This window comes from Bacteroides caecigallinarum (assembly GCF_016901995.1).
GTDB lineage: Bacteria > Bacteroidota > Bacteroidia > Bacteroidales > Bacteroidaceae > Phocaeicola > Phocaeicola cellulolyticus.
Genome location: NZ_JACJLE010000007.1, coordinates 1 through 93318, shown reverse-complemented (window position 1 = coordinate 93318; position 93318 = coordinate 1). Strand labels below are relative to the sequence as shown.

The 93318-nt window shown below is 38.8% G+C and carries 77 protein-coding genes, 3 pseudogenes and 1 riboswitch; of the genes and pseudogenes, 35 read left to right on the top strand and 45 right to left on the bottom strand.

Annotated features, from left to right (window positions below; all coding sequences use genetic code 11):
• From H6A61_RS03260 to H6A61_RS03220, 9 genes are all read left to right on the top strand, one after another.
• The coding region (locus H6A61_RS03260; protein WP_204390917.1) for a DUF4962 domain-containing protein at positions 1-2415 on the top strand (2415 nt) is incomplete at its 5' end.
• Between the two features lie 8 nt (positions 2416-2423).
• Complete coding sequence (locus H6A61_RS03255; RefSeq protein ID WP_204390916.1) at positions 2424-3677, top strand: DUF4995 domain-containing protein; 1254 nt, start codon at positions 2424-2426, stop codon at positions 3675-3677.
• Positions 3678-3772: 95 nt separating this feature from the next.
• A complete protein-coding gene (locus H6A61_RS03250) occupies positions 3773-6940 on the top strand; it encodes a SusC/RagA family TonB-linked outer membrane protein (protein WP_204390914.1) in 3168 nt (1055 codons plus the stop codon).
• Between the two features lie 12 nt (positions 6941-6952).
• Positions 6953-8632 (top strand): RagB/SusD family nutrient uptake outer membrane protein, encoded by a 1680-nt coding sequence (locus H6A61_RS03245; protein ID WP_239469084.1) that lies wholly within the window; start codon positions 6953-6955, stop codon positions 8630-8632.
• 4 nt (positions 8633-8636) lie between these two features.
• Positions 8637-10004: a sulfatase family protein gene (locus tag H6A61_RS03240; RefSeq protein ID WP_204390912.1), complete on the top strand. Its 1368-nt coding sequence runs from the start codon at positions 8637-8639 to the stop codon at positions 10002-10004.
• 12 nt (positions 10005-10016) lie between these two features.
• Positions 10017-10952, top strand: a complete 936-nt coding sequence (locus tag H6A61_RS03235; RefSeq protein WP_239469083.1) for a DUF3575 domain-containing protein — start codon at positions 10017-10019, stop codon at positions 10950-10952.
• Between the two features lie 22 nt (positions 10953-10974).
• A complete protein-coding gene (locus H6A61_RS03230; RefSeq protein WP_204390910.1) occupies positions 10975-12012 on the top strand; it encodes a DUF6562 domain-containing protein in 1038 nt (345 codons plus the stop codon).
• Between the two features lie 40 nt (positions 12013-12052).
• A complete protein-coding gene (locus tag H6A61_RS03225; RefSeq protein ID WP_204390908.1) occupies positions 12053-13660 on the top strand; it encodes a DUF6562 domain-containing protein in 1608 nt (535 codons plus the stop codon).
• Positions 13661-13842: 182 nt separating this feature from the next.
• Positions 13843-16386 carry a DUF4962 domain-containing protein gene (locus H6A61_RS03220; protein WP_239469082.1) on the top strand — a complete coding sequence of 848 codons (2544 nt, stop codon included), beginning with the start codon at positions 13843-13845 and terminating at the stop codon, positions 16384-16386.
• A gap of 86 nt (positions 16387-16472) precedes the next feature.
• Here the strand turns inward: H6A61_RS03220 and H6A61_RS03215 are convergent, their stop codons facing one another.
• Positions 16473-17882 carry an alpha-L-fucosidase gene (locus tag H6A61_RS03215; protein WP_204390899.1) on the bottom strand — a complete coding sequence of 470 codons (1410 nt, stop codon included), beginning with the start codon at positions 17880-17882 and terminating at the stop codon, positions 16473-16475.
• 28 nt (positions 17883-17910) lie between these two features.
• Complete coding sequence (locus H6A61_RS03210; RefSeq protein ID WP_239469081.1) at positions 17911-20442, bottom strand: DUF4962 domain-containing protein; 2532 nt, start codon at positions 20440-20442, stop codon at positions 17911-17913.
• Between the two features lie 179 nt (positions 20443-20621).
• Between H6A61_RS03210 and H6A61_RS03205 the strand changes: the two genes are divergently transcribed.
• The 3 genes from H6A61_RS03205 (at position 20622) to H6A61_RS03195 (ending at position 27642) form a co-directional block, all read left to right on the top strand.
• Positions 20622-24674, top strand: coding sequence for a hybrid sensor histidine kinase/response regulator transcription factor (locus H6A61_RS03205; RefSeq protein ID WP_430746768.1), 4053 nt, complete (start codon positions 20622-20624; stop codon positions 24672-24674).
• A gap of 219 nt (positions 24675-24893) precedes the next feature.
• The gene (gene recD2 / locus H6A61_RS03200) at positions 24894-27083 is read left to right on the top strand and encodes an SF1B family DNA helicase RecD2 (RefSeq protein WP_204390895.1); all 2190 of its coding nucleotides are present in this window, start codon (positions 24894-24896) and stop codon (positions 27081-27083) included.
• A gap of 43 nt (positions 27084-27126) precedes the next feature.
• A complete protein-coding gene (locus H6A61_RS03195; RefSeq protein WP_204390893.1) occupies positions 27127-27642 on the top strand; it encodes a hypothetical protein in 516 nt (171 codons plus the stop codon).
• A gap of 85 nt (positions 27643-27727) precedes the next feature.
• Here the strand turns inward: H6A61_RS03195 and H6A61_RS03190 are convergent, their stop codons facing one another.
• From H6A61_RS03190 to H6A61_RS15895, 7 genes and pseudogenes are all read right to left on the bottom strand, one after another.
• The gene (locus H6A61_RS03190; protein WP_204390892.1) at positions 27728-28240 is read right to left on the bottom strand and encodes a very short patch repair endonuclease; all 513 of its coding nucleotides are present in this window, start codon (positions 28238-28240) and stop codon (positions 27728-27730) included.
• 70 nt (positions 28241-28310) lie between these two features.
• Positions 28311-32144, bottom strand: coding sequence for a hypothetical protein (locus H6A61_RS03185; protein ID WP_204390887.1), 3834 nt, complete (start codon positions 32142-32144; stop codon positions 28311-28313).
• A 16-nt stretch (positions 32145-32160) separates the two neighbouring features.
• Positions 32161-32418, bottom strand: a complete 258-nt coding sequence (locus tag H6A61_RS15900; protein ID WP_239469080.1) for a hypothetical protein — start codon at positions 32416-32418, stop codon at positions 32161-32163.
• Positions 32419-32433: 15 nt separating this feature from the next.
• Positions 32434-34365, bottom strand: a complete 1932-nt coding sequence (locus H6A61_RS03180) for a DUF2357 domain-containing protein (protein WP_239469079.1) — start codon at positions 34363-34365, stop codon at positions 32434-32436.
• Between the two features lie 25 nt (positions 34366-34390).
• The gene (locus H6A61_RS03175; protein WP_204390885.1) at positions 34391-36148 is read right to left on the bottom strand and encodes an MrcB family domain-containing protein; all 1758 of its coding nucleotides are present in this window, start codon (positions 36146-36148) and stop codon (positions 34391-34393) included.
• 59 nt (positions 36149-36207) lie between these two features.
• Entirely contained in the window at positions 36208-36411 is a 204-nt protein-coding gene (locus H6A61_RS03170; RefSeq protein ID WP_204390883.1) for a helix-turn-helix transcriptional regulator, read from the bottom strand.
• Between the two features lie 269 nt (positions 36412-36680).
• Positions 36681-37091, bottom strand: a pseudogene (locus H6A61_RS15895) (AAA family ATPase); the annotation flags it as partial.
• Positions 37092-37268: 177 nt separating this feature from the next.
• Between H6A61_RS15895 and H6A61_RS03160 the strand changes: the two are divergent.
• The 3 genes from H6A61_RS03160 (at position 37269) to queF (ending at position 39254) form a co-directional block, all read left to right on the top strand.
• Positions 37269-37955, top strand: coding sequence for a queuosine precursor transporter (locus tag H6A61_RS03160; protein WP_204390879.1), 687 nt, complete (start codon positions 37269-37271; stop codon positions 37953-37955).
• 8 nt (positions 37956-37963) lie between these two features.
• Positions 37964-38623, top strand: a complete 660-nt coding sequence (gene queC, locus H6A61_RS03155; RefSeq protein ID WP_204390923.1) for a 7-cyano-7-deazaguanine synthase QueC — start codon at positions 37964-37966, stop codon at positions 38621-38623.
• A 175-nt stretch (positions 38624-38798) separates the two neighbouring features.
• The gene (gene queF / locus H6A61_RS03150) at positions 38799-39254 is read left to right on the top strand and encodes a preQ(1) synthase (protein ID WP_204390877.1); all 456 of its coding nucleotides are present in this window, start codon (positions 38799-38801) and stop codon (positions 39252-39254) included.
• Between the two features lie 90 nt (positions 39255-39344).
• Here queF and H6A61_RS03145 read toward each other — a convergent pair whose 3' ends face one another.
• The 4 genes from H6A61_RS03145 to H6A61_RS03130 all read right to left on the bottom strand — a co-directional run bounded on the left by H6A61_RS03145 (position 39345) and on the right by H6A61_RS03130 (position 42229).
• Positions 39345-41165 carry a DNA polymerase III subunit gamma/tau gene (locus H6A61_RS03145; RefSeq protein ID WP_204390875.1) on the bottom strand — a complete coding sequence of 607 codons (1821 nt, stop codon included), beginning with the start codon at positions 41163-41165 and terminating at the stop codon, positions 39345-39347.
• 142 nt (positions 41166-41307) lie between these two features.
• The gene (locus tag H6A61_RS03140) at positions 41308-41526 is read right to left on the bottom strand and encodes a hypothetical protein (protein WP_204390873.1); all 219 of its coding nucleotides are present in this window, start codon (positions 41524-41526) and stop codon (positions 41308-41310) included.
• Entirely contained in the window at positions 41523-42008 is a 486-nt protein-coding gene (locus H6A61_RS03135) for a DUF3990 domain-containing protein (protein ID WP_204390871.1), read from the bottom strand. Before H6A61_RS03135 ends, H6A61_RS03140 begins: the two co-directional genes overlap by 4 nt.
• Positions 42005-42229: a DUF3791 domain-containing protein gene (locus H6A61_RS03130; RefSeq protein ID WP_154044394.1), complete on the bottom strand. Its 225-nt coding sequence runs from the start codon at positions 42227-42229 to the stop codon at positions 42005-42007. The genes H6A61_RS03135 and H6A61_RS03130 overlap by 4 nt, the downstream gene beginning before the upstream one ends.
• Positions 42230-42358: 129 nt before the next feature.
• Here H6A61_RS03130 and H6A61_RS03125 point away from each other — a divergent pair, with 129 nt between their 5' ends.
• Positions 42359-42673 carry an FtsB family cell division protein gene (locus H6A61_RS03125; protein ID WP_154044395.1) on the top strand — a complete coding sequence of 105 codons (315 nt, stop codon included), beginning with the start codon at positions 42359-42361 and terminating at the stop codon, positions 42671-42673.
• Positions 42666-43007: a hypothetical protein gene (locus H6A61_RS03120; protein ID WP_204390869.1), complete on the top strand. Its 342-nt coding sequence runs from the start codon at positions 42666-42668 to the stop codon at positions 43005-43007. Before H6A61_RS03125 ends, H6A61_RS03120 begins: the two co-directional genes overlap by 8 nt.
• Positions 43008-43077: 70 nt before the next feature.
• On the opposite strand, the gene H6A61_RS03115 is transcribed toward H6A61_RS03120, so the two are convergent.
• The 13 genes from H6A61_RS03115 to H6A61_RS03055 form a co-directional block, all read right to left on the bottom strand.
• Complete coding sequence (locus H6A61_RS03115; RefSeq protein WP_204390867.1) at positions 43078-44709, bottom strand: B12-binding domain-containing radical SAM protein; 1632 nt, start codon at positions 44707-44709, stop codon at positions 43078-43080.
• Between the two features lie 112 nt (positions 44710-44821).
• Positions 44822-45763 (bottom strand): ribose-phosphate pyrophosphokinase, encoded by a 942-nt coding sequence (locus H6A61_RS03110; RefSeq protein WP_204390865.1) that lies wholly within the window; start codon positions 45761-45763, stop codon positions 44822-44824.
• A 90-nt stretch (positions 45764-45853) separates the two neighbouring features.
• Positions 45854-46462, bottom strand: coding sequence for a thiamine phosphate synthase (locus H6A61_RS03105; RefSeq protein WP_204390864.1), 609 nt, complete (start codon positions 46460-46462; stop codon positions 45854-45856).
• Between the two features lie 58 nt (positions 46463-46520).
• Positions 46521-47213 carry a HesA/MoeB/ThiF family protein gene (locus H6A61_RS03100; RefSeq protein ID WP_204390862.1) on the bottom strand — a complete coding sequence of 231 codons (693 nt, stop codon included), beginning with the start codon at positions 47211-47213 and terminating at the stop codon, positions 46521-46523.
• Positions 47214-47288: 75 nt separating this feature from the next.
• Positions 47289-48425 carry a 2-iminoacetate synthase ThiH gene (thiH, locus tag H6A61_RS03095; protein ID WP_204390861.1) on the bottom strand — a complete coding sequence of 379 codons (1137 nt, stop codon included), beginning with the start codon at positions 48423-48425 and terminating at the stop codon, positions 47289-47291.
• A 37-nt stretch (positions 48426-48462) separates the two neighbouring features.
• The gene (locus H6A61_RS03090; RefSeq protein WP_154044402.1) at positions 48463-48849 is read right to left on the bottom strand and encodes a four helix bundle protein; all 387 of its coding nucleotides are present in this window, start codon (positions 48847-48849) and stop codon (positions 48463-48465) included.
• An 87-nt stretch (positions 48850-48936) separates the two neighbouring features.
• Positions 48937-50634 carry a phosphomethylpyrimidine synthase ThiC gene (gene thiC, locus H6A61_RS03085; RefSeq protein ID WP_204390860.1) on the bottom strand — a complete coding sequence of 566 codons (1698 nt, stop codon included), beginning with the start codon at positions 50632-50634 and terminating at the stop codon, positions 48937-48939.
• 14 nt (positions 50635-50648) lie between these two features.
• Positions 50649-51425, bottom strand: coding sequence for a thiazole synthase (locus tag H6A61_RS03080; protein WP_204390859.1), 777 nt, complete (start codon positions 51423-51425; stop codon positions 50649-50651).
• Between the two features lie 55 nt (positions 51426-51480).
• Positions 51481-52125: a thiamine phosphate synthase gene (locus H6A61_RS03075; RefSeq protein ID WP_204390858.1), complete on the bottom strand. Its 645-nt coding sequence runs from the start codon at positions 52123-52125 to the stop codon at positions 51481-51483.
• A gap of 4 nt (positions 52126-52129) precedes the next feature.
• Positions 52130-52330: a sulfur carrier protein ThiS gene (thiS, locus tag H6A61_RS03070; protein WP_204390857.1), complete on the bottom strand. Its 201-nt coding sequence runs from the start codon at positions 52328-52330 to the stop codon at positions 52130-52132.
• Positions 52331-52414: 84 nt separating this feature from the next.
• Positions 52415-52516: riboswitch (TPP riboswitch) on the bottom strand.
• A 73-nt stretch (positions 52517-52589) separates the two neighbouring features.
• Complete coding sequence (locus H6A61_RS03065) at positions 52590-54776, bottom strand: hypothetical protein (RefSeq protein WP_204390856.1); 2187 nt, start codon at positions 54774-54776, stop codon at positions 52590-52592.
• A gap of 84 nt (positions 54777-54860) precedes the next feature.
• Complete coding sequence (locus H6A61_RS03060) at positions 54861-55157, bottom strand: carboxypeptidase regulatory-like domain-containing protein (RefSeq protein WP_204390855.1); 297 nt, start codon at positions 55155-55157, stop codon at positions 54861-54863.
• A 59-nt stretch (positions 55158-55216) separates the two neighbouring features.
• Positions 55217-56032 (bottom strand): GLPGLI family protein, encoded by an 816-nt coding sequence (locus H6A61_RS03055; protein WP_204390853.1) that lies wholly within the window; start codon positions 56030-56032, stop codon positions 55217-55219.
• A gap of 377 nt (positions 56033-56409) precedes the next feature.
• Here H6A61_RS03055 and H6A61_RS03050 point away from each other — a divergent pair, with 377 nt between their 5' ends.
• The 4 genes from H6A61_RS03050 (at position 56410) to H6A61_RS03035 (ending at position 62293) form a co-directional block, all read left to right on the top strand.
• The gene (locus H6A61_RS03050; protein WP_204390851.1) at positions 56410-57111 is read left to right on the top strand and encodes a hypothetical protein; all 702 of its coding nucleotides are present in this window, start codon (positions 56410-56412) and stop codon (positions 57109-57111) included.
• Positions 57112-57379: 268 nt separating this feature from the next.
• The gene (locus tag H6A61_RS03045; protein ID WP_204390848.1) at positions 57380-59635 is read left to right on the top strand and encodes an aconitate hydratase; all 2256 of its coding nucleotides are present in this window, start codon (positions 57380-57382) and stop codon (positions 59633-59635) included.
• Positions 59636-59671: 36 nt separating this feature from the next.
• Positions 59672-60931 carry an NADP-dependent isocitrate dehydrogenase gene (gene icd, locus H6A61_RS03040; protein WP_204390846.1) on the top strand — a complete coding sequence of 420 codons (1260 nt, stop codon included), beginning with the start codon at positions 59672-59674 and terminating at the stop codon, positions 60929-60931.
• Positions 60932-60952: 21 nt separating this feature from the next.
• Positions 60953-62293 (top strand): citrate/2-methylcitrate synthase, encoded by a 1341-nt coding sequence (locus H6A61_RS03035; protein WP_204390844.1) that lies wholly within the window; start codon positions 60953-60955, stop codon positions 62291-62293.
• Between the two features lie 70 nt (positions 62294-62363).
• Here H6A61_RS03035 and H6A61_RS03030 read toward each other — a convergent pair whose 3' ends face one another.
• Both H6A61_RS03030 and H6A61_RS03025 read right to left on the bottom strand, forming a co-directional pair.
• On the bottom strand, positions 62364-63071 hold the full coding sequence (locus H6A61_RS03030) for a response regulator transcription factor (protein ID WP_204390842.1): 708 nt from the start codon (positions 63069-63071) through the stop codon (positions 62364-62366).
• 6 nt (positions 63072-63077) lie between these two features.
• Positions 63078-64415 (bottom strand): sensor histidine kinase, encoded by a 1338-nt coding sequence (locus H6A61_RS03025; protein WP_204390840.1) that lies wholly within the window; start codon positions 64413-64415, stop codon positions 63078-63080.
• 150 nt (positions 64416-64565) lie between these two features.
• Between H6A61_RS03025 and H6A61_RS03020 the strand changes: the two genes are divergently transcribed.
• On the top strand, positions 64566-66851 hold the full coding sequence (locus tag H6A61_RS03020) for a TonB-dependent receptor domain-containing protein (RefSeq protein ID WP_204390838.1): 2286 nt from the start codon (positions 64566-64568) through the stop codon (positions 66849-66851).
• Between the two features lie 58 nt (positions 66852-66909).
• Here H6A61_RS03020 and H6A61_RS03015 read toward each other — a convergent pair whose 3' ends face one another.
• The 4 genes from H6A61_RS03015 to H6A61_RS03000 all read right to left on the bottom strand — a co-directional run bounded on the left by H6A61_RS03015 (position 66910) and on the right by H6A61_RS03000 (position 71211).
• On the bottom strand, positions 66910-67467 hold the full coding sequence (locus H6A61_RS03015; RefSeq protein WP_204390831.1) for a flavodoxin: 558 nt from the start codon (positions 67465-67467) through the stop codon (positions 66910-66912).
• Position 67468: 1 nt separating this feature from the next.
• The gene (locus H6A61_RS03010; protein WP_375338096.1) at positions 67469-68299 is read right to left on the bottom strand and encodes a carboxymuconolactone decarboxylase family protein; all 831 of its coding nucleotides are present in this window, start codon (positions 68297-68299) and stop codon (positions 67469-67471) included.
• Between the two features lie 19 nt (positions 68300-68318).
• Positions 68319-70226 carry a TonB-dependent receptor gene (locus tag H6A61_RS03005; RefSeq protein ID WP_204390822.1) on the bottom strand — a complete coding sequence of 636 codons (1908 nt, stop codon included), beginning with the start codon at positions 70224-70226 and terminating at the stop codon, positions 68319-68321.
• A 145-nt stretch (positions 70227-70371) separates the two neighbouring features.
• A complete protein-coding gene (locus tag H6A61_RS03000) occupies positions 70372-71211 on the bottom strand; it encodes an aldo/keto reductase (RefSeq protein ID WP_204390819.1) in 840 nt (279 codons plus the stop codon).
• 135 nt (positions 71212-71346) lie between these two features.
• On the opposite strand from H6A61_RS03000, the gene H6A61_RS02995 reads away from it, so the two are divergent.
• Positions 71347-72153, top strand: coding sequence for an AraC family transcriptional regulator (locus H6A61_RS02995; protein ID WP_204390818.1), 807 nt, complete (start codon positions 71347-71349; stop codon positions 72151-72153).
• Between the two features lie 16 nt (positions 72154-72169).
• On the opposite strand, the gene H6A61_RS02990 is transcribed toward H6A61_RS02995, so the two are convergent.
• Positions 72170-73075: a helix-turn-helix domain-containing protein gene (locus H6A61_RS02990; RefSeq protein WP_204390816.1), complete on the bottom strand. Its 906-nt coding sequence runs from the start codon at positions 73073-73075 to the stop codon at positions 72170-72172.
• 163 nt (positions 73076-73238) lie between these two features.
• Here H6A61_RS02990 and H6A61_RS02985 point away from each other — a divergent pair, with 163 nt between their 5' ends.
• From H6A61_RS02985 to H6A61_RS02975, 3 genes and pseudogenes are all read left to right on the top strand, one after another.
• Positions 73239-73457, top strand: coding sequence for a hypothetical protein (locus tag H6A61_RS02985; protein WP_204390814.1), 219 nt, complete (start codon positions 73239-73241; stop codon positions 73455-73457).
• Positions 73458-73644: 187 nt separating this feature from the next.
• Entirely contained in the window at positions 73645-74601 is a 957-nt protein-coding gene (locus H6A61_RS02980; protein ID WP_430746770.1) for an aldo/keto reductase, read from the top strand.
• Positions 74602-74797: 196 nt separating this feature from the next.
• A pseudogene (locus tag H6A61_RS02975) lies at positions 74798-75151 on the top strand (putative quinol monooxygenase); the annotation flags it as partial.
• On the opposite strand, the gene H6A61_RS02970 reads toward H6A61_RS02975, so the two are convergent.
• From H6A61_RS02970 to H6A61_RS02955, 4 genes are all read right to left on the bottom strand, one after another.
• Positions 75148-75900, bottom strand: a complete 753-nt coding sequence (locus tag H6A61_RS02970) for an SDR family oxidoreductase (RefSeq protein WP_204390808.1) — start codon at positions 75898-75900, stop codon at positions 75148-75150. The pseudogene H6A61_RS02975 and the gene H6A61_RS02970 sit on opposite strands and share 4 nt — an antisense overlap.
• 66 nt (positions 75901-75966) lie before the next feature.
• Positions 75967-76242, bottom strand: a complete 276-nt coding sequence (locus H6A61_RS02965) for a putative quinol monooxygenase (protein WP_204390805.1) — start codon at positions 76240-76242, stop codon at positions 75967-75969.
• A 60-nt stretch (positions 76243-76302) separates the two neighbouring features.
• Positions 76303-77100 carry a hypothetical protein gene (locus H6A61_RS02960; protein ID WP_239469078.1) on the bottom strand — a complete coding sequence of 266 codons (798 nt, stop codon included), beginning with the start codon at positions 77098-77100 and terminating at the stop codon, positions 76303-76305.
• Positions 77101-77395: 295 nt separating this feature from the next.
• On the bottom strand, positions 77396-78100 hold the full coding sequence (locus H6A61_RS02955; protein ID WP_204390803.1) for a TapB family protein: 705 nt from the start codon (positions 78098-78100) through the stop codon (positions 77396-77398).
• Between the two features lie 291 nt (positions 78101-78391).
• Between H6A61_RS02955 and H6A61_RS02950 the strand changes: the two genes are divergently transcribed.
• From H6A61_RS02950 to H6A61_RS02940, 3 genes are all read left to right on the top strand, one after another.
• Positions 78392-78958 (top strand): Crp/Fnr family transcriptional regulator, encoded by a 567-nt coding sequence (locus H6A61_RS02950; protein ID WP_204390801.1) that lies wholly within the window; start codon positions 78392-78394, stop codon positions 78956-78958.
• A gap of 81 nt (positions 78959-79039) precedes the next feature.
• Complete coding sequence (locus tag H6A61_RS02945) at positions 79040-80206, top strand: acyltransferase family protein (protein ID WP_204390799.1); 1167 nt, start codon at positions 79040-79042, stop codon at positions 80204-80206.
• Positions 80207-80264: 58 nt separating this feature from the next.
• Complete coding sequence (locus tag H6A61_RS02940; protein WP_204390797.1) at positions 80265-80558, top strand: hypothetical protein; 294 nt, start codon at positions 80265-80267, stop codon at positions 80556-80558.
• Positions 80559-80743: 185 nt separating this feature from the next.
• Here H6A61_RS02940 and H6A61_RS02935 read toward each other — a convergent pair whose 3' ends face one another.
• The 6 genes and pseudogenes from H6A61_RS02935 to H6A61_RS02905 all read right to left on the bottom strand — a co-directional run bounded on the left by H6A61_RS02935 (position 80744) and on the right by H6A61_RS02905 (position 87468).
• Complete coding sequence (locus tag H6A61_RS02935; protein WP_204390795.1) at positions 80744-81379, bottom strand: porin family protein; 636 nt, start codon at positions 81377-81379, stop codon at positions 80744-80746.
• Between the two features lie 22 nt (positions 81380-81401).
• Positions 81402-82376 (bottom strand): annotated as a pseudogene (locus H6A61_RS15890) (DUF4249 domain-containing protein).
• 53 nt (positions 82377-82429) lie between these two features.
• Entirely contained in the window at positions 82430-85000 is a 2571-nt protein-coding gene (locus tag H6A61_RS02920) for a carboxypeptidase-like regulatory domain-containing protein (protein ID WP_204390789.1), read from the bottom strand.
• Positions 85001-85002: 2 nt separating this feature from the next.
• On the bottom strand, positions 85003-85818 hold the full coding sequence (locus H6A61_RS02915) for a FecR family protein (protein ID WP_204390782.1): 816 nt from the start codon (positions 85816-85818) through the stop codon (positions 85003-85005).
• Positions 85819-85884: 66 nt separating this feature from the next.
• On the bottom strand, positions 85885-86397 hold the full coding sequence (locus H6A61_RS02910; protein WP_204390780.1) for an RNA polymerase sigma-70 factor: 513 nt from the start codon (positions 86395-86397) through the stop codon (positions 85885-85887).
• A gap of 159 nt (positions 86398-86556) precedes the next feature.
• Positions 86557-87468, bottom strand: a complete 912-nt coding sequence (locus tag H6A61_RS02905; protein WP_204390778.1) for a cation diffusion facilitator family transporter — start codon at positions 87466-87468, stop codon at positions 86557-86559.
• Positions 87469-87630: 162 nt separating this feature from the next.
• Between H6A61_RS02905 and fldA the strand changes: the two genes are divergently transcribed.
• The 6 genes from fldA (at position 87631) to H6A61_RS02875 (ending at position 91285) form a co-directional block, all read left to right on the top strand.
• Positions 87631-88134 (top strand): flavodoxin FldA, encoded by a 504-nt coding sequence (fldA, locus tag H6A61_RS02900; RefSeq protein ID WP_204390776.1) that lies wholly within the window; start codon positions 87631-87633, stop codon positions 88132-88134.
• Positions 88135-88162: 28 nt separating this feature from the next.
• Positions 88163-88531, top strand: a complete 369-nt coding sequence (locus H6A61_RS02895) for a DUF2023 family protein (protein ID WP_154044438.1) — start codon at positions 88163-88165, stop codon at positions 88529-88531.
• A 49-nt stretch (positions 88532-88580) separates the two neighbouring features.
• Positions 88581-88955, top strand: coding sequence for a YbaN family protein (locus H6A61_RS02890; protein ID WP_204390775.1), 375 nt, complete (start codon positions 88581-88583; stop codon positions 88953-88955).
• A complete protein-coding gene (locus H6A61_RS02885; protein ID WP_204390774.1) occupies positions 88943-89938 on the top strand; it encodes an aminodeoxychorismate synthase component I in 996 nt (331 codons plus the stop codon). Before H6A61_RS02890 ends, H6A61_RS02885 begins: the two co-directional genes overlap by 13 nt.
• Positions 89922-90527: an aminotransferase class IV family protein gene (locus H6A61_RS02880; protein ID WP_204390773.1), complete on the top strand. Its 606-nt coding sequence runs from the start codon at positions 89922-89924 to the stop codon at positions 90525-90527. Before H6A61_RS02885 ends, H6A61_RS02880 begins: the two co-directional genes overlap by 17 nt.
• Before the next feature lie 128 nt (positions 90528-90655).
• Positions 90656-91285 carry a DKNYY domain-containing protein gene (locus H6A61_RS02875; RefSeq protein WP_204390772.1) on the top strand — a complete coding sequence of 210 codons (630 nt, stop codon included), beginning with the start codon at positions 90656-90658 and terminating at the stop codon, positions 91283-91285.
• Positions 91286-91549: 264 nt separating this feature from the next.
• On the opposite strand, the gene H6A61_RS02870 is transcribed toward H6A61_RS02875, so the two are convergent.
• Positions 91550-92422, bottom strand: a complete 873-nt coding sequence (locus H6A61_RS02870; protein ID WP_430746769.1) for a pyridoxamine kinase — start codon at positions 92420-92422, stop codon at positions 91550-91552.
• 197 nt (positions 92423-92619) lie between these two features.
• Positions 92620-93228 (bottom strand): HU family DNA-binding protein, encoded by a 609-nt coding sequence (locus H6A61_RS02865; RefSeq protein ID WP_154044444.1) that lies wholly within the window; start codon positions 93226-93228, stop codon positions 92620-92622.
• Between the last annotated feature and the right edge of the window lie 90 nt (positions 93229-93318).

The following is a 93318-nucleotide window of genomic DNA, read 5'->3' as shown; positions in this document are numbered from 1 at the left end:
AATGTAAGGACTGTTCCGTATCCACAAAAAGGGGTAACTTTATATATAAATCCGTGTGCGTTATTTGTACCATTATCTATGAAAAAGGAAGAGAATATACAGTTTGCATTATCTTGTGATAATAAATTTTCAGATAATGCTACTATATATTCCGAAATTCGTCCGTGGTGTATGTTCAATCCCCACCAGGTTTTGAAACCGGGAATATGGTACTGGAGATTTCGTAATGTTTCTGCTGAAGGTAAATTTTCAGAATGGAGTGAAACCTATTCTTTCGAGATTACTGATGATATCCCCGAATTTGTAACTCCTTCTTTTGATGTATTTCTTTCAAATGTTCCTAAAAAAGGAAATAGAATATATTGTTTCTTGTCTGACAAAATAGAGAATGCTAGAAAAGATATATATAAACATCCTGAGTATAATGACATGATAAGTCAGGCAAGGCAAGGAATTGCGGCAAATTATACTTTTGATGTTAATCCTTATAATAAATTGAGTGAAATGTCAGAGCTTGCAGTTAAATTGCAAACCGCATATATCCTAATGGATCGTCAGGTATATGCTGATAAAATGGTGCAGTTTGCCAGGCGTTTGTTGTCAGTGGAATTTGAAGAATCTCGTCTGGCAAATGATTTTTTTGCAGGTGATCTGGCTTTTTTTATGGCTAATGTGTATGAAACATGTTATTCAATTTTGACAGTAGAAGAGAGGGCAAAGATCAAGGAGCTTGTTATTAATGTGTTTGAATACTATCGTAATTTGATGTATGGACATGAAGAAAATCATGTTTTTAACAATCATTTTTGGCAGTTTCCAGTAAGAAAATTTATTCAGGCTGCTTTGGTCTTTCACGATAAAGATCCTTTGGCGAAGGAGATTTTAGAATATCTTTACGAAATATGGACATGTAAAGCTCCGGCTGCAAATCTTAATAGAGATGGGAACTGGCATAATGGGACAAGCTATTTCAGTGCAAATGCAGTTACTTTAAGTTATATGGCTTCGTTGTTTTCGTATCTGACAGGTGTAGATTTTCTTAAGCATCCATGGTATAGGAATGCGGGTAAAGGACTTGTTTATAGTTGGCCTCCTGAATCTCTGTCTGCAGGATTTGGCGATGGGCATGAAAAGACCAATGACCAGCCGTTGCGTATCCGTAGCGCATTTGCGGACTTTCTTGCCCGTGAGACAGGTGATCCTTATGCATCATGGTATTCCTCTATAAATCAATTGTATAAGACTGATTATGAGTTGAGGCTTTACAGAATGTTGAGTGGTAAATCACGTCCTGTAAATAATTCTTTACCCTCTGACGTCTCTAAATCAGTGTGGTTTAAAGATAGTGGAGAGATGATATATATTGATTCTTTGTCGGATTATAAACATGGTATGTATTTGAGTTTTCGTTCTAGTCCGTTTGGTTCAGGCAGTCATACTCATTCAAATCAGAATGCATTTAATATTCATTATAATGGAATACCTGTTTATCGTTCAGCAGGATATTATCTGAATTTCAGCGATGCTCATAATATAATGTCATATCGCCATACAAGGGCTCATAACACAATTCTGGTAGATGGCATAGGTCAACCTTTTACTACAAGGGCTTATGGACAAATAACTCGTATGCTGAAAGGTGAACACATAACTTATGCATTGGGAGACGCTTCAAATGCGTATTGTGGCGTTAGTGAGTATCCTATGTGGAACGAAAACTTCAGTAAAGTAGGAATAGAGCAGACTCCTGAAAATGGGTTTGGAGAAACTCCTTTGACAAAATTCTTTCGCCATGTTATTGTTCTTGATAAGGATATTGTTGTTTTATATGACGAAATGGAGGCAAAGAAAAATGTTAGATGGGACTGGCTGCTGCATAGCCCTGTACGTTTCAATATAAATGATAATACACTGGTTACTCATAATGAAGAAGGTGGTTTTACCGCTACGGCTTATATTATATCAGAACAGTCTTGTATATACTCGCAGACAAATGATTTTACCGAACAGCCTGATGAAAATCTGGCTGTTAGAGGTGAACGTTTGGAGAAATATTGGCATTTGAAGGCTACTTTCCATCCTTCAAAATATAATAGGATACTTACCGTTATAATAATAGATCAGGATGGAAAAGAGAAACGTAAGATAGTACGTTGTCATAAGTCAGGAGGTATACAAGTGGGTGGATGGAACATATCAGCTGAATTGAATGTAAGTAAACCTGCCAGTATAATTATAACCGATGGAAAATCAAAGTTTGGTTATGGTAAAAAAAGTATTGAAATTGAACCAAGAAAAATATATAAACTAAAAGATAAGAATGCTTCTGTTCTATACGACTGCATAGATGGTGAATGGAAGACCGAAGAAATGACTGATAGAAGATTAAAACCTACATGTGTAATAATTAAATAGCTATAATTATGAGATTTTTTTTGAATTTGTTTTTATCTGGCATATTTCTTTCATCATGTCAGTCTAATGTAAATAATGAGAAATGGGTATGTGATGCACTTGATGTTGCATCTTATCAACTGAAATTCACGGCACAAGAACTAAAGGATTCTGTAGTGATGCCACGTTCTTTATGGACAGGATATGATGTTAGCTTCTTGGAAAGTCAGTTGGAACGTGATGCTTCTACTTTTGCCGATTCTTTATGGGCTAATCCTCCAAAAGAAAAATTAGGAACAAGGAGAAATTGCAATATATATGACTGGACAAGTGGCTTTTTCCCTGGAAGTTTGTGGTATGCGTACGAGCTTACAGGAGATGCTGATTTGAAAAATGAAGCTATAGATTATACCAATCGAATGTTTCCTATCAGTAAATATAAAGATAATCATGACATTGGTTTTATGATAAACTGTAGTTATGGTAATGCAATGCGTCTTGCTCCGAATGACAGTATCATGGATGTGATAGTAGAAACAGCTGAAAACTTGTGTTCAAGATTCAATGTGCAGATAGGATGTATAAGATCATGGGACTTCGGGCATTGGAATTACCCGGTTATAATAGACAATATGATGAATCTTGATTTATTGTTTAACGCTACTAATCTTACAGGAAACCAAAAGTATAAACAAGTGGCAATCAAGCATGCATATACTACAATGAAACATCATTTCCGCCCTGATTTTACTTCGTTTCATGTTGTGAGTTATAATGATGACGGTTCTGTTGAACTGAAAGGTACTCATCAAGGTAAAAACGATGATTCGGCTTGGGCTCGTGGTCAAGGTTGGGCTGTGTATGGATATACTTCTTGTTATAGAGAAACTAAAGATGTGAAATTTCTTAATCAGGCTGTTAATGTAGCAGAAATGATTATAAAACGTAATGTAGCATCAGATAAGGTTTGTTATTGGGATTTTGATGCTCCGATAAAAATGGAAACTCCGCGTGATGCTTCTGCTGCAGCTGTTATAGCTTCTGCATTTTTAGAATTAAGTACATTTGCAGAAAATGGTGACAGATATTTTGATTATGCGGAAGAAATATTGAAAAGCCTATCTTCAAAAAAATACCTTTCAGAAAAAGGTCAAAACAAGGGTTTTGTGCTCATGCATTCTGTTGGTTCTCTTCCTCATGGTTCTGAAATTGATACACCAATTAATTATGCTGATTATTATTATTTGGAAGCATTGAAACGCTATAATGATTTGAAGAAATAATACGTAATCAAAATAAGATAAAACGGTTTTGAAATTTTAATATGATACAATCAGATATATTTGCAGTCGTAAAATAGCTGAAAAAGAATAGTATTATGAAAAATGTGTATAAAAAGTTAGTAACAGGTTTTCTTTTTATGTTTATGTTTTGTGCAACTTTAATTGCACAGAACATAAACATATCAGGAAAGGTAGTAGATGATACAGGGCTTGAAGTAATTGGGGCTAATATTCGTATTAAAGGTAATGCAAATGTTGGTACTATTACAGATATGGAAGGGAAGTATACTATTTCGGCAAAAGCAAACGACGTTCTGATATTCTCTTTTATAGGAATGGCTTCGCAGGAGATTGCAGTGAAAGGCCGTACGGTAATAGATGTAAAATTGAAGCAGGATAATAAAGTTCTTGATGAAGTTGTAGTTATCGGATACGGAACATCGAAACGTAGTGATCTTACAGGTTCTGTTGTTTCTGTAAAAAGTGATGATATTATGAAAACACCTACTTCGGACGTAACGCAGGCATTGGCGGGTCGTGTGGCTGGTGTACAGGTAATTCAGTCAGAAGGTGGACCTGGAGCTTCTGTCTCTATACGTGTACGTGGAGGTATATCCATCACTCAAAGCAATGAACCTCTTTATATAATTGACGGTTTTCCCAGTGAAGACGGAATGTCAAACCTTGATCCGGGTGAGATTGAAAGTATAGATATTCTTAAAGATGCTTCTGCCACTGCTATATATGGTGCACGTGGTGCAAATGGTGTTGTCGTTATCACAACTAAAAGTGGGGGAAAGAATGGTTCCAAACTTGATGTGAATTTCGACACTTATATAGGTTTTGCAAAAATAGCGAAAAAGCTGCCTGTATTGTCTTCCAAAGAGTTTGCGATATTGGATTATGAAAGAAATCTTTATTTTAATGGTGAAGATGGTGTAAATCGTTTTCAGAACTTATACGGTTCATTTATGGAAATTGATGAGAATTATTCAGATAGAGGAATAGATTGGCAGGAAGAAGTATTGGGACGTACTACAACTAGTCAGAACTATAGAATAAATGTTTCAGGAGGTAATAAGGATACAAGTTTCAGTATGGGCTATGCTTATTTCAAAAACTTGGGCGCTATGGTATATAGTGGTGATGAAAAGCATAATATATCACTTAATGTTTCGCACAAAGGTGGAAAACGTTTATCTGTTAATGCACGTTTAAACTTTACTCAACAGAAAATATACGGAATGGGAACATCCGAAGGTAATGCCCGTTTCAATAAGATGGAACATATTATTCAGTATCGTCCAATTGCAGGTATTACAGGAACAGAACAAGGTCTGTTAGAAGGGGAGGACCCATTGCTGGTAGATGATGAGTCCAATCCTATGCAGAACCCTCTAATATCAGCAGAGCAGGAAACTGATGATAGAACAGCCCGCACGTTTCAGATTAACGGAGGATTAAATTTCCGTATAAGTAAACGTTGGACATTTAAAAGTTCTCTTGGTACCAGATATTATATTCTTCGTCGTGATCGTTTCTATGGAGAATTGTCAGCTATAGCCAAGCGTTCGAGTATAAATGGTAGTATACAATATTCGGAGAATGGAAGTTTTCAGACATCTAATGTCTTTAACTATGAATACAAGACCAAAAAACAGAAATTTATTGCAATGTTTGGTCAGGAATGGGTATCCAGGTGGACACAATGGGTTAATTCTACAGTAACAAACTTCCCTAATAATGATATTGGATTGAATGATACTAGTGTTGGCACTCCAGGTACTATTACTTCAAATGTAAATTATGACGATAAGCTTTTATCGTTCTTTTCGAGATTTAATTATAACTTCAAGGAACGATATCTTGTTACTGCTACCGTACGTGCAGACGGATCGTCAAAATTCAGCAAGAATCATAAATGGGGATTTTTTCCGTCTGTATCTGCCGCATGGCGACTTAGTGAAGAAGATTTTATAAAAAGACTGGATGTATTTTCCGATTTAAAGCTTCGAGCAGGATATGGTCTTGCAGGAAATAATCGTATAGCAAGTTATGCATCGTTGTCATTGCTGTCTTCAGCTACATATCCGAGTGACACTTCCATGTCGCCGGGTTATGCTCCTTCTGCAATTCCAAGCGAAAATTTGCAATGGGAGTCCAATAAGACTTTTAATATGGGAATTGATTTTGGATTTTTCGATCAAAGGCTTACCATTTCTCCGGAATTTTATTTGAATAAGAGTTCACATCTTTTGCTTAATTCTAAAGTTCCTGCCTCTTCTGGTTATACCACTATGTTGAGAAATATCGGTAGGACGAGAAATGTAGGTGTTGATTTGTCTGTTTCTTCTGTTAATATACAGAATGATAATTTAACTTGGAGTACTGATTTTAATATGTCTTTTAATAGAAACAGGATTGAAGCTCTGTCAGGTGAGGATTATTTTCTTGAGGAGGCTGAGTTCGGGTTTAATCAGAATACTCATAAAATAGCCGTAGGAGAGCCGATTGGACAGTTCTATGGATTTAAGACATTGGGGCTTTATGAAGTAGATGATTTTAATTATGATCCTTCTACAGGCACATATACTTTAAAGGATGGTGTTCCTGTTAGGGATGGAGTACAACCAGGTTCTTGGAAATTTGCTGATGTTAATAATGACGGTATCGTGAACGATAATGATCGTACGGTAATTGGAAATGCTAATCCCATTGTATATGGAGGTTTAAACAATTCAATATCATATAAAGGTTTTGATTTTAGCTTCTTCTTTACTTATAGTATTGGTGGAGAAGTGTTGAATGCAACAAAATTGAATAATACTCTTATAGGCGGTACAAACAGAAATGCTCTTGATCTGGCAAACAGTTCACACAGATGGATGACTATAGATTCTGAAGGAAATAAAGTTACTGATCCTGAATTGTTGAAACAAATAAATCAGGGAAAGACTGTTGCTTCCGTGGCAGATTTACAGCAAGGTAGCTATTATGTTCATTCATGGGCCGTGGAAAATGCTTCATTCCTTCGTTTAAGTAATTTGACTTTGGGCTATACATTTCCTCGCAGTATGCTTAGAAACTGGAGTATAAAAAAGCTGAGATTGTATTTCACATCAAGTAATCTCTTTATTGTTACACCTTATACAGGTTTTGATCCGGAGGTTTCTACTAAAGGCAACAATCTTACTCCGGGAGTAGATTTCGGAGCCTATCCACGTAATCGTTCATTTGTATTCGGATTAAATGTGACATTATAAATCTTAATAATCATGATAGCTGTTATTAAAAAAATATTGATTAGTGTATCTGTTATATTGTTTGCTTCATCGTGTGAGGATAAACTGACAGAAAGACCTCTTTCCTATTACGAGAAATCGGAATTCTTCAAATCGGAAGAAAACGCAGAGATGGGAATAGTGGGAATATATAATGTTTTGCCTTCTTTGTATGGTGATAATGAAATGGCTTTTGCTTCTTCAGATGATACTTATTATGTTAGTGGAACAAATTCAGATAATGCCAGAAGGGATATTTCTCATTATAGACTTTCCACAACAAATAAATACGTAGAAAGTGTTTGGAATGATACTTATAAGGGATTGGAACGTGCCAATTATATGATTGAAGGAATAGAACAAATGAAAGGATACAGTAAATCTGCAGTCTTACAGAGTTTAGTGGCTGAAGCAAAATTCTTGCGTGCTTTCTTTTCTTTCAATCTTGTTAAATATTGGGGTGATGTTCCATATAAGACATTCTATACCACAAATTATGAAGATACATATCAGCCAAGAACTTCACGTGATGAAATTTATAATCAGATAGTTGATGATCTTTGTTTTGCCAAGTCACATCTCGAGTGGGCTACCGAAGCGGATTCGCCAGAACGTGCAACTCAAGGTGCAGCTAGAGCTTTACTTATGAGAGCTTTGCTTTTCAGAGCTGGTTATAGCCTTAATATGAACGGTGAACTTACCAGACCAGATGATGAAATAAGACATGAGTACTATAATCAGATTGTCTCAGAATGGGAGGCTTTTGCAGAAAGTAATCATGGATTTTATGAAGGTGGGTATGAAGAACTTTTCAAGAGCTTTTCTGCAGGTAAATTAAATACTAAGGAAAGTATATTTGAGGTTGCTTTTTATACGCTTGATGGTAAAACAGGAGCAAGAGGATACTGGGGAACTTACAATGGTCCTTATGTTGATGCACCTGTAATTAAAAATACAGAAAGTAAAAAGTATATGGGACGAGCTAATGCCTTGTTTCGTGTAATTCCGGAATGGTATGATTTTTTTGACTCAAACGACAAACGTCGGGATGTCATGATTTGCCGTTATAAATATGAGTGGGATAAAGAAAAGTATAATCACGTAAAGGTAAGTCAGGAAAGAAGTAAGAAGAATTGGTATCCGGGAAAATGGAGAAGAGAATGGATGCCTGTCGGTTATAGAGATCCAAATCTGACTGACGTAAATTACTGCAATATACGTTATGCTGATGTTGTTCTTATGGCTGCTGAGGCTTATAATGAACTAGGGAAAACAACGGAGGCATGGTCTCTTATTAATAAAGTAAGAGAACGTGCTGAGGCTACTCAGATAAATTCTTCTAATTATTCAGACTTTTATAAAGCTCCGAAGGTTTATGATCTTCCTTTTATAGACGACGGAAATGAGCAAGGGCGTATTCGTACTGCATTGTATTGGGAAAGAGGTTTTGAGTTGGCATTCGAACTTCATCGAAGATTCGATCTTGTCAGATGGGGAATTCTTGCTGAAGCAGTAAAACTTACAGGTGATAAATCAGTAGTAAATGCCAGTTCGGAGAAAGCTTATATAGCTGGAGATAATTATGAAAAAGGTAAACACGAACTTTTCCCAATACCATTGGATGAAATGCAAATAAATTATAAGTTGAATAATATTAATAATCCTAAATATTGATACTATGAAGTTTTTTATACCAAACGTAATGATATTGGGGATAATGATTCCGGTAAGTGTGTTTGCCAAACAGGAGAAGCCTAATATCATTCTAATAATGACAGACCAGCAATCAGCTGATGCTATGAGTTGTGCAGGTAATCCTGATTTATATACTCCCAACATGGATAAGTTGGCCAGTAGAGGTGTACGTTTTGAGAATGCCTACTGTACATTTCCTATAAGTGGTCCTTCTCGTTCTTCTATTTTTACCGGATATATGCCGAGTGAAATAGGGCAGATTGCAAATGGTCTCCCTTTGCCGGATTCGCTTGTGCAAAACACTCTTGGTACGATAGTGAGTAATGCAGGATATGAATGTGCATATGCAGGAAAATGGCATGTACATACTAATTCATTGCCCGAAGAAAAATCATTTGGGTTTGAACGTTTGCATTTACATAATGATTTTGGACTGGCAGAATCTTGTGTTGGTTTCTTGAAAAGAAAACACGATACCCCTTTCTTTCTGGTAGCATCTTTTGACAATCCTCATAATATATGTGAGTATGCGCGTAAGCAGAATACTCCTTATGCGGATATAAAAGAACCTGAAATAGGTGATTGTCCAAATCTTCCTGATAATTTTCAAATAGCACCTTATGATGCAGATGTGCTGAAGTATGAGAAATCTTTAGTTTATCGTCTTGCCCCTACAAGCGGTTATACGTTTGACGACTGGCGTAGATATAGAAATGCTTATTTCAGACTCGTGGAAACTGTCGATAAGGAGATAGGAAAGATACTGGATGAAATAGATCGCCAGAATTTGTGGGAAAACACTGTAATTATATTTACAAGTGATCATGGTGACGGCCAAGGTGCGCACCAATGGAATCAGAAGACAGCACTTTATGAAGAAATAGTTAATGTTCCTTTTATAGTTTGTCTTCCCGGTGGTAAGAATTCAGGCAAGGTCTTGTCGCAGTTTGTAAGCAATGGTATTGATATTATGCCTAGTGTTTGTGATTGGGCAGGAACTGAACTCCCATCAGGAAGAAAAGGGCTGAGTGTGAGAAATATTGCAGAAAAAGGAGATTTGAATGCACCACATCGCCCGTATGTAGTTTCAGAAACTGTGTTTACGGAAACTGGAGGAGGAACAAAAGGCTGGATGGTAAGAACAGATAAATATAAGTATGTACTTTATGACAAGGGACTTTATAGAGAGCAGTTATATGATATGCAGGATGATAGAAGTGAGATGGTTAATTTGGCTGTTGAGAATGAATACTTGCAAATATTGCAGGCTCACAGAAAAGTACTGTCTGAATGGATGAGTAATAATACTGCAGTTGAAGCATCAAATTTGAAATTTATACCGAAAGATTAATAATTATGATAAATGAAAATGAAATATAATATGATTGCGAATCTCTTATTTTTATCAGTTTTTATGACTTTTAGTTGTAGCGAAAAACAACAGATTAAGTCAGAACATATTTCATTAGCGATGGAAGAGAAAAGTACTTCAGATACCGATTCTTTTTATAATGCCGCTTCTTTTACTACAGAATCAGAAATAATGGTAGATAATAATTCTTTATTATCTGAAAGTAATGAGATTATTTCAAATGAAATAAGTAGTATAAAAGAAGAGGAAGTAATAGAAGAATCCAATGTTGAATATAATGTTTCTGGCAGTGAATTAAAAAGTACTGATACATATTCTTATCAAAAACCACTTAAAACAAAAGGAACAAAGACACGTATAAATATTGGGAAAAAGGTAGAAAAAGAGTCAGTTAAAAAAGAAAGTACAGATAAAAAGTCGGTTAAAGACACAGGAATAGGTAAACGTTATGTCTCGGTTAAGACAAATTTTGCATATTGGGCTGGTGCTGTAGCAAATCTTTCAGCAGACATTCAATTACATAGGAAACTTTCTTTAGAGCTTCCTTTCGACTGGAGTTTATGGGATATTGAAAGAGAACATGGAGTGAGACTTGTACTTTTTCAGCCGGAAGTCCGATGGTGGATGAAAAATGTGGGTAAAGGGCATTTTGTAGGTGTTCATGCTCATGCTGGAGTCTTTAATGTGAAATGGAAAGATATTCGTTATCAGACAGCCGGACGTCCACTCCTTGGTGCAGGTTTGACTTATGGATACTCGTTACCTTTTTCTGAACATTGGGGCGCAGAGTTTCTTTTAGGGGTTGGTTATGCCAATATGAAGTTCGATGAATTCTATAACATTGACAATGGTGCTAAGATCTGTACGGATGAATTGAATTACTGGGGTATAACTAAGTTGGGAATTTCTTTAGTTTACCGATTTTAATTGACCATTTAAACTTTGAAGAATGAAAAAGAATATATTAATAAATAGGCTTGTACGCTTTATTATAATTGCTGCCTGTCCGGTTTTGTTGAACAGTTGCCTTATGGAATATCCTGAAATGACTGAAAATGGAGAAATAGGAATAGATCCGACTTTGGTAACTGTGAATGCTGTGGTTTCTGTAGATCTTGGCAGTTCTGAGGCTGGAAACGTAGATTTGGATTCACGTTTGGAAGAGAAAATATATAAGCATAGAATCGTTGTTGCTGCCTATGAAGGTAGGGAACTAAGAGCTCAGAAAATAATTTATGAGGACAAGCCGTTGACTAATCGTTTGCAAACAGAGGTAAAGCTTGAACTTCACGCACGCAAATATACTCTTGTAACTTGGGTAGATTATTATTGCGAAGATGAAAATCCTATATATGATATATATACTGATCAGGGCCTTATTTTGATCAGAAAAGGCAATAATAATTATTTAGGTAACTCAGAGTATAAGAAAGCATATTATAGTTCAGAAGAACTTGATCTTACAGAGTACAAAGATAGATGGGGTGAAACGGTTCCTGTTGAAGTAAAAACCATATCACCAATGATTCGTTATGAACTTGTTGCTACTGATGTACAGAAATTTCTTGACAATAATCCACATACTGAAAGTATCCAGTTGACATTGACTTATAATGATTATGTTCCAACAGGATTCAATGCACTTGACGGTATTACAAAAGAGGCTTTTAAATTCCAGTCTTTCAGCCGTACTATCAAGCGGCCGGAAAATAATCAAAAAGAACTTTCATTATTATTTGATTATGTGTTTGTTGATGATGTGCGTTCGAGAAATTCTGTATCTCCTCTTTCGGTAACATTAAAAGTTGAGGATGTAACAGATCCGAATAAAAAAGTAGAACTTGCTTCTTCCACATTCAATCTTGTTTTTCAGAATACAGAAAATGAGAAAATAACTTTTGATTTCCTTACAACAAAGCCAGGTGATGGTGTAGATGTAGATACAGATTTTGGAGGAAATGCAGAAGTAGAAGTACCGGTAGAATAATATTTTTATTATATAATTTAATGACTAAAAATAAGTAATTATGAAAAGAAATTTATTTTTTGCAGCTTCAGCTTTGCTAATGGGGCTATCTTCATGTGTTCAGGAAAGTTTGACAAATTCCGAGTCGCTTGCTCCTGTAACAATGACTGTTAATGTACCTTCTATTATAAACAGTAGCGAGTCACGTGCCTTGCCTACACCTCCTGAAGGTCACTCTTTACGTTGCATTATGCTGGTTGATTATTCTTCTGCCGAAGATTTGAGAATTGAGAAAATAGCAACAGGATCAGAAGTAAATGGTGCTTTCCGTTTTTCTTTTACTCCTGCAGAGAATATCTATACCTGTTATTTCTGGGCTGACTATATTGATGAAGTTACTGAAGAGGCAGATAACTATGCTGACAAATATTATACAACAACCGATCTGGCAAATATCTCTTACAAAGTAACAGAAAACTCTATTTTCAACAATACAGCATGTGATGCCTTCTATGGAAAGGCTTTAAATGGAGTATCTTCGGTAACTCTTAAACGTCCGTTTACAAAACTAACTATTGTTGATAAAAAACAACAGACTGTAAACGATGCTGCATCGTTGAGTATTACATATTCAGTACCGTCAGGATTCAATGTAAAAGATAATACTACAGCTTCCACTCAGGAAATAAAATTAGAAAATGCAGCTCCTGCAGATAAAGCCAATTCAACATGGTTCTATAATTATGTGTTTGCTGCTTCTAATGATAATAAGTTAGGTGATATATCTATGACTGTTGGTGATAAAACTCATACTGTTAAGGGACAGAGTATTCCATTGGATGCTAATTATGAAGTGACTGCTACTATAGATTTTGCCTCGGCGGATGGAAATGTCAACGTTGACGTGGATATTGATGATGAGTATGTAGATCCAGATGCTCCAAAGATTGGTCAGTTCCTTCAGAAAGATGGAACTTTCTCAGATACTTATGCAGCAGATAATTCTATAGCAATAGTATTTGCTGTAGGAGCCAAAGGTAGCGATACTCCTTCTAATTATGGTGAAAATTTTAATGGTAAAAAAATCTGGGGATATGCTATGGGGTTGAGCAGTGTTGCCCGTAAGGCTTTTACTACTGTCGAAACTCCTCTTGATTTGACTTCAATAGGTATTGAAACTCCATGGGCTGCCGATGATTATAATGGTTATGTTTATACACAGAAATTTATGGAAGCTGTAAATACGAATTCTTTGAGCAGTTCACAGTTGATGACTGAATATGAAGCATGGAAAACTACTAATTCAGTTTCTGGATTGAAGAATGTCAGTGATTGGTATATACCTTCTTCACGTCAGTTGCTTGATGTTATGGGTATGACTTTGGGATATACAGGAGTGGAAAGTGAAGAACCTTCTTCTATAACAAAAGATGAAGAATTTGCAGGTCTTCTTAGCAGTTTAATGACTACAGATAAGTCCTGGTTCGGAACTCATACAAGTGCTTCAAATGTAATGTCCAGTTCAGTGACCAAAAGCGGTCAGGTTATGGCTGTACAAACATCATTTGCTGATGGTGCCGAAACCATAAGTAAGGCATTTGGAGTAAGTGTAGATTCAAAGGCGTCAACATTTGCCATCCGTCCTGTTATCACAATATTTTCGAAATAAAATAGTGTAATAATTAGTAAGTTTTCAATAGGGTAATATATAATCAGTTAGCTGTTTGACAGCATATTAAGTGCACCTTTATAATAATTATGATATGGAATTATCATATAAATTAGAGGTGCATTTTCTTTTTCTTGAAGTTATTGTATTGTTTGTAGAATACAATTTAAACAATATTTAAAATGATGATGAAAATAGTAGAGAATGTATTTTGGATTATAGGAGCCTTTTTTGTTATGACTTCGTGTTCTGATAAGACAGAGATACCATTGCCTATTGAATCTCAAAAACAGGATATTCCGGATGCATGGCATGATAAAACTCGCACTCAGCCATATCCAAAAATGTCAAATGAGTTGTATATAAACCCGTCTCCTTTGATAGTCCCTCAGGAAATGAAGAAAGGGGAGTTCCTGCAATTCCAGCTTTCGCAGGATGATAGCTTTGGTAATGAAAATTCCATAACATCTGAACTGCAAAAATGGTGTATGTATAATCCACATTTCAGTTTGTCTCCAGGAAAGTGGTTTTGGAGATATCGTAATGTATGTGCAGATCAGAATTATGGTGAATGGAGTGAGTCCATACCGTTCGAGGTGAAAGATGATACTCCGGTTTTCCTGACACCTGTATTTGAAACGTTTAAATCAAATCTTCCCAAGCAGTTTCCGCGTTTATACTGTTTCCTTAGTCCTTATATGAGTGATGCAAGAGCGAAGGCAACTTCACATCCCGAGTTTAAAGCATTGGTGTCACGTGCAAAATCGGCTTTGGACATTGATTATGCATCTCTGATGTTCCCTTTCAGTGAATCAGGATTGGAAACTGTAGCAATGAATGTGGAATATCTTTATCAGGCATATATGATTACCGAAGACGAACAGTACTTGAAAAAGATGGAAGAAATATTTATGCTTTTTATAGACAATCCATATAGTGACTCGGACTTGTTCAAGGACAATTTTTCGTCAACTAATATTGCATACGGTATTCTTGCTCCATATGATTTGTTATATGATAAACTACCCGCTGATAAAAAATCTATTGCTGATGAACAACTGTATCGTATTGCCGAATATTATTTCAGAATGTACTGCGGAATGCAGGAAAATCATATATTCGATAATCATTTTTGGCAAAAAAATATGAGAGTGTTGTTTCAGATTGCTTTGTGTATGTATGATAATCCTTCTTATGCAGATATTATGTTGGAAATGTTGGAATATTATTATGAACTGTGGACTGCCAGAGCTCCTGCTTCGGGTTTTAATAGAGATGGTGCATGGATAAATGGTACAGGATATTTCGAAGCCAATATAAAGACATTATACTATATGCCAATGATTTTGTCATACATATCGCATGCTGACTACCTTCAACATCCGTGGTATCAGAATGCAGGACAATATCTGCTTTACAGTTGGCCTCCTAATTCAAAAAGTGCAGGCTTCGGCGACGGTAGCGAGAAACGTGATGAACCAGGAAGACAGCGTGCTGCCTTTGCTGATTTTCTGGCTAGGGAAACAGGCGACCAGTATGCAGGTTGGTATGCCGGACAATGTTCTGATTTGATAAAGCAGGATATTGATCTCAGGCTATACAGAATGGCCAACACCGAAAAATATAATATGTCTTTGCCTGCTGATGCTCCTAAGATGAAGTGGTATAAGGATATAGGTGAAGTAGTGATGCACAGCGATTTGGAATATATGGAAAATAATATGACACTAAGTTTCCGCTCTAGCACATTCGGTTCGGGTAGTCATACCTTGGCCGATCAGAACAGCTTTAATCTTCTATATGGTGGAAAAGAAGTCTATTATCATTCAGGATATTATCTGAACTTTAGTGATGCGCATAACATTATGTCTTACAGACATACCCGGGCACACAATACAATTCTTGTAAATGGTATTGGTCAGCCGTTTTCCACTAAAGGTTATGGCATGATAATGCGTGCTGGTAGTGGAAGTAACATCAGTTATTGTCTGGGAGATGCATCAAAGGCGTATAGCGGAATTACTGATGATGAATTATGGGTAAATGCTTTTGCTAATGCAGGAATAAGTCAGACACCGGAGTTCGGATTTGGAAGTACCCCGCTTACTAAATACAGAAGACAGATGTTTATGCTTAATCCGAATATAATACTTATTTATGATGAGCTTGAAGCCTTGTCACCGGTAAAGTGGGAGTGGTTGCTTCATAGCAAATCAATGTTTGATATTGATGGATTGTCTTTTACATCGCGTACGTCAGACGGAGTAACAGCAGTGGCACAAATGTTTAGTGAAAACGATGTCAATATTACGCAGACTGATAAGTTTGTTGTTCCTCCTGTTACATCGTCAACATCTGATTATCCTAATCAATGGCATCTTACGGCAACAGTTGAAGATAAGTCGGCATGTAGGTTCCTGACAGTAATTCAGATAATGAAACCTGGAAAAACAGCATTAGAAGTCAAAAATAATAATGGAAGCATTGAATTGGGGCAGTGGAAGATAGATGTAAATCTGTCGGCAGATAAGCCAGTGAAATTGTTTGTAAGGAATTTGGTAAATGGAGCTGCTTATAGCTATGGTTCAGATAATCCGCTCTTAAAAGGTGAGTTATATAATAGAAAATACGTAAATTCATCTATTCTTTATGATAAAGTTAATGGTGTATTTACCACTGATGAGCAAATTGATATTTGGCAAATTTCAAGCAGAATATCAAATTAGAAACGATTTATTATTTATAAATGAAACAGGTTGTCAAATATTATGATTCCATAATCTGACAACCTGTTGTTTATTTTACGTAATCTTTATTTTTTGAAATATAACGCTATTGGTTCATCTTTCAATCCTTCAGGAAGAGTAACGGTTACATTATCACCGTCGCATGAATATTTTACTTTTCTGTTGTTATTTACAATGCGGATATTACCTTTAGGCATGTTGCCTTTCCATGATATGGTTTTAGGAAGCTTTTCTCCTTCAGGAAGAGCATATATGGCGTATATGGTTTTCTTGTCTTTCGAAGATGTAAACCATGTGTTTCCATCATTATAATTTGGTGTTATTCTTGTTGAATAAATAGCCTTTCCGTAGTTTTTCAGCCATTGTCCGGTTTCTTTAAGCCGTATAACAGCTTCTTCTTCTATTGTTCCTTGTGGGGTAGGGCCTACGCCTACAAGGAATGACCCTCCTTTTGCGGTAATCTCAATCAGAGTATTGATTATCCATCTAGCCGACTTGTATTCTGTCTTTTCTCTCCATCCCCATCCTTTGGTAAGCTGGATGTTGCTTTCCCATGGGTAATCCAGCTGTTTTGGCGGAATTCTCATTTCCGGTGTTGCATAGTTCTCGTTTTTTCCCGGAACCGTACGGTCAACGGCAAGCATTCCCTTTTGAGTCTTTCGTGCTTTTTCTATTATTTTATCAAGTTCTATATCTTGTCCGTTTTCAGGTCTTACTTGTCCTCCGTCTAACCATAAGATATCAATTCTGCCATACTTGGTAGTAAGTTCGTCTATTTGTTGAGCTGTATATTTCTTGAACCCCTTCCACCATTCCGGATGTTGCTTTATTTTGTAATTTACGTTTCTGTCCGGAGTTGCCATATCCGGATTCCAGTAAAATTCGCTGTGCCAGTCCGGTTTGGAAAAATAGGCTCCAATCATGAAATTCTTTTTACGGAACTCATCAAAGACATGGTATGTTACATCTTTAAGAGGATTGTTTTTGAACGGACCTTTAGTAATTGAGAAATCTGTAGTCTGTGTGTCGAACATACAGAAACCTTCGTGATGCTTAGTAGTGAATACAATGTATTTCATTCCGGCGTCAGACATTATATCGGCCCATTCTTCAGGATTAAATTCTGTAGGATTGAATTTTTGGCTCAGGTTCCAGTACCATTGCTTGAACTGTTCGTAGTTCATGTCAGGCTGGATTTTTTTTCTTCTGTTGTAGAAACGTTCTTCTGAGCAGAGAGGCCATGATTCGTTTATCCCTTCTACAGAATAAAGTCCCCAGTGAAATATTACCCCAAATTTCAGGTCTTGCCATTTATCAAGTTTTTCTAATACATCAGGATCTGTAGGCCATTGATATGTTTCAGACATCAGGTGTACATCTGTTTCTTTCTTATCAATGAAATGCTGTCCATAAGAAAAACCGGTTGAAACGGCAAATACCACAATTGCATATGTGATTTTTATAATAGTTTTCATTTCATTTTAATATTTATTTGTCCTTTTTTTATCTTGCTCCTGTTATTAGCGGTTCATAATCAGACATCTCATGTACCAGCCATTCACCATCAATATTGTCGTATAATACTGATGAACCTTCTTCCAGACGTTGGTATGTAGTATCGCATATTTTCACATCACCGTTTCCGAGACTGAAAGTGGCATTGTTTCTTGTATTTACAATACGTAGGCTTGCGGATTTGCTAGGGTCAAGTTCCGCTTCTATATTCCATTTTTCACAACTGAATATATTACCTTTTCTGTTTACATTTAATTCTTTTTGTTCATCAGGTTGTATCCTTATAATGGTAAGAATGCGGTTGGCTTTACTTGGTTGGAATTTTGCTGTCATGTGCCATTGGTTTACGTATTTGTCTTCCTGACCTTTTTTCATCTTTTTGGGATCAGGTGGACATACGAATTGGTCTGTCTGGCTAATTTCGCAAGACTGGTTACTGAATATTTGTGCTATTGATGTAAAGTTCTTGCTGTCATATCTCGTAGTAAGTTTGTTATTTTTATTGTCGATATTGAATTTCACCGGACTATGAAGCATCCAGTCCCATGTGACAGGCTTGGTGGCTTCCAATTCATCATATATCACTACAATGTTTGGATGCAACATAAATATATGTCTTCTGTATTTTTTTAGTGGTGTCTCTCCGAAGCCGTTCTCAGGAGTCTGAGTAATTCCAGCCTTCTTAAAGTTTTCTATCCACATAGGATATTCACTTGTTCCGCAATATGCATTCGAAGCATCACCAAGTGCATAGGTGATGTTCTCGCCGTTCAGCATACGTGTTATCTTTCCGTAGGCACGTGTAGTGAAAGGCTGTCCTATTCCATCTACTAATATCGTATTATGTGCACGTGTATGTCTGTATGACATAAGGTTATGCGCATCACTGAAGTTCAGATAATATCCTGTAGAACGATATACCGGAACGCCTCTGAAGTGTAAGTTAAAGCTGTTCTGATCGGCCAAGGTATGACTTCCTGAACCGAACTGGCTTGAACGGAAACTGAGAAAAAGATTTCGGTTGGTGTTTTGTATGGCAGAATGTGCCAAAACTTCACCTATATCTTCCAGCCATACAGCATTAGGTCTGTCTTTAGGTAATTCCTTGCTTTGTGAATATGTTTTGTTGCTGCGGGCCATACGGTACAGTCTCATTTCAAAGTCACTTCTAACTTGTCTGCTACAGTGATTTGCATACCATGCAGCATATGGATTGCCTGTTTCACGCGCAAGAAAATCTACGAATGCCATTCGTTGTCTGTCAGGAATAGGTTGTCTTTCGTTACCATCACCAAATCCTGCACTCATAGTCCCTACAGGAAAAGCATATAACAGTGAGCGTCCGGCATTCTGATACCATGGATGTTTGAGAAAGTCTGTCCCTGTTATATAGGAAAACAAACTTGGTACATAATATAGGGTATGAGTGTTAGCGGTAAAATATCCGGTTCCGTTATGCCATTCACCATCGCGGTTGAAACCTGATGCAGGAGCTCTTGCAGTCCACACTTCATAGCAGTACTCCAGCATTTCGTATGCGGTTTTGTTTTTGTCTGCAAACATTAAGCCTACCTGCATCATTTGTCTGAAACAGTGTTGCCAATAATGATTGTTGAATATATGTGTCTCTTCATGTCCTTGCCTTTGTACCATGTGGTGGCCTTTCGCTACCTCAAAGACCATAGCTTCAATTTTGTCAAGTTCATCTGTTGAAAGTATTTTGTTGCATGAATCATATATGTACAGAAGACTTTCAATAAGTTCTCCTGAATAGAAATCATCTTTGAGTAGTTTGGGGTCTAATTTACTGTTTATGAGATTTCGTACATATGTTACCATTTTGTCGGAGTATTTTGTATCTCCGGTTAGAAGGTACGCTGTGTTAAGCCATACGATAAAAGAGTTATTCTTTCTTGCATTTCGATACGTGTTCTTGGCTGTGTCAAAATCTGATTTCATAGCTGTATTGGCACGCCCTGTCATATCTTTATATTCGGGATGCGACGTTATGTTTTTTCTTGCATCCTTCAGATCTTTTTCGAGGAAACAGTATAAGCGTGGATATCCTTTAGGCATATTTCTATAGAATACATCGAATTCTGGAGTTACAAATTGTGGCTCTTCGCCTGTTACGGTAAACTCGAAAGTTTCGCTCCATTCTTTTTTTTCGCCTTTAGATGTGATATTCCTTACTCTCCAGAACCATTTTCCTGTTTTAAGAATACGGTGAGGATTAAACATGAGCCATGGTTTGGGGGCTGAGGTGATTGTAGCATTTTCAGGAAAAGCGGAATCCATACTTAATTCGAATTGTATCAGTTCATCGGTTTTCATTCTTTCAGGGATAATAAGTGGCGACGGATTTATGTACAAGGTATGGAATTTTTGTGGATAGGCCGTTTCCCTTACATTTTCATGAACTCTCGTCAATGATGTTTTTTGTGCTATAACGATTGTAGAAAACATCAACAAGCACAGTAGTGAGATGATGGTTTTGGATAAAAAATAATGTTTGTTCATAAAATAAGTTTTATTTAGGTAAAATGTTTTCTGCAAAAATAGTTCTCATGAAAGAGAAAGACTTTCGATGGTGTTTAAAAATATGGTGAATTTGTTTGATTCTGGATTTATGTTGATATTATATTATGTAAAAACCGGATTTAAAGTTAATTTTGTACACCGTAAAATCATAAATGACCATGAAACTACATTTGTTTTTTATACTTTCGTTTTTATTTTCTACAATAAGTGCCATCGAAAAAATTAAATTCTCAAAGATAGGATTAGAGGATGGATTATCAAACAGTACTGTAGTTGATATACTTCAAGATAATAAAGAGAGGTTATGGGTAGCTACATATAATGGATTGTGTCTGTATGACGGATATGAATTCATGGTATATCATCATGACGATGATGACTCTTTAAGTATAGGAAGTGATGTGATCCGATCGTTGGATATCGATTCCGAAGGTAAGGTGTGGATAGGTACAAGTAGTGGACTGTCTGTTTATAATTCTGCATTAGACAGGTTTAGTAATTTTGTTTATACAAATGGTACAGCAAACGGAGTTTGGGATGTAGTATGTCTTGATAAAAATAAAGTGTTGGTTGCTACTGATACGGGACTGAAAGTATTTAATTCTGTAAAGAATGTGTTCGAAGACATATCTTTATTAGCCAAATTCCCTCATATAAGACCGAGAACAATACGAAAATTCGATGATAAGCTTTATGTAGGTGCATATGAAGGTCTGTATGTTTATTCTTTGAAAGAGAAGGTAGTAAAGCCTATTATGAAGGGAGATTACTCTTTGCATATGATTTTATCGATACTTGAAGTTTCAGATTCTGAATTATGGATGGGAACTGAAGGGAAAGGACTTTACAAAATAAATCCAAAAAACGGCGAGTATAAAGTCTTTAATAGCAAAAATTCTAGATTGAGTTCTGATTATATACGTTCATTGTCATTAGATATGTTCGGTCACTTATGGATTGGTACCTTAAATGCTCTTAATATATATGATGAAAAGAATGACAGTTTTTCAATCTACAATAGCGAAAATACCAATGATGGAAGTCTTTCACATACATCAGTAAGGAGTCTGTTTAAAGACAGGCAGGGAGGTATGTGGGTAGGTACATATTTTGGAGGATTGAATTACTATCATCCTTTGTCACAAAGGTTTACTAATATCAGAAATATACCATATTACAATTCTTTGAGTGACAATGTGGTAAGTTGTATAGTAGAAGATAAAGATTTTAATTTATGGATAGGAACTAATGATGGCGGAATTAATAAATACAATACATTGAAAGATAAGTTTGTCCATTATACAGTAAAAGAAGGTCTCACATCCAATGATATAAAGTCTATATATATAGATAGTGTAAATCAAAAGGTATATGTAGGAGCACATGCATCAAGGGGGCTTGACGTAATAGACATTAAAACCGGAAAAATAAGTAATTATAGACCTGGAGATGAGATGCAGACCGGAAGAGGCATTTATGGTATATTGCCTATGAAAAACGGAGAGGAACTTATATGTGGCTCCGTAACTGGTAGCATTGTTTCCTTTAATATCAGGACAAAAAAGTTCAAACGTTTGAAATATGACGATGGAAAAGATTTTGAAAAGCGTATTGTGACGGTTTTTATGGATTCATTGGAACGTTTGTGGGTAGGAACGATTGAGGGGGTACGAGTTTATGAAATAAAAGATGATGTTCTGAAAGATTGCAAAATATTGCCAGATGATAATATCTTAGAGAGGACTCATATTAATGTTATAACAAAAGACAGTAAGGGAAATTTTCTTTTAGGAACACGAAAAGGGCTATATATCTTTGATGAAAGGCAGGCCAGCTTGAAAAATTATGATGTTAAGGACGGACTTCCGAATAATGTAGTATATGGAATATTGGAAGATGATGATAATAATCTTTGGATAAGTACTGATTATGGTTTGTCATGTTATAATCCATCAGAAAACAGTTTCCGTAATTTTACGAATATAGATGGCATACAAAGTAATCAGTTTACATCATATTCATACTGTAAGACTAAAAGTGGAAAAATGTATTTTGGCGGAATAAATGGAATAACAGTCTTTAACCCTTCTATATTTCCTACAAATCCTTTCATTCCGTCTGTATTGATATCCGATATGCAGATAATGAATAAAAGTGTCCGTCCGGATGATAATACAGGAGTGTTGACAAAACATATCAGCGAGACTGATAATATAACATTGAAATCAGACCAGACTATGATTTCTCTGTATTTTACAGTTGCCGATTATATCTCAGGCAAACATAATCAGTTTGCTTATAAACTTGAAGGATTGGATCAGGATTGGGTTTACACTGATAATAATAAACGTTCGGCATCTTATTCAAATCTTGAGCCTGGTAATTACTCATTTAAGGTAAAGGCATCAAATCGTGACGGAGTGTGGAACGATAATCCTACTACATTGAATATAGAAGTCCTTCCGGCATGGTATGTCACCTGGTGGGCAAAACTTTTATATACTATTATATTTATTGCGCTATCTGTACTTTTATTCAGGTATTTCTGGATGAAAAAGAGTATGAGAATTCAGCTTGAGATGGAACGGGTTGACAAAGAGCGTATAAAAGAGGTGAATGAGATGAAGTTGCGTTTTTTTATAAATATTTCTCATGAATTGCGTACACCGCTTACTCTTATTCTTGCGCCTTTATCAGATTTGTTAAAAGATATAACCGATAAGGCTGTCCTTTCAAAAATTAAATATATAAATGATAATGCCAACAGGTTACTGCATCTTGTAAATCAATTGATGGACTACCGTAGGGCAGAGCTTGGAGTATTTAAGTTAAAGGTAAAAAAACAAGTATTGGATGATACAGTATTGCGTATATTCAGATGTTATGAATCACTGGCAAACTCATCAGGTATAGATTATCATCTGGAAAATAGGCTTGATGGAAAAGAAGTGTGGTGTGATGCAAACTATATTGAGTTGATACTGAATAATTTGTTGTCAAATTCATTTAAGTACACTTCTGCCTGTGGCTCTATAACAATAAAGGTAGATGAGGAAAATGGTACACTTTTATTTGAAGTAAGCGATACCGGTAAGGGTATTCCTGTTGAAAAGCAGAAGTTCATTTTTGAGCGTTTTTATCAGATTGACAATGAGCATGTAGGAAGTGGTATTGGTCTTTCGCTGGTAAAAAAACTTGTCGAATTGCATCATGGAGAAATAACTTTTAAAAGTGCTTTGGGTGAGGGATGTACTTTTTATATCAAACTTCCTTCCTTGGAAAGTGCTTATTCTAAGGATGAAATTTCTTATTCAGATGGTATTGTAAACGAAAATGAACAGGTGTATTCTACCAATTCACAGGAGATGTATCTGGTATCTGCCGGAAATCATGAAACAGATGAGGCTTTACAAGAAGAAAATACGTCGGCTGATGTAAACGCATCTGCAAATAATAAAAGACCGGTTATACTTGTTGTGGAGGACAATATTGATATACAGAATTATTTGGTTGACGGGTTGTCTGGCATTTTCGATGTTATCAGGGCTAACAATGGCAAGGAGGCACTAGATATGCTGGAAGAATGTGATGTAAATTTGATATTGTCGGACGTGATGATGCCTTTGGTGGATGGTATAAAATTGTGTCGTGACGTTAAAAGAAACATCAGGACATGCCATATACCTGTTATAATGCTTTCTGCCAAGACTGAAGTAAAAGAACAGTTGGAAGGATTGAAAGTAGGAGCGGATGACTATATATCGAAACCGTTTTATATGGAAGTTGTACTTACGAAAATAAAGAATATCTTGCGCACATATTCTTTGGCGGTTGAGTATTATTCCAAATCTACTAATGTAGAACCGGAAAAGCTGGCTTTAAATACTTTGGATAAAGAATTTTTGGAGAAAGCAGTTGCTGTTGTAAAGAAGAATCTTGACAGTGTTGTTTTTTCTGCAGATTTATTTGCATCGGAAATGAATATGTCACGTTCTACTTTGCATTTGAAAATGAAGGCTATAACAGGAGAAAGCACTACTGATTTTATAAGGAAAATACGTTTTTCCGAAGCTTGTAAACTACTGAAAGAGGGTAAATATAGTATAACTGAGGTAAGTGAAATGGTAGGTTTTAATACTCCGGCATATTTTGCTACGAGTTTTAAAAAATACATGGGTTGTATGCCTTCTGAATATGTAAAGAAAGGGTAAGGCGTTTTTAAAACGCTTTTCCTTGAAGCAGCTTTTGGTATTAATGCTGTGTGTTGGTAAGGATTCAGACTGATTATAATTTACAGCTTGCCTGCAAGAATAGATAGGATGAATGATATTAGAAAAATAGCCGCGTTTTTTAAAGCTGAAAAATGTTGCATTTTTTTATAAGCTCTATTGTAACTGAATTCATTATAAGTATTATAAGAAAAGACAGAAATGCAAAAACTGCGCTGTGTAGTAGAACGTATCACATACCAGAATCCTGAGAACGGATATTCGGTGATGAGGGTGAAGGTGAAAGGTTATGATGAACTGGTAACTCTGGTGGGAAATCTCCTGGAGGTACCGGCAGGGAGTGTGCTTTTGTGTGAGGGCGACTGGAAGGTAGATAAACGCTATGGCAGTCAGTTCGTGGCTCAGACATGGGAAGAGGTGATGCCTGCCACTCTTTACGGCATAGAAAAGTATTTGGGAAGCGGACTGGTGAAAGGTATCGGACCTAAGTTTGCACAGCTCATCGTGAGCCGTTTCGGTCTTGATACTATCGAAATAATAGAGACAGATATAAAACGCCTCTATGAAGTGCCGGGAATAGGCCAGAAACGAGTAGAGAAAATAGCTGAGAGTTGGGAAAAACAGAAGGACATTAAAAATGTAATGCTCTTCCTGCAGGGATATGGGGTGAGTACCGCTTATGCCGCAAAGATTTACAGACAATATGGCAAGGTAAGTATCGACACAGTGAAAACCAATCCATATAAACTGGCAGATGATATTTGGGGAATAGGTTTCAAGACAGCCGACACTATTGCTTCTAAAATGGGGTATGAGAAGAATGACCTGCGCAGACTGAAAAGTGGAGTCACATACACACTGAGCCATATGGCTGAGGAAGGCAATGTCTATGCCGAGGAAGAGCAGCTTGTAAAATCTGCAATTGAACTTCTGGATGCAGATGAGGCTCCCGTTCGTCAGGCTATATCCGAGATGTTACAGAGTGAAGACCTCATAGCTGATGCCGAAGCCATATATATGCCACCGTTCTATTATGCCGAAGTCGGTACAGCGAATCGCCTGAACAAATTGCTGGACTGTGTGGAAGGCAATCTGTTCAATATAATTCCTGATATTTCAGTTATATCAAAACAAACTGGTGTAGAGTACGACGAAGTGCAGGCAGAAGCCATTCGTAAGGCTGTATCTTCTAAAGTTATGGTGCTTACAGGAGGTCCCGGAACAGGAAAGACTACTACCACACAAGGTATTATAGCGGCCTTGAAAGCTATGGGCCTACGCATTCTGCTCGCGGCACCGACCGGTCGTGCCGCCAAACGCATGAGTGAGGCTACCGGGATGGAGGCCAAGACCATCCACCGTCTGTTGGAGTACAATCCTAAAGATGGATATAAACGTAATGATGATAATCCTTTGGAAGGAGATGCGCTCATTGTAGATGAATGTTCTATGATAGACCTCTTGCTGATGAACAATCTGATGAAGGCAATTCCGGCAGGCATGCGCCTTGTATTGGTAGGAGACATCGACCAGTTGTCGAGTGTGGGTGCCGGAAACGTGCTGCGTGACATCATCGACAGCAAGAGAATACCCGTCATCCGTCTGACACGTATTTTCCGCCAGGCACAGGAAAGCCGTATCGTCATGAGTGCGCATGCTATAAATAAAGGTGTATTCCCAGATACAAGCAACGGTAAAAACACTGATTTTTTCTTTATTCAACAGGAAGATCCGGAACAGGCAGTAGATACAATTGTGAAGTTGGTGAAGGAGCGTCTGCCTAATGCGTATAAGCGTCCGACAAGCGATATACAGGTCCTTACACCCATGCAGAGAGGGATAGTAGGGGCCGCCAACCTGAATATGGCGTTACAGACTGTCTTGAACCCAGGGCAGGTGTCATTGAACCGCAGTGGATATTCATTCCGTCAAGGGGACCGTGTGATGCAGTTGCGTAATAATTATGATAAAGAGGTTTTCAACGGTGATTTGGGCTATATAGAGAGAGTAGATATGGAAGGCAGAACATTGTTTGTCTGCTTCGACGGAAGAACGGTGGAATATGATGTATCTGAACTGGACGAGCTGACACTAGCTTATGCTACTACCATCCATAAGTCACAAGGCTCCGAGTACCCTATTGTAGTAATGCCTGTGTTGATGACTCACTATGTAATGCTCCAGCGCAATCTGATTTATACCGGAATTACACGTGCTAAAAAAATCTGTGTGCTGGTAGGAACAAAAAAAGCATTGAGCTTTGCTATACGTAATTTGTCGGTGCTGAAACGAAATACAAAGTTGAAGGAACGCCTGAATGCGCTTGAAGGTCAATCTGTAAAAGTATCTATGGCTGCTGAGCCGGATGCAGATTATGGAAAGCGTGGATAATGTATATAATATTTGAAGCATCTAATTCAAAATATGATTTTCTATGAAAAGGAAACGTGACCGTTCAGAGTCTGGACATTTAAGGAGAAAAATTAATAGTTGGACTCGCTTTCTGTCAAAAGAAGGAGACTGGGATTATTCATTCATGATTGAAATGGAGTATATGAAACTCCGGCAGATGGAAGAATATTTTAAGGAAAGGGATACCTTCGTAGGTATTGAATATGTGAGGCGAGATTTGAAAATATGTCTCCGACTGTTGGATATAGTTCTTGAAAAAGACGACCTCAATATCGAACTCAGTCATCTAAACCTGGTTCCGTATAAGGATGGAAAAGGGTGTAAACTTTATAGAGCGGATGGATCTTCCCGAATATTGTCATGCAGGAAACTGTATGTCAATACAAAGAATGCCAGACGTTTCGTTGAATTTGATTTTACGAATTCCAACTTAGATTATACTCTGTCAATAATTTATAAAGAACGTCTTCGTATTCATAAAGCCTGGCATTTATATAATCTAATCCGTACTTACAGGATGTTTTTATGGTGGGATTAGAGTAGAATGTGGAATTTGACTTAACACAAACACACATTTCGTTATGTGGCAACAGTAATATAAATCTAGTATTGAATCACTCTTTCTATTTCTCTGTTGAATAGGATTCAGAATCTTCTGCTGCTAATAAACAATCATTTTCTTCAACTAATTTATATGTTTTTACTTTTCTATCTTCAAGAAAAATATGATTCAATGTATAAGCTAATGACTCAAGCGTTTGTTCGCGAACTTTTGGCTTTAGTTGGCATTCCCAGACAGTGATACAATGCCAGCCCATAGAAGCAAGTTGGCATTGTTCTTCCTTGTCACGTTCTTTATTCCTTTCTATTTTATTTGACCAAAAATCAATATTGGTTTTGGGTAAATGAAAGTATTTGCAGTTTTCATGGCCATGCCAAAAGCAACCGTTTACAAAAATGACAGTTCGGTATTTACGAAGCACCAGATCAGGATGGCCGGGTAAACGTGGATGGTTTAGCCGATAACGGAAGCCTCGGCTAAACAAGAACTTTCTTACCGTCATTTCTGGTTTTGTGTCCTTACCTTTTATAGCGGACATACAACGATGACGTTGTTCTTGGGTTAGTTTATCCATAAGTCTTATGGTTTTACACATTCCTATTTTTTTAATATCTTATAGTTAAATCACTTAAAGCAAACACTTTTTAGTTTTGTATCAAATATAAACGAATTTCTATATCTCTATTTAAAATGGATTGTACAACATTGTCTAGTTCATTCACAAAATTAATCCAACATTTAGAATTGTATATATCTTCCATAATACGAATTAGATTATGTAGTTCATTAATAAGTAAAACATTATTTAATTCTGACAATCTGTCTTTAAATAAAAAAATCATAGATTTGTGTTTCATGAATTCGGTAAGGCATCTTTCTATATATAGATTGATGACCTGTTGTCCCAAGTCATCTGTCTTTAAAACCGCTTGATTCATCTTTATAATTTGATGTCCAATTAATAAAATATTAGTAGCTAGAGAAATTGTTTCCTCATAGTATAAAAGCGTAGCATTGACACTTCCTTGTTTTTCAGAAATATATTTGGGATAAAATGAATTGTCATTTACTTTAGTCCTCAATAAATATTGTACATTATAATTACGAACAAAGGATGAGATTCTATGTTTATTACCGTTTTTTTCAACAAACAAGAATTGTATTGACATTGCTGTTATTGATTGTCTTATAATATATTCTTGACTTGTGTAAATATCATATTTCCCAAGTGCATCCGTCAAAATGTCATCAATGCATATGCAAGCTCTATTATATTCTTCAATGTCGTGGAATTCAATTATGATATTGAGATTCTGCTTATCTTTATTTATGGTACAATTTATTTCTTCATTAAAGAAATCATTTTTAATGCTATTTACTATGTTTTTTGGTAGATTTGTCTCTAATTGTTTATACCTTGCCATCTGAGACTCAATAGTTACATTGGTAATGTTGCGGCATAATGTTTCCCAAAGAACCAATAATGATAGAATTGAGTTGTATTCTTTTTCGTCCAACAATGTAATTTCTTTACTGTCAGAAAAATAATCCGACAACTTTTCTTTGAACTTTGTTTGCATCATCTTTGTTGCAATCAGTGCCTCGAACAAGCAAGCCTTTGATGGCATTTTATTGCTATCCTTTTTCAATACAACTGTAGGAATTTGGCGATAGAATCCTAAAAGGTTTGACACATAATCTTTTATAGGTTTTACAAATACATCCCATGAACTGTTTTTTCCACAATCGGAACTATCTGTTATTCCATAACCAAATTCGTTGGAAAAAATGAAAGATAGTTCTGGAATTTCTTTGCTCGTAGAAGAAACACAAAGTTTATATGCTTCATCAAGTTTCTCAAGATTAAATTTTCCTTTTTTTAGAAACGTGGCTATTTCATTTATTAATCGTTGATTTGCAGTTACTATTTCTTTTCGCATTGACATGAGTCTTGAAGCATAATTCTTTTTGTCAGGTATGCCAATTTTATTCTTATATTGATTAACAATGCATGCTCTAATTTCATACATAGCATCTATTGGCAGATTTGATTTCTGAATGTTTTTCTCTGAATCAATAATCATATCTGACAAATCATCTTTACCTAGTTTTACATGATACCTTTCCTTGTCTGGGAACGCTCTTCTTAACAGGTCTATAATTCTGACTAAATATGAGTTTGTTGAATAATCTTTCAGCTGATGATTTGTCAAACAATCATTTCTTCCAATATAGTCAAGATAACAAGTTGCTTCAATACTTCTATCCGAAATACAAAAGTTGGTTATTAGTTGTTCTATTCTAAGTTTCTTAATAAAAAGTTTTTCAAGAGCATTCCAACAATCTTCTTTTATCTTTAATGATTTCAATCCAAGAAGTATAGATGAAATTTCAGCTGTAGTTAAAAGTGTAGATTCTATTTCTCCTTTTAATTTAATACATGAAGATGAATGCCCTAGACTTATACGATACAAAGCATCTGATAAAGTTATCCAATCAGAATTAGAAGAACAAGAGACAGTGAATTTGTTGCTGATAAAATTATTTAGACTGCGGAATATTTGATACTGAGAAGGAAATGAATCAACTATATTAGATACATCAGGTGCCTCATGGCAATATTTTAATAGATTAACTAAACTTTGCTTAATGTTTATTTCTGTAAAGTTTATGGGCAGATGTAATTCCCAAATAGGACCACTTTTTTCTTTGAGCAGATCTATCAAATGGCGGTTTTCGCTGAAATATTCTTCTGTTCCTTTCCATATTAGAGCACGAACAATACCTGCAAATTGTTTTGCCGGTAATATTGGTTCATTGGTAGCAAAAGAAATCAACAGGTTTGTATCCATTCCTTCTCTGTAAAGATTGAGCAAATACAAATGAGCATCGTTTATTTCTGATTTGAAATAAAAAGATAAGGCGTTTTCTATCATTGTATCGCTATCATTTCCATAAATTGATTCTATCAAAATTCTAGTCCTGATTGGGTGGACTTCTGATAAAAATCCATTAGTGTTTTCAACAAAAAATTCTCCTATATATTTTTCAATAGCATTTTGAACATTAGAATATGAACCATGTTCCAGCAAAACTTTGGACTTTCGTTTTATTTTACCACCGAAGAAATTAACGGTAATAATTTTTTCAAATACAGTTTTTTCATTTTGTGATAATAAATTCCATTGCGATGTAAGTTTGTCCTTTAGAGCTTGACCTTGAGTAATGAAATATACAAATTCAAGTAATGGAACATTGCTTCCAAGTTTATCCCAAGAAGACTCAAAATCAACAATTATTCCCTTGTTATGCTGGCACAATGCTTTATAAATAAGTTGCGCTTCTGCTTTGTTAAGTGTCACTTCTATATCTTTATACATGACTTCACTTCCTAGTCTAGAACGATATTGATTCCAGTCTTCATTTCTAAGTGAAATCAAGCAGCGTACATTTTTAACTACACTAAAAGTTTTAACTAACAAAATCCAAGAATCATCTGCTGGTTTTGCATCGAAATACAACGTAACTGGTACAGTTAATCCTGTGCACAATTCGGTTAGGGTAGCTCGTAAGTTAGACAAACTATACATATCACAGTACATTATCTCAAAGGCTAATGCACAGTTGTCCTTAATATAACGATAGGCCAAAGTACTTTTTCCCTGTCCTGAAGCTCCATTAATGATAACAACATTTTTCTCTTTGAATGAATTATGTATTGCATTATTTTTCTCTGACCTAATTATATCTAAGTCATTGGCAATGTGACATGATGATACAGAAACGCCAGAATAGAATTGCTGCTTCAGGACGTTCGTATCAAGATGAAGAGACTGCTCAAATAGAGGGATTATACGAATACCAAGTTCACTCAACGCAACCTTCTGTCTGTTCTCAAAAGCTTGATAGCATTGTAATTCTTTTATAAATTCTTCATATGTAAAATCGTTATGGCTTTCGGCTTTTTCACTTACCCATTGAAGCATGTACTTTATTTCTTTATCTGGATTGAATATAGGAAATTGAACTTTTAGTTTTGTAGAAATTTCATTATACAAAGTATTTTCGTCAACAACACTTAGTTTGTATTGTGAAGACAGAAGTTTAGCATTATTTCTTAGTTCTTTGTCCTTGTTATGCTTCAGAAATTCATACAGTGACGATGCGTTTTGAAGATAATTACCCACCTCTCCAAATGAAACAAAGTGTATGTATGCATTATTGTTTCTTGACAGAGTATTAATAGCACGCTTAAAAAAAGATGTTGTACCTGCTGGTGAAGTTAAATCTGATGGCTGTATTTTTTTATTATAGTTCTTTATTTGAATAGTTTCAATAGTAACTCCATTCTTTTTTATATCTAAATCCTCAATTCCTTCAGGATCATATATCAAACTAGAATCACAATCGTTTATTACTCTGTGTATTGTGTATAGAAATTGAGTCCTAAATCCTCTTATTGTATCACTTACTGCCATAACTTTGTTTGACAATTTATAATTCTTTATCCATTATAATAATTTTATCCAGTTCATCAAAAGTCGTATCAATAAACGTGTGATTTATCATCTTACTTGTATTTATGGACTGAATGCTATCATATTGTTTACGAATGTATCGCAATCCAAAAGCAAGACGAAGGTCATTAGTATCTTCATCTCCTTCTATTTGTTTAGCTTCGCTTGACTTGATAGTTCTAATGCTTATTATCTCATAGACATCACAAATTCCTTCTCCTTTAAAGTAAGGCATGAAGTAATGTAGATTTTACAGGGCAATAGTAGTAGGAAAATGACTGCCAGTATAATAGAATGTGGCATTACCATCCTTAAAACTTTGCAAATATCCTTTACGGCTGCTATTTGTGACAAGACCTATGAGAACTCTATTTCCGACTTCTACAAATGTTCCCTTTTGTGGTATCACATTGGAAATGGTCTCATGCGATTTCATATTAATGAGCTGTTCAATAAATTGCTCCAAAAGTAATCGGTTATACTTGTCTTTGGGGCGAAGAGGGAAAGCGCCAATATTTACACTTTCTATAGTCTTGTGAAATTTTGAATCTGCAAAATATTTAGATTCCCCATCGCCAGGGAATAAAATATAGCCTCCTATAATTTCTTTTTTCAATGCCTCTGATTTGTGATCTTTGTAATAGATAGCATCACGGTATCTGTGCATTTGGTTAATTGCATCTTCTGGTGGAACATCTACACCATTTCTATCTTTCCCGTCAATGCGATATTTTGCATCAAACAAGTAAGTAATTTTCATACCTTCTTGTAAATCATTCTTTGTAAGTTGCAGCACAATATCCGGCTTTTGAGGAACGGTGGGTACAACCCAATCCGTTATGCCAACAGAGCTGTTTTCACGTTCCGAACTTTTGGGGTTATAGATGAGTTCAGCCAGTTCTACATTGTCTTTCTTAAAAAGAATTTGTGAATGCTCTCCTTTACCCAAGTCCCATGTAAATAAACCATTCATTTCTATACGGTTTCTATGGTCTATATCTTCATCAGACAAATGTAACTTTTCTTTTACTATATGACTTACTTCTATGAAACACCATATCTCGTAAAGTGTTGCTATATCTTTGGTTTGTAAACGATATATGCCATCATTCAGAGAATAAGAACGTTGTAGCAAACTCCATGTGCGATATACCTGACTATATCCGGTAGCCTTCTGCAAAACCAGACTTTCTTGGCTCAGACCTTTATAAATTCCAATTGTACGGAAAAAGGGATTATGTTGTAAATGTTTCAGGGTTGCTAATGTAGCTTGCATATCCTCTTTCATTACATCAGACGCATTCTTTATCACTTCGATACGCTTTTTCAGGGCCTCGTATTTTTTTGTAATTTGAATAAGTGCAAATTTCAAAAATCTATTTTCCTGTGTATCATTTGTCCGTACAGATTCTTCTACACGATATAAATGCGAGCTGTCAGCTCTATGTTCTGCAAGTTCGTTTTCTATACAAGATGGGATAAACGTCAATCTGTCCGCACGTTTATATGATGCCTTTTCATTCAAACGGTGTCTTGGGCGGTCAATGATGTTTTTGCATGCTTGGATAAATTTCTTTTGTTCGTTGGCGAAGACACTCCACCAAATTATTTCCGGGGTTTCACCACTTATATCTGGAGAAAAACCATGGAATGTTCTTCGCATATAATCCAGCGAAAGCATTCTGTACTCCTGCTCAATATCCTCTATAATAGTTTTCCAGTGCTCGTGATAATTAAGCTTTGTGCTTAACACTTCAAAAGAAAAGGCAAAATTACGGACTTCTGTTCCTGCTTGATATATGATTTGTATCTCACTGCGTCCAACTTCATTGCCATAATTAAGGAAACCGGCTAATATTTGTCTTCGAAAAGTGAATTTCTCATTTTCATTTTGAAGAATGGAGCCAAATTGTGCTTTCTTCACATAGTCCTTGAACTCAATCCAAATAGGATAATCTGTATTATCAAAAAATACAGCAGGGGCTTGTTGGCTATTTTCAATCGTAACTTTTTCACCGATATGGTTGCTTAAAATAACAGACATAACTCCTTCCGACCAAGAATAAGTGGAGTATAAGTTTTCTTCTCCCACATTATTCTTTGCCTTATTCCAAATGTTATCGAATTTTGTACATTCGACAATCATTTCAAAATCCTGATGTTTTATAGTAAGCAGTTCCATTTTCTCTTACATATATTTTCCAGTTTTAGCTCCAGAAACTTGTATAACCGGATGATATTAATCGTTCTTTCATATCTTTCAGTTTGGCAACAGAAATAGATTCAATTTTCTTTTCTTCTCCGGTCAATATCAATAATTGTGTTTCGATGGTAGTCATCAGCTTTTCAAAAAATGAATCTTTGAACTTTGTATTATCACCTTCAATACGAGACAGAATTTTCATGCTTGTTATTTCGTCCAATGCTATTGCAATGACCTCATCTTCGCTGAATTCGTTTCCTTTTTCATCCAAGTTGTAGGGTAAATTGTTTACCACATAAAGCAAGAACTCGTTTCGTGTACGATAGGCTATCTTGAATGGTGTGCCATTAAGTACATCATTTACAGCCTGCAAATAGCTTAAAACCTTATTGCAAACTTCCTCATTATCTGCATACACATCCACACCTTCTACGGCTGTACCAATAAGCATGTCACTATTTAATTTGCCAATACGCTCATATTTACTGTCCAGTCCGGCATACAAATCTACTTCATTCATTTCTATGGTCATGGCACGGTCGAGAACTTTTCTGGAGAAAGAGAAAGTTGTCTCATCCATGTTTACCGTACCCATTACAATTAGATTTTGTGGAATTGTGATGCCTTCTTCCAAAAATCGCTTCCTTAACGTTTCATTGCCTCCTGTGAGTTCGGCAGTCAATACCCGATACCAATCTTCCGTACTTTTCTTTAGGATAGGATCGGTTGTGATCGTTCCGTCTTCATTACTTTTGCGAGATTCTATTACGCTAAGAAATTCTGCAAAATATTGTTCTACTGGAGCAAGATTCATTTCATCTAGACAAAGAAAATAAGGTACATCTAAATTTTCCCATGCCTGCGTAATAAATCTTAAGAAATCTCCAATTACATATACGGGAGTTCCACTTACACGACTTACATATCCAATAAGTTCAGTTGAATCGTGCCAATTAGGTTTAACCTGAATTATCTCAAAATTCTTAGGTTTCTGGGCTTTGTATTCAATAGAATCTTCATTCCAACAAGCACGGGCAAGTTCACGAACAATGCGACTTTTACCTGTACCTGATATTCCAGCAAGCAAAAGGAAAGGCTTTGTTTTGATGGCAGTAATATATGAGCGAAATTTTGTGTCAACAATGGTACCTTTATTTATATTATTTGTCATAAGAGTCTTTTCTGAATATTTTGCTTCTTTATATTCTTGATAAATTTCAAGATATAAGTTTAAAAGTTTAAGACCTTTTTCTTCATCTTCTATATTCCACAATGTATAATAAATTGCTCCAGCCTTATATCTTTCATCGGCAATATTTGCATTTCCATCTTGCTTTAAAATTTCATTCCTTTTATTTAAGATGCCTCTGATAAGTAGAGTATTTTTGGTTATATCCTTTATTCCCAGTCTTGGTCCAAATTGGCCAGGGACAGTTGTTCCTTGATTTAGAGTTAAATATACATGTTTATAATCTGTTGATAATAAGAATACTAGGTATACACCTTCACGGGTGGAATGAGTTATATCTTTATCCATAATAGCAATCCAAGGTGTTTTTGTAGCTCTTCCTACTCCTACAGATCCTTTTATTGTATAATTGATTGAAGCTTTACCTAAAAAATTATTGAATATTGAGGGAAGTTGATGACATATAATATCACTGGCTTCCTTATCTATATCAGAAGTTTTTTCTGCATGATTAAAAGAATCCGCTTTTGCAAATACTTTGCGGAAAAGGAAATTTATATCATTTATTATCATAGGTTCTTTTGAATACTTAAATTATTCCTTACGTTACTAAATATAGAAATTACGGGCTATTATTTTATTGACCAAAGTAAATCTTTCACATCTACATCTAAACATTCTGCAATCTTGACTAATGTCTCTAGGTTTGGTTGCATAGTGTTTGTACACCATTTCGAAACAGTTCCCGGATCTTTACCCAATTGTTCCGCTAACCATTTATTAGTACGTTTCTTTTCTGCTAAAACCACCTTCAAACGATTAATATCTTTGTTCATACGTTCTAAAATATGTTTTCAAGAACAAAGATAATCATTATAATCAAAAATCTATTCTGATTATAATGATTATCTGCCAAATATGTGTCGTAAAACGACTTTATATTGGAATATATTTCAATAGTACTTATAAATCATGCGTGATTTTATTGCGTACTGTGACTATCTCTAAAAATGGTTGTCAGATTTGAGTGCGATTAACTAATCTATTTTACACTTTAACAGTTGGTTCACTATTCGGCTTTACACATTCCGCTGATTGAACAGACTTCGACTGATATATAGGGATAGGAAATGACGAAATTAATAATTTTCTGTGCTGTTTCTCCAATATTTTTAGGCTTATTCACTTTCTCTCCGAACTTTCTCTCCGAACATTTAGAATTGTCTCCGAACCTTTTCACCGAAGATTTCTGCAAATCACCGAAGGTTTTCACCGAAGCTTTTTGCATTATCACCGAACTTTTTTGTTTACAGTGTACTTTTCGAGGGTACTATTTACCCTGTTGGTCACCTCCTCAACAGGTATCCTTCCGTATTCTCCTCAGTTCAAATTATAGAATGTGGTATAGAAAGAAATCGCTTCCGTTTGATATTATGTTTTTTGCCCGGCAGGAATTTATCAGTATCTACATGTATTCCAATTGGGTAAACTTATCCGCAATGACATTTGTATCACGATATTTATACAGCTATTCTCAATTTTATACTCATATTCATTCACAAACATAACTTTTCCTTGCATATATCGTAAATACTCAGTACTTTTGCGCTCGAATTAAAAACAGAGATCATTAACATGCGATGCCGTGAATAGCGGCCGTGTATTCTAGAACACCACGTAAAAAACAGGAACGATGAAAAAAGAAAATCTCGTATCAGTACCTTTCATGGTCTTGGGTATTGTTTTTTGTGTCTGCCTCGTGGCAGCCAATCTTTTAGAGGCCAAAGTCGTACAATTCGGTCCGATTTCCGTAACTGCCGGACTGATAGTTTTTCCAATCTCTTACATTATCAATGACTGTATTGCCGAAGTCTGGGGCTTCCGCAAGGCGCGTCTTATCATTTGGATGGGGTTCCTTATGAACTTCATGGTAGTAGCCTTAGGTAAAGTGGCAGTGGCTCTTCCTGCGGCTCCTTTCTGGGAAGGCGAACAGGCATTTGATTTCGTGTTCGGTCTTGCTCCGCGTATCGCGGCTGCCAGCTTGACAGCTTTCCTTGTAGGTTCATTCATCAATGCTTTCGTTATGAGTAAGATGAAGATAGCTTCACACGGAAAGAACTTCTCTGCCCGTGCCATTGTTTCAACTTTGGCTGGTGAAGGTGCCGATTCAATCATTTTCTTCCCGTTGGCTTTCGGTGGACTGATGCCTGTGAACGAGTTGCTGAAAATGATGGTTGTACAGGTAGTTCTGAAAACGCTTTATGAAATCATCATTCTCCCTGTGACTATCAGGGTAGTGAACTACATCAAGCGTGTAGATGATTGCGATGTGTATGATGAGAATATCTCGTATAATGTACTGAAAATTAAGGAGATTTGATTATGACTATGAATAATGAGGCCGCACTGGTAGTGTTCAGTGGCGGCCAGGATTCTACTACTTGCCTGTTTTGGGCAAAGAAACATTTCAAGGAAGTTTATGCGCTTACTTTCATCTATGGTCAGAAACATGTAAAGGAGGTGGAACTGGCGAGAGGGATTGCCGAAAGGGCAGGAGTGCATTTTCACGCAATGGATGTATCGTTCATCGGTCATCTTGGCAAGAATTCTCTTACTGATACTTCCATCGTGATGGACGAGGAGAAGCCTGAAGATTCTTTTCCAAATACTTTCGTGCCGGGAAGAAACCTGTTCTTCCTCAGTATAGCTGCCGTTTATGCGCGTGAGCATGGCATCAGTCATCTGGTTACAGGAGTTTCGCAGACAGACTTCAGCGGTTATCCCGACTGCAGGGATTCGTTTATCAAATCGCTCAACGTCACTCTCAACCTTGCAATGGACGAGCAGTTCGTGATTCACACTCCGCTGATGTGGATAGACAAGGCTCAGACATGGGCTTTGGCAGACGAGCTTGGAGTGCTTGATCTGATAAGAAACGAAACTCTGACATGCTACAACGGGGTGCAGGGCGACGGATGCGGACATTGCCCGGCGTGTAAGTTACGTCGCGAGGGACTTGAAAAGTATTTGAGCTCGAAAAATAAATAATCTGCTTTTTATTGCAGTTTTCAGATAAAGGATATTTATCTCCACACGTACGTGATGAGATCTCCACACGGCCGTGTCGAGTTCTCCACACGAGGGTGTCGAGTACTCCACACGAACGTGTGGAGATAATTGTTTGCGGATATTATATCGTATAAAAGGAAAAATTATATATACAATGGAAAGAAAAGAAGAACTGACGCTGCTTGGCGGTAGCACTGTCTATCGTCAGGACTATGCTCCGGAGGTACTTGAGGCTTTTGTAAACAAGCATCCGGAGAATGATTATTGGGTACGTTTCAACTGCCCTGAGTTTACAAGTCTTTGTCCTATCACCGGACAGCCTGACTTTGCTGAAATCCGTATAAGCTATCTGCCTGACGTGAAGATGGTGGAAAGCAAGAGTCTGAAACTCTATCTGTTCAGTTTCAGAAATCACGGAGATTTTCATGAGGACTGTGTGAATATAATCATGAAGGACCTTATCAAACTGATGGATCCTAAGTATATCGAGGTGACCGGTATATTTACTCCGCGCGGAGGTATTTCGATTTATCCTTACTGTAACTACGGACGTCCGGGAACGAAGTATGAGGAACTGGCTGAGTACCGTATGCGCAATCACGATTTATAATTTTATAGTATAAACCAAAAAGAAACAGCTTCATAAACTATCAATCTGAGTTGAATGTTTATGAAGCTGTTTCGCTTTTATAAATGTTTTTTATGATAACTCCAGTCCAAATTCTTCTTTCAGTTTCAGCAAATTAGGGTTTTTCTTGCTCATCATCTGGAAGCGTTCCACATGGCTGTAGGCTCTGATATTCTCATCGGCTGCACTTACGCGTACAGTCATCTTGATTTTTCTGTTGTGAAGCTGTTCCCTCAAGTGATTCTCTATCTGTGGTGCCAGTTGCAGCATATATTTCTGAACCATTTCGTTATCTACCGCCACTTCGAATGTAGTCTGGTCGTTAAGAAGTTTCGGCGACATGTTCATCATTCGTCCTGCATTTGCAGCTTCTTCTTTAGGAAGACGGGTTGCAAATTCTCTCCAGTAGTAGTTCAGGTCTTTTTCATACACATCGTAGTCTTCCCATTCCTTTTCTATCTGCTGAACTTGTGCTGCAGGTTTCTGTGCGGCAGCTTCCTCCTGATGCTGTGGCCTTTTCTTTATTGACGGTCCGAGTATTCCCGCTTTTACTACAGGTATTTTCTTCTCTTGGGTAACTTTTAGTCCGTCGGGTAGCTTATGTACCTGCTGTTGTGCAGGGTTATTGCCGTATTGTGGTTGAGATTCTGAAGTGCTTTGCTGTACCTGTTGTTGTACGTTCTGAACTTGTACCGGTTGCTGGGCTACAGGTTGTTGCTGCGTTGCTACCGGAGCAGTCTGCTGGTTGAAGATAGGTTTTATCACTTTAGGGCTACGCCCATTGCTGATATCGTCTTCTTCGGATGTAATCTGTGCCAGTTGTATCAGTGTCAGCTCTACCAGAAGTCGCTTGTTCTTGCTCTGTCTGTAGTTCAGGTCGCAGTCATTACACAGCTTCATTGCCTTGTAGAGGAACTTCTGTTCGCATTTCTGTGCCTGAGTCTTGTATCTTTCTCTTATTGAGGCACCTACTTCCAGAAGCTGCAGTGTCTGTTCGTCGCGGCTCACAAGCAGGTCGCGGAAGTGTGAACTCAATCCGGTGATGAAGTGATTGCCGTCGAATCCTTTCTTCAATACCTCGTTGAACAGAAGCATGCATTCCGAAACCTTGTTTTCCAGAATATAGTCTGTCAGTTTGAAATAATATTCGTAGTCAAGTACGTTGAGGTTTTCGATGACACTCTTGTAAGTGATGTGTCCGTTTGAGAAACTTGTCACCTGGTCGAAGATTGATAAGGCGTCGCGCATACCTCCGTCTGCTTTCTGTGCTATTACGGTCAGTGCTTCAGGTTCAACGTCTATACCTTCTTTCTGTGCCACTCCCTGAAGATGTTCCACTGTATCAGTAACGCTGATACGGCTGAAGTCATATATCTGACATCGGCTAAGGATTGTAGGCAGAATCTTATGTTTCTCTGTTGTGGCAAGGATGAATATGGCATGATGAGGCGGCTCTTCAAGTGTTTTCAGAAAAGCATTGAAGGCAGCCGTTGACAGCATGTGTACCTCGTCGATGATATATACCTTGTATTTGCCTATCTGTGGCGGGATGCGTACCTGCTCTATCAGCGAGCGGATATCTTCCACAGAGTTGTTAGAGGCGGCATCCAGCTCATGGATATTGTATGAACGCTGTTCGTTGAATGCCTTACATGATTCACATTCGTTGCAAGCCTCGCCATCAGGTTTCGGTGACAGACAGTTTATGGTTTTTGCAAAAATACGTGCGCATGTGGTTTTTCCTACTCCTCGCGGTCCGCAGAAAAGATAGGCGTGGGCCAGCTTGTTGTTGGCAATGGCATTCTTCAGAGTCGTTGTGAGTGCACGCTGTCCTACTACGGTGTCGAATGTGGCAGGGCGGTATTTACGTGCTGATACAATATAGTTGTCCATAATCAGGATTAGTTTTTCTTGTTTTGTTAAGTTAATGACAAAGATAATGCAAACCGAGTGAAGTACAAAGTGAAAATAATGTTTTCAACTTCTAATTCCGAGTAGCAGACTGTTCTATAAAGATATATTTTTAACAGCCAAATTAAGACATACGTCCTGTTTCTATTTCTTTTTCGAGGAAATCATAAACATACAACGGGCTTTGGAAATATAGTCCTGTTTTGCTGTCTTTCAATTTTTGAAAGGTGTCGGATGTATAAATAATATCCAATGCCGTTTCCAAATCCATATTCCGTCGTTCCATTAACAATAGAATAAGGTCTTTTGTCATACATTCAGTCATATATTCAATATCTGTCATAACTTTTTCAGGAATTTAATAGCACGTTCTGTTCCGAAGAAATATTGGAAAGTAATACCTTTCATGTATTTTAGCCGTTCTAGGAAAGTCTGTAAATCAATATTATGTTCCATATAATTACGTATCTGTAAACCTACACGGTCATTTGCTATTGGACCATAAACTATATCGTAATCATGAACGGGGACATTTGAATTTACATTGTTGCGGTTTTCGAAAATAAAATTAGCCCATTCCTCATCGTATTCTTTGAAACATTTGATTTTTAAACCATGGGAATTATTGGTTAGTATTCTTTCATCAAATTCAAATATGTTTACAACGGGTTCCATATCCAGCTGCATAGCTTTGTATGCTGCCATGTTGTATGCTTGTTGCCTGTTGTCAGAAAGATAAAATCCTTTGCCAAAATCTTTATTTGGCTTTGATTTTGAAAGGTCAATATTAGTAATATCTACAGTGGAACCATGATAAAGTTTCATGCTATCGCCCCTCCGTGGCGTTTGCAATATGCTGTGATATCATCCAATACATCCTCCATTCTTAAAGTGTGGGCAATCTTATAATGCATATTGATAAAGCGTATAGCATCAAACCGACGCAGGTAACGGTATGCCTGACTTTCGGAAAGGTGCTTGGCTTTAGCAAACTCTGAGATGAGAGCTACTATATATTCGGCTTTATCACGTGCTTCGGTACTCATGTTTATATTTCACTACTATAATTATTATGACAAAGATAATTATTTCTGCCGACAATTCATTATGCTATATGAAAGAATTGGGGCTTACAGCATTTATTCTTATATTTGCACCACTAAATATTCTTTGTCATGAAAGAGAAGCTGGAAAATATATGGAATTTTGTGCGACTTCACAAATACGGTGTCACATTGGCTGTATTTGTGCTGATAATTGGTGTTCTGGATGAGAACAGCTGGATCCGCCGTTTGGAACATCGTGCTGAAATAAACAGACTGAATACTGAAATCAGGCATTATAGAAAGCAGTTTGAGGAGGATAGCAAGTTGCTGAAAGAAATCTCAACCAATCCGGAGGCATTGGAGAAAGTGGCGCGCGAAAAATACATGATGAAGAAGGAAAACGAAGATATATTTATTTTTGAGCAGGATTTGGAAGATGAATAAACTGGATAATATAATAGCTGTTGCTGGTGCAGTGGTGTTGTTTGTTGGACTGATATTGCAGTTCGTAAAGTTTGAATATGCACCGTATATTTACATTGTCGGGGCACTGATGTTCGGGTGGATCCAGACAAAGACAGGAAGATACTTCGGTAAGAATATAGTTCTAAAACGACTGAAACGTCAGCAGTTGATAGGGGCTATGCTGCTTGTTATAGCGGGTGTAATGATGATTGTGTGGCATCATAACGAATGGATTTTATGTCTGAGTGTAGCAGCAGTGCTTGAACTATATACAGCATATCGTATCCCGTACGAGGAGAAGAAAGAAGAATAACATGACATTCAGAAAATATTAAAGAGCCGTTCTATGCAAGTATTGTGTAGAGCGGCTCTCGAATTTTATATCAGTTTGTTGCCTTGAATATAGGGATACCTCCCTGTTCGTCAGGATTGAAGGCATACCATATATAATGGTCGTTATCATTAACAGGCAGTTTGCACAGACGCAGATGTTCGTCGTATGTTCCGTAGGCGACTTCCCATGAATCTGGCGGTGTGACATGTTTTGTTCTTATCGCTTCTGCAGGTTCTTTCTTGAGCGACATTCCTGCTTCTATCCATGCCTGAGTGGCATCCAATGTGTATTCCGGATAATTACTCTTGCAGAACTTGTAAAGAATTATTCCTCTTCTTTCCAGTCCCATAGGCTGGTCTATCACTCCGATGTTTGTGAGATGTTCAAGGAAACTATACAGGAAGTCTTCGTTCTCTACTATCAGTCGGCGTGTAAGTCTCTGCCATGCCTTGGCATTGTAGAAACCGTCCAAAAGGCGTGAAAGAAGTCTGGCTGTCTGTAGTTCGTCAGATGTAATATCGTTCGTCTCGAGTACTTCGTATGGTGGCAGGGGAGAATATCTTATTCCTAGCTCTTCAGCTCTTCTTCTCATTTCAGTTCCCGGAAGCAGTTTCAGTGATTCCAGCTGAATTTCTCCTGCATTAAGTCCTGCAAGTGTGCGTACGTCTTCGAAAATCTCATTCAGATGATAGTGAGGCAATCCTGCGATAAGGTCTGCATGAGTTTCCATATTCTCTAGTGAACACAGAAATTTCAGTCCTTTCATCGCATCTTCAAGTTTTCCGGCACGTCGGCTTGTGGTAAGCACTATTTCCCTCAGACTTTGTATTCCTGCTTCCAGATGCAGAAGTCCTTTAGGCATTGACATCAATTCTGCTTTCAGTTCGTCTGACAGTAATGCCGGATGGATTTCAAGATGGAAATTCATGTCCGGATACTCACGAAATAGAGCAAGAAGTTCTTTCGCGTATCTGGTATTGTAATTGAAAGTACGGTCAAGCACCCTTATGTTTTTAATGCCGTGACTATGAATGATTTCTATCCTTTCTCTGATTGTGTCTATGCTTAGGTTTCTTACAGGTTTGTCGCCTCCACTGACGCAAAAGGCACAAGTGTTGAAACATCCTCTGGTTGTCTCCAGTTGTACGAATGGTTTGTCCCAGTTGAACAGTTCGCTCCTTTCAGGATATTCCAGTGCAGTGAAGTCCGTTACCCTTGCAATACCGTTGTCGTGGTATTCTCCATTATCATCCATATAGCATAGTCCGGCAATGTCCTTCCATTCCTCCTTATTGTCGAAATGCTTCATCCACTGCTTGAATCCGGTTTCACCTTCACCCCTGAAAACTGCCTCAACAAAATCGTTAGTTATCAGGAATTTCTTATTGTCTCCTAGAAACTCCGGACCTCCGAGGATTATCCGGCATTGTGGCAGCAGCGATTTCACCCGGCATGTGATATGCATTAGCGCTTCGTGGTTGAAGAGCCAGCATGTGGATGCAACGATATCAGGCTTGTGTTTATAGATCTGTTCTGCCACCATTCCCGGATTTTCGTTTATAGTAGCCGAAACCTTAATCCAAACGATGCTTTTATCGTCTGCCATCTGGGCGTGCAGAGCCGGCAGAGCAAGTGATGAATGTGCATACGAACTGTTTAAATCCAACCAGAGTAATTTCATATATTAAAGAATGAGAGTAAGAATATATTACAAAAGAAAGCGAAGAACCACAATAAGCCGTTTTATAAGGCTTTATGATTCTTCGCTTTATATTTTTTTATCGTGCGGAATATTAAGGAATCAAGTATTGTGAGCTGATTGATTCGTTAGTCATCACACGACGGATAGTTTCAGCAAACATGTCTGCAATTGAAAGCTGTTTAACCTTAGCGCAACGGTTTGCGTAAGGGATACTGTCTGTAAATACGATTTCTTCCAACTGAGAGTTCTGTACACGTTCAGAAGCAGGACCTGACATAACGCAGTGTGAAGCGATAGCTCTAACTGAATTTGCTCCGGCTTCTTTCATGATGTCAGCAGCTTTTGTAATTGTACCTGCTGTATCAACCATATCGTCAACAAGAACGACATCTTTTCCTTTTACGTCACCGATAATCTGCATAGAAGCTACAACGTTTGCTTTTTCACGAGTCTTGTGGCAAAGAACCAAAGGAACATCGAGGAATTTAGCATATGTGCTTGCACGCTTAGAACCACCAACGTCAGGAGTAGCAATTACAAGGTTTTCCAAATTCAAAGACTGGATATATGGAGCAAATATTGTAGATGCATACAAGTGGTCAACAGGAATATCGAAAAATCCCTGTATCTGATCTGCATGAAGGTCCATTGTAATCAGACGGTCGATACCTGCTACACTAAGAAGATTTGCTACAAGTTTAGCACCAATAGAAACACGTGGTTTGTCCTTGCGGTCCTGGCGAGCCCATCCGAAATAAGGAATAACAGCGATAATGCTCTTTGCAGAAGCACGCTTAGCAGCATCAATCATAAGGAGCAATTCCATAAGATTGTCTGAATTAGGGAATGTTGACTGAACGAGGAACACGTGCTGACCACGGATTGACTCTTCATAAGAAACTGCAAATTCTCCATCTGCGAAATGTGTAATGTTCATGTTACCAAGTTCGCATCCTAAACTGTTGCAGATTTTTTCTGCCAAGTATCTCGAGTTTGTACCAGAGAATACTTTAAAAGGTGATTGTACGTTCATTGTAAATAGATATATTGCCTTGATTTGTTTGCAAAGTTATACCATTTATATAAGTAAGGCAAACGTTTTGCAGGAAAAATACAATAAGTATTAATCTGCAAGGCGTTTCAATTTCCTGAAATGGTCTATAAGTTCTTGATAATTGTTGTCAAAGTTATGATTGAATTTCGACCAAAGTCCACCCAAAATAGCAGCTCCTCCAAATCCGAAATCCTTAACTCTTAGGATATTTTCCTCGTCTATACCTCCTAAAGCAATGACTTTCTTGTCGATAATATCAGCTTTAACGGCTTCACGTATTGTTTCCGGTGTAAATTTAGATGAATACCCTTCTTTTGAAATACTGTCGAATATCGGACTAAGGAACACGTAGTCGCAAGTCTTTTTGTCCTCCTGTACTTCTTCAAGAGTATGACAAGAAGCACTTATATGTCCTGAATAATTGTCCGGGGCAATAGGATTGCGGCTGTTCAGATGAATACCTTTCAACTTATATTCGTTGCATAAGTAGAAATGGTCGTGTATAACTATTTTCTTATGATATTTTTCCGGGATGAGTGTAAGCAGTCTTTCTGCGTAAACCGCTTCTGTTCCGGGTTTGCGAAGATGTAATATGTCTAACCCTTCTTCGAAGAGTGCATTTAGTATTTGGTCCTCCTCTACAAAATATTCTGGAGTAGTTATCAATATCAGTTTCATGTGTGTACCACTAAATCTGAGTGCAAAGTTAGTAACCAAAATGAAATATTCCTAATCTTTACAGTAAAATCGTATTTGTTTGCAGTGTTTTCAGGTCAATAAACCATAGTTTGCCCGAAAGAATTTCGCCAAAACCGCAGATTATCTTGATTACTTCGTTTGCCTGCACGCAGCCGACCAGGCCAGGAGTTACTCCGATCACTCCTTTTGGAGGGGCTGGCATCGACAGCATTTCTTCTTCATCGGGAAACAGGTCTCTATAGTTTCTCCCGCCCTGGTAGTTGAACACGGATACCTGCCCGTCGAAAGCTCTAATTGCACCATAGACGTATGTTTTCCCAAGCTTGACGCAAGTGTCATTTATGATGTATCTGGTTTTGAAATTATCACATCCGTCAACCACTATATCGTATTTGCCGATTATCTCTTTGGCATTCTCTTTTGTCAGACGTGTGTTGTATGCATCTATTTTTATCTGACTGTTCAGAGCATTCAGTCTTTTCTGTGCCTGAATGGCTTTCGGCATTCCTACTTCGGCTTCGGAATACAGGACTTGTCTTTGCAGGTTGCTCTCGCTCACCACATCATCGTCTATCAGACCTATGTTTCCCACTCCTGCACCTGTAAGATATAATGCTATAGGCGAACCAAGACCACCAACACCTACAATAAGTACCTTGGCATTTTTTAGTTTCTCTTGCCCGTTTTCTCCTAATTCCGGTAGAATGATTTGTCTGTTGTATCTTTCCATCTTTATATTAAAGTAAAAAAATACCGGCGGCATCGGATATATTATATCGAAGCCGTCGGTACTGAATTTGCGTAATCAGACAGCCTTTCCTGTCTTTATGCAGTCGAACGATGCATCCCAGTCCTTCCATACCGGTTCACGTCCCAATGCTTTTAAAGCTTTGTCTATTTCTACGGCTGTGCGTTCGTCGCTTACATGGAATTGCTCAAGTGCCTGAGGATATGTGTAGTAACCTCCGGGTTCGGTCTTGCTTTCTGCACTCATGGTTGTAACACCTAGCGAAGCCATGTTGTCGCGGATATGTGCCGGCTCGCGTGTAGAGTAGGAGATATCTACATCGTGGTCGAATATACGCATGGCGAAAGTAACCTGGGCCAGCTCCTTGTCACTCATGATGACATTAGGCTGGAAACCTTCGTTTTCTGCAGGACGCATACGCGGGAAGTTCACGCTGTATTTTGTCTTCCAGTAATGTTTCTGCAGATAGCGTAGGTGATATGCCATCATGGTTACGTCTGTACGCCAGTCTTCCAGTCCGATAAGTACACCCATACCGATGGAGTGAACACCTGCCTGTCCCATACGGTCAAAACCGTTTACACGCCATTCGAATTTCGATTTCATACCTCTTGGATGGTAGATATTGTATCTGGCTTTGTTGTATGTTTCCTGGAAACAGATAACTCCGTTCAATCCGTGTGTTACCAGCTCGGCATATTCTTCAGCCTTTAGAGGCATCACCTCTATTTTAAGATTAGAGAAATAAGGTTTAGCCAGGTCAAGTGCTTTGGCTATGTATGGTACACCTGCTTTTGCCGGATTTTCACCTGTTACGATAAGCAGATTTTCGAACGGGCCTAGTTTCTTTATGGCTTTATATTCGTTCTCAATTTCTTCAGGTGTAAGTATGGTACGTGCCATCGGGTTGCTGATGTGGAATCCGCAATACACGCATGAGTTTGTACATGAATTTGTTATATACAATGGTATAAACATAGACATTGTACGTCCGAAACGTTCTTCAGTATATTTCTTGCTGAGTCGCGCCATCGGTTCAAGAAATTTTTCTGCAGCCGGAGAGATGAGTGCCATAAAGTCATCTACATCGCAGCGACTCTTGCCGAGGGCACGTATCACGTCTGCCTCGGTTTTGGAGTAGATGGCTTTGGTTGTTTCCTCCCAGCTTATTTTTTCAAGTTCGTCACTAAACATGTTGGATAATTAATAATTAAAAATTAATAATTAAGAATTAAATGTTGCTGTCAGTCAAATTATTGTTTTTGATGTTTGACTTACAGGATTTTATTATGCTTACCAACAATTTGATAATTTCATTACAATCTGCATCTATTGATAAATATGAAGCTTTGTCAATGTAGTTAGACTCAGATAGTAGCAGGAGCCAATAGCTTGTTTCGTTAGCTTCTTTCAGCGCAATATGCAGTTTGTGAATGAAGTCATTTTTACTTTCAGCAAATTCGGCTTCTTTTATTAACGCTCCTATTGCCGTACCACTGCGTAACAACTGCTTGGACATTACCAGCTCTTTCTTTTCAGTAGAGAGAAATTGGTATGCTTTTATTATTCTTAAAGCAAATTGTACAGATTTATTATCAATTAAATTGTCAGTACTCATATTTGTTTGTGATAATATGGATGAATATTATTCTAATGAAAATATGATACATTATGTAAACATCCACCCATTATTAATTTTTAATTCTTAACTTTTAATTGATTTAAGATCGCGGCTAAGCTTCATTGCGCAGAAGTTCGGACCGCACATTGTACAGTATTCACCGTCTGTGTGGCGTCCTTCGTTGAAATATTCAAGGGCACGGTCAGGATCCAGTGAAAGATGGAACTGGTCGCGCCAGCGGAATTCGTAGCGGGCCTTGCTGAGGGCGTTGTCGCGAATCTGTGCTCCCGGATGTCCTTTTGCAAGGTCGGCAGCATGAGCGGCAATCTTGTATGTGATGACACCTGTGCGTACATCCTCGCGGTTAGGCAGGCCGAGGTGTTCCTTCGGAGTCACATAGCAAAGCATTGCGGTACCCAACCAACCAATCTGAGCTGCACCGATAGCTGATGTGATATGGTCGTAACCCGGAGCGATATCTGTTACAAGTGGGCCTAGTGTGTAGAACGGAGCATTGTGGCACGACTTGATCTGACGTTCCATGTTCTCCTGTATCTTGTGCAAAGGTACATGTCCCGGTCCTTCGATGAATGCCTGTACGTTTTTGTTCCATGCACGGAGTACCAGTTCACCCAGTGTGTCAAGCTCTGCAAATTGTGCCTCGTCGTTGGCATCGTAGATTGAGCCCGGACGGAGACCGTCGCCCAATGAAACTGCTACGTCATACTGTGCAAGGATATCGCAAATCTCGTCGAAATGTTCATAAAGGAAAGACTCCTTATTATATATCTTACACCACTTGCTCATGATACTTCCGCCACGGCTCACGATACCGCAAAGACGTTTGTCGGCAAGGTGTACATTATGCAGACGAATTCCGGCGTGGATAGTGAAGTAGTCAACACCCTGCTCGCACTGTTCTATCAGTGTATCCTTGTAAATTTCCCAGTTGAGGTCTTCCACCTTACCGTTTACTTTCTCCAAAGCCTGATAGATAGGCACAGTACCTACGGGAACAGGGCAGTTGCGTACAATCCATTCGCGGGTTTCGTGGATGTTTGCACCTGTAGAAAGATCCATCAGTGTGTCGCCACCCCATTTGCAGCTCCATACAGCCTTATCTACTTCTTCGTCGATGCTTGAGGTAGTGGCAGAGTTACCGATGTTGGTATTGATTTTCACAAGGAAGTTACGTCCTATAATCATAGGTTCCGATTCTGGGTGATTGATATTTGCAGGCAATACGGCACGTCCGGCAGCAATCTCGTCGCGTACAAATTCCGGAGTGATATATGTTTCGATACCAAGTTCGCGGCAGTTCATGTTCTCGCGGATGGCAACATATTCCATTTCAGGAGTTACGATACCCTGCTTGGCATAGTACATCTGCGTACAGCACTTACCTTCCTTGGCACGGTATGGCAATGCGATATGCTCGAAACGGAGATGATCGAGCGACTTATCATCACGGCGCATTTTTCCGTATTCTGAAGTGATTGAAGGTAACTGTTCCACATCACCGCGTGATGTAATCCAGCTCTCACGCATACGTGGCAATCCTTTTTTCAGGTCAATCTCAATATTAGGGTCGCTGAAAGGTCCGCTTGTATCATATATATATACAGGGGCATTCGGTGTCATCACTTTCTCGCCGTCAACGATGTTGACAGTAGGAGTGAGATTTACTTTCTGCATACCTACTTTTATGAAAGGGAACATTGTACCTTGCATGTAGGCCTTTTCTGCATGGGCGTATGCTTTTTTATCTTTTTCGTTGTCCATGTGAATTGTAAAGTTTATTCGTTTAAGAATGAAGTTAGAGGAGATGAAGCAGAAGCTACGAGGTTGTCAGCCTTAATACCCAATCCTGCTTCGTATGCACGGCGACCGGCGATGACAGCTTCCTTAAATGCTATGGCCATTTCCACTGGATTACCTGCAACGGCGATTGCTGTGTTTACTAGGCAGGCTGCTGCACCCATTTCCATAGCTTCGGCAGCATGGCTCGGAGCACCGATACCGGCATCAACTACTACAGGGACATTGCTCTGTTCGATGATTATACGAAGGAAATCACGAGTCTGCAAACCTTTGTTTGTACCTATAGGAGCAGCAAGGGGCATCACAGTAGCCGCACCTGCTTCTTCCAGACGCTTGCAGAGTGTAGGGTCAGCCTGGCAGTAAGGAAGGACTACGAAACCAAGTTTCACCAGTTCCTCTGTCGCTTTAAGTGTTTCTGTTGAGTCCGGCAACAGGTAGCGAGGGTCCGGATGTATTTCCAGTTTCAGCCAGTTTGTGCCGAATGCCTCACGGGCCATCTGTGCGGCGAAGACAGCTTCTTCCGCTGTACGTACACCTGAAGTGTTTGGCAACAGTTGTATATGCGGATGAACGATATGGCGCAACATATCGTCTTCCTTGTCTTCAAGTTCGATACGTTTCATGGCTACAGTAACCATTTCTGTGCCGGATGCCAGGATGGCTTCTTCCATCTGCTGGTTTGAGTTGAATTTCCCTGTTCCCAGGAAAAGGCGGGATTCGAATTCACGACCCGCAATAATAAGTTTTTCCATATATGTTATGAGTTTTTGAGTTCTTAAGTTCTTGAGTTTTTAAGTTAGATAAAATCTAACAACTGCTTCTCTCCACCATCTCCACAATTTTCCTTGTTTCTTCCACCGGATTTTCAGCTCTTAGTATAGTTCCGCTTAGCGCAATGCCAGTCACTCCGGTTTGCATTATTTCAGGAATATCATCAATTGTGATACCGCCTATTGCGACTATCGGCAGGTTGATTCCTTCGGCTTTCATCTGACTGGTGATTGAGCGGTAGCCTTCAAGACCTAATATCGGGCTTAATTTTTTCTTGGTAGTTGTGAAACGGAACGGACCGCAACCAATATAGTCGGCACCTGAAAGGTAATGTGCCTTAACGTCATCGAAAGTGTTGGCTGTTCCACCTATAATGAATTCATTTCCCAATATTCTTCTTGCTTCAGCTATAGGCATGTCGTTCTTTCCCAGGTGTACACCGTCGGCTTTCAGTTTCTTGACAAGTTCCACACGGTCGTCTATGATGAAGGTTGCATTATACTGTTTGCATAATTCCTGAACCTTTATGGCAATTGCTTCCACTTCCTCGTCGGAAGCATCCTTCATGCGCAGTTGAATCCATCGGCAACCGCCTTCAAGAGCCATACGTGCCGAATCCAGATAAGAATACTGTTCTGTGAAATGAGTGATGAACTGTAATTTGAATGCTTTAGTATCCATATCATTATCCTCCGCAAGCTGCTTTTATTATTACAAGACTGTCGCCTTCCTTGATTTCCTGTTCAGCCCACTGGCTACGGGGAATCATACGGTTATTAAGAGCAACTGCCACTCCCTGCTGTGGAAGTTCGAGCTGTTGTGCAAGCGATGCAACATTATTGCCTTGAGTGAGTTCTGTCTCTTTGTTGTTTACTTGTATTTTCATAAATGACTTGTTTTAAAATGTTAGTCAAAGCAAACACAAAGAGAATGTAAGAATTACAGCTTGAGAGAATATCTTATGACGGATGTCTTTTTTGAGGACAATCCCTTCGTCGGTATTAACCGCATCAGGTTCATAGGGTATAATCTCAGCCCGGGTTTTATTCTTTGGGCACCCCTTTGTCTTTACTTCGGACGCAAAGTTAAACAAAAGATTCAAAAAGCGGACAATAATTTATATTTTTTACGATACCACTTGATATTCAGAACGTAAATGATACACCTGCCAGGAATTCACGCGGACGAAGTGTGAAGCGATAATAATTCCGCTCGATAGAGGAGACAAACTCACGCTCGTAAACGGACTTTCCTAAAATGTTATTGGCTTTCAGTTGAAATTCCAGTCTTCTATAAGTATAACTGGCCGCAAAGTCAGTAAACCAGGAATTTTCGTCGGTTTCCAGTGATTGGTGACAGGCATTGGAAACACTGAATATCAGTTTCTCTGTAACAGGGAAATTAAGGTCTATGCTATGCTTCAGTTGGTTGACGCGTGAATCGGTAGAAGGTGAGTGCATGCGGTTCTGTTGCCATAAAGAACGCAACTCTACCGAAAGCCAGGATAACGGACGGCCTGAATAGGAAATGACTGCCGAATAGCTGTCCATATCATAGTCTGTAAGCGTTCCGCCATAAAGCAGGGCATCCTGATTACGCATGTATGTACCCGAAAGTGTCAGAAGACTCTTCCATGCACTGAATGATTTGCTGAGCCGTGAAGTAACCAGATACATATCGGCATGGTGAGGTGCAGCAGTTAGGCTACGCACCAGCACTTCATTACCTTCCGTCAGACGACTTTCGTAGGCTGTTTTCTTTTGTGCTCTTCTGGCCGTTGCAGAGACAGAGAAGAACAGTCCCTTGATAGGGTGGCTGTACTGATAGTTCATCGTGACACGGTGATTGCTGTTGGCTTCCGGAGCATGTGTATTATCTACTATTGTGCGATAAGAGGTAAAAAGATATCCGGAATATAAATCCCTCAAATCTTCCAACTGCTTGCCGTATTGATAAGTCATACTTATAAAGGAAGTACCTGAAAACGTATATTTCAAGAACAGCTTCGCATCAGGATAAAACTCACCTTTGCGCTGCAAAGTTTCAGGTTGTCGGAACCTTATATCCATTCTTTGGAGTTTGGCTTCCGCTTCCACCTGAAAGTCGGATGTCTGATAGTTTAACCCTAATCCAATATGTGGCAGATAGCGGTTGAAGCGTTGTGACGGCAAAGTCTCATTATTTCCTATCTGAGCCGAAAGGGACTGAAAAAGTCCCTGAAAACCAATCTGATAGTTGGCATACATACCGAAGAACCTGTGACGGAAGGCAGCCGTTGTATATGTTTGAAAAGAGGTATAATCCACCCGCTGATTCTCACCGGAGTAAAGGGAAAGTTCCTGTGGATGATAATTATATCCGTTTATGGAAGAAACAGACAGATACTTATCATTGGAAAGCGGGAGTTTTATATCAAGTATATCCGAAAAATATCTTCTGTCCGGAGAAGAAGAAAGCTGTAAACGGTTGTCATTCCATATAGTGTTACTTTTAGAGTCCAGCCAGTCGAATGCTCCCTTGCTTTCATTTTTCAGATAAAGTTCCTTACGGTTTATTTCGAAATTCAGGCTTGCATCCAGCCTGTTTCTGCGTTCATGTAGGGAGTGACTTTCAATCAAGGTACCGGATGCATTTTCGGCAAGGAGATAGTCGGTCTCCACCCAGTTGTTACGTTCGGCTACATCATTGAAGTAACTTACCTGTGCACGTAGCGTACTCTTTGGAGCAAGTTGGAAAAGATGGTTGGTAGCCACCAGATGAGAGCGGTTGAAACGGTATCTGTTCTGGTCTATGTCAGGCCTTTGTGTAGTGACAGAAGAAATCAAAGCATCCTCTTCAGTAGTACGTTTTTCCAACAGATCAGAAAGTCGTATCGGATTGACTTCGTTATACAGGTCGAGACCCGTATTGTCGTTCTTGTAGAGTGAAAGAGTCTGGTATTTTTTCTTGAAGAGCATGGCAAGCAGACGATTGCTATATAGCATGTCATCGGCATTTGCTCCTAAACCTACATCGGCAGTACCAACGAGATTCATCTTGCTGTCATCCTCCAGAATCAGATTGATGGCAGCCTGTTCGCTGAAAAGCTTACCCTTCAGAAGTTCGATCGGCTGATGGTTCTGCAATACCTCCACTGCCTTTACCCTCTTACGTGAAATGTTGTTTGAAGCCAGGGCATAACGGTCGTTCATCAAGTCCATACCTTCTATATAGAACTTGTTGATGTTTTTCCCCTGGAAACTGATCATTCCGTCCGGTTTTACCTCTATACCTGGCATTTTGGCAAGAACGTCTGCTATGCTCCTGTCTTGAGGTTGGGCAAATCCTGCCACCGAATATACCAGTGTATCCTGTTTTTGCTGAATCCTCTGTGCAGATACTTTTACAGCTTGTAGCTGATAAACCTCTTCCTGAAGCTACACATTGTATTCAGACTGTCCCGGAACGATTTTCATTGTTTTTCTCTTGAACCCCAATGCCTGAAAAGAAAGCAAAGCAGGTTGCAGCTTTGTTTCCGGTACCTTGATTTCAAACCGTCCTTTCTGGTCGGTAATGGCATAACTGATAATCAGACTGTCGGAAGAGAGCACGCAGAGAGATACTCCATCAATAGTCTTGCCGGAGTCCTGATTGACAACGGTTCCCACATAGCTTTGGCTGAAACCTGAAAGAACGTTCAGTATCAGAAAGAAAATGACAGTATATCTTTTCATACAAATCTACCTGCTTACATGGTTATACAATTTTGAGCCAAAAAGAAATTCAAGACTTATTAAGGCTGTTTCTCAAAGAAGTTGATTTGTTTCTTTCTGCTTTTCAGCGGTTTGCCGTCTGCACCCATGATTTGCAGATTTCTGCCTGTTATGGCTTTCAGTCCGCTGTTGGGATCTTTCTCATAATTCTGGCGGAGAGTAAGGAATTCTTTGCGGGTGCAACGTATGATTTGTTTTGTATCAGGTTCTTTTATGGTTTCTGAAAAGTTTTTCAGTTCAATTGCCTTGAAGTGGAAAATTCCTTCTGTATCTACAGCTTCAAGTATCAGCCCCGGCAATCCGCCTAGAAGCCATGGACCTTCGGCAACAGGTATTTGAGGTGTGAACCATACTTCCCAAGTACGACCGTCAATAGTTACGGTAGCTTTTTGGCAAGTGTGTCCCAACAGTTCTTTGGTTTCCGGAACAATGTTCCATTGCAGTGAAGGGAGTTTTTCTTCATAACAATACATTTTCACTACTTTGTCATAGCACTTGTAAGTACCTTTGGCAGGACTGTTTTTATAATATTCAAAATATTGATGTGTTCGTGGCATATCTGCCTGTTGGTTTATTATTTCAGTAGCAGTCATACCTATACGTAACATGCTGTCGCGCGATGTGCGGATAGCTCTTTCGTAAACACTGTAAAAAGCTGATTTCCCATCCGGGTAAATATCAAGTGCAAATTCATCCTGACGGATATCCTTGGGCTTAGCAGAATCTTTGATATAGTTTTCCAAATATATGCATCGGATAGAATTGTTTGAAGACTGTGCATGCAAGCTGATAGTGTAAAAGATGGAAAGCAAAGCAAAAAGTAAGTATTTTCTCATATATATATATTAGATGTTAGTGAATATGTGTCAAAAGTAATATTTTTCTTTGTAATTTATATTGAATAGAAAAGAAAATTTTTTGTTGAAGACACAAATTATAGTATAATGAGGAGGGTCCCTTTGTTGCCTTACATAAAAAGTACATCATGTTTTTATCTAACGCTCTGAAAATCAGTGTGCCGTCGTTTTACAATGTACATCGCTCTGTTTGTTGTAATGTATTGTAATACTATATTTTTGCATTCGAAAATAAGTATGAAAAAAGCCTTTTCAGAAGCTTTTAAAAAACGTGCCAGTATTTTTTTTGAGTATTCTGTAAGCTTGCTCGGATATTAATTTCAGAAGAATATTAATTGAATAAAATAAATTTGTTTATGAGGTTTATTAAAGCATCAGTTCTAAGATTTACTGTTATTTTTCTTTTGTGCGGTTTTGTTTCACTTCATTCTCAAGATATAAAAGAGAAGCGACTTTGGCTAGTGGAGCTAAACGGAGCTTTGACCAGTCAAAGTTCATGGGAGGTTGAACCTTCGGTTACTTTTCTGCCTATAGACTATGTAGGTCTGACGGCGGGCTTGGTGTTTACTTCCCCGTATCCGTCGAAATCTTTAGGTGGAGTTGCTGTAAATAAACAATTTAGGTGGAGTGAAACCAATGACAATTCGGTAAGTTACTTTTTTGCTTTCCGTCCTGCTTTGCGTTTGAATTCCCCAAAACTATGGATAGGTAAAGACAAAGACTATGCCCTATATCTTTCTGTTTCGCCCGGACTGACAATACCTCTTCCTTCCGACAGAAGATTCACCATTGATTACTTTCCAAACCAGCAGGGAGAATGGTCTGCAATAAAAAGAGAAGAGGTGACAAACAGTGGTGCAAGAAAGGTATATTACAATGTCCGTACAACCATATCATTGGAAATAGATGAAAGATTAGTGTTATCGGCAGGTTACACTTTTTCTGATTTTGACATTTATGGCGGTAGCAGGAATATTACAGTCGAAGGAAGTAAGCTTTCATTACCTAAAGTCAGTATGATGCATTCGGTATTTGTTGGTATTGGTGTTCGTTTTTAAATTGTATATTCATGTAACTATTTGTACTGGTATTCTGTAAAAATATATCTTTTATCAATTAAATATTGCATATTGCTTGCATATTTCAATTTTTATACCGAATATTGCACAACTTTAATTAAAAGCAGTGCTGTAGTGGATTTTTGATAGTCAAATTCTACTATTGATGATAATAGTATAATGAAATGCTTATTTATCTGACAGACTGTGTAAAGTTTTGAGCTTTAATTATAAAAGGTATTTACATAATAAATAGGATTTAGTTACTATGATGTATGATTTGGAAATGATGAAACAATTTTATGTTTCATATAACGGTAAAGTACAGGATACACGAAAAAAATTAGGTAGGGCATTGACTTTGGCAGAAAAGATTTTGTATAGTCATCTCTACGATGCTAATTCCATCAAGTGTTTTGAGAGAGGTGTGGACTATGTGAATTTTCGTCCTGACAGAGTTGCAATGCAGGATGCCACCGCGCAAATGGCATTGCTTCAGTTTATGAATGCCGGTAAGAATGTTTCTGCTGTACCAGCAACTGTACATTGCGATCATCTTATACAGGCATATAAAGGCGCTTCTGTTGATTTGCCTGTAGCACAGACAACCAACAAGGAAGTATATGATTTTCTGAAGAGTGTAGCATCGAAATATGGAATCGGTTTCTGGAAGCCGGGAGCAGGAATCATACATCAGGTTGTGCTCGAGAATTATGCTTTCCCTGGAGGAATGATGGTAGGTACTGATTCGCATACTCCGAATGCAGGCGGTCTTGGAATGATTGCTATCGGTGTCGGGGGTGCCGATGCCGTTGATGTTATGACAGGAATGGAATGGGAACTGAAGATGCCAAGAATAATTGGTGTACATCTCAAAGGAAAACTGAACGGATGGGCAGCACCGAAGGATGTTATCTTAAAATTGGCCGGAATACTGACTGTCAAGGGTGGTACAAATGCCATAATAGAGTACTTCGGGGAAGGTACTTCTTCAATTTCGGCTACAGGAAAGGCTACAATCTGTAATATGGGAGCGGAGGTAGGAGCAACTACATCTGTCTTTCCTTTCGATTATGAAATAGTTGAATATCTTAGAGCTACAGGACGTGAGGAAGTAGCCGACATGGCTCTAAAAGTAGCTGACGACCTGAAAGCAGATAATGAGGTTCTGTCGTCACCTGAAAAGTATTACGACAAAGTTATTGAGATAGATCTGTCTGCATTGGAACCGTATCTTAACGGTCCGTTTACACCGGATGCGGCATGTCCGTTATCTGAGTTCAAGGACAAGGTCATTGCAAACGGTTATCCTCAACGTATGGAAGTTGGGCTTATCGGTTCATGTACCAACTCTTCATATCAGGATTTGGGAAGGGCTGCTTCGTTGGTAAGACAGTTGAAAGACAAAGGTTTGAAGATGGCATCACCATTGTTGGTTAATCCTGGTTCTGAACTTGTGTACTGTACATCAAAGCGTGACGGTATGATTGCTGATTTTGAGAAAGCAGGTGCTGTGATAATGACAAATGCCTGCGGTCCTTGCATCGGTCAGTGGAAACGTGAGACAGATAATCCTACAAGACCGAATTCCATTGTGACTTCGTTCAACAGAAATTTCGCGAAACGTGCGGACGGCAATCCGAATACACATGCTTTTGTGGCATCACCGGAGATTGCTACAGCATTTGCCATAGCTGGAGACCTGTGCTTTAATCCTATGACAGATACTCTGATAAACGATAAAGGCGAGCAGGTGAAACTGGATGCCCCTACTGGTGACAAGCTCCCTGTGAAAGGATTTACAGTTGATGATAACGGTTATGTAGCTCCTTCAGCAGACGGATGCAATATTGAGGTTATCATTGATCCGAAATCAGAACGTCTGCAGAAGCTTCAGCCGTTTGCTCCATGGGATGGTAAGGATTTATTGGATATGCCTCTTCTTATCAAGACCAAAGGCAAGTGTACCACAGACCATATCTCAATGGCAGGTCCATGGCTTCGATTCCGCGGACATTTGGAAAATATCTCCAGGAATATGCTGATGGGAGCTGTGAATGCATTCAACGGTGAGACAAATAAGGTTTGGAACTCAGCGGACGGCAGTTATGGTGAAGTATCAGCTGTAGCCGGCGGATATAAGGCTAAAGGCATTTCATCAATTGTAGTGGCAGAAGAAAACTATGGTGAAGGTTCAAGCCGTGAACATGCTGCCATGGAACCTCGATTCCTTAACGTAAAGGTTATCCTTGCAAAGAGTTTCGCACGTATCCACGAAACAAATCTGAAGAAACAAGGTATGCTTGCGCTGACTTTTGCCGATAAGGATGACTATGACAAAGTACAGGAACATGACAGGATTTCAATCGTTGGACTTGAATCATTCGCGCCTGGACGTAATCTGAAAGTGGTATTAACTCATGAAGACGGTACTCAGGATTCTTTCGAGGCTGTACATACATATAATGAAATGCAGATTGAATGGTTCAAGGCCGGTTCTGCGCTTAATACATTTAGAAAATAACAATCAATATACAACTAATATAGGAGAAACTAGACAATGAGTAAAGTTCGTATGGAAGAAGGCAAACTTGTGGTACCTTCAAATGTTACTATACCTTTTATTGAAGGAGATGGTGTAGGAGCTGAAATAACTCCGGCTTGCCAGAAAATTGTAAATGAAGCAGTAAAGTTAGCTTATAAAGATGAACGCTCTATAGAATGGATGGAAGTCCTGGCCGGTGAAAAGGCTTATAAACAGGTGGGAGAGTGGCTTCCACAATCTACTATGGATGTATTCAGAGAATATCTTATAGGAATCAAAGGTCCGCTTACAACACCTGTAGGAGGTGGAATACGTTCACTCAACGTGGCATTGCGCCAGACATTGGACTTGTATGTTTGTCTGCGTCCTGTAAGATGGTTTAAGGGTGTAGTATCTCCTTTGAAAGAGCCTCAGAAAGTTGACATGTGTATTTTCAGAGAGAATACAGAAGATATATATGCCGGAATAGAATGGGAACAGGGTACTCCTGAAGCAAAGAAATTCTATGATTTCCTTTACAATGAGATGAAAGTTACCAAGGTGAGATTCCCTGAAACTTCTTCTTTTGGAGTAAAGCCTGTTTCAGTAGAAGGTACAAAACGTCTTGTTCGCTCTGCAATACAATATGCCTTGGATCATAAGCTTCCGTCGGTAACACTTGTTCATAAGGGAAACATCATGAAGTTCACCGAAGGCGGTTTCAAGAAATGGGGATATGAAGTGGCTGAAACTGAGTTTGCAGAACAGACATTCACCATGAACTATTATCAGCAGTTGAAGAAAGATTTGGGCGAAGAATCTGCAAAAGCCGCCATGGCTGAGGCTATCAACAAGGGAAAAGTAATAATAAAAGACTGTATTGCAGATGCTTTCCTTCAGAATACATTGCTGAAACCGGAAGACTATTCTGTTATCGCTACTCTGAATCTTAACGGTGACTATGTTTCCGATCAGCTGGCTGCCATGGTAGGCGGTATAGGTATTGCTCCGGGAGCAAACATAAACTACAATAGCGGTCATGCCATTTTCGAGGCTACCCACGGCACAGCTCCGGATATTGCAGGTAAGAATATGGTTAATCCATGTTCTCTTCTTCTGTCATCAGTAATGATGCTTGAGTATTTGGGATGGCAGGAAGCAGCCGACCTGATTACATCTGCCCTTGAACAGGTTTTTGAAAATTCTGAGGCTACCATCGATTTGGCAAGATTTATGCCGGACGGTAAAGTCTTGAGTACAGAAGAGTTTACTGAAAGAATAATACAAAGTCTTTAATTCAACTATAACGAATTGAACATGAAAAAAGAATATATAGTTTACAAACTTTCCGAATGTGCGAAGCAGGCATGTAGAATTGACAATAGCTTATTTACAAGTTATAATGTAAAACGTGGTCTTCGTAATGAGGATGGAACAGGTGTGCTTGTAGGACTTACAAAAATAGGAAATGTAGTAGGATATGAGAAAACGGAAGAAGGTCTGAAACCTATTCCCGGTAAGCTTTTCTATAGAGGATATGATTTGGATGATATTGTTCATGCTCTTTTGAAAGAGAAACGTTTCGGTTTCGAAGAGGTTGCATATCTGCTTTTGTCGGGCGAGCTTCCTGACAAGGAGCAGCTGGCTTCTTTCAAGGAACTGATAAACGACAATATGCCGCTTGACAAGAAGACTACGATGAATATCATCGACCTAGAAGGTCATAATATAATGAATATCCTGGCCCGTAGCGTTTTGGAAATGTATACATTCGACCCTAATCCGGATGACATCTCTCGCGACAATCTTATGCGTCAGTCTATCGAACTTATCTCAAAGTTCCCAACAGTCATAGCATACGCATATAGCATCTACCGTCACAGTACACACGGACGCTCATTGCATATCCGCTATCCGGATGAGAAACTCTCGTTGGCAGAGAATTTTCTTTACATGATTAAGAAAGATTACACTCCTCTTGAGGCACGTATGCTTGACCTTCTGCTTGTCCTCCAGGCTGAGCATGGTGGTGGTAACAACTCTACATTCACTGTCAGAGTTACAAGTTCAACCCGTACAGATACATATTCAAGTATCGCGGCAGGAATAGGTTCGCTCAAAGGCCCGTTACATGGTGGCGCAAACATTCAGGTTGTAAATATGTTCCATCACCTGAAAGAAGCCATTTCAGACTGGACTAATGTTGACGAGATAGATACTTACCTAACCCGTATGCTGAATAAAGAGGCTTACGACAAGAGTGGTCTTATCTATGGTATAGGCCATGCCGTATATACCATTTCCGATCCCCGTGCAGTTCTTCTGAAAGAGTTGGCTAGTGAACTTGTGGCTGAAAAGGGCTGTGAAAAAGAATTTGCCTTCCTGGAGTTGATAGAAAAGCGTGCCATTGCTTGTTTCAAGAAAGTCAAGGGAGACAAGAAGAAAGTATGCTCTAATGTTGACTTCTATTCAGGATTTATATATGAGATGATGGGATTGCCTCATGAGATTTATACTCCTCTGTTTGCTATGGCGAGAATCGTCGGTTGGACGGCTCACCGCATCGAGGAATTGCATTTCGATGGTCGTCGTATCATCCGTCCTGCATACAAGAATGTACTTAATGAGGTACCTTACAAACCTATATCAGAAAGATAATAGTTAATAATGAAATAATTGATTGGTGAAAACAGCCGGCTGGTTCGTTCTGAACTGGTCGGCTGTTTGGTTATTGTTGAACTTTAAGGCATATCCCCACACCCTTCAGTACATTCAGTGATACATCTGTGTCTTTAGAAAGATATTTTCTGAGTTTCGTTATGAAAACATCAAGGCTTCTGGATGAATAGAAATCAGAATTACCCCAGATTTCATTAAGGATGTTTTCCCTGCTTACAACTTTCCCTTTTTCGCGGCAAAGCATTTCAAGTATTTTGCTTTCCTTGGCTGTCAGGTTGTGTTGTTCATTTTCGAATATTAGCAGGTTCTGTGTCGGGTCGAAACTGTATTTGCCTATTGTAAATATAGTATCTTCATCATTGCCAGCAGGACTTTCTGCCTGAGTGTTATGCCTCATTCTTAATACTGCCTGAATGTGTGCGTCAAGTTCCTCTGGAAGGAAAGGCTTCTTTATATAGAAATCGGCTCCGGCCTGATATCCGTTTATTACATCGCGGGCCGTAGTAAGACCGGTAATAAAAATTATGGCTAATGACGGATGATTCTTTCTGATATGCTGTACCATAGTCACTCCGTCCATTACAGGCATTTCCACGTCCGAAACTATTACATCGAAGTTTTCATTTATAAGCATATCCAATCCGTCTTTGCCGTTGGCGACGGATACTACCTCATAACCTCCAATCATCTGTTCCAGACTGCTTTTTAGTATGAAACTCAGATTTTTGTCATCTTCCACCAGTAATACTCTTGTCATGATTCATCAGTTTTTTATAGGTAAGGTCAATATGAATTCACTGTATTCTCCTTCTATGCTGTTTAGCGAAACGCTTCCGTTCATAGCTGTTATGACTTTATATACGTAGTTCAGTCCAAGTCCGAAACCTGATACTTTATTGTCTTTTCTATATTCCAGTCCGCCACGTTGGAACTTCTCAAATATTCGTTTCTGTTCTTTCAGTGGAATACCCCATCCGTCGTCCCGGACTTTTATTAGGATTGAACTTCCATTTTCTTCTGCTGTCAGTTTCACAGTCACTTTTTCGTCAGAGTATTTCAGGGAATTGTCTATCAGATTGCTTATAGCTTCTTTCAGATACTCCTTGTCTGCCATCAGGCGTGATGTGATGCTGAATTCTTTTATGAAAGAAACATTCTTGTCTGATTTCAGACTGAATTTCTGTATCAGTTCATCAAACATTGAGTTCAAATCTATTTCCTCGTTATTGAGTTTGAGTCTTGACTGCTCTATCTTGGCTATTGTAAGTATCTTTTCTGCAAGATTCAGAAGATGCATACTCTCTTCTTTCAGTATGGAGAAATATTGCTTTTTCAGTGCCGGATTACTGTCCATTATACCACTTTCAAGCACATGACCGGCCATCGTGATAGTGTTTATCGGCGTTTTCATGTCGTGAATCATGGCATATGTGAAGTCCTGTCTCAGCATGGCTATCTTGTTCTGTTTTATGATGATTTTTATCTGATAGATTATGCATCCGGCTACAAAACAGATAAGCAAAGCTGTAGCAATGAGCAGTACGCTCATCTCGCGGATTGCTATCCAGTACGGATTTACGATAACAGCCTGCACGCATTCTGTCTTGTCCTTGTTAAGTGCTACGACTGAAGTCTTTATAGTCCTCATTGCATTTATTCCGGAAATCTTTTTTTCATCGTCAATAGGAATGCCTGTAGAATCTACCTTCATACAGTATAGCTCGGCATTATATCCTTCTTCTTTCATGTCAGCCTTGAAGATGGAGTCCAATAGTTGGATGGATACATGCGACTGGTATAATGAATCGGCATAATTGTTCAGAAAGGATATCAGATGTTCTTTCAGAGTCTTGTCGCTGATGTTTTCGTCATAGTCCATGTTGGTTGACAGGTTTAAGGTTTTATCTTCACCGTATGATTCTGTTATGATACTGAGCCTTTCCAACACTTCGTTCAATACGGATTTGGGAAATATACGGTTTCCGGATTGAGTCAATTGCAGCTCTATCAGCTGATATGTTTTTACCAGCCATACACTCTGGATAATCACAATTACAAGCAATCCAAGAAATGTTATTATTTTGATATACTTTCCGTTCATATGTTGATATTTTGTCGCACAAAGATATAACAATAAATTAACAATACTGAATATGATAACAATAATATAACAAAAGCATAACAACCGTATAACGTATTATGACGAGCGTTTAGGCTTACTTTGCATCACGAAAACAAATAACTATGCTTTATGAAAACTTTAGTGATTATTATCTTTTGCATGATTATATGCATAAACAATGTCATGTCGCAGAACGTGAACGGAAAAGTGGTCAATAGAAACCAGCAACCGGTTGAGGCTGTTACTGTAGTGATGCAGTCAGAAGACTCGGTGTTTGTGGATGCAGTGATAACGGACGCACAAGGAAGGTTTGTGTTCGATACATGTCTTAAATCGTTTCGACTGATATTCCAGCATATTCTTTACGAAACAATTTCCAGAGATTTCAACGAACCGAATGTCGGTGTAGTAACAATGAAGGAACAGAATTATAGTCTTGATGAAGTAGTGATAAAAGGAGAACGTCCTTTGGTGAAGGCAGAAAACGGATTGTTGTCATACGATGTTTCTGTAATAGCAGAAAAATCATCGGTAAGCAATGCCTATGAGGCTGTGACACGTCTGCCCGGAGTGATGGAACAGGATAGCGGATTGCAGCTCGTTGGAGCAGGCAGCCCAACCATAATATTGAACGGACGCCCATCGTCCATGACTGCCGAACAGTTGGTAAATCTTCTGAAGAATACTCCTGTTTCGAATGTAGAGAAAGCGGAAGTAATGTACAGTGCTCCTGCAAAATATCGTGTAAGGGGAGCAGTTATAAATATCGTATTGAAAAAGAACAAGTCTGAAAAGCCTTTGTTGCGTGGTGAAGTAGGGGGTAACTTCACTCAGGGTATATATTCACGAGGTGGAGGTAATATGAGTATGTCCTTTTCCGGTGAGAAACTGTCGGCAGATGTACTTTATTCAGCAGATTATTCAAAAATCAAATCTTCAAATGATTTTATTTCTCACCATACATTAGGTGATAAAGTGTATGATATATCACAGTATAATACCGGTAATCGACAGAGGCTAACTCATAATATGCGCGCTTCCATTGATTATAGAATAACTGATGATGATAATCTGAGTGTGGCATATACATCGGCTATAAGTCCAAATAGTAAATCTACAGAAAACTCTAATGGTACTCTTTCCGAATCTTCAAATATAAGGACGGGAGATGAACAGATGCATAACTTCAGCGCTGATTATACTTCAGGATGGGGTACGAATGTAGGTATGGATTATACTTACTATGCTTATCCTAGTGTGCAGAACTTTAATGATAAGTCGTCCCTCAAAGAGCAGAAATTTATTCTCAACAGCAGTCAGTATGTAAACCGTTGGAATGTATATGCAGGTCAGACTCACGCATTACCAAAGGGATGGAGCGTAAATTATGGTATCAACTTCTCATTTGCCAATGAAAAAAGCTTACAGAAATATACACCTGCAGACGGAACTGATATGTCAGATATGAATTCATCATCAAATCTTGAAGAAAAGACTTATAATTTTTATGGAGGTTTTGAAAAGTCATTTAATGAAAAACTTTCCTTATCCATGTCGCTTGCCGGAGAATACTATAGACTTGCCGATTATACAGACTGGTCTGTATATCCCACAATGCAGTTAAGTTATGTTCCTTCTGCTGCACACATCTTTCAATTGTCTTTCTCTTCCGACAAGACATATCCTGATTACTGGGATATACAGAATTCTGTAAGCTATCTGAACGGATATTCAAAAGTGTTGGGAAATCCGCAATTGCGTCCTTCTACTGATTATATTGCAGACCTAACTTATGTGCTTAAAAGCAAATATATGTTCAGTGTATATTATACCCATATAAAGGGCCTTTTCGGACAGTTGGCATATCAGAGTCCTGACGAACTGGTCATGATATATCAGTCTGTAAACTATGACTATCAGAGGAACTACGGAATATCTGCAATAATACCATTTACAATAGGAAGTTTCTGGAATTCGCGTATCACACTTGATGGTTCCTACTTCAGGCATGTGTGTCGTGATTATCATGGTATAGGCTTCGACAACTCCGTATGGCGAGGAGTCGCTATGATTAACAATACATTTACTTTGTCCTCCAAGCCATCCATCAGTCTGGAGTTGAATGCTATGTATGTTAGTCCGTCAATTCAAGGCAATTACGATCTGTCTTCAATATGGAAAGTGGATGCCGGCTTGAAATGGATGTTTGCAAAAAGGAATGCCGAGTTTCGCCTGACAGGTAATGATCTGTTTAATACAGCTACGCCGAATGCAACCGTAAATGACAGAGGACAACGCTTTGAAATAATACAGCATGCAGACAGTCGTTACGTTTCGCTGTCGTTTACGTACAGGTTTGGCGGATTTAAATCTAAGGAACGCAAGAAGGTTGACACTTCAAGGTTTGGATATTAATAAAAAAGGACTGGCTTCCCTAAAAGAAAGTCAGTCCTAAATCTATATCATGGATATATCATTTTGTGATAATCTGTTTAGCCCATTCTTCAGCCTGTTTGCTTCCTCTGTTGAACAAGCGGCCTTCTTTCCAATCCACTTCTGGATACAGCTTCTTCAGTTGTTTAACACTGTTGTTGATGGAGCTTCCGCCTGATGTAGCAAAAGGAATAACCGTCTTGCCGGAAAGGTTATACTTCTCAATGAATGTATTTACCGGACGCGGACATAAATCCCACCAGATAGGGTAGCCTATAAATACAGTGTCGTAGTTATTCATATTAAGAGTTTCACCACCAAGTTCAGGACGTGAATTGTCGTCATTCATTTCTATTGAACTTCTGCTGTTTTTGTCTCTCCAGTCAAGGTCGGCAGAAGAATATGCTTTCTTTGGAGTAATTTTGTACAGTGTTCCACCGGTAGCTTTTGAAATTGATTTGGCAACGCTTTCGGTGTTTCCCGTACATGAAAAATAAGCCACAAGGATTTTAGTTTCCGCATTATCCTTCTTTTGCTGTGCGTTTGACTGGCTGTTCAAGCAAAAAAGACTCATAATTATCAGTATTAAAGTTCTCATGTTATTTCAGTTTTGAATAATCTTTGTCATTTACCGGTTCCAGCCATTCGTTACTGCATTCTTCACCCGGAATTTCCATAGCAAGATGTGAGAACCAGCTGTCAGGAGCGGCTCCATGCCAATGCTTGACTCCGGTCGGGATATATATAACGTCGCCCGGATTCATTTCTATAGGCTCTTTACCCCATTCCTGATAGTAGCCACGACCGCCTACGCAGATAAGAGTCTGTCCTCCACCTTTATTGGCTTTATGGATGTGCCAGTTATTACGGCATCCAGGCTCAAATGTTACATTGGCAACGGGAACTCCTTCTGCAACTATAGGAGCCAGATAGCTTTGACCTACGAAATATTTAGCGTATGCATCGTTAGGTTTGCCTACAGGGAAGATAATTGTCTGAGCGTATGCGTCGAGTGATGTGCTTGCTATACTGTCCGCATTCTCAGTCCATACTTCTTTTGCCATACGGAATGCAGCCCATGCTTTAGGCCAGCCTGCATAGAATGCTGCATGAGTAAGTATTTCCGCTATTTCAGTTTTAGTCACTCCGTTCTTTTTTGCGAACTCAAGATGGTGTCTGAATGATGAGTCAGTCAGACCTTGCGACATAAGTGCAACAACGGTAACGATTGAGCGGTCGCGCATGGAAAGCAAGTCATTGCGGCTCCATACTTCACCAAAAAGGATATTGTCGTTCAAATGTGCGAATTCCGGAGCAAATTCTCCTAATACATCATGTCCTGCAGTTTGCTGGACTTTTACCTGTGATTTAGCCATATTCGGAAAAATTAAAATTGATAAACTAATCAGTAATAAAAATTTTGTTTTCATAATTAAATGAATATTTGGTTTAGAAATTGATATTCACACCACCCATAACTGTTGCTTTAGGCATAGGGTAGCCGGCATTGATTTCATATTTTTGTGCCAGCAGGTTTTCTCCACGCACCCATATGTCCAGCCATTTTGTAGTGCGGAACGAAGCTCTTAAATTCCACAATACGAAATCTTCTGTCTTCACTGGATCGGTCTGTGTATATAGTCCGGCTATGTACTGTATGCCTGTTGATACATTCCAGCGACCATGTGAAAAGTTTACTCCTCCATAAAGCTTATGTTCCGGTGCGGCAATCACAGGCTCTTTCATGTGCAGATAACTGTAGTTTCCGTCAACAGACCATTGTCTGTTTATGCGGTAGGCTGCCTGTAGTTCGATACCTGTATTGTCTATCTCGCCTGAGTTCTGGTTCAGCATTCCGCTACCGTTTGGATTAGGAAGTGTCATAATCAGGTTCTTGCCGTCTATGTAAAAGATATTTACACCATAATTAAATCGTCCGTTCATAAGTCGCTGTGAGAATGCAAGTTCGTAAGTCCACATTGATTCGGGTTTCAAGTCAGGATTTTGTGGTGGAAACATATACATCTCTCTTAGGATAGGATAGCGGAATCCTTTTGACGCGGATGCTTTCAGTTCCATAGCATGAGGCAGATGGAAAGCCAATCCGGCCTGTGGAACCCATTCTGTTCCTATGCGTGAGTGATGATCGGCACGGATTCCTGCATTCAGTGTGATAAAGGAGTTTATATCCTGACGAACATCAATGTATCCTGCAAATTCATTTTCCTGCTTGTCAACCAGATCAGATGTGGTACCGACCTTTTCACCGCTTACATACTCATTCCATGCATGGCCTCCGTAGTTGAACCAGTCGAATCCGGCAGTGATGCGGTTGCCTTTGAAGAACTGCATACTTTGATAAAGAGATACACCCATCATTTTATCGAATGACAGGAAACGATTGTCCTGTGGCCCTTCTCCTTTTGATGGAGTATAACCGTCATTGATCCAGTGATCCCCCCAGTTGTAAAAGAAACTTACTGCTCCTGAAGTCTTGTCGTATTTGTTTTCTATTGCAAATGAAGTCATCCCGCGTGTAATTCTCTGATCTCCATCTAATAGGGGAGTACTCACAGGCCCTGGATATGAAGCGTTGAAATGAGTTACGTTGACGTCTCCTCTAAGATTCCAGTTGTCAGTCATTTCATAGCCTAATTTCGCATATCCTCCATATTGCTCGAAATTCATATCAGCACGATGTCCGTCAGTACGGTTGTAAGAACCTGATATTACGCTTGAGAAACGTCCTTTGCGGATGCGGTTGGTGAGTTCTGTTTCCAGTGTGTTGTATGAGCCATATCCTGCATGCAGATTTGTGTTTACTCCGTCTTCCTGCATTTTGCGTGTAACGATATTCACTACGCCACCCATAGCATTAGAACCGTACAGAACAGAAGCCGGCCCTCTCAGTACCTCTACACGTTCAGCAAGGAATGACTGATAGGCATCGGCTATCGGATGACCGAAGATACCTGCGTACTGGGGATGGCCATCAATCATCACCATCAGTCGTCCTGAGCCACCACTCAAACCACGTAATGATATACCTCCCGCAGCGCCGTTTGACACTCCGTATCCCATAATGCCACGTGATGTAACGAAAAGTCCCGGAACCTGTTCGGTAAGTACAGGCAGTAGTGAGGGCTGCATGGCGCTTTCTATACGGTCACGACCTACCACAGATACCGTCTGCGACAGATGGCGTACATCCGTTTCACTGCGGCTTCCTGTCACTACCACTTCATTGATGTTATAAACCCGTGTGGAGTCGATTATGCTTTGTGCCGACAGACCGAGTGGGGTAAATAATGCAATGTAAAATATATATCTTTTTATATTGGGGATTATTGTTCTCATAAAATATTCTGTTCAGTTTCTATAAATTATGTCTCTATAATTTTTAAATTTGTTTTGATGCTACAAAGTTATCACACATATAGTATAAATACGTATATCTATTACTGCATTATTTACCCAAATTACAGATATTTGTATTTCCCTTTTATCTCCATCCCATGAACATGCGTACGGTATCGGCATCATGATGGTCGAAGAAAAGACTTTTTCCTGTGTCCAGTTTGGCTATATTTTCCATGTCTTCCTGTGACAGTGAAAAATCGAAAATGTCAATATTTTCTTTCATACGTTCGATATGGGTAGATTTCGGTATGATGATAACTCCACGTTGTATTAGCCATCTTAATGCTACCTGTGCAATGCTTTTTCCATACTTTGCTCCAATATTGGCTAATATCGTATTATTAAAGAAATTGTTGCGTCCTTCAGCAAGCGGTCCCCATGACATGATTCTAGTACCGAATTCCTCCATGATTTTCTGTGCTTCAATTTGTTGGTTGAAGACATGCGTCTCCACCTGATTCACAGCCGGTATTATTTCCATGTTACTGGCTATATCTATAAAGTGATCAGGATAGAAATTACTTACACCGATAGCTCTGAGTTTACCTTCTTTGTATGCTTCTTCAAGTGCCCGATATGCTCCGTAGCGGTCACAAAACGGCTGATGCAGTAGCATCAAATCAATATAATCTGTTTGTAGTTTCTTCAAACTCTCGTCTATTGATTTGCGTGCATTCTCGTAGCCGTAATTTGATATCCAAACCTTGCTTACAATAAAGATTTCATTTCGTTTTATTCCGCTGTTCTTAACTGCTTTTCCTACACCTTCTTCGTTATGGTATGCTTGTGCCGTATCAATCATACGGTAACCACATTCCAAAGCGTTGCTCACACAACGTTCACATTCTGAAGGAGAAACCTGATATACTCCGTAACCAATCTGTGGCATTTCGACGCCATTGTTTAATCTTACTGTTTTCATATTTTCAGTTTTAATTTATTTTGATAATTTTGTTCTTTGTGCAAAGATAGATACATGGTAATATAGGACTTAAACAAAAAATGCGGATATAATTACCATTTTTACAGTTCTTGCTAGTAATTGGAGGATATTTATATGGAAGAAAATAAAGAAATATTCGTAGCCCATAGACTTGGAGAAATAAAAACAGATTCGGACGAGGAGTATCTTGCCCATATGCTTTGTTTGGAAGGGACATGTAAGTACCGTTTCAACAGGCAGGATTTTGAATTGCATGCAGGCGATTTGTCTATAATACGCAAGCGTAAAATGATAGAAAAGATAGTAGCATCAGATGATTTCCGATGCAGAATTATTTATGTAAAACCGGAATTTGTGACTCTATGCACTCCGCAGAGTAATTATGGAACTAAGGGACAGTTGGCCTTGTTTCTGAATCCTGTGATGCACTTAAATCGTGAGCAACAGGATATATGCCTTCGTGATTTTGAACTGCTTGAACAAAGGATAAATGACACAAGTCATCGTTTTTATCGTGAGACGGTTATTAATGCGATGCGGATGGCAATTCTTGATTTTTTTGATTTCCATGCACGTATTTATGGTGAGAATGATATTACCACACAAAATGCATCCATTATGAATAGATTCCTGAAGATGCTGGAGGACGGAGCATACCGCGAGCACAGAGAGGTGACATATTATGCGGATTGCCTTTGTGTCACATCAAAATACCTGTCCGAAGTTTCAAAGAAGGTTAGCGGATACGGAGCCAATTATTGGATCAATAATTATACCATACTTGATATAACTCGTCTGCTTCGCGATAAATCTCTTTCGCTAGTACAGATATCAGATATGTTCGGGTTTTCATCTATGGCCTATTTCAGCCGTTATGTACAACAATATTCAGGTATAAAGCCTTCTGATTACAGAGAGTGATGGGCATGATTAAGTGCTAAATGTCATTCCTTTTCTGTTTTACATACTCTGTCGGGGAACATCCGCAACATTTCTTGAATAATCTGCTAAGGTGTTGAGGATAGTCAAATCCCAGATTATATGCTACTTGTGATGCAGTTGCTCCGCTTATAAGTTCATTTTTGGCACGTTGAATAATGTATTGCCTGATATGGTTGCTTGCTGTATCGCCTGTAGTCTTTTTTATAAGGTCTCCAAAGTAGTTTGACGACATACATAATTCATTTGCGCAATACTGCACAGTGGGTAATCCGAATGTAAACTGTATTCCTTTTTCATAATAATCCTGTAACAGGGAATTGAATCGCATCAGTATATCTGAATTTTCCAGCTTTCTGGTCAGGAACTGGCGATTGTAGAAACGTTGGCAGAAATTAAGCATCAGTTCTATGTAGCCCACTATAATTGCATTCTGTTGTTCATCGTGTTTTTTTGATAACTCATCTCTCATTTGGTGCATTAATGACACCAAAATGTCATGTTCCTCTTCTGACATATGTAGAGCCTCGTTTATTCGGTAATCGAAAAATGTATAATTTTTTATAGTCTTTTCCAGTGCTGTTCCTTGTAGTATATCAGGATGGAAAAGCAGCGCCCATCCGGTCAGCATAACCTGTTCACCGTTGTCTTCCTTTCCTCCAATCTGCCCCGGGGCTACACAAATTACAGTACCTTTCTTGTAGTCATATTTGCCACACCCGTATGTCAAGTCTATTTCTGCTTCATCGTGAAAGAATATTCCGTAAACACTGTAGTTGGCCAGACAATGGCGTATAGGGGAAACTTCCTTGTAGTCAATTACACAAACCTGTTGGTGTTGGCTTTCATAACCTAACCAGTTACAATAATCGTTTACATTTTTTACTTTCAGAATTTTGCTCATTGTGCTATGCTTTTATCCATGTCACGGCAAAAATAAAACTTTTCACTTAATCTTAAAACTCAATAGTGGCATTATCAGTAAAAATGATACAAATGTCCCACTTATTGTTACTTCATTGTTATCTGGGGCAAGTAACTTTGTGATATCAAAAAAACAGTGAAAAATGGATAGGCAAATTATCATTTCTCCCCAATTATGTGAAGACGAGGTCGTTTGTTTTATTGCAGACCGTTATCACATTAATCCACAAACACTTTTGCAGCTTTTTCTGACGCAGAATGGAATTATAACAGATACAGATAATGTGGAATGTGAACTACAACTAGAAGATAACGAAATAGAAATATTACGTGGTTTGACAGGTTTTGATAATAGTAATTAATAATGGTTTATAGATTATGGACAGAAGAAATTTTTTGAAACTATCATCTGTGGCAGTATTATCTACCGCAGGTTCTTTGACTGGCATATCTAAGGTGATAGCCGATGGTACTTCTGAGTCTGAGAATGTAGATAAAGATATAAATGAAGTATCTTCCGGAAGTATAGAACATAGAAAACTCGGAGGGATGGAAGTATCTGCAATAGGTCTAGGATGTCTGCCAATGGTTGGTTATTATGGGGGTAAGTATGAAAAGAAAGATATGATATCTCTTATCCGCCATGCTTATGATATGGGAGTAACGTTCTTTGATACGGCAGAGGTTTATGGGCCATATACCAGTGAGACATGGGTGGGCGAGGCTTTAGCTCCTTTTCGTGACAAAGTGAAAATTGGGACGAAATTTGGTTTCGGAGTTGAAGAAGGTAAACCGACAGCTTTAAACAGTAGGCCGGAGCATATTCGCAGAGCTGTGGAGGGCTCGTTAAAGCGTTTGCGTACTGATTATATTGATTTGTTGTACCAACATCGTGTTGATCCTGAAGTTCCTATGGAAGAAGTTGCAGGAGTGGTTAAAGATTTAATGCAAGAAGGGAAAGTCTTAAACTGGGGTTTGTCTGAAGCCAGTGCCAGATCTATCAGAAAGGCTCATGCTGTTTGTCCGTTATCAGCAGTTCAGAGTGAATATGCTATCTGGTGGCGTGAGCCTGAAACTAAGATATTTCCTACACTTGAAGAGTTGGGTATTGGTTTTGTGCCATACTGTCCGTTGGGACGGGCGTTTCTAACTGGTGTGATAAACGAAAACAGCACTTTTCATAAAGGAGACCGTAGATGGAATTTACCGCAGTTCACTCCCGAAGCTTTAAAACATAATATGCCACTAGTGGAGCTGATACGTAAGTGGGCTATGCGAAAGAATATGACTCCGGCACAATTTGCCCTTGCGTGGATGTTGTCGCGTAAATCTTGGATAGTTCCGATACCCGGTACAACAAACCCTCAACACCTGGATGATTTACTTGGAGCTGGAACAGTGCGTCTGGCAGCATGGGAAGTTGAGGAGTTTGATCGTGAATATGCAAAGATAGACCTTATGGGACATCGTGCAGATCCGTTTACTGAAAGTCAGATAGATAAATAATGACGATGCAAGGCTTCGGCATTTTTTAGTTATCGTATAATAATCGGTATTTTTTAAATGATTTAAAAGTTAAAAAATGAAGATATTATTTTGTCGTTTGTTGTTTCCTTTATTTATGCTTCTGAGTGTAAAATCCGAAGCACAGGAGAAGAGTATAAATATATGTGATTCTTATTATATGGAAAAACAAATTATATGTCACAAATTGCCGATGGAGGCAGACGGCATAGTCCGTCTATCGAAAATAGAGGTATATCCGGAATTCCTTGATGAATATATTAAATATGCTGTAGAAGTAGGGGAGATTTCCTTGCTTACTGAACCAGGGGTGTTGACTATGTATGCTGTGGGTGAAAAAGATAATCCTTGTAAGGTTACCATTCTTGAAACCTATGCAAGTAAAGCCGCTTATGAACAGCATATAGCCTCAGAACACTTTCAAAAGTACAAGCAAGGAACACTCCACATGGTAAAAAGTCTTTTACTTTCCGACCAGATACCTCTTAATCCGAATAGTCATATCGATAATGTTATCCGGCGGCTGTATTAAAGTTCCATTTTCCAACCGTTATCATTATGATATACCATCAGTCTGCCCATTCCTCCGTCTATCGTGAGGTTTGTTCCGTTGATGAAACTGTTCTTTTCGTCACACAGGAACATAACGGCTCTGGCAATATCTTCAGGCTCGCCTATGCGCTGTGAGGGATGTTGCATGATGTCGGCTTCGGAATATTCCGGAACTTCAGTATCCTTATGGAAACGTGCGGTCTCAATCCATCCCGGAGCAATGGAATTTACTCTTGCCATACCGCTGAGGCTTACAGCGAGAGCATGAGTAAGTGCTGCTATACCGCCCTTGGCCGCCGTATAGCTTTCTGTATCGGCTTGCGACTGGAATGCCCTGCTTGAAGATATGTTGACGATGGACGCACCTTTGGAGAAATGTTCCTTGAATAATACAGTCAGCCAGTAAGGGGCAGCTACGCCGACTTTCTGTACATACATGAAATCCTCGTATGAGCATCCGCTTAATATACCGCCGTTCATCAGACATGCATTGTTTATAAGGAAGTCAATTCTCTCTTCTTTTGACAATACCCATGCGGTAAAACTTTCCAGTACTTCTTTCTCTGAAATATCCCCTTTGTAGCAGAATATATTTTCGTCAGTATCGTGGTCAATGTCTCTGTCTATAACATATACTCTGGCACCTTCTTTACTGAAACTCTCAGCAATACATCTTCCTATACCGGCATTACCTCCGGTTACTATACATATCTTGTTGTTGAACTGCATATTTTTATGAAAAAAAGACGATATTATCCGTTTTAAAAGATAATATCGCCGTTGTCAGTTATTGTTTTAGAATTGGAATTTTTCAAGTTTCATAGCTGCAAGGCTCTCAATCTTAGGAACCAGCGTAGTGAAGTGTGCACTTTCTGAATGAGCTTTCAGAGAGGCCTCGTCGGTCCATGTTTCACAAATCATATAAACATCTTCGCGTGTTGCGCTCTTGAAGAAATCGTATGCAATGCATCCTTTATCTTTCAATGATGCTGCTACCAGTTCTTTAGCTGTTTTTTCCACTTCTGCCTTGTTTTCTTCCGATACTTGGATAAATACATTTAATCTTAGCATAATCTTGTCTTTTTAGTTGTTTGTAAATTAATTATTATATCTGCATTTGCATTATATTCTTTATCTTCCCGGCATTATTGTAGGGTTGCCGCCCTGATTTTTAAATTTTGCGCTTCTTATTATCTCATAAAGAATACCTCCGACGTCCAGTCCTATTTTGGTCTTATTAAATTTGTAATAAGGTATTGCAATAGGGCGTGTGTCCCATCTTCCTCTCATAGGGTCATATATCCTTTCTGCACCGACTTCCATTCCCCATCTATCGTTGAACTCATAGCCTATGGTTCCTCCGAAACTGCTCATCTGAAATCCGTATGCACTGGCCGGAGCATATGAACCGAAAGCCCTGAAACTCAGTCTCTCATTCGGCCTGTAAATTACAGCTCCTGATGTTCCGAAAGCCTGACCTGTACTGAACGGGAAATTAAACTTGGTAGCATTCAGTCCTGCCTGTATTTCCCAATAATCATTTATATTGTATTGGTACATCAGTGACGCTTCGTTTATTCTTCCAATCCCGGGCAGCGTTGATTGTGAACCGTAACCATACAGATTGGGAGCCATCATTCCTCCGGTACTGTAATCACCGTAGAACATAGGAGAGGGGTTCGTATGGTACGGCATGTAGAACGGGCGGCGCAACTTTATTTCCTGTATTTCCATCTGTTGTATTTCCGTTTCGGCTTTTACTTCAGGCTTTTTCATACCATTATTTACAGGTGACATTTCCGGTATGCCAATACTTTCATCAGTTATGGCTCTCAGGCTGTCCTTTCTCAACTTTGAGTTGTCTTCCTGTGCATATATGCCTACCGAGAGAAGACAAAATGCTGATAGTATGATAATCCTGAATTTCATATACAGATGTTTTTACAAATGGATATAAAGTCTGATATTTTTATCAAAGTTAGGGAAACTTGTAATAATTACAAAACATCTTCTGCATCTTTATTATTTGTTTTTCGTTTTTTACAAATCTGCCAATAGTAAATACCGTTTAAATGGCATTTAATTTCTGTTTAAATGGTATTCCAGTAGTATTTGAAAATGTTTTGCAAAGAGATAAGTTGGCTAAAAACAAAGGTAGCACCCTAGTTGAGAGTGCTACCTTCATATATATTAGAAAATTGTTAGTCTATGCTTCTTTTAAGTCTTATTTTACAATCTTGGTCAGCAATGTCTTTCCGTATGATTTACCTTTTGTGTCGTAAGCCTCAGATTTTACGAGTCCTACACCTTTTGCATACCATTCAGTGATTCTCAAGGTTGTAGTCTTCAATACAATCTTGGTACGTTTCAGATACGATATTTTAATACAGTCGAATTTTCCAGCTGTAGTACTTACTGTTTCATTACCCATATATGCGGCTCCTGAAATATTAATTTCATTTTTCAGCATATTGAGAATAAGTTTGTATGAACGATCCGGCATAGATTCACCGGCTTTGGCATTATCAGACAATGTGAAAGAGTTGTCTCCATCAAACTTTTTGTCTTCCTGCAGAGCTGCTTTAGCTGTAGGACCGTACTTGGCAGGGTCGGAGTCTGAAGCAATATAAAGTTCGTACATCAGGTCTTCAGTGCAAACGGTATTGTTACCGTCGTAGCTCCATTGTGTCAGTGAATAGGAAGTGTTGTTTTTAGTCTTGGTTGTCACTGTCTTGCTGTAATAATCAGCAAGAGTTTTACCGTCTTCATTTGTAACGTTCTTTACGGTGGTAGTTACATTAGAAATACTCTGGCCAGCTTCGTCATAGTTTACGTAATGCAGTTCCGTACCGTTCTTTGTGCAGAAATACTGTGCATTAGCCATTCCGCAGATGAGTAATGCACTGACGAATAATGCTGTTTTTTTCATAATAGAATTGTCTTTTATTTGTTTAAATAAATCAAGTTATATTCCAAATTGGCTGCGAACTTACAAAAAATATGATAAATCTTTTACTGACATGAAAGAAATGTATATTAAAAAATGAATATAAAGCAAAAAATCCTCAAAGTTATGAAGACTAAATGTAACAAATAATGTTTGTACTTTTTTTGTTGTGATATAAATTGATAAGTAAAAAGTATTCTCCATAAGATAATTCTGTGTAACTTTAACCACGGATGGATATATTACATCATTTGTTATTTTAGAACTTCTACAATGAAAAATATTATAGAAACCATCAGAAAGCATTATCCGGTGTCAGATCAGACAATTCAGGAACTGGAATCATATTTGACGCCTTGCCGTTTCCCGAAAAAATATCAGCTTATTAAGGAAGGTATATATTGTAAATATGCCTATTTCATAGAGAAAGGTATGTTGAGAGCATATTGGATTGTCGATGGGGAGGAATATACAACATCTTTTGGTGCGGAAGGCTGTATGGTTTTCAGTATGGATGAACTTTATTATAACAGAAAGAGTGAGGAATATGTTGAGACGCTGGAGGATGTGGAAGCATACAGAATAAATATATGTGATCTTAAAAGGCTTATGGAAACAAATCTTGAACTGTGCAATTGGGGAAGGATAATACATCAGAATGAGTACAGAAGATTGCACCGAAGCCATAAGGAGCGACTGGCTCTTCCGGCAAAAGAACGTTATGAGGAGTTTCGTAAGCAATTTCCCGAAGTATGTAAAAGGGTTAATCTGACATATATAGCATCGTATCTGGGGATAACCCTTTCTACACTCAGCAGATTGAGAAACGAAAAACCATAATTTGATTTAGGACAAATTTTTATTGGATGATACTGTGTATATTTGCGCATATTTACAGTAGCATTTAATATTATTATCAACATGACAGGAAATATTTCATCAGCCGCATTTTCCGATTCCAAGCCTCATTATGAACTCCTTGACGGACTGAGGGGAGTAGCAGCTCTGCTTGTAGTGTTTTATCATATTTTCGAGGGATTCTCTTTTGCCGGAGGAGGAACACTCATTACTACAATTAACCATGGTTATCTGGCAGTAGATTTCTTCTTCATTCTTTCTGGATTTGTTATCGGATATGCATACGATGACAGATGGAAAAAGAATATGACGCTGAAGAATTTTTTCAAGCGAAGGCTTATTCGACTTCACCCTATGATAATAATGGGAGCTGTAATAGGTTTCATAGCATTTTTCATTCAGGGAGGTGTGAAATGGGACGGGACTCATGTAGCTACATCTATGGCCATGCTGGCATTGTTGCTGACTATGTTCTTTATTCCTGCATATCCGGGAGCCGGGTATGATATTCGTGGTAATGGGGAGATGTTTCCTCTCAACGGACCAAGCTGGTCACTCTTTTTCGAATACATAGGCAATATTCTTTATGCTCTTTTCATTCATCGTCTTGGGAATAAGGCTTTGACAGTGTTGGTTGTTCTTCTCGGACTTGGACTTTCATGGTTCGCATTGTTTGATGTAGTGGGCTACGGGATGATAGGTGTAGGATGGACTCTTGACGGTCTGAACTTTTGGGGCGGTATGCTCAGGATGCTATTCCCTTTCACTCTCGGTATGCTTGTTTCAAGAAATTTCCGCAGTTTCAACATAAGGGGAGCATTCTGGATTTGTACTGTTGTACTGATTGCAATTTTCTGTGTTCCATATATTGAAGGGAAATCACCTGTATGTCTTAACGGAGTGTTCGAGATGGTATGTATTGCAATTGTATTCCCTGTTCTGGTATGCATAGGTGCGTCAGGTAAGACTACCGACAAGAAATCAACAACTATCTGTCGTTTTTTGGGCGACATATCATATCCTCTATATGCCGTTCATTATCCTGTGATGTATGTGTTCTACTCTTGGCTTATAGAGAACAAACTCTATACACTGGAGGAAACATGGATGGTTTCGGCAATGGTTTATTTCGGCAGTATAGCATTGGCATACGCATGTCTGAAACTTTATGATGAACCTGTAAGAAAATGGCTTGGCAATAAGTTTGTTAAATCAAAACCGACTGTATAGTTTTTTGCTTGTATTTGTTCTCAAGTTTTATTACCTTAGGGGAACAAAATATTATAGTATGGGAACTTTAGGATGCATAAACGACATGATGTGTCGTGACAAGGAGAACCGTGAGCTGAGAAACAGAAACCGTGAGCGGATGAATGATACGCGTAACCGTCTCATAGAGGTGGGGAAGGGACGTGAACTTCCGGACATGTCGGCCGACAGTATAGACCATATAAGGAAAAATACAGTGGAAAAGGAGAGGACTGATAACGACAAGTTGTTTCGTCTGAAACTGAAGTTTGCTGTGATCGTTGGTGTGGCGCTGTTGCTATGTTATGTTGCTTACGTGCTTATAATAAAATAGGCAGCACTTTGGGAAAAGTACTACCTAAACACTATTTAAATGATGCTTAAAACTGAAATGACGAAGTTACCGATTTGTTATACGGATTATAAGTAGTGGTTCCGCATGAACTGAGACATGCGGAAAGGCAGATTACTGCGAGGAGAATAAGAATCTTCATGTGAATTAAGAATTAGAATTTACAACTAAAAATAATACGTCAGTGAAACTACAAATGTTCTGTTTTTGGTTTCAGGGTTGTTCATATAAGAATTTTTCATGCCCCAGTCATAACCTATGGCTATTTGTGTGTGACGCGCTATTTCCACTCCGGCACGGAAACCTATTCCCCAGTCGAAGCGTGGTGAGAGTCCGTCTTTGAATATATTGTTTGATGATACTTGTGTTTCTATCTTACTGCCAAGATGTGTGGTTGTGCAGTTCATCTTGCCGAACATTCCCATGTTGAAGTACGGACCGGCGTTTACGAAAATGCTTAAATTGTCATTGACCTTGAATTTATAACCAAGGTGAATTGGTATGTTCAGGTAGTAAGGTGTTGTGTCCCATTCTAATTCTTTTCCGGTTCCGTTCTCGTATGCAGGTGTGGATTTCCAACCGTATGATGAAATCATCAGTCCGAAATCGGTGTACAATCCTTTCTGGGCGTCCCTGAAAGCATATTCACCTTTCAGTCCGGCATGGAAACCTGATTTTGATTCGTTCGCTATCATAGAGTTAAGGTTATAGCCGCCGGAAAGTCCGTATCTGAATTCCTGTGCCTGTGATGTCGCGAATACTATTGCAGATATTGCGATTGTAAGTAAAAGTTTCTTTTTCATAAGTCTATGTTTAAATAATTGATTATTCTTCGTTCTCTTCATTTTTCAGGTTCTCTATCCAATCGGTTTCGTAAATACTGCATCCGCCTAAAAGACCTATACCGTTTTCTATGTTTGTGTAGTGGCTGCGGATAGGAGCAAGGCCGTATTCTCCTAATTCGTTGTCGTTTATATCGTTTACTGATTTCAGATATTTGTACATATCTTCCGAGAATCGGTAGAGGTAGATTTTGTAATAGGTAATTCTTTTGCTATGCTCGTTGTCGTAATTATTGTAATAGCTTGTACCGAGATGTAGTGTGTAGTTTTTGCCGTTAAGCATGGTATCGTCCCACAAATAGATGTCCTGGTAATGATGTTTCAGTATATCGAATATCTCATCGAAACCTACTTTCTTTGATAATAAAGGTTATTCGTCAAGATTTAGCCTTTCACCCCATATTTCTATATCATTATACTCTGAACCAGATTCAGGGTAATAACTCCAGTCAATATATTTGTGTACAATCCTCACTCCGTAATAGTCCTTCGTCTCTGCATTATCCGTAAACGATATGCGGAACTGTATTTCCCTGCCGTATGAACCGTCCTTTAGAATCATATCCCATTTGTCCAATGGAAAAGGCTGTGGTATTACGGTACTCGATTTTGCCGTAGGCATATCCGGGTATGATGCTTCCATATCTATCTTGTCGCCTTCTTTCAGTTTGCCAAGAACATAGTATGAATTTGCAGGGAGCAAGTCTGTCGCTTTGTCAATATATTTTATTTCCTTTTCCACTCCGTTCAACTTAAATGTTATGTCCGGTTTGGCAGAAGAGTTTATACCTTTATTGTTTACATTCATGCTTTGCGATACCTGTATCAGTGTAGTATCTCCAAGTGTGTTTGGCATACAGAATATTACCGGCTTTCTTTTAGCTTCCACATCATCTATGTTGAATTCGTATGTGCACGATGATAATATAATCAGTAGTGATGCAATATATAATTTCATACGTTTTTGAGTTTTTAAGTTCTTGAGTTTATAGGTACTAAATACTTGTATGTTTAAAATTTAAGTGTGTAACTGAATGACGGAATTATAGGGAATACTCCGTATGCTTTTCCTACGAAACTTCCGTCTTCTTTTTGTGTTACAGTGGCATACAGAGGATTCATCCTGCAATAGGCATTGTACAGACTGACATTCCATATTCTTTCAAAGCCTCTTTTAGTGGTCTTGCGGAAGTTTATACCTAAGTCCAGTCTGTGATAAGCCGGAAGAGATACGTTGTTAGGGGATTCATAAACCATAATACTTTCGTTTTTATTCTCTGTTCCGGGTATGGCAGGTGCTTCTACCTTTTGTGTCGGGATAGTCATGCGGTTTCCGCTATGGAAGTTCCATGATGCGTATGCGTCAATCCTGTCGCTGAACTTGTGGCTCAGGTTGATAGAGAATTTATGACGGTTGTCGAACTTGTCCGGGTACCATGACTGATGGAAGTCCGGAAAGAATCTTTTGCTCCACGAAAGGGTGTAGGATGCATCGACGGATGTTTTTCCGTTACTGTAACTGATGTCAGCTTCCGCACCATATGCCTTTCCTTTTCCTGTCCGTACATTCTCTTCCCAGTCATCAGCAGAAGGGTTGAGTTGGTTATCGCCATTATATTCTATCAGATTGTTCATTGTCTTATAGAAACCTTCTATGCTAAATCTGATGTTATACGGAAGTCTGCTGTATATTCCTGCTGAGTATTGTCGCGACCTCATAGGGGTGATTTTTTCAGTAGAAGGTACCCAATAGTCTGTCGACAGGTTCAGGTATGTAGCCGATAGCTGATGCATGAACTGACTCATCTCGGTATATGAAACCTTGAAACTTGCATTGTCGCATAGTTTGATGTTCATTGCTGCGCGTGGCTCTACAGAGTGATATTTCGTACCTGCAATACCGAACATGGTGTAGTGTATTCCACCGTTCAGTTTCAGACGGCTGCCAAGCGAGATGTCATCTTCGGCATAGAGGGTAAATTCATTACTCTTGTACTGACTTTTTATTCTGTCTGTCAGTTCGTTGTTCGCCGCATTGTCGTACTTTGAGTAGAAATTCTGCGGCATGAAAATGTGGCGCATATAGTTTGAACCGAAACGGATGTGGTTCCATGTGTTGGGACGATAGTCGAACTCCATCCTGTAGCCGAAATCGTTTATGGTGGAATGGTTGTTCTGAATCTTTATTATTGCACCGTCCAATCCCTCTATATATCCCAAGCGTTCTTCACTCAGATAGTCGAATTTGGAGCGGTTATGGGTATATACTCCGGTAAAATTTGCAAACAGTTTGTGAGAAAAAATATATTTCCAGTTGACTGATGCGGTGAAGTTTCCCCATTGCAGATTGAACTTGTCTATATTTGAAAGTTCCGAAAAATAAGAATATGCCTTGTTGTTCACTTTTAGAAGATCATTACCGGAATACAGGCTGATATCCGCACGACTCTTTTCAGAAAATATGTGAGTAACTTTTGCATTGATGTCGTGGAAGGCATATCTTGTATTTATCTTGTCCCTTCTGCTTGTATTCATTATGGCTAATGAGGGGGCTGTGAGTAAATCTATCCATGTGCGTCGCATAGCCACATTGAACGAGGTGCGGTCTTTTACTATCGGTCCTTCAAACTGTATTCTGCCTTCAAGAAGTCCGAGCGTGAAACTTCCGTGATATTCTTTCATGTTTCCGTCGTTTGTGCGGACATCCACTACCGATGACAGTCGTCCGCCGTAACGGGCTGGGAAGCCGCTCTTGTAGAAGTCGATGTTCTTTACAATGTCAGTATTGAATGCAGAGAACAGTCCTCCGGCATGGTTCACCTGATAGAGTGGTGTACCGTCGAGCAGGAAAAGGTTCTCGTCGTTCCCTCCGCCGTGTACATAAAGTCCGGAGATTAGCTCCGTACCGCTGGCTACTCCCGACAGACTTTGAAGCTTCTTCACTACATCAGGCGAGCTCATGAAGTTGTTTCCGCTTACAAAGTCCTTTGCTGTAAGCGAAACTTTTCCGGTCTGCGTAGTGTAGATAGGGGAGTTTAGGTCGGCAGTAACCACCACCTCATTTATGCGGTAATCAGCTTTCAGGTATATGTTCTGCGATTTGTTTCCTTTTAGTGTAATATCTTCCGTTTGCTCACCGCAGCTGATATGCGAGAAACGGATTTTATGTTTACCTTCGTTGAGTGTAAGACTGTAGAAACCATGTTCGTTTGTCAGTGTGCCTGTATTGGAGGTGATGTCCCAGACTGTGGCGTTTATCACTGTCTCGCCGTTCTCCTGATAGATATATCCGCTCAATGTATATGACGACAGTCTTTTCAGTATCACGTAGTCACCGTTTATCTCCCATTTGATGCCGGTATTGCTGAATATTGTTTCAAGGCTGTTTTCAAGGCTTACCATACTTGGTTTCTTGCCTGAATACGGTATGTTCAGCTTTATTGACGAGTCGTAAACAAAGCTTACAGGGTAGATACTCTTCACCTGCTCCATCATGTCTTCTACGGTGACTCTGCCTTGTGCATTTATTGATGAAACGCATATTGTAGAAAACAGAAGGATTATTGATATAATTCTGTTCATGTTCAGTCTTTCTTAGTTATTTTGATGTCCAGTGTCTTTTCTATCAGTGAGATAATTTCGTCTAAGCTGTCCGTCTTGAACTCGGCTGTAATGGTCTTGAAATGTTCGGATGCATAAAGGCTTGTTCCGTAATAAATTGAAAGTTCCTTCATTACGGCATCTATAGGAGTATTTTTGTAAACAAACTTTCCTGTAGCCCATGCTGACGGGTTAGGGAAGGCGGCGTTTGTTATTTCTGGTATTTCGTTTCCGTGCTTCAGTGTTCCGCTCATATCCTTTGTGAGGATAATTCCTTTGGAACTGTTCTTGCCCTTAAACATTACTTTCCCGGATTTTACATACACGTTTGTGACAGTGTCCTGCATACGTTCGTCAATTTCAAATTCAGTTCCCAGGACTTTGACCTGTGCATACATTGCTGTGGCCGTGAATGGTGACTGCTCGTTTCTGCGGACAGAGAAAAAGACTTTTCCTGACATATTTACCTCGCGTGACTTCTTTCCATAATTATCGGAGTCGTATTCCAATGTGGAACCTTTGGAGAGTATGGCAAGTGTACTATCCGGCAAGAAATGTCTGGTGATTCCTGCATCCGCAGTGACTGATATCATGTTGTTGTCACTTCGGCTTAACAGTGTATAACTTACTATACATATCAGTATTGCGGCAGCTACTCCAGACGAGTATATCCATAATCTGTGCAGATTATTCTGCTGTCTGTGGCCTGTGATTTTGTTCAGGGCCTTGGCCGTGTCCAGTTTCCCGTGTCTGTAATATCTGAGGACAAACTGCAAGTTTTTTTCTTCTTTATCTTTCATGATTGTACTTTGTTTTTAGATAAGACGCAAAGTATTGAAAAAACTACTACGCCGAAATGAAAAAAATTATCCGAAAAAGAACATATATACTTTGCGGATACCTTCTTTGATGTTTTTAAGAGCCTTGTTCATCTGATTTTTTACCGTGTTCACGGAGATGTTCATCCTGACGGCTATTTCCTCATACTTCATTCCGTCGCGTTTTGCAAGCAGGAACACTTCCCTGCATTTTTCCGGCAATGAGTCTATTGCAGTCCATAGTCGGGCTTCGTCGTACGAACGTTCCTCGCATTCCTCTTCGGAGATGATGCCTTCAAGATCGGACGGCTGTACATTGTTGTCTATCAGTGAGTCTTTCTTTACGATATCTATACAGCGGTTCCTTACCATAGAATACAGATATGATTTTGTATCAGAAATCTCCATTCCTGAGTCTTTCCGTTCCCAGAGTTCGGCAAAACAGTCCTGTATTGTGTCTTCCGCATTGTCTATATCGTGGAGATAATGCAATGCGAAAAGGCATAGCGGACGGTAGTACATACGAAAATTGTCCTTAAAAGTTTCGGTATTTATAGCCATAATGTGTTTATTCGTGCGTTTATATTTTAAGGAAGACTATAAATATATGTCTTACTACTATGGAAAGGTTGGTTGATTTAACTATATTTAAAAGATTAAGCTTCGGTTTAGTATATGTTCAGTGAACGGTCACTGGATGTTCACTGAACACGTTATGAATTATTTACATGAGTATGCCTGACATTCCGTTCCTGCTGTTTCTGTCTCGATTGTGCAATGATGCACTCCTGATTTATGGAAAATTTCTCTTACTTCAGTCTTGACGTTTTCCATGTCATTAAGGTCTTTTATAACGATGTGAATGGTAGCTGCAACATCAGTGGTGCTGATAGCCCAGATATGAAGATGATGCCAGCTTTCTATCTTGTTATAATTGCGTAAGTCTTCGATGATGTGCTCTTTGTCAACGGATGATGGAACGGCATCAAGCGTCATAAGCAGACTCTCTTTGAGCAGATTGTAGGTGGAGAACATGATTATTATTGCCAATACGATACCGATTATCGGGTCTATCCATACCCATTCCGTGTAACTTATTATAATTCCCGATGCTACAACACCAACTGACACAAGTGTATCCATAAGCATGTGAAGGTATGCGCCTTTTACGTTTATGTCCTGCTTGCTTCCACCCATCAGCAGCCATGTGGTCAGTCCGTTTATCAAAATTCCAACTCCGGCAGTCCAGCTTATGGCTGTACCTGATATCGGTTCCGGATTTTTCAGTTTATATATACTTTCTATTATTATGGCACCTACGGCTACAAGCAGTATCAGGGCATTAATCAGAGAAATAAGTATAGTGGCTTTCTTATACCCGTACGTAAACTGTGGGGTTGATGCAGCTTTGCTCATTCTGAACGCGACAAGCACAAGTACTAGGCTGAAAACATCGCTAAGATTATGTCCGGCATCCGACAACAGTCCGACAGAATTGTATAGTAATCCTACAACAGTTTCAATCCCTACGAATAAAAGATTTAGCGCAATGCAGAAAATGAAAATCTTGCTCATAGAAGCAGAAATTTCATGATGATGGTGATGATGATTGTGGTGGTGATGAGTGTCCATAACATATATATTTTTCTTCAAAGATATGGAATTAGTTATAAAACTACCAAAGGTTAGGTAAGAAACCTGTTTCTGCCGACATTAAAATCATTATTTTTAGGTATTTCAGAAACACTTTGTTTGCACTTATTTTGCAATGTCAAATCAATTAAATGTAAGGAAATGAAAAAGATTGGAATTTTTTATGGTTCCACTACTGGAACTACAGAAACGGTAGCAGGAATGATTGCAGGTAAATTGGGCGTTTCATCGGCCGATGTACACGATGTGAGCAAGATGACTGCTGATATGGTAAACTCATACGATGTTCTTCTGCTGGGAACATCTACATGGGGCGACGGCGAGTTGCAGGACGACTGGTACGACGGTGTGAAGCTGTTGAAAGGGCTTGACCTCAGTGGCAAACTTGTCGGACTGTTTGGCTGTGGAGACTCTGAATCGTATGCCGATACGTTCTGCGATGGTATGGGAATCATCTATGAAGATTTGAAAGGTACCGGATGTGAGTTTATCAATGGAGTTTCTGATGCTGACTATACTTACTCTTCGTCTGTAGCAGTTGTTGACGGTATGTTTGTAGGTCTTGCCATAGACGAGATGAACGAGAGCGGTAAGACTGATGAGAGAGTAACTGCATGGACTGAACATATCAAGACATTATTGTAATAATATTTATACATAAAACCTATTGCCTATGATGATGCAAAATGTAAATCCTACTGATATGAAGGTGTTTCTGAACCATGTGTATGAGTTCAAGAAAGGAGTTCGACAGATGGTGCTTTACACCATGAACAGGAAGAATCAGGAGTTTGCCGTGAACCGTCTGAAGAAACAGCGTATAAAGTTCGTCATACAGACAGTTGACGATGAACGCATCAACTTGTTCTTCGGCAAGGACGAATGTATCAATGCCATACGGATGATAGTCACCCGTCCGCTTAACCAGCTCACTCCGGAAGAGGATTTCATTTTGGGGGCCATGCTCGGGTATGACATCTGCGGGCAGTGCAAGCGCTATTGCGACCGCAAGATGAGAAAAAAATGTGTTATGATAAACTAAAATCAGGTTCGTATTTGTATTTCAGTACCAATCATACTATTTTTGCAATATGAAATACATATACAGTGTCATAGGCTTTGTTTCGGTGTTGCTGGGCATTATAGGAATATTTCTTCCTGTATTGCCCACAACACCTTTTCTTTTGCTGGCGGCCGCATTGTTTTTCCGCAGTTCGCCGCGTGCCTATAAATGGCTGACAGAACATCCGCAGCTGGGACCTTATATAAAGAGCTTTCGTGAGGACAAATCAATTCCTTTGCGAATCAAGGTTATATCCGTAGGAACACTGTGGATTACGGCTGTACACTGTATTGTTTTCATTTTTGATACTTGGTGGCTGAAACTTTTTATGGGGGTACTAGCCACTTGTATCACACTTTATATTCTTTCTTTTAAATCACGCAAAAACAAATGTCAAGACTAAACTTCCTGTCGCGCCAGGATGCCATAAAGAGAATGAACTATTATGGCAGAAGGGGTATTCCGTTCTTCTTTCTGATAGACTTTGATGAGGAAAACTGCATTGTCGAAGAACCTGACAATCTGCCTGACGATGAAATACTGTTCAGCTTTCCGTCCGGTGGAAATTATGGTGAAATGCCTTCTACTATGAAAGAGCATTTCATGTGGGAGCCTCATCCGCAGACAATAGAGGAATATTCCCGTTCGTTCGACATTGTCTGTAAAAATCTGTATGCAGGAAATTCATTCCTTACAAACCTTACTTGTGCAACACCGGTTGAAACCGATCTTACACTCAGGGATATATTCGTTCATTCGCGTGCAAAGTACAGGCTCATGATGAAAGACCGCTTTGTAATGTTCTCGCCGGAGATTTTTGTGAGGATTACGGACGGTATGATCTATTCTTACCCGATGAAAGGGACAATAGATGCGTCATATCCTGATGCGGCTTCCGTGATATTGAACGATGAGAAAGAGTCGGCCGAGCATGCGACAATCGTGGATTTGATAAGAAACGATTTGAGCCAGATGGCATCAGAGGTGACTGTCACCAAGTACAGATATATAGATGAGGTTCAGACGAACAACGGTACTTTGCTTCAGGTAAGCTCCGAAATAAGAGGAAGACTGCCGGAGGATTTCTGCGATACACTGGGAGATATGTTTTTCAGACTATTGCCTGCAGGATCAGTGACAGGAGCACCTAAGAAAAAAACAGTTGAGATAATTCGTGACGCAGAAATTTATGATAGGGGATATTACACAGGTGTCACCGGATTCTTCGACGGAAAAAATCTTGACAGTGCTGTTATCATAAGATTTGTGGAACAGCTACCTGACGGCTCTTTGGTGTTCAAAAGCGGTGGAGGTATAACCTTCAAAAGTGATATTGAAAGCGAATACGAAGAAATGATCCGGAAAATATATGTGCCGTTTTATTGAGACAATATGTATAAACGACGGAGTGATAGAGAATCTGTCGGCCCATAATGAGAGGATGAACAATACAATCCGTGTGCATTATGGCAGTTCTGCCATGCCTGTTTCTTTGGAGGACTTCATAACCGCTGAAGGCTGTAAAGTAAGAATCCGTTGCCGTGTGGAATATACTTCAGCGGTAGAAAAAGTGGAATATTTCCCGTACAGTATTCGTGAAGTGAAATCGCTGCAACTGGTAAACGACGATACGGCAGAGTATTCATTCAAATATGCAGACCGTTCGGTACTGGATCGGAACTTTGCCTTGCGTGGCAATGCGGACGATGTAGTGATTGTCCGCTCCGGTATGCTGACAGATACCTCAATAGCAAATATCGCTTTATATAAAGAAGGAAAATGGTTTACCCCTAAATATCCATTGTTGAAAGGTACACGCAGGGCGAGACTCCTGACGGAAGGAATTATCGAGGAGGATATTATTATGGCAGACAGTCTGCACAAATATGAAAAAATCCGCCTCTTTAATGCCATGATTAGCTTTGGTGAGGTTGAAATAGATATAAAAAATGTCTTTCCGATATTTGAAAAATAATTTTGCAAACAGTAATGGTATTTTTCTAAATGTCTTGGTCTTAATAAAAAAGGATGCAATATTGATGTAATCCGGTAAATATTTCTATATTTGTAAAATAGGTGTTTTAACTCATAAATTGAGATATTATGACAAGCAGACTTTCAAAACTATTTGTAATTCTATTATTGTTTGTGCCTTCTCTGGTGTTTGCACAATATTATTCGTATTCAAAGAGAAACGGTCAGGTTTATTATGACGGTAAGATCATTCATGGAGCAGATTCTCATTCCTTTTGTGATTTAGGTTACGGTTATGGTAAGGACAGAAATCATGTTTACAGATATGGAACAATATTAGAGTATGTAGATCCTTCCTATTTTAGGGTTGACAGAAGATTTTCTGCCGATAACCGTCCGTCGCATGGTCGTCCAGATGGAGGACATCATCATTGTGACAGACCGGGATATTATGTATCAACCTTCGATGTATTTTATAATGGAGAGAAGATTTCGGGAGCTGTAAGCAACAGTTTTGTTATCTTGAAAGAGGAATATGCAAAGGATGCATTCAACGTATATTGGATGGGAAAGAAAATTTCTGGAGCGTCAACTTCTTCCTTTGTCTGTCTTGGAAACGGTTATGCCAAGGATGCTTTCAATGCATATTGGGAAGGCCGCAAGATAAATGGAGCTTCAACTTCATCATTCAAGGTTACGAGGGGATTCTATGCCGAGGATGCTTTCGATGTGTATTTTAAGGGAGAGAAACTTAAATAGTCGATCTCTTTATAAGACCTAAAAATCAAAACAAAAAGTTTTTTATTGACAGTTCTATTATTTAACTTTGTATTTAGCTTTATTTCTTATAGGTATTATGAAACATATATACCGGAAAGGCATATGGCGAAAGATCGATAAATTCTTTGAAAGAATAATTGACTGTATAATTATCTTTTTCGGTTGAGAAGTGTAAGATAACAATTATAGGTACAGAATCAATAAAAGCGGTCAGAATCAACTGACCGCTTTTATATTATGTTGTCATTCCAAAACCTCGTAGCTGCTTATCTGTATCGGCATATCAAGATTATGGAGCACTTTTTCAAGCATTATTCCGTCAAGGTTATTGTATTCATAACCGAATGTGGCACGTATTCCCTGAAGAATAAATTGCGTGGCTCTGTCGAGTGCTATCGGAAGGCTGTCACCCTGCATCAATGAACCGGTTATTACGCTTGTAAATGTATCTCCTGTACCTGGATAGTGTGCCGGCAGATACGGACATGTTACTTTCCAGTATCTGTTGCCGTGACGGTTGTATGCAAATACAGAAGTTGTATGTGCATTTTCAGGCACAGGTACACTTGTTGCTATCACAATGTCCGGTCCTGCGTCAGAGAGTTGTTTGAGATATGATTTCATCTCCTGTACACTGACCTCGCTTTTGTATTCTATATCCAGGAGTTTGAATACCTCAGTCATGTTTGGGGTAATCACATCGGCATATTTTATGAGTTTCTTCATTTCTGTTACCATGTCTTCTGTGATTCCTTTGTACAGATTGCCATTGTCACCAAGCACCGGGTCCACTACTACCATATCCTGTGGGCGGCGGAACTTCGATATGAAATTCTCTACTATCTGTACTTGCTGTGGTGAGCCAAGGTAGCCGGTATAGAATGTATCGAACTTCATTTCAAGCTTTTCCCAGCTTTCTATTATTCGTTTCATTTCCTCAGTCAGGTCGAGGAACGAGTAATGCGGATATTGTGTATGTGCCGATAGTACTGCCGTAGGCAAGGGACACACCTGTATCCCCATGGATGAAAGAATAGGTATTACAGCCATGAGCGATACTCTGCCGGCTCCGGACAGGTCGTGTACCGCCGCCACACGTTTGACATGGCTTTGCATGTATGTTTTCTGCATGCCTGAGCCAACTGCAGATGTATGTGCTGTGGATGTCTTTTTCTTTTTCATTCCCGATTTTTGCCATGCAGCCTTTCTTGCCTGATATTGCTCGTATTTGTTTTCTATATAATTATCTGCCATAATGATTATAAATGTATTGTGCAAATTTCGTTATTTTTATGGATATGGCAAATTTTTGTCTAATCATTCAATGTGTAAACAGGATGTGATTTGTATCCTATATTTTTTATTACTTTTTTTTCGACTAAAGTTTTTATTAATCTGCTTGCTTTATATCTTGTTATATTGAAAAGTCCTTCAAACTGTTTTCTTGTTATAGTTTTGTTTATTTTGAGATATTCTAAAAGTATATTTATTACATTATAATCCGAAATGTCAGAGGAGTGTTTTCCACGTGTTCTGGTAATTGGCATTAGTTTCTTTTTTGTTTCTTCGTTTAGTTCTTTACATGGTGATATTCTGATTCTCTTGAAGCCAATATCTTTTCCTTCTTCTCTTCCATTACATTTGCTGTTTTTTTTTGAACCTAAAATGAGTCGGAAACGGCATAGACCGTCAATATTGACTTTGTTTCCCTGAGCAAGAGCGTTTGTGATTTCATCTTTTAGTGCAATTAATACTCCATGGACATCTGAAGGGGTCATAGAACAAGAAAGGTGTATTCGCCTTACAAGTTCTTTCAAATCAATAATTTGTGAATTGTTAATTCTTATATGGTAACTTTCTGTTATATCCATATTGTTTGCCTTTGAAGGGTTGGCGAAAAAATCAAATTCAATATTTCCCATTTTTTTAATATTTAGATGTTATAGTTAGATTACATATGTATGTTAATATGTTTACATTTGTCAGTTGATTAAATTATATATGTGAGTATA

What these genes read in the sequence shown, in the direction of transcription:
- H6A61_RS03255 (WP_204390916.1), top strand. Translation starts at nt 2,424, where the DNA reads ATGAGATTTTTTTTGAATTTGTTTTTATCTGGCATATTTCTTTCATCA.
- H6A61_RS03250 (WP_204390914.1), top strand. Translation starts at nt 3,773, where the DNA reads ATGAAAAATGTGTATAAAAAGTTAGTAACAGGTTTTCTTTTTATGTTT.
- H6A61_RS03245 (WP_239469084.1), top strand. Translation starts at nt 6,953, where the DNA reads ATGATAGCTGTTATTAAAAAAATATTGATTAGTGTATCTGTTATATTG.
- H6A61_RS03240 (WP_204390912.1), top strand. Translation starts at nt 8,637, where the DNA reads ATGAAGTTTTTTATACCAAACGTAATGATATTGGGGATAATGATTCCG.
- H6A61_RS03235 (WP_239469083.1), top strand. Translation starts at nt 10,017, where the DNA reads ATGAAAATGAAATATAATATGATTGCGAATCTCTTATTTTTATCAGTT.
- H6A61_RS03230 (WP_204390910.1), top strand. Translation starts at nt 10,975, where the DNA reads ATGAAAAAGAATATATTAATAAATAGGCTTGTACGCTTTATTATAATT.
- H6A61_RS03225 (WP_204390908.1), top strand. Translation starts at nt 12,053, where the DNA reads ATGAAAAGAAATTTATTTTTTGCAGCTTCAGCTTTGCTAATGGGGCTA.
- H6A61_RS03220 (WP_239469082.1), top strand. Translation starts at nt 13,843, where the DNA reads ATGATGATGAAAATAGTAGAGAATGTATTTTGGATTATAGGAGCCTTT.
- H6A61_RS03215 (WP_204390899.1), bottom strand. Translation starts at nt 17,882, where the DNA reads ATGAAAACTATTATAAAAATCACATATGCAATTGTGGTATTTGCCGTT.
- H6A61_RS03210 (WP_239469081.1), bottom strand. Translation starts at nt 20,442, where the DNA reads ATGAACAAACATTATTTTTTATCCAAAACCATCATCTCACTACTGTGC.
- H6A61_RS03205 (WP_430746768.1), top strand. Translation starts at nt 20,622, where the DNA reads ATGAAACTACATTTGTTTTTTATACTTTCGTTTTTATTTTCTACAATA.
- recD2 (WP_204390895.1), top strand. Translation starts at nt 24,894, where the DNA reads ATGCAAAAACTGCGCTGTGTAGTAGAACGTATCACATACCAGAATCCT.
- H6A61_RS03195 (WP_204390893.1), top strand. Translation starts at nt 27,127, where the DNA reads ATGAAAAGGAAACGTGACCGTTCAGAGTCTGGACATTTAAGGAGAAAA.
- H6A61_RS03190 (WP_204390892.1), bottom strand. Translation starts at nt 28,240, where the DNA reads ATGGATAAACTAACCCAAGAACAACGTCATCGTTGTATGTCCGCTATA.
- H6A61_RS03185 (WP_204390887.1), bottom strand. Translation starts at nt 32,144, where the DNA reads ATGGCAGTAAGTGATACAATAAGAGGATTTAGGACTCAATTTCTATAC.
- H6A61_RS15900 (WP_239469080.1), bottom strand. Translation starts at nt 32,418, where the DNA reads ATGCCTTACTTTAAAGGAGAAGGAATTTGTGATGTCTATGAGATAATA.
- H6A61_RS03180 (WP_239469079.1), bottom strand. Translation starts at nt 34,365, where the DNA reads ATGGAACTGCTTACTATAAAACATCAGGATTTTGAAATGATTGTCGAA.
- H6A61_RS03175 (WP_204390885.1), bottom strand. Translation starts at nt 36,148, where the DNA reads ATGATAATAAATGATATAAATTTCCTTTTCCGCAAAGTATTTGCAAAA.
- H6A61_RS03170 (WP_204390883.1), bottom strand. Translation starts at nt 36,411, where the DNA reads ATGAACAAAGATATTAATCGTTTGAAGGTGGTTTTAGCAGAAAAGAAA.
- H6A61_RS03160 (WP_204390879.1), top strand. Translation starts at nt 37,269, where the DNA reads ATGAAAAAAGAAAATCTCGTATCAGTACCTTTCATGGTCTTGGGTATT.
- queC (WP_204390923.1), top strand. Translation starts at nt 37,964, where the DNA reads ATGAATAATGAGGCCGCACTGGTAGTGTTCAGTGGCGGCCAGGATTCT.
- queF (WP_204390877.1), top strand. Translation starts at nt 38,799, where the DNA reads ATGGAAAGAAAAGAAGAACTGACGCTGCTTGGCGGTAGCACTGTCTAT.
- H6A61_RS03145 (WP_204390875.1), bottom strand. Translation starts at nt 41,165, where the DNA reads ATGGACAACTATATTGTATCAGCACGTAAATACCGCCCTGCCACATTC.
- H6A61_RS03140 (WP_204390873.1), bottom strand. Translation starts at nt 41,526, where the DNA reads ATGACAGATATTGAATATATGACTGAATGTATGACAAAAGACCTTATT.
- H6A61_RS03135 (WP_204390871.1), bottom strand. Translation starts at nt 42,008, where the DNA reads ATGAAACTTTATCATGGTTCCACTGTAGATATTACTAATATTGACCTT.
- H6A61_RS03130 (WP_154044394.1), bottom strand. Translation starts at nt 42,229, where the DNA reads ATGAGTACCGAAGCACGTGATAAAGCCGAATATATAGTAGCTCTCATC.
- H6A61_RS03125 (WP_154044395.1), top strand. Translation starts at nt 42,359, where the DNA reads ATGAAAGAGAAGCTGGAAAATATATGGAATTTTGTGCGACTTCACAAA.
- H6A61_RS03120 (WP_204390869.1), top strand. Translation starts at nt 42,666, where the DNA reads ATGAATAAACTGGATAATATAATAGCTGTTGCTGGTGCAGTGGTGTTG.
- H6A61_RS03115 (WP_204390867.1), bottom strand. Translation starts at nt 44,709, where the DNA reads ATGAAATTACTCTGGTTGGATTTAAACAGTTCGTATGCACATTCATCA.
- H6A61_RS03110 (WP_204390865.1), bottom strand. Translation starts at nt 45,763, where the DNA reads ATGAACGTACAATCACCTTTTAAAGTATTCTCTGGTACAAACTCGAGA.
- H6A61_RS03105 (WP_204390864.1), bottom strand. Translation starts at nt 46,462, where the DNA reads ATGAAACTGATATTGATAACTACTCCAGAATATTTTGTAGAGGAGGAC.
- H6A61_RS03100 (WP_204390862.1), bottom strand. Translation starts at nt 47,213, where the DNA reads ATGGAAAGATACAACAGACAAATCATTCTACCGGAATTAGGAGAAAAC.
- thiH (WP_204390861.1), bottom strand. Translation starts at nt 48,425, where the DNA reads ATGTTTAGTGACGAACTTGAAAAAATAAGCTGGGAGGAAACAACCAAA.
- H6A61_RS03090 (WP_154044402.1), bottom strand. Translation starts at nt 48,849, where the DNA reads ATGAGTACTGACAATTTAATTGATAATAAATCTGTACAATTTGCTTTA.
- thiC (WP_204390860.1), bottom strand. Translation starts at nt 50,634, where the DNA reads ATGGACAACGAAAAAGATAAAAAAGCATACGCCCATGCAGAAAAGGCC.
- H6A61_RS03080 (WP_204390859.1), bottom strand. Translation starts at nt 51,425, where the DNA reads ATGGAAAAACTTATTATTGCGGGTCGTGAATTCGAATCCCGCCTTTTC.
- H6A61_RS03075 (WP_204390858.1), bottom strand. Translation starts at nt 52,125, where the DNA reads ATGGATACTAAAGCATTCAAATTACAGTTCATCACTCATTTCACAGAA.
- thiS (WP_204390857.1), bottom strand. Translation starts at nt 52,330, where the DNA reads ATGAAAATACAAGTAAACAACAAAGAGACAGAACTCACTCAAGGCAAT.
- H6A61_RS03060 (WP_204390855.1), bottom strand. Translation starts at nt 55,157, where the DNA reads ATGAAAAGATATACTGTCATTTTCTTTCTGATACTGAACGTTCTTTCA.
- H6A61_RS03055 (WP_204390853.1), bottom strand. Translation starts at nt 56,032, where the DNA reads ATGAGAAAATACTTACTTTTTGCTTTGCTTTCCATCTTTTACACTATC.
- H6A61_RS03050 (WP_204390851.1), top strand. Translation starts at nt 56,410, where the DNA reads ATGAGGTTTATTAAAGCATCAGTTCTAAGATTTACTGTTATTTTTCTT.
- H6A61_RS03045 (WP_204390848.1), top strand. Translation starts at nt 57,380, where the DNA reads ATGATGTATGATTTGGAAATGATGAAACAATTTTATGTTTCATATAAC.
- icd (WP_204390846.1), top strand. Translation starts at nt 59,672, where the DNA reads ATGAGTAAAGTTCGTATGGAAGAAGGCAAACTTGTGGTACCTTCAAAT.
- H6A61_RS03035 (WP_204390844.1), top strand. Translation starts at nt 60,953, where the DNA reads ATGAAAAAAGAATATATAGTTTACAAACTTTCCGAATGTGCGAAGCAG.
- H6A61_RS03030 (WP_204390842.1), bottom strand. Translation starts at nt 63,071, where the DNA reads ATGACAAGAGTATTACTGGTGGAAGATGACAAAAATCTGAGTTTCATA.
- H6A61_RS03025 (WP_204390840.1), bottom strand. Translation starts at nt 64,415, where the DNA reads ATGAACGGAAAGTATATCAAAATAATAACATTTCTTGGATTGCTTGTA.
- H6A61_RS03020 (WP_204390838.1), top strand. Translation starts at nt 64,566, where the DNA reads ATGAAAACTTTAGTGATTATTATCTTTTGCATGATTATATGCATAAAC.
- H6A61_RS03015 (WP_204390831.1), bottom strand. Translation starts at nt 67,467, where the DNA reads ATGAGAACTTTAATACTGATAATTATGAGTCTTTTTTGCTTGAACAGC.
- H6A61_RS03010 (WP_375338096.1), bottom strand. Translation starts at nt 68,299, where the DNA reads ATGAAAACAAAATTTTTATTACTGATTAGTTTATCAATTTTAATTTTT.
- H6A61_RS03005 (WP_204390822.1), bottom strand. Translation starts at nt 70,226, where the DNA reads ATGAGAACAATAATCCCCAATATAAAAAGATATATATTTTACATTGCA.
- H6A61_RS03000 (WP_204390819.1), bottom strand. Translation starts at nt 71,211, where the DNA reads ATGAAAACAGTAAGATTAAACAATGGCGTCGAAATGCCACAGATTGGT.
- H6A61_RS02995 (WP_204390818.1), top strand. Translation starts at nt 71,347, where the DNA reads ATGGAAGAAAATAAAGAAATATTCGTAGCCCATAGACTTGGAGAAATA.
- H6A61_RS02990 (WP_204390816.1), bottom strand. Translation starts at nt 73,075, where the DNA reads ATGAGCAAAATTCTGAAAGTAAAAAATGTAAACGATTATTGTAACTGG.
- H6A61_RS02985 (WP_204390814.1), top strand. Translation starts at nt 73,239, where the DNA reads ATGGATAGGCAAATTATCATTTCTCCCCAATTATGTGAAGACGAGGTC.
- H6A61_RS02980 (WP_430746770.1), top strand. Translation starts at nt 73,645, where the DNA reads ATGGAAGTATCTGCAATAGGTCTAGGATGTCTGCCAATGGTTGGTTAT.
- H6A61_RS02970 (WP_204390808.1), bottom strand. Translation starts at nt 75,900, where the DNA reads ATGCAGTTCAACAACAAGATATGTATAGTAACCGGAGGTAATGCCGGT.
- H6A61_RS02965 (WP_204390805.1), bottom strand. Translation starts at nt 76,242, where the DNA reads ATGCTAAGATTAAATGTATTTATCCAAGTATCGGAAGAAAACAAGGCA.
- H6A61_RS02960 (WP_239469078.1), bottom strand. Translation starts at nt 77,100, where the DNA reads ATGAAATTCAGGATTATCATACTATCAGCATTTTGTCTTCTCTCGGTA.
- H6A61_RS02955 (WP_204390803.1), bottom strand. Translation starts at nt 78,100, where the DNA reads ATGAAAAAAACAGCATTATTCGTCAGTGCATTACTCATCTGCGGAATG.
- H6A61_RS02950 (WP_204390801.1), top strand. Translation starts at nt 78,392, where the DNA reads ATGAAAAATATTATAGAAACCATCAGAAAGCATTATCCGGTGTCAGAT.
- H6A61_RS02945 (WP_204390799.1), top strand. Translation starts at nt 79,040, where the DNA reads ATGACAGGAAATATTTCATCAGCCGCATTTTCCGATTCCAAGCCTCAT.
- H6A61_RS02940 (WP_204390797.1), top strand. Translation starts at nt 80,265, where the DNA reads ATGGGAACTTTAGGATGCATAAACGACATGATGTGTCGTGACAAGGAG.
- H6A61_RS02935 (WP_204390795.1), bottom strand. Translation starts at nt 81,379, where the DNA reads ATGAAAAAGAAACTTTTACTTACAATCGCAATATCTGCAATAGTATTC.
- H6A61_RS02920 (WP_204390789.1), bottom strand. Translation starts at nt 85,000, where the DNA reads ATGAACAGAATTATATCAATAATCCTTCTGTTTTCTACAATATGCGTT.
- H6A61_RS02915 (WP_204390782.1), bottom strand. Translation starts at nt 85,818, where the DNA reads ATGAAAGATAAAGAAGAAAAAAACTTGCAGTTTGTCCTCAGATATTAC.
- H6A61_RS02910 (WP_204390780.1), bottom strand. Translation starts at nt 86,397, where the DNA reads ATGGCTATAAATACCGAAACTTTTAAGGACAATTTTCGTATGTACTAC.
- H6A61_RS02905 (WP_204390778.1), bottom strand. Translation starts at nt 87,468, where the DNA reads ATGGACACTCATCACCACCACAATCATCATCACCATCATCATGAAATT.
- fldA (WP_204390776.1), top strand. Translation starts at nt 87,631, where the DNA reads ATGAAAAAGATTGGAATTTTTTATGGTTCCACTACTGGAACTACAGAA.
- H6A61_RS02895 (WP_154044438.1), top strand. Translation starts at nt 88,163, where the DNA reads ATGATGATGCAAAATGTAAATCCTACTGATATGAAGGTGTTTCTGAAC.
- H6A61_RS02890 (WP_204390775.1), top strand. Translation starts at nt 88,581, where the DNA reads ATGAAATACATATACAGTGTCATAGGCTTTGTTTCGGTGTTGCTGGGC.
- H6A61_RS02885 (WP_204390774.1), top strand. Translation starts at nt 88,943, where the DNA reads ATGTCAAGACTAAACTTCCTGTCGCGCCAGGATGCCATAAAGAGAATG.
- H6A61_RS02880 (WP_204390773.1), top strand. Translation starts at nt 89,922, where the DNA reads ATGTGCCGTTTTATTGAGACAATATGTATAAACGACGGAGTGATAGAG.
- H6A61_RS02875 (WP_204390772.1), top strand. Translation starts at nt 90,656, where the DNA reads ATGACAAGCAGACTTTCAAAACTATTTGTAATTCTATTATTGTTTGTG.
- H6A61_RS02870 (WP_430746769.1), bottom strand. Translation starts at nt 92,422, where the DNA reads ATGCAAAGCCATGTCAAACGTGTGGCGGCGGTACACGACCTGTCCGGA.
- H6A61_RS02865 (WP_154044444.1), bottom strand. Translation starts at nt 93,228, where the DNA reads ATGGGAAATATTGAATTTGATTTTTTCGCCAACCCTTCAAAGGCAAAC.